The sequence below is a fragment of the Flavobacterium branchiarum genome, from assembly GCF_030409845.1.
Classification (GTDB): domain Bacteria; phylum Bacteroidota; class Bacteroidia; order Flavobacteriales; family Flavobacteriaceae; genus Flavobacterium; species Flavobacterium branchiarum.
This window is the reverse complement of sequence record NZ_JAUFQQ010000005.1, coordinates 57,672-173,014: the sequence shown is the minus strand read 5'-3', so window position 1 is coordinate 173,014 and position 115,343 is coordinate 57,672. Positions and strand designations below refer to the sequence as shown.

General features: G+C 32.1%; 103 protein-coding genes (1 of these 103 only partly in view). 46 read left to right on the top strand and 57 right to left on the bottom strand.

What is annotated here, in order from left to right; all coding sequences use genetic code 11:
* On the bottom strand, positions 1 to 156 hold the beginning of the coding sequence (gene rlmD, locus QWY99_RS12770) for a 23S rRNA (uracil(1939)-C(5))-methyltransferase RlmD (protein ID WP_290265829.1). The gene continues 1,257 nt to the left of window position 1, outside the view; 156 of the gene's 1,413 nt are visible here — the first part of the coding sequence; its start codon is at positions 154 to 156; the stop codon falls past the left edge of the window.
* A gap of 193 nt (positions 157 to 349) precedes the next feature.
* On the opposite strand from rlmD, the gene QWY99_RS12765 reads away from it, so the two are divergent.
* On the top strand, positions 350 to 1,390 hold the full coding sequence (locus QWY99_RS12765) for a sensor histidine kinase (RefSeq protein WP_290265828.1): 1,041 nt from the start codon (positions 350 to 352) through the stop codon (positions 1,388 to 1,390).
* Between the two features lie 86 nt (positions 1,391 to 1,476).
* Here the strand turns inward: QWY99_RS12765 and cysM are convergent, their stop codons facing one another.
* Together cysM and epsC are read right to left on the bottom strand one after the other, a co-directional pair.
* The gene (cysM, locus tag QWY99_RS12760) at positions 1,477 to 2,364 is read right to left on the bottom strand and encodes a cysteine synthase CysM (RefSeq protein ID WP_290265827.1); all 888 of its coding nucleotides are present in this window, start codon (positions 2,362 to 2,364) and stop codon (positions 1,477 to 1,479) included.
* Position 2,365: 1 nt separating this feature from the next.
* Positions 2,366 to 3,157, bottom strand: coding sequence for a serine O-acetyltransferase EpsC (gene epsC / locus QWY99_RS12755; RefSeq protein ID WP_290265826.1), 792 nt, complete (start codon positions 3,155 to 3,157; stop codon positions 2,366 to 2,368).
* Positions 3,158 to 3,347: 190 nt separating this feature from the next.
* Between epsC and QWY99_RS12750 the strand changes: the two genes are divergently transcribed.
* Positions 3,348 to 4,049 (top strand): DUF1003 domain-containing protein, encoded by a 702-nt coding sequence (locus QWY99_RS12750; protein ID WP_290265824.1) that lies wholly within the window; start codon positions 3,348 to 3,350, stop codon positions 4,047 to 4,049.
* Between the two features lie 21 nt (positions 4,050 to 4,070).
* Here QWY99_RS12750 and QWY99_RS12745 read toward each other — a convergent pair whose 3' ends face one another.
* On the bottom strand, positions 4,071 to 4,352 hold the full coding sequence (locus tag QWY99_RS12745) for a DUF2752 domain-containing protein (RefSeq protein WP_290265823.1): 282 nt from the start codon (positions 4,350 to 4,352) through the stop codon (positions 4,071 to 4,073).
* A 105-nt stretch (positions 4,353 to 4,457) separates the two neighbouring features.
* Between QWY99_RS12745 and QWY99_RS12740 the strand changes: the two genes are divergently transcribed.
* Entirely contained in the window at positions 4,458 to 4,643 is a 186-nt protein-coding gene (locus QWY99_RS12740) for a hypothetical protein (protein ID WP_290265822.1), read from the top strand.
* Positions 4,633 to 5,184, top strand: a complete 552-nt coding sequence (locus QWY99_RS12735) for a DUF8465 domain-containing protein (RefSeq protein WP_290265821.1) — start codon at positions 4,633 to 4,635, stop codon at positions 5,182 to 5,184. The genes QWY99_RS12740 and QWY99_RS12735 overlap by 11 nt, the downstream gene beginning before the upstream one ends.
* Positions 5,185 to 5,373: 189 nt before the next feature.
* On the opposite strand, the gene QWY99_RS12730 is transcribed toward QWY99_RS12735, so the two are convergent.
* Positions 5,374 to 6,360 carry a hypothetical protein gene (locus QWY99_RS12730; RefSeq protein WP_290265820.1) on the bottom strand — a complete coding sequence of 329 codons (987 nt, stop codon included), beginning with the start codon at positions 6,358 to 6,360 and terminating at the stop codon, positions 5,374 to 5,376.
* 86 nt (positions 6,361 to 6,446) lie between these two features.
* On the opposite strand from QWY99_RS12730, the gene QWY99_RS12725 reads away from it, so the two are divergent.
* Complete coding sequence (locus QWY99_RS12725; RefSeq protein WP_290265819.1) at positions 6,447 to 7,571, top strand: cysteine desulfurase family protein; 1,125 nt, start codon at positions 6,447 to 6,449, stop codon at positions 7,569 to 7,571.
* Positions 7,572 to 7,670: 99 nt separating this feature from the next.
* Here the strand turns inward: QWY99_RS12725 and QWY99_RS12720 are convergent, their stop codons facing one another.
* Complete coding sequence (locus QWY99_RS12720) at positions 7,671 to 8,231, bottom strand: L-threonylcarbamoyladenylate synthase (RefSeq protein WP_290265818.1); 561 nt, start codon at positions 8,229 to 8,231, stop codon at positions 7,671 to 7,673.
* Between the two features lie 179 nt (positions 8,232 to 8,410).
* On the opposite strand from QWY99_RS12720, the gene QWY99_RS12715 reads away from it, so the two are divergent.
* From QWY99_RS12715 to QWY99_RS12705, 3 genes are all read left to right on the top strand, one after another.
* Positions 8,411 to 9,433, top strand: a complete 1,023-nt coding sequence (locus QWY99_RS12715) for a glycosyltransferase family 2 protein (RefSeq protein WP_290265816.1) — start codon at positions 8,411 to 8,413, stop codon at positions 9,431 to 9,433.
* A gap of 200 nt (positions 9,434 to 9,633) precedes the next feature.
* Entirely contained in the window at positions 9,634 to 10,797 is a 1,164-nt protein-coding gene (locus tag QWY99_RS12710; RefSeq protein WP_290265815.1) for a glycosyltransferase, read from the top strand.
* A gap of 54 nt (positions 10,798 to 10,851) precedes the next feature.
* Positions 10,852 to 12,066: a glycosyltransferase family 4 protein gene (locus QWY99_RS12705; RefSeq protein ID WP_290265814.1), complete on the top strand. Its 1,215-nt coding sequence runs from the start codon at positions 10,852 to 10,854 to the stop codon at positions 12,064 to 12,066.
* Positions 12,067 to 12,099: 33 nt separating this feature from the next.
* On the opposite strand, the gene QWY99_RS12700 is transcribed toward QWY99_RS12705, so the two are convergent.
* The 4 genes from QWY99_RS12700 to QWY99_RS12685 form a co-directional block, all read right to left on the bottom strand.
* Entirely contained in the window at positions 12,100 to 13,056 is a 957-nt protein-coding gene (locus QWY99_RS12700; RefSeq protein WP_290265812.1) for a WaaS/CpsH family glycosyltransferase, read from the bottom strand.
* Positions 13,057 to 13,068: 12 nt separating this feature from the next.
* Complete coding sequence (locus tag QWY99_RS12695; RefSeq protein ID WP_290265811.1) at positions 13,069 to 14,040, bottom strand: hypothetical protein; 972 nt, start codon at positions 14,038 to 14,040, stop codon at positions 13,069 to 13,071.
* Between the two features lie 8 nt (positions 14,041 to 14,048).
* On the bottom strand, positions 14,049 to 15,014 hold the full coding sequence (locus tag QWY99_RS12690) for a WaaS/CpsH family glycosyltransferase (protein ID WP_494337561.1): 966 nt from the start codon (positions 15,012 to 15,014) through the stop codon (positions 14,049 to 14,051).
* Positions 15,015 to 15,161: 147 nt separating this feature from the next.
* Entirely contained in the window at positions 15,162 to 16,235 is a 1,074-nt protein-coding gene (locus QWY99_RS12685; protein ID WP_290265808.1) for a glycosyltransferase family 4 protein, read from the bottom strand.
* An 82-nt stretch (positions 16,236 to 16,317) separates the two neighbouring features.
* Here QWY99_RS12685 and QWY99_RS12680 point away from each other — a divergent pair, with 82 nt between their 5' ends.
* Positions 16,318 to 17,085, top strand: coding sequence for a Kdo domain containing protein (locus QWY99_RS12680; protein ID WP_290265807.1), 768 nt, complete (start codon positions 16,318 to 16,320; stop codon positions 17,083 to 17,085).
* Positions 17,086 to 17,256: 171 nt separating this feature from the next.
* Here QWY99_RS12680 and QWY99_RS12675 read toward each other — a convergent pair whose 3' ends face one another.
* Complete coding sequence (locus QWY99_RS12675; RefSeq protein WP_290265806.1) at positions 17,257 to 18,321, bottom strand: glycosyltransferase family 9 protein; 1,065 nt, start codon at positions 18,319 to 18,321, stop codon at positions 17,257 to 17,259.
* A gap of 118 nt (positions 18,322 to 18,439) precedes the next feature.
* On the bottom strand, positions 18,440 to 19,255 hold the full coding sequence (locus QWY99_RS12670; RefSeq protein ID WP_290265805.1) for a 2,3,4,5-tetrahydropyridine-2,6-dicarboxylate N-succinyltransferase: 816 nt from the start codon (positions 19,253 to 19,255) through the stop codon (positions 18,440 to 18,442).
* A 286-nt stretch (positions 19,256 to 19,541) separates the two neighbouring features.
* Here QWY99_RS12670 and QWY99_RS12665 point away from each other — a divergent pair, with 286 nt between their 5' ends.
* Positions 19,542 to 20,183 carry a PAS domain-containing protein gene (locus QWY99_RS12665; protein WP_290259566.1) on the top strand — a complete coding sequence of 214 codons (642 nt, stop codon included), beginning with the start codon at positions 19,542 to 19,544 and terminating at the stop codon, positions 20,181 to 20,183.
* Positions 20,184 to 20,438: 255 nt separating this feature from the next.
* Here QWY99_RS12665 and QWY99_RS12660 read toward each other — a convergent pair whose 3' ends face one another.
* On the bottom strand, positions 20,439 to 22,307 hold the full coding sequence (locus QWY99_RS12660; RefSeq protein WP_290265803.1) for an LTA synthase family protein: 1,869 nt from the start codon (positions 22,305 to 22,307) through the stop codon (positions 20,439 to 20,441).
* A 527-nt stretch (positions 22,308 to 22,834) separates the two neighbouring features.
* Here QWY99_RS12660 and ruvX point away from each other — a divergent pair.
* On the top strand, positions 22,835 to 23,251 hold the full coding sequence (gene ruvX / locus QWY99_RS12655) for a Holliday junction resolvase RuvX (RefSeq protein WP_290259573.1): 417 nt from the start codon (positions 22,835 to 22,837) through the stop codon (positions 23,249 to 23,251).
* Between the two features lie 116 nt (positions 23,252 to 23,367).
* Positions 23,368 to 24,861 (top strand): malate:quinone oxidoreductase, encoded by a 1,494-nt coding sequence (locus QWY99_RS12650; protein ID WP_290265802.1) that lies wholly within the window; start codon positions 23,368 to 23,370, stop codon positions 24,859 to 24,861.
* 46 nt (positions 24,862 to 24,907) lie between these two features.
* Here QWY99_RS12650 and QWY99_RS12645 read toward each other — a convergent pair whose 3' ends face one another.
* The gene (locus tag QWY99_RS12645; RefSeq protein WP_290265801.1) at positions 24,908 to 27,136 is read right to left on the bottom strand and encodes an FUSC family protein; all 2,229 of its coding nucleotides are present in this window, start codon (positions 27,134 to 27,136) and stop codon (positions 24,908 to 24,910) included.
* Positions 27,137 to 27,334: 198 nt separating this feature from the next.
* Between QWY99_RS12645 and def the strand changes: the two genes are divergently transcribed.
* The 3 genes from def to mazG all read left to right on the top strand — a co-directional run bounded on the left by def (position 27,335) and on the right by mazG (position 29,340).
* Positions 27,335 to 27,925, top strand: a complete 591-nt coding sequence (gene def, locus QWY99_RS12640; RefSeq protein ID WP_290259575.1) for a peptide deformylase — start codon at positions 27,335 to 27,337, stop codon at positions 27,923 to 27,925.
* Positions 27,926 to 27,988: 63 nt separating this feature from the next.
* Positions 27,989 to 28,471 (top strand): DUF5606 family protein, encoded by a 483-nt coding sequence (locus tag QWY99_RS12635; RefSeq protein ID WP_290265800.1) that lies wholly within the window; start codon positions 27,989 to 27,991, stop codon positions 28,469 to 28,471.
* Positions 28,472 to 28,569: 98 nt separating this feature from the next.
* The gene (gene mazG / locus QWY99_RS12630) at positions 28,570 to 29,340 is read left to right on the top strand and encodes a nucleoside triphosphate pyrophosphohydrolase (protein WP_290259579.1); all 771 of its coding nucleotides are present in this window, start codon (positions 28,570 to 28,572) and stop codon (positions 29,338 to 29,340) included.
* Here the strand turns inward: mazG and QWY99_RS12625 are convergent, their stop codons facing one another.
* On the bottom strand, positions 29,341 to 30,021 hold the full coding sequence (locus QWY99_RS12625) for a Crp/Fnr family transcriptional regulator (RefSeq protein ID WP_290259582.1): 681 nt from the start codon (positions 30,019 to 30,021) through the stop codon (positions 29,341 to 29,343).
* A 206-nt stretch (positions 30,022 to 30,227) separates the two neighbouring features.
* Here QWY99_RS12625 and QWY99_RS12620 point away from each other — a divergent pair, with 206 nt between their 5' ends.
* The 8 genes from QWY99_RS12620 (at position 30,228) to QWY99_RS12585 (ending at position 39,034) form a co-directional block, all read left to right on the top strand.
* Positions 30,228 to 32,609, top strand: coding sequence for a heavy metal translocating P-type ATPase (locus QWY99_RS12620; RefSeq protein ID WP_290265799.1), 2,382 nt, complete (start codon positions 30,228 to 30,230; stop codon positions 32,607 to 32,609).
* Positions 32,610 to 32,727: 118 nt separating this feature from the next.
* A complete protein-coding gene (gene ccoS / locus QWY99_RS12615; protein ID WP_290265798.1) occupies positions 32,728 to 32,940 on the top strand; it encodes a cbb3-type cytochrome oxidase assembly protein CcoS in 213 nt (70 codons plus the stop codon).
* A gap of 3 nt (positions 32,941 to 32,943) precedes the next feature.
* Positions 32,944 to 35,130 carry a cytochrome-c oxidase, cbb3-type subunit I gene (gene ccoN, locus QWY99_RS12610; RefSeq protein WP_290265797.1) on the top strand — a complete coding sequence of 729 codons (2,187 nt, stop codon included), beginning with the start codon at positions 32,944 to 32,946 and terminating at the stop codon, positions 35,128 to 35,130.
* A 7-nt stretch (positions 35,131 to 35,137) separates the two neighbouring features.
* Positions 35,138 to 35,308, top strand: coding sequence for a CcoQ/FixQ family Cbb3-type cytochrome c oxidase assembly chaperone (locus QWY99_RS12605; RefSeq protein ID WP_290265796.1), 171 nt, complete (start codon positions 35,138 to 35,140; stop codon positions 35,306 to 35,308).
* A 27-nt stretch (positions 35,309 to 35,335) separates the two neighbouring features.
* Complete coding sequence (locus QWY99_RS12600) at positions 35,336 to 36,277, top strand: cbb3-type cytochrome c oxidase N-terminal domain-containing protein (RefSeq protein WP_290265794.1); 942 nt, start codon at positions 35,336 to 35,338, stop codon at positions 36,275 to 36,277.
* A gap of 5 nt (positions 36,278 to 36,282) precedes the next feature.
* Positions 36,283 to 37,701 (top strand): cytochrome c oxidase accessory protein CcoG, encoded by a 1,419-nt coding sequence (gene ccoG, locus QWY99_RS12595; protein WP_290265793.1) that lies wholly within the window; start codon positions 36,283 to 36,285, stop codon positions 37,699 to 37,701.
* Positions 37,702 to 37,712: 11 nt separating this feature from the next.
* Positions 37,713 to 38,162 carry a FixH family protein gene (locus QWY99_RS12590; RefSeq protein ID WP_290265790.1) on the top strand — a complete coding sequence of 150 codons (450 nt, stop codon included), beginning with the start codon at positions 37,713 to 37,715 and terminating at the stop codon, positions 38,160 to 38,162.
* Between the two features lie 170 nt (positions 38,163 to 38,332).
* Positions 38,333 to 39,034, top strand: coding sequence for a sulfite exporter TauE/SafE family protein (locus QWY99_RS12585; RefSeq protein WP_290265789.1), 702 nt, complete (start codon positions 38,333 to 38,335; stop codon positions 39,032 to 39,034).
* A gap of 26 nt (positions 39,035 to 39,060) precedes the next feature.
* Here the strand turns inward: QWY99_RS12585 and hemN are convergent, their stop codons facing one another.
* The 13 genes from hemN to QWY99_RS12520 all read right to left on the bottom strand — a co-directional run bounded on the left by hemN (position 39,061) and on the right by QWY99_RS12520 (position 50,923).
* Entirely contained in the window at positions 39,061 to 40,425 is a 1,365-nt protein-coding gene (hemN, locus tag QWY99_RS12580; RefSeq protein WP_290265788.1) for an oxygen-independent coproporphyrinogen III oxidase, read from the bottom strand.
* Between the two features lie 120 nt (positions 40,426 to 40,545).
* A complete protein-coding gene (locus tag QWY99_RS12575) occupies positions 40,546 to 41,022 on the bottom strand; it encodes a hypothetical protein (RefSeq protein WP_290265787.1) in 477 nt (158 codons plus the stop codon).
* Positions 41,023 to 41,135: 113 nt separating this feature from the next.
* Positions 41,136 to 41,489, bottom strand: coding sequence for a hypothetical protein (locus QWY99_RS12570; RefSeq protein WP_290265785.1), 354 nt, complete (start codon positions 41,487 to 41,489; stop codon positions 41,136 to 41,138).
* 101 nt (positions 41,490 to 41,590) lie between these two features.
* Positions 41,591 to 42,013, bottom strand: a complete 423-nt coding sequence (locus tag QWY99_RS12565; protein WP_290265784.1) for a DoxX family protein — start codon at positions 42,011 to 42,013, stop codon at positions 41,591 to 41,593.
* Positions 42,014 to 42,119: 106 nt separating this feature from the next.
* Positions 42,120 to 43,748 (bottom strand): acyl-CoA carboxylase subunit beta, encoded by a 1,629-nt coding sequence (locus tag QWY99_RS12560; protein WP_290265783.1) that lies wholly within the window; start codon positions 43,746 to 43,748, stop codon positions 42,120 to 42,122.
* 173 nt (positions 43,749 to 43,921) lie between these two features.
* Positions 43,922 to 44,920 (bottom strand): UDP-3-O-(3-hydroxymyristoyl)glucosamine N-acyltransferase, encoded by a 999-nt coding sequence (gene lpxD / locus QWY99_RS12555; RefSeq protein ID WP_290265782.1) that lies wholly within the window; start codon positions 44,918 to 44,920, stop codon positions 43,922 to 43,924.
* Positions 44,921 to 45,601: 681 nt separating this feature from the next.
* Positions 45,602 to 45,784, bottom strand: coding sequence for a hypothetical protein (locus QWY99_RS12550; protein WP_290265781.1), 183 nt, complete (start codon positions 45,782 to 45,784; stop codon positions 45,602 to 45,604).
* Between the two features lie 3 nt (positions 45,785 to 45,787).
* Entirely contained in the window at positions 45,788 to 47,539 is a 1,752-nt protein-coding gene (locus QWY99_RS12545; protein WP_290265780.1) for a tape measure protein, read from the bottom strand.
* A 5-nt stretch (positions 47,540 to 47,544) separates the two neighbouring features.
* Positions 47,545 to 48,384, bottom strand: coding sequence for a hypothetical protein (locus QWY99_RS12540; RefSeq protein ID WP_290265778.1), 840 nt, complete (start codon positions 48,382 to 48,384; stop codon positions 47,545 to 47,547).
* Positions 48,385 to 48,443: 59 nt separating this feature from the next.
* Positions 48,444 to 49,493, bottom strand: a complete 1,050-nt coding sequence (locus QWY99_RS12535; protein ID WP_290265777.1) for a head maturation protease, ClpP-related — start codon at positions 49,491 to 49,493, stop codon at positions 48,444 to 48,446.
* A gap of 14 nt (positions 49,494 to 49,507) precedes the next feature.
* A complete protein-coding gene (locus QWY99_RS12530; RefSeq protein WP_290265775.1) occupies positions 49,508 to 49,732 on the bottom strand; it encodes a hypothetical protein in 225 nt (74 codons plus the stop codon).
* A gap of 270 nt (positions 49,733 to 50,002) precedes the next feature.
* Complete coding sequence (locus tag QWY99_RS12525) at positions 50,003 to 50,146, bottom strand: hypothetical protein (RefSeq protein WP_290265774.1); 144 nt, start codon at positions 50,144 to 50,146, stop codon at positions 50,003 to 50,005.
* Between the two features lie 546 nt (positions 50,147 to 50,692).
* Positions 50,693 to 50,923, bottom strand: coding sequence for a hypothetical protein (locus tag QWY99_RS12520; protein WP_290265773.1), 231 nt, complete (start codon positions 50,921 to 50,923; stop codon positions 50,693 to 50,695).
* Positions 50,924 to 51,034: 111 nt separating this feature from the next.
* Between QWY99_RS12520 and QWY99_RS12515 the strand changes: the two genes are divergently transcribed.
* Positions 51,035 to 51,481, top strand: coding sequence for a helix-turn-helix domain-containing protein (locus tag QWY99_RS12515; RefSeq protein ID WP_290265772.1), 447 nt, complete (start codon positions 51,035 to 51,037; stop codon positions 51,479 to 51,481).
* A 624-nt stretch (positions 51,482 to 52,105) separates the two neighbouring features.
* Entirely contained in the window at positions 52,106 to 53,014 is a 909-nt protein-coding gene (locus QWY99_RS12510; protein WP_290265771.1) for a phospholipase A, read from the top strand.
* A 37-nt stretch (positions 53,015 to 53,051) separates the two neighbouring features.
* Here the strand turns inward: QWY99_RS12510 and prfB are convergent.
* Positions 53,052 to 54,153 (bottom strand): peptide chain release factor 2 gene (prfB, locus tag QWY99_RS12505; RefSeq protein WP_290265770.1). Its coding sequence is split into 2 segments (ribosomal slippage): positions 53,052 to 54,089 and positions 54,091 to 54,153, totalling 1,101 coding nucleotides; the frame shifts between segments, so codons are not numbered across the junction.
* Positions 54,154 to 54,305: 152 nt separating this feature from the next.
* On the opposite strand from prfB, the gene QWY99_RS12500 reads away from it, so the two are divergent.
* Entirely contained in the window at positions 54,306 to 55,325 is a 1,020-nt protein-coding gene (locus QWY99_RS12500) for a threonine aldolase family protein (RefSeq protein WP_290265768.1), read from the top strand.
* Between the two features lie 200 nt (positions 55,326 to 55,525).
* On the opposite strand, the gene QWY99_RS12495 is transcribed toward QWY99_RS12500, so the two are convergent.
* Positions 55,526 to 55,846 (bottom strand): YbaB/EbfC family nucleoid-associated protein, encoded by a 321-nt coding sequence (locus tag QWY99_RS12495; protein WP_290265767.1) that lies wholly within the window; start codon positions 55,844 to 55,846, stop codon positions 55,526 to 55,528.
* A 138-nt stretch (positions 55,847 to 55,984) separates the two neighbouring features.
* Between QWY99_RS12495 and QWY99_RS12490 the strand changes: the two genes are divergently transcribed.
* Positions 55,985 to 58,045 carry a S9 family peptidase gene (locus QWY99_RS12490; RefSeq protein ID WP_290265766.1) on the top strand — a complete coding sequence of 687 codons (2,061 nt, stop codon included), beginning with the start codon at positions 55,985 to 55,987 and terminating at the stop codon, positions 58,043 to 58,045.
* Positions 58,046 to 58,116: 71 nt separating this feature from the next.
* Positions 58,117 to 59,157, top strand: a complete 1,041-nt coding sequence (gene capA, locus QWY99_RS12485; RefSeq protein ID WP_290265765.1) for a cysteate synthase — start codon at positions 58,117 to 58,119, stop codon at positions 59,155 to 59,157.
* 152 nt (positions 59,158 to 59,309) lie between these two features.
* Here the strand turns inward: capA and QWY99_RS12480 are convergent, their stop codons facing one another.
* The 5 genes from QWY99_RS12480 to gcvT all read right to left on the bottom strand — a co-directional run bounded on the left by QWY99_RS12480 (position 59,310) and on the right by gcvT (position 65,647).
* A complete protein-coding gene (locus QWY99_RS12480) occupies positions 59,310 to 59,972 on the bottom strand; it encodes a hypothetical protein (protein WP_290265764.1) in 663 nt (220 codons plus the stop codon).
* 300 nt (positions 59,973 to 60,272) lie between these two features.
* Complete coding sequence (locus QWY99_RS12475; protein ID WP_290265763.1) at positions 60,273 to 61,025, bottom strand: hypothetical protein; 753 nt, start codon at positions 61,023 to 61,025, stop codon at positions 60,273 to 60,275.
* 136 nt (positions 61,026 to 61,161) lie between these two features.
* Positions 61,162 to 61,875, bottom strand: coding sequence for a YebC/PmpR family DNA-binding transcriptional regulator (locus tag QWY99_RS12470; RefSeq protein ID WP_290265762.1), 714 nt, complete (start codon positions 61,873 to 61,875; stop codon positions 61,162 to 61,164).
* Positions 61,876 to 62,345: 470 nt separating this feature from the next.
* A complete protein-coding gene (locus QWY99_RS12465) occupies positions 62,346 to 64,376 on the bottom strand; it encodes a S41 family peptidase (protein WP_290265761.1) in 2,031 nt (676 codons plus the stop codon).
* A gap of 188 nt (positions 64,377 to 64,564) precedes the next feature.
* Positions 64,565 to 65,647, bottom strand: a complete 1,083-nt coding sequence (gene gcvT / locus QWY99_RS12460) for a glycine cleavage system aminomethyltransferase GcvT (RefSeq protein ID WP_290265760.1) — start codon at positions 65,645 to 65,647, stop codon at positions 64,565 to 64,567.
* A 233-nt stretch (positions 65,648 to 65,880) separates the two neighbouring features.
* On the opposite strand from gcvT, the gene QWY99_RS12455 reads away from it, so the two are divergent.
* Complete coding sequence (locus QWY99_RS12455) at positions 65,881 to 66,729, top strand: NAD(P)H-hydrate dehydratase (protein WP_290265759.1); 849 nt, start codon at positions 65,881 to 65,883, stop codon at positions 66,727 to 66,729.
* 81 nt (positions 66,730 to 66,810) lie between these two features.
* On the opposite strand, the gene QWY99_RS12450 is transcribed toward QWY99_RS12455, so the two are convergent.
* Complete coding sequence (locus tag QWY99_RS12450; protein ID WP_290265758.1) at positions 66,811 to 67,089, bottom strand: hypothetical protein; 279 nt, start codon at positions 67,087 to 67,089, stop codon at positions 66,811 to 66,813.
* Positions 67,090 to 67,302: 213 nt separating this feature from the next.
* Here QWY99_RS12450 and QWY99_RS12445 point away from each other — a divergent pair, with 213 nt between their 5' ends.
* Both QWY99_RS12445 and QWY99_RS12440 read left to right on the top strand, forming a co-directional pair.
* Positions 67,303 to 68,085: a HipA family kinase gene (locus QWY99_RS12445; RefSeq protein ID WP_290265757.1), complete on the top strand. Its 783-nt coding sequence runs from the start codon at positions 67,303 to 67,305 to the stop codon at positions 68,083 to 68,085.
* Positions 68,075 to 68,458, top strand: coding sequence for a DUF3037 domain-containing protein (locus QWY99_RS12440; protein ID WP_290265756.1), 384 nt, complete (start codon positions 68,075 to 68,077; stop codon positions 68,456 to 68,458). The genes QWY99_RS12445 and QWY99_RS12440 overlap by 11 nt, the downstream gene beginning before the upstream one ends.
* 884 nt (positions 68,459 to 69,342) lie before the next feature.
* Here the strand turns inward: QWY99_RS12440 and QWY99_RS12435 are convergent.
* From QWY99_RS12435 to thrA, 6 genes are all read right to left on the bottom strand, one after another.
* Positions 69,343 to 69,891, bottom strand: a complete 549-nt coding sequence (locus QWY99_RS12435; protein ID WP_290265755.1) for a HutD family protein — start codon at positions 69,889 to 69,891, stop codon at positions 69,343 to 69,345.
* A 57-nt stretch (positions 69,892 to 69,948) separates the two neighbouring features.
* Positions 69,949 to 70,455, bottom strand: coding sequence for a GNAT family N-acetyltransferase (locus QWY99_RS12430; protein WP_290265754.1), 507 nt, complete (start codon positions 70,453 to 70,455; stop codon positions 69,949 to 69,951).
* An 84-nt stretch (positions 70,456 to 70,539) separates the two neighbouring features.
* On the bottom strand, positions 70,540 to 71,592 hold the full coding sequence (locus QWY99_RS12425) for a serine hydrolase domain-containing protein (protein ID WP_290265751.1): 1,053 nt from the start codon (positions 71,590 to 71,592) through the stop codon (positions 70,540 to 70,542).
* Positions 71,593 to 72,108: 516 nt separating this feature from the next.
* The gene (thrC, locus tag QWY99_RS12420) at positions 72,109 to 73,398 is read right to left on the bottom strand and encodes a threonine synthase (protein ID WP_290265750.1); all 1,290 of its coding nucleotides are present in this window, start codon (positions 73,396 to 73,398) and stop codon (positions 72,109 to 72,111) included.
* A 128-nt stretch (positions 73,399 to 73,526) separates the two neighbouring features.
* Positions 73,527 to 74,462: a homoserine kinase gene (locus QWY99_RS12415; protein WP_290265748.1), complete on the bottom strand. Its 936-nt coding sequence runs from the start codon at positions 74,460 to 74,462 to the stop codon at positions 73,527 to 73,529.
* A gap of 299 nt (positions 74,463 to 74,761) precedes the next feature.
* Positions 74,762 to 77,209, bottom strand: coding sequence for a bifunctional aspartate kinase/homoserine dehydrogenase I (gene thrA, locus QWY99_RS12410; RefSeq protein ID WP_290265746.1), 2,448 nt, complete (start codon positions 77,207 to 77,209; stop codon positions 74,762 to 74,764).
* 682 nt (positions 77,210 to 77,891) lie between these two features.
* Here thrA and hutH point away from each other — a divergent pair.
* The 4 genes from hutH to QWY99_RS12390 all read left to right on the top strand — a co-directional run bounded on the left by hutH (position 77,892) and on the right by QWY99_RS12390 (position 83,623).
* The gene (gene hutH / locus QWY99_RS12405) at positions 77,892 to 79,406 is read left to right on the top strand and encodes a histidine ammonia-lyase (protein WP_290265744.1); all 1,515 of its coding nucleotides are present in this window, start codon (positions 77,892 to 77,894) and stop codon (positions 79,404 to 79,406) included.
* Between the two features lie 48 nt (positions 79,407 to 79,454).
* Positions 79,455 to 80,099 (top strand): DUF47 domain-containing protein, encoded by a 645-nt coding sequence (locus QWY99_RS12400; protein ID WP_129537907.1) that lies wholly within the window; start codon positions 79,455 to 79,457, stop codon positions 80,097 to 80,099.
* 33 nt (positions 80,100 to 80,132) lie between these two features.
* Positions 80,133 to 81,473, top strand: coding sequence for an inorganic phosphate transporter (locus QWY99_RS12395; RefSeq protein ID WP_290265739.1), 1,341 nt, complete (start codon positions 80,133 to 80,135; stop codon positions 81,471 to 81,473).
* Positions 81,474 to 82,246: 773 nt separating this feature from the next.
* Positions 82,247 to 83,623 carry an SMI1/KNR4 family protein gene (locus tag QWY99_RS12390; RefSeq protein WP_290265737.1) on the top strand — a complete coding sequence of 459 codons (1,377 nt, stop codon included), beginning with the start codon at positions 82,247 to 82,249 and terminating at the stop codon, positions 83,621 to 83,623.
* Positions 83,624 to 84,009: 386 nt separating this feature from the next.
* On the opposite strand, the gene QWY99_RS12385 is transcribed toward QWY99_RS12390, so the two are convergent.
* The 6 genes from QWY99_RS12385 to QWY99_RS12360 form a co-directional block, all read right to left on the bottom strand.
* Positions 84,010 to 84,381 carry a hypothetical protein gene (locus QWY99_RS12385; RefSeq protein ID WP_290265734.1) on the bottom strand — a complete coding sequence of 124 codons (372 nt, stop codon included), beginning with the start codon at positions 84,379 to 84,381 and terminating at the stop codon, positions 84,010 to 84,012.
* A gap of 452 nt (positions 84,382 to 84,833) precedes the next feature.
* Positions 84,834 to 85,046 (bottom strand): hypothetical protein, encoded by a 213-nt coding sequence (locus QWY99_RS12380; RefSeq protein WP_290265732.1) that lies wholly within the window; start codon positions 85,044 to 85,046, stop codon positions 84,834 to 84,836.
* 365 nt (positions 85,047 to 85,411) lie between these two features.
* Positions 85,412 to 85,834 (bottom strand): helix-turn-helix domain-containing protein, encoded by a 423-nt coding sequence (locus tag QWY99_RS12375; RefSeq protein ID WP_290265730.1) that lies wholly within the window; start codon positions 85,832 to 85,834, stop codon positions 85,412 to 85,414.
* A gap of 348 nt (positions 85,835 to 86,182) precedes the next feature.
* Positions 86,183 to 86,695 (bottom strand): DUF421 domain-containing protein, encoded by a 513-nt coding sequence (locus QWY99_RS12370; protein WP_290265727.1) that lies wholly within the window; start codon positions 86,693 to 86,695, stop codon positions 86,183 to 86,185.
* A gap of 482 nt (positions 86,696 to 87,177) precedes the next feature.
* The gene (gene rimK / locus QWY99_RS12365) at positions 87,178 to 88,548 is read right to left on the bottom strand and encodes a 30S ribosomal protein S6--L-glutamate ligase (RefSeq protein WP_290265725.1); all 1,371 of its coding nucleotides are present in this window, start codon (positions 88,546 to 88,548) and stop codon (positions 87,178 to 87,180) included.
* 131 nt (positions 88,549 to 88,679) lie between these two features.
* Positions 88,680 to 91,226 carry an ATP-dependent Clp protease ATP-binding subunit gene (locus QWY99_RS12360; protein WP_290265722.1) on the bottom strand — a complete coding sequence of 849 codons (2,547 nt, stop codon included), beginning with the start codon at positions 91,224 to 91,226 and terminating at the stop codon, positions 88,680 to 88,682.
* A gap of 247 nt (positions 91,227 to 91,473) precedes the next feature.
* Here QWY99_RS12360 and gyrA point away from each other — a divergent pair, with 247 nt between their 5' ends.
* Both gyrA and QWY99_RS12350 read left to right on the top strand, forming a co-directional pair.
* Positions 91,474 to 94,119, top strand: coding sequence for a DNA gyrase subunit A (gyrA, locus tag QWY99_RS12355; protein ID WP_290265720.1), 2,646 nt, complete (start codon positions 91,474 to 91,476; stop codon positions 94,117 to 94,119).
* Between the two features lie 45 nt (positions 94,120 to 94,164).
* On the top strand, positions 94,165 to 95,433 hold the full coding sequence (locus QWY99_RS12350) for a tetratricopeptide repeat protein (RefSeq protein WP_290265718.1): 1,269 nt from the start codon (positions 94,165 to 94,167) through the stop codon (positions 95,431 to 95,433).
* 97 nt (positions 95,434 to 95,530) lie between these two features.
* Here QWY99_RS12350 and QWY99_RS12345 read toward each other — a convergent pair whose 3' ends face one another.
* From QWY99_RS12345 to QWY99_RS12335, 3 genes are all read right to left on the bottom strand, one after another.
* Positions 95,531 to 96,058: an endonuclease III domain-containing protein gene (locus QWY99_RS12345; protein WP_290265716.1), complete on the bottom strand. Its 528-nt coding sequence runs from the start codon at positions 96,056 to 96,058 to the stop codon at positions 95,531 to 95,533.
* Positions 96,059 to 96,173: 115 nt separating this feature from the next.
* The gene (gene msrB / locus QWY99_RS12340) at positions 96,174 to 96,566 is read right to left on the bottom strand and encodes a peptide-methionine (R)-S-oxide reductase MsrB (protein WP_290265714.1); all 393 of its coding nucleotides are present in this window, start codon (positions 96,564 to 96,566) and stop codon (positions 96,174 to 96,176) included.
* Positions 96,567 to 96,609: 43 nt separating this feature from the next.
* A complete protein-coding gene (locus QWY99_RS12335) occupies positions 96,610 to 97,476 on the bottom strand; it encodes an alpha/beta hydrolase (RefSeq protein WP_290265712.1) in 867 nt (288 codons plus the stop codon).
* A gap of 300 nt (positions 97,477 to 97,776) precedes the next feature.
* Here QWY99_RS12335 and QWY99_RS12330 point away from each other — a divergent pair, with 300 nt between their 5' ends.
* Together QWY99_RS12330 and QWY99_RS12325 are read left to right on the top strand one after the other, a co-directional pair.
* On the top strand, positions 97,777 to 98,586 hold the full coding sequence (locus QWY99_RS12330; protein WP_290265710.1) for a M48 family metallopeptidase: 810 nt from the start codon (positions 97,777 to 97,779) through the stop codon (positions 98,584 to 98,586).
* A 197-nt stretch (positions 98,587 to 98,783) separates the two neighbouring features.
* On the top strand, positions 98,784 to 100,106 hold the full coding sequence (locus tag QWY99_RS12325) for an MFS transporter (RefSeq protein WP_290265708.1): 1,323 nt from the start codon (positions 98,784 to 98,786) through the stop codon (positions 100,104 to 100,106).
* Between the two features lie 97 nt (positions 100,107 to 100,203).
* Here the strand turns inward: QWY99_RS12325 and QWY99_RS12320 are convergent, their stop codons facing one another.
* The 4 genes from QWY99_RS12320 to QWY99_RS12305 form a co-directional block, all read right to left on the bottom strand.
* Entirely contained in the window at positions 100,204 to 100,935 is a 732-nt protein-coding gene (locus QWY99_RS12320; protein ID WP_290265706.1) for a head GIN domain-containing protein, read from the bottom strand.
* A 19-nt stretch (positions 100,936 to 100,954) separates the two neighbouring features.
* The gene (locus tag QWY99_RS12315) at positions 100,955 to 102,016 is read right to left on the bottom strand and encodes a hypothetical protein (RefSeq protein WP_290265704.1); all 1,062 of its coding nucleotides are present in this window, start codon (positions 102,014 to 102,016) and stop codon (positions 100,955 to 100,957) included.
* On the bottom strand, positions 102,000 to 102,536 hold the full coding sequence (locus QWY99_RS12310; protein ID WP_290265703.1) for an anti-sigma factor: 537 nt from the start codon (positions 102,534 to 102,536) through the stop codon (positions 102,000 to 102,002). The genes QWY99_RS12315 and QWY99_RS12310 overlap by 17 nt, the downstream gene beginning before the upstream one ends.
* 64 nt (positions 102,537 to 102,600) lie before the next feature.
* A complete protein-coding gene (locus QWY99_RS12305) occupies positions 102,601 to 103,182 on the bottom strand; it encodes an RNA polymerase sigma factor (RefSeq protein WP_290265700.1) in 582 nt (193 codons plus the stop codon).
* Between the two features lie 416 nt (positions 103,183 to 103,598).
* Between QWY99_RS12305 and QWY99_RS12300 the strand changes: the two genes are divergently transcribed.
* From QWY99_RS12300 to QWY99_RS12275, 6 genes are all read left to right on the top strand, one after another.
* Positions 103,599 to 104,306: a hypothetical protein gene (locus tag QWY99_RS12300; protein WP_290265698.1), complete on the top strand. Its 708-nt coding sequence runs from the start codon at positions 103,599 to 103,601 to the stop codon at positions 104,304 to 104,306.
* 269 nt (positions 104,307 to 104,575) lie between these two features.
* Positions 104,576 to 107,029 (top strand): endopeptidase La, encoded by a 2,454-nt coding sequence (gene lon, locus QWY99_RS12295; RefSeq protein ID WP_290265696.1) that lies wholly within the window; start codon positions 104,576 to 104,578, stop codon positions 107,027 to 107,029.
* 189 nt (positions 107,030 to 107,218) lie between these two features.
* Entirely contained in the window at positions 107,219 to 108,241 is a 1,023-nt protein-coding gene (porQ, locus tag QWY99_RS12290; RefSeq protein WP_290265694.1) for a type IX secretion system protein PorQ, read from the top strand.
* Positions 108,242 to 108,245: 4 nt separating this feature from the next.
* Positions 108,246 to 108,845, top strand: a complete 600-nt coding sequence (locus QWY99_RS12285) for a murein L,D-transpeptidase catalytic domain-containing protein (protein WP_290265692.1) — start codon at positions 108,246 to 108,248, stop codon at positions 108,843 to 108,845.
* A 36-nt stretch (positions 108,846 to 108,881) separates the two neighbouring features.
* Positions 108,882 to 109,574, top strand: a complete 693-nt coding sequence (gene cmk, locus QWY99_RS12280; protein ID WP_290265690.1) for a (d)CMP kinase — start codon at positions 108,882 to 108,884, stop codon at positions 109,572 to 109,574.
* A 68-nt stretch (positions 109,575 to 109,642) separates the two neighbouring features.
* Entirely contained in the window at positions 109,643 to 111,019 is a 1,377-nt protein-coding gene (locus QWY99_RS12275) for a nucleoside permease (RefSeq protein ID WP_290265687.1), read from the top strand.
* A 128-nt stretch (positions 111,020 to 111,147) separates the two neighbouring features.
* Here QWY99_RS12275 and QWY99_RS12270 read toward each other — a convergent pair whose 3' ends face one another.
* Both QWY99_RS12270 and QWY99_RS12265 read right to left on the bottom strand, forming a co-directional pair.
* Entirely contained in the window at positions 111,148 to 111,663 is a 516-nt protein-coding gene (locus QWY99_RS12270; protein WP_353960583.1) for a hypothetical protein, read from the bottom strand.
* Positions 111,664 to 111,773: 110 nt separating this feature from the next.
* Positions 111,774 to 112,301, bottom strand: coding sequence for a hypothetical protein (locus QWY99_RS12265; protein ID WP_290265685.1), 528 nt, complete (start codon positions 112,299 to 112,301; stop codon positions 111,774 to 111,776).
* Between the two features lie 466 nt (positions 112,302 to 112,767).
* On the opposite strand from QWY99_RS12265, the gene rpsA reads away from it, so the two are divergent.
* Positions 112,768 to 114,546 (top strand): 30S ribosomal protein S1, encoded by a 1,779-nt coding sequence (gene rpsA / locus QWY99_RS12260; RefSeq protein ID WP_290265683.1) that lies wholly within the window; start codon positions 112,768 to 112,770, stop codon positions 114,544 to 114,546.
* Positions 114,547 to 115,343 lie beyond the last annotated feature (797 nt).

Below are 115,343 nucleotides of genomic sequence, written 5' to 3'. Positions count from 1 at the left end.
CTTGAAAGTTTGCACGTCTACCACATCTCCCGGAACTACGTTCGGGATAAATATTACTTTTCCGTCGGGAGCTTTTGCTACCGATACGCCTTTTGCTCCAGCATCAAGGACTTGTATTTGATGAAAGACAACTTTGTCTGTATTTTTTCTTCCCATAGCGCAAAAATAAGTGTTTGTAAACTTTTAAAAATTTAAAATTGAAAATATTTTATCAAATTCTTTTATTTAACATTTCTTTTGTGTTTAAAAGTTAACTTTGTTTTAATCTAGAATCCCAAATTCTACGGCTTAATCAGGAACTTATGTTATTTTTATGAAGTTGTATCATGTGTTGTCAAAGGTTAGTTTTTTGAAGAAAAGCTATGCGTTTAAATTTCTTTTCATTGCTTTTATAGGTATTCATATACCGTTAATCGGAATATTGTTTTTTGTGCTTTATGGTAATAAAACTATTTCGGCTGATTCTATTTTGATTTTTTCTTTAATCATGACTTTATTTGCTACAGGTTTTACTTTATTAATCATTAATCAATTAATAAGACCAATCGTAGTAGCGTCTAAAGCTTTAAATGAATATAGAATAAGTCGTAAAGTGCCTGTGTTGCCTTCTCAATATGAAGATGAAGCGGGGTTGTTAATGCGTAATATTCAAGATTCCATCGAAGAGTCTGAGAGTTTTATCAACGAAAAACAAGATTTGATTTATATGATTTCTCATGATTTAAGAAATTTTGCTGGCAACCCACAAGGATTAGCTAAGTTAATTATAGAAGAAAATCCATCGGATTCAGTTAAGAACATGGCAGAATTAATTTGTGAATCAACAGATTTGCAGTTTCGTTATATAGAGAATTTTATTAAGTTATTAAAACAGCAAGATGAAATTGCTAAATCGAGTTCAATAGCTAAAACAATTTTAATAGCTCCAATACTTCCTGCTGTTATGGAGCAAGTAGCTCAGCTTTTAGCACGTAAAAATATTAAATTGGTTTCTGATATAAGTATTGAGGAAGCTGTGCTTAGAATTGATGTAGAGTTGTTAATTCAGGTTCTGGTCAATTTAATTAGTAACGCAATTAAATTTTCATATTCTGGTAGTGAAATTTCGCTACGTATTTTTAAAGATGATAAGAAAATAGTTTTTACTGTCTTAGATAATGGAATTGGATTTGATCAATCCCAAATTGAAGAAATGTTCAAAAAATTCACTACAATGGGTAAACTTGGAACTGCGAACGAAACCTCGACAGGAATTGGATTGTATTTGTGTAAAAAGATAATTAATAAAAACGGAGGAAAATTAAACGCAATAAGTCTAGGTATAAACAGAGGAGCAATTTTTACTATTGTTTTTGAAAAAGAGGCAATTTTTAATGCAACCTCTTTTTAATAGTTTTTGATTAAGACGAAGTAAAGATAAAATTTAAAAATGCAAAGATTCTAAAACGCTACGTTTTTAAAATCTTTGCATTTTTTTTAATCAAATAAATCAGAAGATAAATAACGGTCTCCTCGGTCACAAATTATCGCAACAATTACGCCAGATTCAAGTTGATTTGCAATTTTTAAGGCAACAGCGACAGAACCACCACTACTCATTCCAGCAAAAACACCTTCTTCTAAGGCTAATCGTTTGGTCATTTCGCGTGCTTCTTGTTCACTTATATCAATAATAGTATCTACTTTTTTTGCATCAAATATTTTTGGTAAATATTCTTTAGGCCATTTTCTGATTCCAGGAATTTGTGAACCATCACTAGGTTGTGCTCCTATTATTTGAATAGTGCTGTTTTTTTCTTTAAGATAAGTCGATGTGCCAATAATAGTTCCAGTAGTCCCCATTGCCGAAACAAAATGAGTTATTTTTCCATCAGTATCATTCCATATCTCTGGGCCTGTAGTTTTGTAGTGTGCTTTCCAATTGTCTTCGTTTGCAAATTGATTAAGCATAATATAGCCGCCTTCGGCAACTTTTCTTTCTGCATAATCTCTTGAGCCAATAATTCCTTCACTAGCAGGTGTTAAAATAACTGTAGCTCCATAGGCACGCATAGTTTGTACACGTTCTTTTGTTGAATCTTCTGGAAGTATCAATTCGATATTGATGCCCATTAACTGTGCAATCATTGCTAAGGCTATTCCTGTATTACCACTTGTAGGTTCGATAAGTTTGTCGCCTTTTTTGATGTCGCCTCTCTCTAGAGCCGAAAAAATCATATTATATGCTGCTCTGTCTTTTACGCTACCGCCCGGATTGTTTCCTTCAAGTTTTAATAAAAGTTTTACGTTTTTATTTTTTACTAAATTCACTGTTTCCATCAAAGGAGTGTTTCCTATCAGGTTTACTAATGTATGAGTGTTCATGTTATTTTTTTTCTTTTACTTTAACTTCGGTTGTGGTAGTATTGGTAACAATTGATTTTTCTGGAATTGATTTGGTAATCCATGCATTCCCTCCGATAATACTGTCTTTGCCAATAATAGTTTCGCCTCCTAAAATTGTTGCATTGGCATAGATGCAAACATTTTCTTCAACAGTAGGATGTCTTTTTGCGTTTTTCATTTCTTTGGTAATGCTTAAAGCTCCTAATGTTACTCCTTGATATATTTTTACATGTTTTTTTATAACAGTCGTTTCTCCAATTACAATACCTGTTGCGTGATCTATAAAAAATGGAGAAGCAATAGTTGCGCCTGCGTGAATATCGGTTCCTGTAATACGATGTGCATATTCGCTCATTAATCTTGAAAAGAGCAATAGGTCCAATTTGTATAATTCGTGGCTTAATCGGTATATAGCGATAGCGTAAAAGCCGGGATAAGCTAGGTATACTTCTTCAAGGCTATTTGATGCTGGGTCATTCTCTAAAATATAGGTTGCATCTTGAATTAATTTTTCTAAAACAATAGGCAATTTTTCTAGAAATTGCTCCCAAATTAATTCACATGATTTTTCTGGCTTTTTGCAGGCGATTACAGCTATTTCTTTAAAATACTTTTCAAGTTCATTGATGCTTTTGTCTAATGGAGCATTTGAATCGAATAAAGTGTAAAAAAGCTTTTCTGTAAAATCTTCTGTTTTGGTTTTGATTCCGTAGTTAATAGAAGAGTGGCTCTTTAAGGCATTTATGTTCTGAATAATCATATTTTTTGTCACAATTGTTAAATTGAATTGTTAGTTTGAAATGCTAAAAGTAAGGTGTTTTTTGTAAATAGGGTCAGTAATTGGTTAAAGAAATTTAAGCATTAACATTCTGTTTGCAATTATTAAAAATAATTAATCTGCTTGGAAGTGTCTAGTATGGAATAATTTAAAAGAGTAAATTAGCTTGTATAAACGAATCAAAATGAAAACAAACGGAATGTTTAAAAGTGCTCTTTCTAATGTGTCTTATCCAGAAAGTGAAAAAGTCTCAGGAATGTCTATTCAAAGTCCTATTTTGGCATTAATTATTGCAGATTATCCATCATTTACAAGAGAAGGTTATATTTCTATAAATGAATTAAATGTGTTTCGTGAAAAATATATTTCAAATTATTTGGGTGCAGAGTTAGGAGTGCTTTCTAATCTTGAGAAAAATGTAATGGGATCTGTAGCCGATCAGAAATTATTAGTAAGCGCCGTTGAAGATGAAGTAGAAGTTAGGAGCTTTGGTCAAAAAGTAGCTGATAAAGTTGCCGATTTTGGAGGGAGTTGGACTTTTATTATTTTGTTTATTGCTTTTATAGTCTTTTGGATTTCTATTAATATTTACATTTTGGCAAATAGAGGTTTTGATCCCTATCCGTTTATTTTACTTAATTTGATTTTATCTTGTGTTGCTGCTTTGCAAGCTCCAGTAATTATGATGAGCCAAAATCGACAAGAAGAAAAAGATCGCGATAGAGCAAAAAAGGATTATATGATTAATCTGAAATCTGAATTAGAAATAAGAATGATGCATGAAAAATTAGATCATTTGATACTACATCAGCAACAAGAATTAATCGAAATTCAGAAAGTTCAAATCGAAATGATAAATGATATTTTGAGTCGAATTAAGAAGTAGAATTTTTATTTTTTTGACGAATTAATAATAGTGTTTGTATGCGTAACCCAACACCATAATTGCACTATTAAGAATGCCAAAAAACCAAAGAGGATTTTTATAATTTCGACTTTTATCAAAAAAATATAAAGCAACAATTCCTAAAAATATAAGGCTAGTATATAGGGCTGGGTACATCTCAAATGCGCCTTTGAAATCACCTTGAAAAAGTAGGAATAAAGCACGTTGAAATCCACATCCTAAACACTCTATTCCGAAGAGGGTTTTGCTTAAGCAGGGAAGCATATATTTTTCTAGATTCAAGAGTTTTGTTTTTTACAATTTTACGAAAAATAGTTCAATACGTTATAAGAATTATTAAATGCTATTTTAAAGTTGATTACTTTTGGAATCTGATAATTTATAAAAATGAAAAAACTAAGAATTCCAATAATGATAATTGCAATTTTAATTGCGTTATATGAGCAGTCTTCTACAGATAAAAATATTTATATTACAATTGTAGCTATTGTAATTTTCATGGTAGGGATGATGCAGTTAAGTGCAAAAACGCCAAGTAAAAATCAAGATAACGAGGAGCAAGATGTTGACTAAAGGAGATAAGGTTTCGGTTTTAGACGAAGCTATAAATGGAGTAGTGTTATCTGTTAAAAATAACGAGGTAACTATAGAAACTGAGGATGGATTTACGATGACATTTTTTGTCAACGAACTAATTAAAGTACATAATTCCAGTAACTTAATGGATTCTATTAAAAGAATTAATGTAAGTGAGGTTTCCAAAGAGAAAGAAGAGCCAAAAGCAAGGAGTTTTGTGAAAGAACGCAAGGATAAACGGGAGATTCCTGCTCCAGAATTTGATTTGCATATCGAGAAATTAGTGCCAAATAAACGTGGTATGTCTAATTACGATATTTTGACTTTGCAGACAGAAACGGCTAAGCGACATATCGAATTTGCTATTAGAAATCGTATTCCTAAAATTGTGTTTATTCATGGTGTTGGTGAAGGGATTTTAAAAGCGGAGCTTGATTTTTTATTGGGTCGTTATGATGGGATTGATTTTCAAGACGCCAATTATCAAAAATATGGTTTAGGTGCAACCGAGGTTTATTTTAAGCAAAACACGAAGTAAGGCTTGTTTTTCGCTTTTAAATAAATAATTACTAAGTATAAAAAAACGTCTGTTTTTAAAAGAGAATTTCATTGAGAAACTACTTTTAAAAACAGACGTTTTTTTGTAAGTTTTATTTTTGAAGAGGATGTATAAAAAAACACTCAAAAAGAAATGAATAATTATTCTTTTTGAGTGCTAGTTTTTGATTTAATTCGGAGATGTTATTATGGTCCCGAGGACAAAACTTTTACCTAATTTGAAATCATTTTTTCCTTTTTGTAATGTCACATTTTTAAGCGTTATGGTGTGTGAAAAATTGTTTCCATTAGTTGTTGTTGTAACTTCTATAATTCCGCTTTGATCATCAATTTTTCCATTTGCACCTGCCCAAATTTGAGTGATTTCAGGGTTGGATGGAGGAGTTATGTTACAGAAATAAGAAGGAGTTACATTGGCACCTGTAAATACACGATAAAATAACTTATTTGTTATGTCATTAACCAATCCTGTTCTTGGTTGGTTTGGTGGTGTGATTTCGTTTACTATTAAAGAGGAGTCTATATTATCAATAGTAAGAGATGCCTTATCGTTGTAATTGTAGATCTGTTTTGAAACGGAACATTGATTTGCGTTTGAAGCAGTAAAGGTTAGTGGTAAAGGAGGTACATCGATTACAAAATCTCCAAATGGAAATTTTTCCTCTGTTTGAGGACCACCAGGTTTATCAAATGTAATGTCTTTAAAAACGATACTGTAAATGTATTTTGTTATTCTAGAGCTATTATTTTCTAGATCTATATCTTTTTTTGCAGTTGTTGTAACTTGTATTATTCCAGATGTCGCTATCCATTCTTCAATTACATTAGGGGTTGCAGGTGGGATAACATCGCAAATATTGTTTAGACTGACTTTACCGTTATAGGCACGATAAATAACTCGGTGTAAATTTTTATCGATACTGTATCTAAGGGTATCTCCGCCAGTAGTGGGCTCGCCTCCAAAAACAGTTTTAGGTACATAAAGTAATAATGATTCCGTTTCTTTTAGTTTAAAAATAAGTTTGTTTGCGGATATGTCATCAGTACAATTTGATGGCTGTATGTTTTCAAAATCGATTTTTTCTACAGAAATATTTCCATCGTCACAACCGTTTAAAAGAAAGGCCAATAATGCTATGCTTACAATTTTTTTCATTACGTTTTTATTTGGTGCAAAAATAGTGAAAAAAATGATAATTGATATTTAAGAATAGACAATTGATATTTCTTAACTTTGCCACAATGAAAAAAGTATATCTCGATAACGCCTCTACAACTGCCATAAGACCAGAAGTCATTCAGGAGATGACCAAAGTAATGATTGAAGATTATGGTAATGCATCTTCTCCACATAGTTTTGGACGAAATGCCAAAACAATTTTAGAACTTTCAAGAAAAAGTATTGCGAAGCAATTAAATTGCTCGGCACAAGAAATTATTTTTACTTCTGGTGGTACCGAAGCTAATAATTGGATACTTCGTTCGGTTGTAAAGGATCTAAAAATAGAGCGCATAATAACGACTAGAGTTGAGCATCATGCTATTCTGCATACCGCTATGGTATTAGAGAAGGAATATAATATTACTATAGATTATGTTGCTATTAATCCTGATGGTTCGATTGATTTAACACATTTGTCAAATTTGTTATCAGAAGAGAAGAAGACTCTTGTGAGTTTGATGCATGTTAATAATGAAACTGGGGCTGTTTTAGACTTAAACAGAGTGAGTGTTATATGTAAGCAATATGATGTGTTGTTTCATTCGGATACCGTGCAATCTGTGGGGAAAACAAAAATTGATTTGCAAAGTACTCCTTTGGATTTTATTGTTGCAAGTGCACATAAGTTTCATGGGCCAAAAGGAATTGGTTTTGCTTTTGTTCGAAAAAATTCAGGAATACAACCATTACTTTTTGGTGGTGAGCAGGAAAAAGGATTGCGTGCAGGTACTGAAGCCGTGCATCAAATTGCGGGAATGGCAAAAGCTTTGACGCTTTCTTATGAAAATTTAGATAGTGAAAAAGAATATATAACAGGATTAAAACTCTATTTAATAAATCAGTTAGAGAATGTATTTCCTGAGTTCCGAATTAATGGAAGTAAGGATGATTTTTATACTATTCTGAATGTGATATTGCCATTTTCAGCAGATAAAACGGCAATGTTACTCTTTAATTTAGATATGAAAGGAATAGCAGTCTCGAGAGGAAGTGCTTGCCAATCTGGAAGTGTACGTCCGTCACATGTGTTAAAAGAAATGCTATCGGAAGCGGATTTAAAACTTCCGAATTTGCGAATTTCTTTAAGTCATTATAATACCAAAGAAGATATTGATTGGCTTATTACTAGTTTGAAAACTATTTAGTTTTTAGAAAGTACAAAGAGAAAATGATTACTGAGATAAAATCAATAACTGCTTTGTAAACCACATCACTTTTTTAAATGAAATGCTTGTTTATGAAAACTATTTACGAATTACTTTAACTTGTGAGTCACTTGTTAATTTGATAATTGTAGATGGTTTTCCTGCTATTCTATCACGATGTAAATTAACTACGTAATCAACTCCTTTAATGATTTCTGGATTAATATCCTTGAAAGCAATAGGAGTTGGTTGTCCCGAAATATTTGCAGAAGTAGAAACTAAAGGCTTTTTCATGCGCTCTAAAAGTTTAAAGCAAAAAGGCTCTTTAACAATTCTAATACCTAAAGAATTGTCTGAAGCAATAATATTTGGTGCCACATTTCGAGGTTTGTCTAAGATAATGGTTGTTGGTTTTTCGGATAAATCTAAAATTTGCCAAGCTACTTCAGGAATATCCTTGAATACGTTGTACATCATTTTTTCGCCATTCATTAGGCAAATCATACTCTGTGTTTCTGCTCTTTGCTTCAGTTTGTATATTTTAGCAACAGCTTCAGGGTTTGTTGCATCGCAACCGATCCCCCAAACAGTATCAGTTGGGTAAAGTATTATTCCGCCTTCTTTAATGACTTCGTATGCGTTGTGGATTTCTTCGTTCATTTTTTTATTTTTTAATCTTCTTGAAAAACCATTATTTATGATGTTTCTGAAATGCAAATGTATTTAATTAATAGAAGTAAACATATCTAGCTTAGAAATATTCAACTAGTTTGAGTCTATTCTTTGGAATAAATTTAGTTTTACTTTGTGTATATTTGAACTCTAAATTCAAATTTTAAATGAAAATAACTAATTCAAATGTTTTAGTTTCTGTTGTAATGCCCGTTTATAATTCAGAGAAATTTATTTCTGAAGCTATTGAAAGCGTTTTAAACCAAAGTTTAAAGGAAATTGAACTGATTCTTGTTAATGATGGTTCTACAGATAAATCAGCAGTGTTTTGTGAGCAATTTTCGCAAAATAATGAAAAGGTAAGATTTTTGGAGCAGAAAAATGCTGGAGTTTCAAACGCTAGAAATAATGGTTTGAAGTTAGCAAAAGGGGAGTATGTTTTTTTTATGGATTGTGACGATACAATTGATTCAGAATTTCTTAAAACCTCTTACGAAGTAGCTAAAAAGCAAGACTTGGATATTGTTGTAATTGGAGAAGATTGCTGTAAGAGATTACCAAATGTTTATGCGCTACCAACAATGGCACAATTACTCAAGCATGATTTTCTATTAAAACATTCTGATATAAGGTTTCCAGAGAACATACAGCCTTGTGAAGATGGGTTGTTTTCGCACCAGTTACTTGCTTTAACTACAAGAATTGGCGGAAACCCCAATGGGCTCTATCATTATAGACATCATGAAAATCAAAATCATAAATCTATCAATAATGGTGTAGGTAAGGTACTGGAGCAAATTCCAAGATGGTTTGAAATTCTTGAAGGCTTTTACAAGAAAAACAACTTGCATAATTCTCATGCTTTGCATTTAGCCCTTTTTATGGAGCATGAACCATTGCAATTGCGATATCTTTCTATGCCATTGGATGCAGATCAAAAAAAATATTTACATAAGTTGATAAAGGAATTTACACAAAAGAATGTTCTCCTTTTTTTAAAAGACGAAGACAAAAGTAAATTAAATGCTTATTTTTTATTTTTTATAAATTCGGCCAGTTATTTGGAATTTGAGGATTATTATAAAAGATTGAAGCTGAAATGTAAGGTTAAATTGTTTTTAGTCAAGGTTATACCGATTTCAAAAATTAGAAAAAGAATGCGAAAAGAGATAAGATCAAAAGTTTATTAAATGAAAATAGAAAAAAACATCAAAAACTGATTTGATTGTTAGACTGGAAATTTCATTTAAAAAAGTTTAATGTTTCAATTATTAAATTTGTAAACGAATGTTCAGATTATCCTTATCTAACATGGTATCTTTCCAATACAGAGATGCAGTTATCTAAAAAGTTGTGTAATAAAAAACACTCCAAAAATTAAATTTAAATTATGCGAATTTTATATTTCTATCCTGAGAATCCATTGATGTTTACTCAAGGTAATAACGCTAGAGCTTTGTCTTTGTTGCGATATTTTAATAAACAGAATATTGAAGTAGATTTTGTTGGAGAAGAATCGGATGAGTTTAAAGAAGATTCTATTGCTGAAATGAAATCGTTAGGATTGATCTCTGAAGGATTTTTATTAAAAAGAGGAAATAGGAAGGAGAAAAAAATTAAATACCTTTTAACCTATTCCTTGCCAAGAAAGTTAAAGAGAATTGTAAAAGATTTTGATCGGACTAAATTTGAACAGAAAGAGCAATTTGCAGCAATAATTGAATCAAGAAATTATGACTATAAAATTATTTCTTATGCTTACTGGGCATCACTTTTAGATAATACCAAAAAAGGGGATAATGAAAGATGGATCATTGATACTCATGATTTTTTGACTTCTCAATTTCAAACTAATAAAAGTTTTAGTTTGAGTAATTACTTTGAAACAGAGATTTCTGTACTTAAAAAATTTGATAGAGTTTGGGTAATATCTAATGAAGAAAAGTATGTTTTTTCACAGTTTTTAGATAATCAACTAGACTTGATAACTCATAGTTTACCAAATAATGCTCACGGTGAACCAGCTAATATTAAAGACATAGATGTCATATATGTTGCAAGTGATAATGATCATAATCTAAAATCTGCTAGATGGTTTTTTGAAAAAGTATATCCTAATATAAAAAGTGATGTGAAAATTACTGTCATAGGAAAAATAGCCAAACATATACCTGAGCTTAAAAATGTAGAGAAAATAAATTTCATTGAAGATTTAGACGGAGTTTACAAAAAAGCCAGAATTGCTATTTGCCCGATGCTATCAGGTACAGGCTTGAAAATAAAAGTAGTAGAGTCATTATCTTACGGATTACCAGTTGTTTGTAATGAAAGAGGAACAGATGGTTTGCTAAATAAAACAAATAATGGTTGTTTAGTGACTAATTGTTCATTAGAATTTGCAGATTACATTAATAAACTCTTGCAAGAAGAAGAGTTTTATAAAAGTAAGCGCATAGAGGCATCGAAGTTTTTTGTAGAAAATTTTGATGTAAATAGTACGCACAAAGTATTAGATGATATTTTTTTCATCAACAAGAAGAGTAATTTACTCTAGATTAATAGTAACAAAACATTCATTATTTTTTTAAAAAATAGCACTATAAATTAAATGTACAAATCAATCAAATTATATTTCAGATTAAAAAAATTAGCTCTAAAACTTAAAAAGAATGAAGATAGAATTGATTTTTTGGGCGAATTAAAATATAACTCTTATGTTTTAATTGTTGATACTAAAATACCAGAATTTAATAAAGATTCTGGATCAAGAAGGTTAACGGAGATTATTAAGATGCTTTTGCAAAATAACGTTGGTGTCTTTTTATTAGCCGATTTTAAAGAACATAAATATCAATCTGAATATATTGAAATTTTCAAAGAAATGGGAGCTATTGTTTATAAGCCTACTCTTGATAGGTTTGATAAATTAATTACTAAAGAAGGATTTCTAAAAGAAGTTTTGCCAAAAGCGGATTTTGTGTGGTTGCATAGACCTGAAATTTTTAATAAATATTACCCACTCGTTAAAAAATACAAACCAGAGGCAAAAATATTTTTTGACATGGTTGATTTTCATTATTTAAGATTTAAAAGAGAGTTTGAATTAAAGGGTGATCCTAAAATGATGGAAACCGCAAACAAATATCTAGAGCTTGAATTAGATAATTGTGAAAAAGCTGATAGAATTATTGTTATTTCAGAATCTGAAAAGGAAAGCTTAAAGGAATATTATCAAAATAATGATAAAGCAATAGCAATAGGAAACATCCATCAGTACATAGATAATGGCGTTTCAGTGCGTTTTGAGGACAGAAAAGAATTACTTTTTATAGGTGGATTTGATCATACACCCAATGTTGATGCGGTTAATTATTTGTATGAAGAGATTATGCCTTTATTATGGAAATCGATGCCAGAAATTTCAATAACAGTTATTGGTAGTAATCCGCCACCATCAATATTAGAGTTGAATTCTGAGAAATTTAAAATTGTGGGCTATGTTAAAGATGTATCTCCATATTTTTTAAACTCCCGAATTTTTGTAGCCCCATTACGTTATGGAGCAGGAATAAAAGGTAAGATTGGACAGAGTTTAGAATATGGCTTACCATTAGTAACAACAAATATTGGAGCAGAGGGATTTGATTTTGGTGAAAATAAGAATTTAATTGTTGGAAATACAACCCAGGAAATAGTTAATAATATTATCAAAATATATCAAAATGAAGAAATATGGAATGAAATTAGTCTTGCTTCACAAAAAGTTATAGAACCATTCTCAGTAGATACAATTAAAGCAAAAGTATTGAGTTTAGTTCAATAATTGATTTTCGTGAAGGAAGCTATTCTCTTCTTCTTATAGTCGAAAGACTGTCTTTACCCAGTTCTCTATCGTGTATTTATAATACGTTTCGGTAGTTAGAGGTTGATACGGTGTTGTAAGAAAGTCTTCTGGTATATTTATATTCGAGTCATTTTCGTCGAGAATTAAAATATTATTCGGGTTGTAAAAATCATATTCACTAATCGATTTATTCGTAGTGATAATCTTTTTTTGCATTGCTAAAGCTTCAAATATTCTGAAACTTAATCCGTTATGGTCTTTTCTTATCAGGTCCAGGAATATTTTTGAGTTTTCAAAGTCGGCTTTTAGCTCTTCAGGAAAAACAAGTTTTTTGGAGTAAATAATGTTTTGATTTATGTTTTTAGGTACTTTTTTACCTACAAGCATAAATTTAAACGGGATAGATTGAGATGAAAGATAATTAGCCAAATTGTTTAAAAATGGAAAACGTTCATCTATAGAAATTACAATAAAAATATTTTCATTAGCATTTTCAAGTGTTATTGCTCTCTTTTCCATGTAAATGTAATTGGAGATGAATGTAAATTGATATTTTTTAGTATCAATTAAATCAAATGAAAAAATTTCGTCGAATACTCCATCTACAATATTATCAATAGGAAATCGTCTGCAACTATCATAGATATATGCAAGATATGTATTGGTTAGTTTTTTAAGCTCTAAATGTGTTTCTCTGCTTATTTTGTCAGGACGTATAAATAAAATAACATCATGATGCCCCCATTCTTTGACTTGTTCAACTAAATAGTTCTCTAAAGCAGCGACTTTTTTATTTTTATTGAAAAAAGCTTTATTTATAGAATTTAGAATTTTATCAAAAACAGAAGTGTATTTGTATTTAAATTTAGAAGCATCGATGTGATTAGCATCGATGTTTCTTTTTTTTAATTCATCTATAATGTTATGGTCATAGTAAGTGGAATCATAACTAATTAAACAAATTTTCATAGCAATATGGGTTTATAGCTTGTTAAAAAGTTTTTTAGTATTCTCAATCATACTGCTCTTTTCATTCATTACAAATGTTCTGAAGTTTAAAAATTCAGCAAAAACTTCATCATAATTAGTCATCGTATTATTAATCAGTTCCGTTACTTTTTCATTTTGCATTTCGTCTGCATGTAACTTATATTTTTCAGGTATTCCTAAATCCTCTTTAAAAGCAGATGTACCGTCACGACCAGTTAACAGGCAAACACCTGAAATAAGTGATTCTCTTGGGATTTTATCTCTTCCTGGGAAATAGCCAAAATCGACATGGAGTTTAGTTTTTCGTAAAGTATCTCTCATTTCTTCTCTTGTCATACCAGATAGAGGTATCCATTTGTATTGAGGTAGAAGCGCCATGTATTTTTCAATCTTATCTAATCCTTTTTTTGGATTATAAGTAATTATGTTTTCTTTTGGGAAATGACCAATTTCTGGTAAATCATCAAAGAAAAGTTCAGTAACATAATCACATAAATAAGCAATGTCATTTTCATGATCCTTAGTCAGTAAGAACGCTTTTGTTCTTTGAGATTGGTACCAGTGAGTAACAGTTTTATTAGGCTCAAATCTATATTCAGTATGTTTGTAAGGAACAAGTAGTTTTCTTATCCAGTTTTTTTTCTTTTCCCTGCTATTCATCAAGACTTCATAAAAATCAAGACTCAACCACCATACTTTTTTCTCGGCCAAAGGGTATTTAGCTATTAAGTTTGTCATTGATTCAGGAACAATCATTATATTTTCACTACTATCTTTTACCTTCATTACATAAGGTACATTGTAGGTTTTATAAAAAGGATGTACTGGATCTTTTTTGTATTTTGAATATAACATTTTAGCATTATATCCTAAAGAGTTTAAAATATAGCCTAATTGGTGTAATGCTTCTGGTCCTCCAGTAGCTTTGCTAGGAGGGCAGATTATGTATATGTTTTGATGCATTTTTTCTTTTAATTAAATTTTGTGCCTGAATTATAAATCACATTTTCTATCCAACCGTTTAAAGTGTATTTTTTGAATATACTATCTGGTATTTTTTCATATTCTTTTTCAAAAAATGATGGAGGTATAATTGGTTTTTTTTCATCAATTACGAGAATGTTATTAGGGTTATAAAAGTCGTAATTAACTATGTCGGAGTTGGTTGTTATTAGTTTTTTGTGTAAGCCTAAACTTTCGAATACCCTAAACGTTAATCCGATTTGTCCTTTTCGATTAACATCAAGTAAAACTTGAGTTTTATTTATATACTCTTCAACTTCTGATAGAGGTATGTGTTTGTTTATATATTCAATTGTAGGCGTCTTTTTTTTGCAATTTTTATCGTAAACAAATATTTTATAGCTGATATTGTTTAATTTAAGATTATTTGCAATTTTAGATAGTATTGATACCCTTTTGTCTTTAGAGATAATATTGAAAACTTGATATTCAAATTTGTTATTATTACTTGTTGAATTATTATATATCCAGTTAGTAGCGAATTTCAAATTGTATTTTTTGCAATCTTCTTTTTCAAATGAAAAAACTTCATCAAAATGCGGGATTACATTTATTATTTTTGGGCAACGTTTTGTATTGTCATTAAAATATGCAATGGTTTTTTTTCCATATTTTTTTAAATTCTTAACACTTTCAATATCGATAAAGTCTCCTTTAATTACCAATATTATATCTTGTTTTTCTCCAATCTCTTCAAGTTTTTCAATTATTTTTTTTCCAAAATACATTGTTTTTAAATTTTTTTTGAAAAAAGATTTTAAAATGAAGTTGTAAATTTTGTAAAAATAATTTGGATACTTGTATTCAAATTTATTAAAGTCAATATGGTGTACATTATGTCCGTCTTGTTTTAAAGCGGTTGCAATATGGTCATTAAATCCCCAATCATTGAGGCTTATTAAGGTAATGTGCATAATGTGTTTTGTTTTCTATCGGCAAATTTAACTAAAATTCAGCTCACTAATTTATAGAACGGATACATTTAGTTAATAGAATTACCATGTTTTTTTTATTTAATCAGTAAAATAATTATGGTTCAGTTGTACCTAATTTTATTTTTATTACGTCAAAATAGAACCGTAAACTTTTAAATACTCTGCAGCAGCAGTTTTCCAATCAAAACTGGCACCTCTTTTTTTAATGAGCATTTCTCTTTCAACTTTATTATTCTCATAGTCATTTAAGCCATCAAATAATGTAGTTTTCATATATTCGGGATCAAAATTAATCCAATAGTTAGCAGCATTACCACCAATTTCTGGCAAAGATGTTTTGTCAGATAAAAAGACTGGTTTACCAAAAGTCATTGCTTCGATAGGAGGTAAGCCAAAGCCTTCTCTTATTGAAGGGAAAAGAAAAGCAGTACAATTTTTCATGTAAAATTGTTTGCCTTCATCGCTCACTTTACCAGTTAAAAAAACTTGGTTTGTAAGGTTATTTTTAATGATTATATCTTTTATTACATCACCGTATTTTTTATTGTTATTACCAGAAATAATTAAATTATAATCTTTTATTAATTTCATCATATTGATAATTGAAGTATAGTTTTTTCGTTCTATAAAATCTCCAATTGTATAAAAAAAAGGTTTGTCTAACGGAACAGTAGGTACGTATGAAGATGTGTCTAAAAGTGTAGCTGTAGGATTTCCGTTGTAAATAACATACTCTGGTACATTAGGTATATTGAAATATTGATGTGTTTGTTTTTTAGCAAATTCAGATATGTAGGTAATAGCTGTGGCTTTTTTTAGTTTAGCATTAAAAAGTTTATTTAATCTATGATTTACATCTGAAGAAACTTCTTCTACAAAATTTGTATCGTGTACAGTAAGTAAATATTTGTTAGGATGGTAGGGTTCTACTTTTGTGTTTTGATTGACTGAATGCCATAAATCAAATTTTTTTCTAATTCTAAAAAGAGAATGTCTAGATAAGCTGTTGTATTTATGGTAATTAAACTTGTCATTAAATTCAGCTTTAAGAAGTTCTGGATTTGAAGAGTTAAGTGTTAATTGATAATCGCCTAAATCTAATTTAGACAGACCTTTTATTAATTCGTGATTAAATGTTCCTAGACCAGCTGCTTTGTTATTTATATTATGAGTTTCTAGGAAAATACTCTTTTGCGACATTATCTTTTTTTTACGAAAATACAATAATAATTTGAAGTCTTAGATTCTATGTGTATTTTTGTTCGTTTATAAAACTACAAGGATGAATTTTAAGATAAGCCCAATTTATATTAACGCTAAAGAGTCAATTTTTGATTGCATTTATAGATTTAATAATTCTGGCGAACTTTTTGGAAATGGGGATCGTAACAAGATAAAATTATTCGATTTAGACGGTACGACAATTAATATAAAATCGTTTAAAATTCCAAACATAATCAACAAAGTAGCGTATAAGTATTTTCGAAAGTCAAAAGCGAAACGTTCATTCGAATTTGCTACAATTTTATTAGAAAAAGGAATTGGAACTCCGCAACCAGTCGCTTTTCTGGAAAATTTCAACTGGCTTGGTTTAAGAGATAGTTATTACGCTAGTGAACATATGGTAACGGAATTGACTTATAGAGAACTTATTGAGGTTGCTAATTACCCTGATTACGAGAATATATTAAGACAGTTTACTCGCTTTACTTTTAAGCTACATGAAAAAGGAATTGAATTTCTGGACCATTCTCCCGGGAATACACTTATTAAGAAGTGCGCTAATAATGAATATGAGTTTTTTTTAGTAGATCTAAATAGAATGAATTTTCATACGACAATGAGTTTTGAACAACGTATGGATAATTTTAGAAGACTTACTCCCAAAAAAGAGATGGTTGCGCTTATGAGTAATGAGTATGCGAAATTATACCCAGCTAAGACTGAAACTGAAATTTTTGAGAAGATGTGGCAGGCAACAGAACAATTTCAATATGAATTTGCTAAAAAGAAAAGACTTAAAAAGAAACTTAAATTTTGGAAGTCTTAATTTTTGAGATTGTAATTTGTTTCTTTTTTTGATATTTTTTGAATCTAAAGATAGAGTTGTAGATCCTAGAAAGAATAAGTGTTTTTAGTATTTATAACAAAGCAAGTTGCCAAGGATAATTTGGAAATGTTATTATAGATATAGTACTATTTAGAATAGTACTATTTTTTTTTAGCTTAGGTTTTGTTCTAAGAAAGAATTTAGTTTATCATAAAATAAATCAGGTTTGAATTCCTCATACAATAAGAGGGATTCTTTCTTGAGAGTCTTTTCGGTTTTATGCTCAAATAAATCAGTGCGATAATCTTTTAAATGTACCGAGACATGGTGAATTCCATCCTCAAAGGTAGCCCAGATTTTCTTTTCTATCCAAGGGGAAAAAATAATGAAAGAAGGTTTGTTAAGAGCTTTTGCCATATTTATAGCGCCTCCATCATTTCCGATAATTAAATCACATTGATTAACTATACCAATAAATGATCGTAAATCATCACCCAATAGATCAAAATAAATTTTTTCTTGAGTAGAGGTTTTACAGTTTTTAAAAACTATTTTAGCTTCTTCAATCTGTTTTGGGAAATAATTAAAAAGGATGTTGACGTCTTTATTGTCAGCTATATAATCAATAATTTTAGACATTAAAGGCAAAGGATATGTTTTTCTTTTCTCGCTTCCTATAAGGCTAATCATAACTGTTTTTCTATCCTCTCTAACCTTATGCTTGTTGAATAATTCTTTAGCGACTTTATTTTCTTCTTCAGAAACAAACAATTTTGGAATTGGATCGATGTTTATTGTTAGATTAAGAGGTTCTAATAAAGAAAGCCTTCTTTCTATTGCTAGCCCTAAATTGGTTTTTGGAAAAGGTTCAAACGGAACATTATCAGTATATAAAAAGTTTCTTCCTGGTTTTTTATAAGATATTTTTTGTTTTGCATTGCTAAAAAGAACCAATATCCAGCTTTCTAATTTTGAATACGCATCAATTAGTAAATCGTATTTTTCTTCACGAATCTGAAATGCAAGTTGTAGTAATTCTTTTTTGCTTTTTCTGTGTTTTTCTTCAAACAATATAACATTGTCAATACTTGTGTTGCCTTCTAGAACGGGAGTTGTCGAGCTATATACTAGATAATCAATTTGAGCATTAGGATATGCTTTACGTAGATTATTGCATAGTATACTGCTAATCAAAACATCACCAATCATTTTTTGCTGGATTACAAGTATTTTCATGTAAAGTTTAAATAAAATTAAGACGTTGCAAATTGAAGCAAAAAAATCCAAATTCTAATCATTAAATTTGATAGAATTTGGATTATTTTTTAACTGATTTTTCTTTTAAAGAAAAGAATTATACTGCGACATCGTATTCGCGAAGCGCATTGTTTAATGATGTTTTTAAGTCTGTAGATGGTTTACGAGTACCAATAATTAATGCACATGGAACTTGAAATTCTCCAGCAGCAAATTTTTTGGTATAGCTTCCAGGAATAACTACTGAACGAGCAGGAACATATCCTTTCATTTCAACAGGAGTATCGCCAGTTACATCAATTATCTTAGTCGAAGCTGTTAAACAAACGTTTGCTCCAAGTACTGCTTCTTTTCCAACATGTACTCCTTCTACTACGATACAACGAGAACCTATAAATGCACCATCCTCTATAATTACTGGGGCAGCTTGTAAAGGTTCTAATACACCACCAATACCAACACCACCACTTAAATGAACGTTTTTACCAATTTGAGCACAGCTTCCCACAGTTGCCCATGTGTCTACCATTGTTCCTTCATCAACATATGCACCAATGTTTACATAACTAGGCATTAAGATTACACCACTTGAAATGTAAGCTCCATAACGTGCAACTGCATTAGGTACTACACGAATACCTTTTTCAGCATATCCTCTTTTTAATAACATTTTGTCATGATATTCGAAAATACCAGACTCTAAAGTTTCCATTTTCTGAATTGGGAAATACATAACTACAGCTTTTTTTACCCATTCGTTTACTTGCCAACCCTCACCAACTGGTTCAGCAACACGTAATTTTCCTGTATCCAAAAGTTCAATAACTTCTCTGATAGCATCAGTTGTAGTTGTTTCTTGTAATAAAGCTCTGTTATCCCAAGCTTGTTCTATAATAGTTTGTAATGAATTCATGATAGTAATATTTTAGGCAAATATAATTCGATTTTTTTTTAAAACAACTTCCATTTCTATATAGTAACGATTTTAAACAAAAAACAACAATTTATTTTATGATGTGATATTACACTCTTTTTGTGTTAAAAAAGAAACACTTATATGAAATGTTTTATGACATATTTCCTGATAAATATCAATTTTTGTTATTACATATAAAAGTAGTTTTGCTGAACAATTTAAGAACAACATAAGTTTGTTTTTTAATTGGTTTTGAACTCTAAATTTAATTAGTATTATAACTATGAATCAAGAAAGCCAGTTGTTTAAAAGACCTACACCAATCGATAAGGAAGTTTCTTGGGATAAATCTCAAGTAATTATGAGTAAAACAAATCCAATTGGGATTATCGAATATGCAAATGAAACTTTTGTAGATGTTTGCGGATACGAGGATTATGAACTAATGGGACAACCACACAGTATCATTAGACATCCTGATATGCCACGTGTAATATTCAAAGTTTTATGGGAGAATCTTAAGAAAGGGAATAATTTTCATGCTGTTGTAAAAAATCTTGCTAAATCTGGAAGATTCTACTGGGTTGTTACAGATTTTGAAATTGCAAAGGATGAAAATGGAGTAATAGTAAATTATTTTGCAAGAAGACGCTCTGTGCCACAAGAAGTAATCTCAATGCATATTGAGCCTTTGTATAAAAAATTGTTGCAGATAGAATCGGCTAGCGGAATGGAATTTAGTGAGAAATATTTAATTGGATTTCTAGAAGAGAAAAATAGAACTTATATAGAATACATTAAAGATTTGATGTATGATAATGAAAGAGCGCAAGCTACTCATCATCAAGCCGTAACTCAAGCTCATCATGTAGAGGAAGAGGAAGAGGAGGAAAGAGGTTTTTTTAGTCGTTTCTTTAATAGATAAATAGATAGCGTTTTTTGCCCCCAAAAAGAACCTATAAAAGAAACAGGGTTTGGCTTTTTAATTTAAGTCAAACCCTGTTTTGTATTATTAATGCAGTCCTGTTATTGATTTCAAAATTTTGGAATCACTTTTTTTTAAACTCATTTAAATTTATATAACCTCAAGGAGTATTAAATAAAAAAAGCAATAGTGATTTCTTATGATCTCTATTGCTTTTTAATTATAGTTTAATGGGGATTTAGTCTTGATTAAGAGTTAAAAAGCCAATTGGTTATTAATAACTCTTTCATTAAATGATTGTATATATGCTTTTAAGAATTTTTCAGATTCTTTAACTTTAGATTTGTTCTGTTGCATTAAATTATTTTTTAATAGAACATCTTCTTTCCATTTATATAATCCAATAGTTTGATTGTTTGCAAAAGCCAAATAAAAATCATCTTTGATGTAATGGTATGTTCCTTGAAGATAATAGACTACAAAGTTTTCTTTAGATTTATAACTTTTACCAAAACTAACCATGTCGGTTTTTATATTCAAGTAATCTAAAATACTTGGCATGATATCGATTTGCTGAAAATTTTTGTCACTAACACCTTTTAATTCAGGGTTTGATGGATCAAAAAACAAAATCGGAATGTTAAATTTTCCAATATTTGTTTTATCAATATCTTTATCTCCTCCAGAAGAAGTATGATCAGAAGAAATTACAAACAAAGTGTTTTTATACCAGCTTTCTTTTTTAGCAGTATTAAAAAACTTGCGTAGCGCAAAATCTGTGTACGCTATACTTTCTTGGATTACAGTAGTTCCTTTAGGGAATTTTCCTTTGTATTTTTCAGGAATAATATAGGGGTTATGAGATGAAATAGTAAATAAAGAGCTAAAGAAAGGTTGCTTAAAAGAAGTTAATTTAGAAGCATAAAACTGTAGGAATTCCTCGTCAAATACACCCCATTTACCATCAAATGCTTCTTTTCCTGTGTATTGGTCTTTTCCGAAATATTGATCAAAGCCAGCTACTTCGGCATATTGATCAAAGTTCTGACTACCATTAAAAGCACCGTGAAAGAATGAGGTAGTATAGCCTTCTTTTTTGAAAATTTTAGGAAGACCATTTATTTTGTTCAAAGAATAGCTCGATGATATAAAGGAGTTATTCATTAAACTTGGAATACTAGAAAGTATCGATGGAACAGCGTCAATTGAAACTTTTCCATTAGCAAATCCATTTTTAAAATAGTATGATTTTGTGATAAGAGAATCTAGGAATGGAGTCTGTCCGCGTCCTATGTTTTCATTTCCAAAGCTTTCCAAAATTAAAATTACAACATTCTTTTTGATAGCTGGTTCACTAGGTTTTAAAGAAATAATAGGATTGTAGATTGAAATTAATTCTTTTGGATTGTAATAATTTACTTTATCAATGTCTTCTTTCTTAAAAGCAGTTTTAAGGATGCAGAAAGGAGTGTTTAAAACCAAACCGGCATTGTTTAATGCTCCATATTCAGCAGCATCTACAATCTTAATCGGTTTTTTTCGTAAACCTCCACGTCCAGCAAGTAAAATTATAACTAAAGAAAGAATGAAATAAGCAAATTGTTTGTAATACTCTTTTTTAGTTGATTTTTCGTGTATTAGATGTGTTTTTAAATTTGGAGTTAATTTCCAGAACAGTATACTTACGATAAGAAATAAAACAAAAATATACCAAAATTCTTGTAGAAATGAAGGGATTAAGCCAAGAGCTTCTTGTTCCATTCCTTTGGCAGTAATCATTGAAAAAGTGCTTCTTCTACCAGTAAAGCGATAGTAAATGATATCTATAAAGTTTGTAGCAATAAATAAAAGGTTTACTGCGTAAAAAGTAATCTTTAGTATGCTTTGGTATCTAGGTTTGTATTTGAAATTACCCGGAATTAAGTGAGCAATCAAAAATATAATATTAATGTAGGCAATGGTTGCTAAATCAAAGAGAAGACCTCCAGTAAAGTTTTGAAATGTAATGTCTTCAAACAATTTTACATTTATAAGATAAAATAGGATTCTTGAGAATTGGTAGATTATGAAAATTAAAAAGAATCTTTTTAGAAATAAAACAATGCTATTTTTATAGTTATTCATTTGGGGTTTAGTAATTTTTATGTATTTGCTTTAGGTTTAATTTATGGTGTAAATGAAATTTTGGGCAAAAGAACTATTTTTTTTTTAAATTAATGATTACTTATTGATTTAATTTTGTAAGAACTGTATTTTGTTTTATAATTTAATGAATATTTTACTTGTTTTAATTTTCTGTATTATAGTTGGTTGTGTGAGTATTCGTTGAGGGGGGATTTATTAAATAGAAGTTTTTATTTTTTTTGCTTCGATGATAATTATCATGAATTAAGATGGTAAGGAAGCCTACTTTTGAAATGAAATTATATATAAGAAATTTTAAGGGCAAAATTCCATTTTTAAGATTTAATAAAATCTATGAATTAGTACAAATAGAGTTGATTATTAAGCTCCTGTTATAAATTTTTTAATATTGTTTTAATTTTTTTTGGAGAAAAAATTTAAAAAATCCGTTTTAAATCTTAGAACGGATTTTTTTTGAGATAGGATTTTTTACTTTATGTATCTTTGTCTCATTAATATAAATTAAGATGCCTAGAATTCTCGCTATAGATTACGGACAAAAAAGAACAGGGATAGCTGTTACCGATGAATTGCAAATTATTGCTTCAGGGTTAACTACAATTCCATCGAATACTACTATTGATTTTTTAAAGGACTATTTTTCCAAAGAGAAGGTCGAAGCGGTTTTAATTGGTGAACCAAAACAAATGAATGGAGAACCTTCAGAAAGCGCTTCAATCATAAAAGGTTTTGTGACTCATTTTTCTAATATTTTTCCTGAAATGAAAGTGGTTCGAGTGGATGAAAGATTTACTTCTAAGATGGCATTTCAAACAATGATTGATAGTGGTCTGAGTAAAAAACAACGTCAGAACAAAGGGTTGATTGACGAAATCTCAGCAACGATAATGCTTCAGGACTATTTGTCTCGAAAAATGTTCTAAATAAGCTAGAAAGTTTATTCCAAAAAAGTTTTAGAAAATTATAACTTTTCAGATGAAATTTATAGTTTTTTTTGCAATTTTATAAAGTACCTTTGTACTTTAAAATTTTTCTTGTTATGTCCGACGATACCATACGTTCAAATACCGAAGTAGTACTTATTGGTGCTGGAATTATGAGTGCAACTCTTGGGTTAATCTTAAAAGAATTACAGCCAGATTTAAAAATTGAAATTTACGAAAGATTAGATGTTGCTGCAGCCGAAAGCTCTGATGCTTGGAATAATGCTGGAACAGGACATTCTGCATTTTGTGAATTAAACTATACTCCAGAAAAAAATGGAAGTATTGATCCTAAAAAGGCAATTAGTATAGCAGAATCCTTTGAGGTTTCTCGCCAATTTTGGTCTTACTTGGTACGGCAAAATAAAATTTCATCTCCAGATAATTTTATAAAAAGTGTTCCTCATATGAGTTTCGTTTGGGGAGAGAAAAATGTAGACTATCTTAAAAAAAGATTTGAAGCATTACAAAAAAATCCAATTTTTAAAGAAATGGTTTTTAGTACCGATTTTTCTCAATTAAAAGAATGGATGCCTTTGGTAATGGAAGGAAGAGATTCTTCTGATAAATTTGCTGCAACTTCTATGTCAATAGGAACTGATGTGAATTTTGGAGAATTAACAAGAAGTATGTTTGATTATCTAGGTAAACTAGATGGTGTGAAAATTCATTTCAATCACGAAGTGAAGAAATTAAAACAACGCGAAGATAAAACTTGGAGAATTAAGATTACTGATCTAGCTACTGGTCAAACCAAAAAAGTTTATACAAAGTTTGTATTTATTGGTGCTGGTGGAGGTTCTTTACCTTTATTAGAAAAAGCCAACGTTGTTGAAGGAAAAGGCTTTGGAGGTTTTCCTGTTAGCGGACAATGGTTAAAATGTACTAATCCAGACGTTATTCTTCAGCATCAAGCTAAAGTTTACGGAAAAGCAAGTGTTGGTGCGCCACCTATGTCAGTTCCTCATATCGATACTAGAATGATAGATGGAGAAAGAGCTTTACTTTTTGGACCATTTGCAGGTTTTTCGACTCGTTTTTTAAAGAATGGATCTTATTTGGATTTACCTATGTCTATCCAAACAGATAATATAATGCCAATGTTGGCAGCTGGTTATCATAATATTCCACTTACGAAATATTTAATTGAGCAAGTAAGACAATCTCCTAAAGATAGAATGAACGCTTTACGCGAATATTTACCAAATGCAAAATCTAAAGATTGGAAATTAGAAAGAGCAGGGCAACGTGTTCAGGTTATTAAAAAAGACGAAAAAGAAGGTGGGATTCTTGAATTTGGAACAGAGGTAATTAATACCGAAGATGGTACGTTAGCAGTGCTGTTAGGAGCTTCTCCTGGAGCTTCAACAGCTGTTTCTATTATGGTAGGGTTAATTGATAAATGTTTTAAAGACAAAGTTAAAACGCCAGAATGGAATGAAAAGTTTAAAGCAATGATTCCTTCTTACGGTCAAACATTAAATGATAAACCAGAATTATTAGCCGAAATAAGAAAAAATACGGCAGCTACTTTGAAATTAAATAATTAATGTAGTATTGGCTATTTAGAATATATGAAAAAATCCAGATTAGTTTTTAATCTGGATTTTTTGCTATAAACTCTTTTGTAACTGTTAGTATTTTTTCAGACAGATCGGTCATCCATATTAATTGCTCGATTACTAATTGAGCTTCTTGCATTTTAGTTTCCCTTTCACTTTCGTTAAGCTCATTATCATTTTCTAACCGACTGAAGTTTTTTCTTTTTAATTCTTCAAAATGGAAAGTCAATTTCTCTTTATTGGCTTCTTTGTTCTTGTATATGGATGTTTTTTCATGTCTTAAAATAGCAATTGAATGATTTAAGTTAGAAACAACAAAATCCACTACAAAATTAAAAGATTCAGATGCTGAAGTAGTTTTATGTGACTGAATATAAGTTCCCAATGAAGCTAAAGACGAAAGCAAGGAATGATTTAGTACCGCAAGCTTATTTATCTGCGGGAGCTGTTTTTGCTTTGATTTAGGTTCTTGTATCATTCTTTGGAAAGAAGTCATAAGGTTTCCAATTTCAATAAAAGCATTTTTTCTAGCCAAACGATAAGATGTTGGTAATGTTCCTTTCTTGTTGTAATACTCGGCAATTTCTCGTAAATAGTTCTTATTAGATTCTATAGCTTTTTCTAAAAAAGAGGCCGCATTTAAAAACTCCCAAGCAGGCCATAAATAATAATTTGCTAAAAAGGCTAGTGTAGCCCCTACAAGAGAGTCTAAAATTCTAAATTGAATAACTTCGAGGATATTAGGTGTTAAAATTCCGTAAACAAACACTACATACATGGTGACAAGCGTAGTACTAACTTTGTAATTACTCTGTGTAAAAGCAACACCAATTAGCATGCAAAAAATAGCAAATATGCTTATGGCAACCTGATTATGAACCAAAGAAACGATTCCAAAAGCAATTAGCCCACCTAAAATGGTGCCAATAACACGATTATAAGACCGTTCTTTTGTTAATCCGTAACCTGGACGCATTATTACAACAATGGTTAGTAAAATCCAATATACATTTTGAAATGGAAGTAATTTACCAATTATAAAACCTACCATAATAGTAATGGTAAGTCGCAGCGAATGCCTGAAAAATGTAGATGAGAAACTAAAATTTTCAATTAAAGTTCGTATCGGATAATATTGTGGAGTTAAGAATTTTTCAAGCTCTTTGTTCTTCTCTTTAAAATCATAAGAGTTGATAGCTAATGAAAATGCCATTTCTACAATTTTTATTTTTTCAACTTGCTTTTGGGCATATTTGAGCATATTGGTAAGCATCCAAACGCCTTCAGAAGATTCGATTTTACCTAAACTGTTTTGATAGGAATCAATTGCAGCTTGTAATCCATCTAATTCCTTTTTTAAATCATTTATAGAAATGTATTTGGAAGCTTTATGAACACTTTTGGATAGTTTTTTTAAAGTAGAAGCAAGTTTGTATGCTAAATTCTGATAAGAACGCAGTGCTTCGGGGTGGTCGCTAAATTTTTTATGCAACTTACTATGGTCAAATGAAGTAGATAGCGCCAATTCTTGAATTTCGACTAATGTAATAAAAACGATAAGCATTTTTCGGTTTTGGCTAGAGTCGCCAGAAGTTGCTCTATTGCCAATGAGTACTTGTCTTAAGTTCTCATGAATTTGATTTAATTCAACCTGAAGATTTAATTGCTTTTCGATAATTTTTTTTCTATCGGCATCAGGGTTCCATAAATCTCCTCTAAGTTTTAAGTATTTAGCTGTTAATCGAATTCCGTCAGCAATTTGTAATTCGACATAACGATGGGGCTTTACATAGTGAAAAATTAAAGAAACTATTAAATAGAATAATCCTCCTGCAAAAAGATAAGTAGAATGTAGTACGGCTTCCCAGCCTTGATTTAAATGGGCAAATGATAGAGAAATAGAAAGCAAGGCAGAGAAAGATGTCATAGTTGCTCTTTGTCCATAAACGGAAATCATGGATGACAAGAAAAGTAATACTCCTAGAAAAGGGTAAAATAGCCATGGAAAAGGATAGACTAAGTTTACTAACAAGTTAACACAAGAAACAATTATAGCAGTTACAATAATTCCTTTTATCTTGTGTTTAAGATTACTAGGGATATCGCTCGGATAAGCATAAAAAGCACCAAGTGCAATTGTAAAGCCTATTTCGAAATAACCTAAAAAGTTAAAGAACAAAACAGGAACAACACAGGCTAGAGTAACTTTTGAAGCGTTGATGAAAGAAGTACTGTTTGTGAATTTAACGATGCGATCGAACATATATTTAGGTTTACTAGCAAATATAAGAATTGTATGAATTAGATACCAATTAATAGTAGCTTAGATTTAAAAAGAAATCAAAAAGCATATAATCTGGTTTATAGAATTATTCATTGACTATTTTTTACTATTTTTGCCAACCTAATTCAGAATAATGAAATTCTAGATTAATAGTCGTTAATACATAATACAACAAGAATGATTTTACCAATTATAGGATATGGTGATCCTGTTTTAAGAAAAGTTGGAGAGGCAGTTACGCCAGAATACCCAAACTTGAAAGAAACGATAGATAACATGTACGAGACAATGTACAATGCTTATGGAGTAGGTCTTGCTGCACCACAAGTTGGTTTGGCTTTGCGTTTATTTGTAATTGACACAACTCCTTTTAGTGATGACGAGGATTTACCAGCAGAGGAACAAAAAGAATTAAAAGGATTCAAAAGAACTTTCATCAATGCCAAAATTCTAAAAGAAGATGGAGAAGAGTGGAGTTTTAATGAAGGTTGCTTGAGTATCCCTGATGTTCGTGAAGATGTTTACAGACATGAAAGAATTACAATCGAGTACTGTGAAGAAGATTTTGTTGTAAAAACAGAAGTTTTTGATGGTTTAATTGCTAGAGTAATTCAGCATGAGTATGACCACATCGAAGGAGTTTTGTTTACTGATAAAATATCATCATTAAAGAAACGTTTGATTCAAAAGAAATTAAAAAACATTACAGAAGGTAAAACATTTCAAGAGTATAGAATGAAATTTGCCGCTGCAAAAAAAGGGAGATAGTTTTTGATTCTCTTTTTATGAAAATATAAAATAACCGAATTCTTAATACTAATTATAATAAACATGAATTTAGAAAAAATATTAGCTATTTCTGGGAAACCAGGTTTATACGCATTAAAAGTACAAACGCGTACAGGATTTGTAGCTGAATCATTAATTGATGGAAAAAAAATCACTGTTAGCTTAAAGAGTAATGTAAGTTTATTGTCAGAGATTTCAATTTATACATACGAAGGAGAAAAACCTTTGTCAGAAGTAATGCAATTAATCGCTAAAAAAGAAGATAAAGGACCAGCAATTTCTCATAAAGAAGATAATGCTACTTTAACAGCTTATTTTAAAGAAGTTTTACCTCAATATGATGAAGAAAGAGTTTATCCTTCTGATATTAAAAAAGTATTGAACTGGTATAATATGCTACAAGCAAAAGGATTGGTTACAGATTTAGCACCTGCACCTGCAGAATCTAAAGAAGAAACTCCAGTTTTGGAAGAAGTTAAAAAAGCACCAGCAAAAAAAGCTAAAGCAGCTGCTGAAAAAAAATAGTTTCATTTTAAGGAACGATATTTAATCCTGTTAAGATGATTTCTTAACAGGATTTTTTACTTTTACATTAGGTTACCCAACTTCAAAATATATCAAAAATGAGTAGAGAATTGCAATTACAAGCCTTCGAAAGATTATTAAACATAATGGATGATTTGCGTGAAAAATGCCCTTGGGACATGAAGCAAACCATACAAACTTTGCGACATCTTACTATCGAAGAAACTTACGAATTGGGTGATGCAATCTTAGATAATGATCTTAACGAAGTAAAGAAGGAGTTAGGAGATTTGTTATTACATATTGTTTTTTATGCCAAAATTGGTAGTGAAACAAATGATTTTGATATGGCCGATGTGTGTAATGAAATTTGTGAAAAACTCATTCATCGTCATCCGCATATTTATAGCGATACAGTTGTAAAAGATGAAGAAGAAGTAAAGCAAAACTGGGAAAAACTCAAATTAAAAGAAGGAAAAAAGTCTGTTTTAGAAGGAGTTCCGAGAAGTTTGCCGGCATTGGTTAAAGCTAGCAGAATACAGGATAAGGTAAAAGGAGTAGGTTTTGATTGGGAAGAACCACATCAGGTTTGGGACAAAGTACAAGAAGAATTGCAAGAATTACAAGTTGAAGTAGAAGCTGGTGATCAAGATAAAATTGAAGCGGAGTTTGGAGATGTTTTATTCTCAATGATTAATTACGCTCGATTTTTAAATGTAAATGCCGAAGATGCTTTGGAACGCACCAATAAAAAATTTATAAAACGCTTTCAATACCTTGAGAGTAAAGCAGGTGAGTTAGGAAAACCACTTATGGATATGACTTTGGCAGAAATGGATGTATTTTGGAACGAAGCAAAAAAGCTGTAATTATTCAGCCATTTTTTTTAAGGCAATAAAGTTTTTCAAAACAATTTTTTTACCAACTAAATCAATAACATCTAGCTTTTTAAAATCAGATAATAATCGAATACAACTTTCAGTAGCCGTACCAATCATACTTGCTAATTCATCTCTAGATAGTTGAATTTTAAGTGTTTTGTCTTTGTTTTCACCAAAAGTATCATATAAATACAATAAGGTTTCAGCCAAACGAGATTTAACAGTCTTTTGAGCTAAGGAAACCGTATGGTTATCAGAGTCTTTTAAATCTTCACAAATTGTTTTCATGACATTCATAGAAAACTGATTATTTTGATTAAAGAAAGTGATAATTTCAGATTTTGGAATAAAACATACTTCCATATCATCTAAAGCTTTTGCACTTAAATTGGCAGGTTCGTTGCTAATCATAGAGCGCTGACCTAAAAGCTCTCCAGATTTTACAAGCTTCACAATCTGGTCTTTACCATTAGCGCTTAGCTTAGAAAGTTTACCAACACCATCTTTTACACAAAAAACACCATTAGTAATTTCACCTTCTTCAAAGATAGGATCACCTTTTTTAATTGTGTAAGTAGTTTTACTATTTGCTAGTTTAATAACTTCATCTTTGTTTAAAGCTTTTAACGAGGTAAGTTGTCTTACGATACATTGATCACATTTATTCATAGGGAGGTTATTTGTCTGCAAAACTAAGTATTATTATGATTTGATACTCTTATTTTTTTGTAATAATGACACAATTATAATTTCTATAGGTTTATTCCCAATTTATTTTGTTAAATTTAAAAATGTATTTTAACAGCTATGATAATTGTCATATTTATTGGTTAGTTGGTTCAAGATCTTTGTGTGAGCTTAAAAGAGGTTAAATTATGAGTGTCCAAAATTGTTTTCATTGTGGTTTAATTATTCCCAAAAATGAATTAATTGTATTTGATAATAAAGAGTTTTGTTGCAGTGGTTGTAAAACTGTTTATGAGATTTTTAGTTTAAATGACCTTACTTCGTATTATGATTTTGAAAAATCTCCTGGAGCAACACCTCAAGACATTCAAGGTAAATATGATTTTCTAGATAACGAGAGCATTTTACTTAAATTATTAGAGTTTCAAGAAGACACCACTGCAATAGTTTCATTAAGTATTCCGCACATTCATTGCAGTTCTTGTATTTGGATCTTAGAAAACTTAAACCGACTTAAACCAGGGATTACCGCTTCTCAGGTAAACTTTCCAGAAAAGAAAGTTAGAATAACCTATAATTCTGAAAAGATTACTCTTAAAGAAATTGCTTATTTATTAAGTTCGATAGGGTATGAGCCTTATATAAGTTTAGAAAATTACGAAGCAGGCAAGAATAATGTTGACAGAAGTTTGACTTATAGATTAGGAGTCGCTTTTTTCTGTTTTGGAAATATTATGTTGCTTTCTTTTCCCGAATATTTTGAAGTAAAAGAATTTTGGTTAGATAACTATAAGCCCTTTTTTCGTTGGTTGATATTAATTCTAGCTATGCCGAGTTTTTTATATTCAGCGAGTATCTACTATGTTTCGGCTTATAAAAGTATAAAAAGCAAAATGCTAAATATTGATATTCCTATCGCTTTAGGAATTATTGTTATGTTTATACGAAGTACTTTTGATATTGTCATGGATTATGGTCCAGGTTTCTTTGATAGCTTGACAGGATTGATTTTCTTTATGTTACTAGGGAAAATGTTTCAAATTAAAACATATAGCTTCCTAAGTTTCGAAAGAGATTTTAAATCCTATTTTCCAATTGCAGTAACCAGAATAAATCCAAATACTCCAGAACAAAGCATTCCTATTTATGATATTGATAAAGGAGATCGATTATTAATTAGAAATCAAGAATTGATACCTGTTGATGGTATTTTGATAAGTGACCAAGCCGAAATTGATTATAGTTTTGTAACAGGAGAGGCAGTTCCGATCACTAAAAAATCAGGAGATAAAGTTTTTGCAGGAGGTAAACAAATTGGAAAAGTAATTGAGATGGAAGTGCTTCATACTGTATCTCAGAGTTATTTAACGCAGTTATGGGGGAATGATATTTTTCAAAAAGATGTTCAACAAAAACATAAAACCATAACCGATGCAATAAGCCGTTATTTCACACCAATTTTATTACTAATTGCTTTTGCAGGTTTTGGCTATTGGATATTTATAGACGCTAATACGGCATTCAATGTCTTTACGGCTGTACTTATTGTTGCTTGCCCGTGTGCATTAGCATTAACAGCACCATTTACATTTGGTAATATTTTAAGAATTTTAGGAAAACAAAAGTTTTATCTAAAAAATGCTTTGGTTATTGAGCAACTTGCTAAAGTAGATACTTTGGTTTTTGATAAAACAGGTACAATTACAACCAACAAAAAATCAAATATTGCCTACGAAGGGAAATCACTTTCAGAGGAAAACCTTGTCATGTTGAAAAATGTGCTTCGAGCTTCAAATCATCCTTTGAGCCGGATGTTATACGAATCATTACCAGAATCAGACCGAATAAAATTAGATGATTTTGAAGAAATAACCGGGAAAGGAATTTTAGCAACAATTCAAAATCATCAATTTCAAATAGGATCTTCCTCTTTTGTTGGAGGACAACAAGAGAATTCAATTCAGCAAACAGCACTTCATATTAAAATCGATGGAATTTATTATGGAAAATATATCTTCAACAATCAATACAGAGAAGGGTTAGAGGATTTGTTTAAAGAATTGAGTTTGAATTATAATATCAAAGTGCTCTCTGGAGATAACGACGGTGAACGTGAGACCTTAGAAAAGCTGTTGCCAAAAGGAACAGAACTAGTTTTTAATCAAAAGCCAGAACAGAAGTTGGCGTTTATTAAAGAGCTACAAGATCAGGGACATAATGTAATGATGGTTGGTGATGGATTAAATGATGCGGGAGCCTTGGCGCAAAGTAATGTTGGAGTCTCTATTTCTGAGAATGTAAATGTCTTTTCGCCTGCCTGTGATGCCATTCTTGATGCAACAGAATTTAAACGTCTGAGCTATTTCTTAAAGCTGTCTAAAAATTCTATAAAGATTATTAAAATGAGTTTTGTTTTGTCACTACTCTATAATGTTGTAGGATTATCTTTTGCTATTACTGGAAATCTACTTCCTTTAGTTGCTGCTATTATAATGCCTTTAAGTACAATTACAATAGTAGGTTTTGTGACTTTGGCATCTAACTATTTCAGTAGAAGCAATTTAAAATGATTATAAATAATTCAACTGTTATTTTTTCATAATTTTAACATATACTGACATTGCATGATAAATGTCATATTTTAAAAGAATGCTTAAAAGTAATTTTGTATAACTTAATTTTAAGGATATGAGTGTAATTTACTTATTAATCTCCGTCAGTATTTTCATTGCAATTGGCTTTTTTATAGCATTTGTGGTAGCAGTGAAAAAAGGGCAATACGACGATGATTATACCCCCTCAGTTAGAATGCTTTTTGATGATGAAATCAAAAAAACTCCCACCGAAAGAATAAAAACTCCCAACAATAAAATAAAAATAACCACAGAAAAACAAATCTAGATTATGGAAATGCAACAATTTTATTACGACAACAAAATTGTAAAGAAATTCATCTATGCGACCATTCTTTTTGGTGTAGTAGGAATGCTGGTCGGCCTTACATTGGCCGTTATGTACCTCTTTCCTAATATTACTGACGGAATCTCCTGGTTAAGCTACGGACGATTAAGACCTTTACATACCAATGCAGTTATTTTTGCCTTTGTAGGAAACGCTTTCTTTGCAGGGATGTACTATTCTTTGCAGCGACTCTTAAAAGCCAGAATGTTTAGCGACTTTTTAAGCGGTCTACATTTTTGGGGATGGCAATTAATCATCGTTGCAGCTGCTATTACGTTGCCTTTAGGATATACTTCATCAAAAGAATATGCCGAATTAGAATGGCCAATTGATATTGCTATCGCTTTAATTTGGGTTGTAATGGGTATCAATATGATTGGTACAATTTTAAAAAGAAGAGAGCGTCACTTATACGTAGCTATTTGGTTTTATTTAGCCACATTTGTTACTGTTGCAGTATTACATATTTTTAATAATATAGAAATACCAGTTTCGGCAATGAAAAGTTATTCTGTTTACGCAGGAGTTCAGGATGCTTTAGTACAATGGTGGTACGGACACAATGCAGTTGCTTTTTTCTTGACAACTCCATTTTTAGGAATGATGTATTATTTTGTTCCTAAAGTTGCTAACCGTCCAGTATATTCTTATCGTTTATCGATTATACATTTCTGGTCATTAATTTTTATCTACATCTGGGCTGGACCTCACCACTTGTTATATTCAGCATTACCAAACTGGGCACAGAATTTAGGAGTAGCTTTTTCAATTATGTTGCTTGCTCCATCTTGGGGAGGTATGATAAATGGACTTTTAACTTTAAGAGGAGCATGGGATAAAGTTCGTGAAGAACCTGTTTTGAAATTCTTCGTTGTTGCAATTACAGGTTATGGTATGGCAACTTTTGAAGGACCAATGCTTTCTTTTAAAAATGTAAATGCTATTGCGCATTATACTGACTGGATCGTTGCTCACGTACACGTAGGTGCTTTAGCATGGAATGGTTTTATGACTTTTGGTATGATTTATTGGTTAATACCAAGAATGACAAAAAGTACTTTATTCTCTAAAAAGTTAGCTAATTTCCATTTCTGGATTGGTACTTTAGGAATTATATTATACACAATACCAATGTACGTTGCTGGTTTTCAACAAGCTTCGATGTGGAAACAATTTAATCCAGATGGAACGTTAACTTACGGAAACTTCCTAGAAACAGTTACAGCAATTATGCCATTGTATTGGATGAGAGCTATTGGAGGTACGTTCTACCTTATTGGTATGTTAGTTTTAGTTTATAATATTATTCAAACACTACGAGTTGGTAGTCCAATTGAAGATGAATTGGCAGAAGCACCAGCATTAGAGAAAATTAGTAGTAGCAGAGTTCGTGGAGAAAAATTCCACTCATGGTTAGAAAGAAAACCAATTCAGTTGACAATTTTGGCGACTATTGCAATCTTAATTGGAGGAATCATTCAAATTGTACCTACAATTATGGTAAAATCAAACATACCTACAATTACAAGTGTTAAACCATACACACCGTTAGAACTTGAAGGTCGTGATTTATATATACGTGAAGGTTGTGTTGGATGTCACTCTCAATCAGTAAGGCCATTTAGAAGTGAGGTTGAGCGTTACGGACCACAATCAAAAGCAGGAGAATTTGTATATGACCATCCATTCTTATGGGGATCAAAACGTACAGGACCAGATTTATTAAGAGTAGGTGGTAAGTATAATGACAACTGGCACTTTAACCATTTCTGGAATCCACAAAGTATATCTGCAGGTTCTATCATGCCAGGGTACAAATGGTTATTTGATAATAAACCAATGGATATTTCATTGACTCAAAAGAAAATGGAAGTAATGGTTCAGTTAGGAGTTCCATATTCACCTGAAGAAGTAGCTAATGCTCAAAAACTATTGAGAGCACAAGCGCTTAAAATTGAAAAGAACTTAGAAAATGATCCTGATTATGTTGCTAGTTATGCTGATAGTAAGAAAAAAGCAGCTGCAAAAGGAGAAAAATTCATTCCGATGAATGAAAGAGAAATCGTAGCACTTATTGCTTATATGCAAAGACTAGGAACAGATATCAAAGTAAAAGAGACTTCAAAATAGAGAAATTATGTTTGAACAAGTAAAACACAACCTAGAAACTATTGCGGGAGTAGAGATATTCCCGATACTTTCCTTACTGATTTTTTTCCTATTTTTTGTTTGCCTTGGTATATGGGTATTCTCATACGGGAAAGATAAAATTGATGAAATGAGTCAAATTCCGTTGGACGAAAATTAAATTGTAGAATTAAAAATAATATATAAAATGAAAAAATTAATTCCAGTATATATACGATTACCACTAATTTTCTTCATCGTTTTTGGTGCAATGGAATATTTTATTGACTCAGGAGATAAACCTGCATTTATAAAATACCCAATGGTTTCTGTCTTTTTATTCGTGTTTCTTTTCCTTTTAATAGCAATAGAAATAACAATAAGTGCAATAGATCGCATTACTTATAATTTGTTGACTGAGGAGCAGAAAGCTAAGCTTGAAATTGAAAGTAATTTAAGTTTAAAAGAAAGAACTTGGTATAAAAATTTAATGCAAAAATTAACCAAAACAGAGCCGATGGAATCAGAAGCGACTTTGTTATTGGATCATGATTATGATGGCATTAAAGAATTAGACAATAACTTACCGCCATGGTGGATTTATTTATTCTATATCACTATCGTCTTCGCAGTTGTTTATGTAGTGCATTATGATGTATTAGGTGGAGAAGACCAAGAGATGGAATTGAAAAAAGAGATGGCACAAGCTAAAATAGATGTTGAAGAATATCTTAAAACAGCTCCAGATTTAATGGATGAAAAAACAGTTACTCTGTTAACAGATCCAGCTGATCTTGCTGCGGGAAAAGAAATTTTCGTAAACAATTGTGCTGCTTGTCACCGAGCTGATGGAGGAGGGCAAATTGGTCCAAACTTAACAGACAACCACTGGATTTTAGGTGGAGGAATAAAAGAAATATTCCATACCATAACCAATGGAGGACGTGACGGGAAAGGGATGATAGCATGGAAAGGGACATTGAAACCTAAAGAGATACAAAAAGTATCGAGTTACATTATGTCTCTACAAGGAACTAACCCAAAAGACCCAAAAGACCCAGAAGGTGAAATTTGGGTTGATAAAGATGCATCAAAAACTGACGCAGGAGCAGTAGCTGCAAAAACAGATTCTACACAAGTTAAAAAATAATTACAATGTCAAATTTACCAGACGAAGCTTTTAGAGATACCATCGGAACAATAGACGAAGGGGGTAATAGAAAATTTATTTTCCCTAAGAAACCGTCTGGTAAATTATATGAATACAGGAAACTGGTTAGTTATGTTTTATTAACCATTTTAGTTGCAAATCCATTTATAAAAGTAAATGGAAATCAATTCATGATGTTCAATATAATAGAACGTCGTTTTAATATTTTTGGATTCCCTTTTTGGCCACAAGATTTTTACCTTTTTGTAATATCTATGCTTGTTGGGATTGTATTTATAATCTTGTTTACAGTTGTATATGGACGTATTTTTTGTGGATGGATTTGTCCACAAACCATATTTCTAGAACTTGTTTTTCGTCGAATAGAATATTGGATTGACGGAGATAGAGGGGCACAATCTCGATTAGCAAGACAAGAATGGAATGGAGAGAAAATTAGAAAAAGACTAACGAAATGGTTTATCTTTTTTCTAATTTCCTTTTTAATTGGTAACGTTTTCTTGGCTTATTTGGTAGGAAGTGATCAATTATTTTTAATGATTGAAGAAGGACCAATCAAACAATCAAGTAATTTTATAGCCTTGTTATTATTTACTGGAGTTTTCTACTTTATATTTGTTTGGTTCCGTGAGCAGGTATGTATTATAGCCTGTCCATACGGAAGATTACAAGGGGTGCTTTTGGATAATAAATCCATTAATGTAGCTTATGATTTTGTTAGAGGAGAAAAAGAACTAGGTAGAGCCAAATATAATAAACAAGAAGATAGAGCTGCAACAGGAAAAGGAGATTGTATTGACTGTAAGCAATGCGTTCATGTTTGTCCAATGGGAATTGATATAAGAAACGGAACGCAATTAGAATGCACAAATTGTACCGCTTGTATTGACGAATGTGATACCATCATGGAAAATGTTGGTTTACCAAAAGGACTTATTAGATATGCTTCAGAAGATGAAATCGAGAAAAAAGAACCTTTCCGATTTACTGCCAGAATGAAAGGATATACAGCAATATTAATTATCTTACTTGGTATTTTTGTTGGAATGCTTTTCTTAAGAAATGATGTTCAAGCTGTAGTTTTACGTTTACCTGGACAACTATTCCAACATAAAGGAGATAAAATAAGTAATATCTATACGTACAAGATTGTCAATAAAACGATAAATGATTTTAATGATATTCATTTTGAGTTAATTGATCAAAAAGGGACTATAAAAAATGTAGGTTCCCAAAAGTTTAAAGTTCCAAAACAAGGAATATCACAGGGAACATTGTTTATAGAAATAGATCAAGCGCTTTTAGAAAGTGATAAAACTAAGGTAGAAATAGGTGTTTTTAATGGTGATAAATTAATCGAAAAGACATCAACTAACTTTTTAGGGCCGAGAAGCTTTAATTAAAAAATAATAGTATGAAAATTAACTGGGGAACAGCAATAGTAATTGCATTTGGATTGTTTATGACATTCATTTTGTACTTTGTTTTTAAAGTACAATCCGATAGTAAGTACAGCAATGATTTGGTTGTTGAAGAATATTATAAACATGACTCCCATTTTGGAGAAGAGATGGATCGGGTTCAAAATGCTCATGATTTAAAACTTAGGCCTACTATTATAGCTATGAAGGATGGGGTTAAGATTACTTTTCCTGCTACTTATGATGGTAAGGATATAAAAGGCGAAGTACTAATGTATCGTCCATCAAATAAAAAGCTGGATTTTAATACAGCTATTAGCCTGACGAATTCTGAATTATTGATTCCTCAAAATAAATTAATAAAAGGACGTTGGGATGTGAATATGGAATGGCAATATAATGGTAAACAGTATTTAACCAAAGAAGTTGTTTACATAAATTAAAATAATGACTTGCAAAGTATTAAGTAGTTTATTGAATGTAATAAATAAAAGGTACTAAATGCAAAAAAATAAGTTTATAATCTCATGCCTTATAAAATCTATTTAGATAGAAATATATTCTTTAGGTTTTATAAACAATCTATCAAGAATAGATACTAATATAAATAACAATGCTTTATTCAGCTTTTATATTCGGTTTAATCAGTAGTTTTCACTGTATAGGTATGTGTGGTCCAATTGCCATGATGTTACCTGTTGACAAGCAAATTGGAGTAAAAAAAGTAACACAAATTACAGTCTACCACTTAGGTAGATTGTTTGCGTATGGGACAATTGGTTTGGTTTTTGGATTGCTAGGTAAAGGTTTTTTTCTTGCCGGAATCCAACAAAAAATATCTATTGTCATTGGAGTAATTATGATAATTGTAGTTCTAACTCCAGAGCGAATATTTGCACAATACAACTTCTCAAAACCAGTTTATAAGATTATTTCAAAAATAAAAACTAATCTAGGGAAACATTTTAGAAGTAAAAGCTATAAGTCTCTTTTTATTATTGGAGTGCTTAATGGTTTTTTACCATGCGGAATGGTATATGTTGCATTGTTTGGTGCTATTGCTATGCAAAGTGCCGAATTGGGTGTTTTATATATGATTTTGTTTGGTTTAGGAACAGTTCCTTTAATGACCTGTGTCGTATATTTTAATTCGTTTATTTCACAATCAACCCGCAATAAATTTCAAAAGGCAATTCCTTACGTTGCTGTTATTATTGGGGTTTTATTTATTCTGAGAGGTTTAGGTCTTGGAATTCCGTATTTATCTCCATCAAATATGAGTTTATTTGTGCAAGAAACTCCTAATTGCCACTAGCAACTATTATTAAACTTAGAGGTAAGTTAAATAGTCATTGAAAACAAACTTGTTTCTGGCGCTTTTCTCTTTAAGTGTAAATCAAAGGCCATACAAATATTACGTACAAAAGGTTTTCCTGCTTCTGTAACGTTTATTTTTTGGTTCTCGATAGTGAGTAATCCATCGTTCTCCATTTCTTTTAGTTGCACCAAAACTTCTGGTATTTCATTAAAATAACCACTTTCTTTACTCCATGTAGTCTCAAAATTGCACATTAAGTTTAGGATGTGTTTTCTAATAATAAGGTCTTCTTCGGTTAGTATATGTCCTTTTACAACAGGAAGTTTATCCCATTCTAGTAATTGGTAGTAATCTTCGATACTTTTTACATTCTGAGCAAAACTATACCAACTGTCGCTAATTGACGAAACACCAAGTCCAATCATTAGTTGCGTTTTTGAAGCGCTATATCCCATGAAATTGCGATGCAATTTTCCTTCTTTAAAAGCGGTATATAGATGGTCCGATTTTAGGGCAAAATGGTCCATACCAATTTCATGATATTCGTTTTTGTACAACAATTGCTTTCCGATTTCGTATAGTTTTCGTTTTTCGGCATCTTTAGGTACGTTCTCATCGCTAAAGCCTCTTTGCCCGTTACCTTTGATCCAAGGCACATGTGCGTAGCTGTAAAAAGCCAAACGATCAGGTTGTAGTGAATTTGTTTTTTCTATGGTATCGATAATATCTTCAACCCCCTGGAAAGGCAAGCCAAAAATTAAATCATGACTTATAGATGTATAACCAATTTCTTTAGCCCAAAAGGTAACTTTAGCTACATTATGAAAAGATTGCTCTCGATGAATTGCTTTTTGTACTTTTTGTGAATAGTCCTGAACACCGTAACTAACTCTTCGGAAGCCTAAATTATAAAGTTTTTGTAAATGTTCGTAGGTTGTATTATTTGGATGACCTTCAAAACTAAATTCATGTTCTTTAGCTTTATCAGCATAAGAAAAAATACCATTAATTAAATCTTCAAGATTTTTAGGAGAGAAGAAAGTAGGTGTACCTCCCCCCAAGTGAATCTCTTTAATTATAGGTTTTTCGTTAAGAAGTTTACAATACAGACTCCATTCTTTTATTACTGCTTCTATATATGGATTTTCTACATCATGGTTTTTTGTAATTCGTTTGTTGCAACCACAAAAAGTACACATGCTTTCGCAAAAAGGCAAATGGATATATAGACTAATTCCGTCTTTTTGATTACTTTCTGCAAATGATTTTTGTAAAGAATCAATCCAAAGTTGATAGGTGAAATCATTTTCATTCCAGTAAGGAACAGTAGGATAGCTAGTGTATCTTGGCCCTGGAACATTATATTTTTGTATCAACGAATTTTTCATAATAAGAAATTTAATGGATATCAAAATTAATCAGAAACATAAGTGATTAAAATGATAATTATCATAATGTAATTCAAAAAAAAAAGAGGCTCACTAGGAGCCTCTTTAACGAATTAAGAATTAATCTGAAATGCAATCTTGGATGATTTGTACCCATTTTTTACCTAATTGTTGATCTTCATGTAAACAAACTTGGTTTATTTGATCGTCTTCAATGTTGTAAAATGGAATTACAATTTTTTGTCCTGTTGTTTTATCTTGAAACTCAAAATCAACTTTTATAATAGTATCTGAGCTTGCGTCTGTTGTAGGTACTAATCGGCATGATTTTACACCATTTAAATCTATAAATGAACTTTCATCTTTTCCTTTATTAAAGTTCATAGAGATGAAACCTTTGTTTTTTTTATCTATAGCAAGAATTTTTTTGTTTTGTGATTCAGTTAAATCAAAGTTGAATTTTCCATTTTGACTGTATTTTTCTTTTATAGCTTGTATTCTAGCTTTGTTTAGAGAGTTTGAACGGTAAGAGAAATAAAGAGGTAATATTGTTATTATAGCAAGTGCTATCCCTATGAGAGTTACGGAGTTATCCATTATTTTTATTTTAAATTTTAATTATATAACATGAAATAATAAACAGAATACTATTTGTAAATTGTTTATTTGTGAAGAAATTAATCTTCAATCGATAAAATCATGAGATTTAATTACCAGAAATAATGGAAAGGATAGAGTAATATTGAGATTTTCTTCCTCTGATTTATTGTTTGATCTGCAAAATTGAATAGGCTTCTTTTTATTTTGTAATCAGGAATTACAATTAAGAAAGAGTCAAACCATTTGGATAAAGCAGGATTCGAATAATTTGTTTTTAGATCAGCAACAACATGTAAACTTGCTTGAGGCTGTATAAAAGCCGAAGATTTAATGCTATCGGGAGTAAAATTTGATTCTGTTTTTTGAGGTTGAATTACATCAATAACAACTTTGTCTGCATTATAAGCAGATAAAAAGAGCATTAAGAGCCCAACAAAGATGATTACTTTACGAATCCAAGTCATGCTACAAATCTAACCTATAAAATGTAATTTAGGTACTTTTTAAGAAAAAAATAGCATAATAATTAGGCAAGTGTTGGTCTCTAAATGTTTTTTTAGATTTGTTATTGTTGCATTTTAAAATAATAATCGGCTGAATGTTTTCCGCTACCATAAAAAAAGAAAAATAGGCATACCATAAAAACAGCAATTGCCAATAGTAAATTTTGCGAATGCATTTCGCCCATAAAATTAACCATAATTGCACCTAATAAGATTGGTAACTGTGCGCCAATTGCCCATCGGGTAAGCAATCCAAAAACAATCATAATACCTCCAATCATATGGGCAGGTGCAATGTAATGTATAAGGAACATTCCGCCACCAAACTTGTCAATTGGAGATATTAAATCATGTAAATACTGGATATTAGTAATGAAGAAAACTCCTTTCATAAATAAAAATACCCCCAAAGCAATACGTAATAAATCTACTGGTAAATAAGTGTGCGCATTTGCCCATTTATTTAAATTTTTTACATTTTCCATGATACTATAGTTATTTGAAATATAGTGCTAAGTTATTAATTTTTAACGATATAGTAATTTTTTGAGATGTAAAAAATGTTTCTTGTAATTTTATTTACTTTAAAAATTATACTTGAATAACTCCAAGATTAAATGGTTTTGTAATAGGAGCGTGGTTAGCAGCTTCTATTCCCATAGAAATCCACTTGCGAGTATCTAATGGGTCAATGATAGCATCGGTCCATAATCGTGAAGCTGCATAATATGGCGATACTTGTTCGTCATAACGCGCTTTGATTTTAGCAAATAATTCAGCTTCTTTAGCTTCATCTACGATTTCTCCTTTTGATTTTAAAGAAGAGGCTTCTATTTGAGCCAATACCTTTGCTGCTTGTGTTCCTCCCATTACAGCAAGTTCTGCACTAGGCCAAGCAAAGATTAGTCTAGGGTCATAAGCTTTACCACACATGGCATAATTTCCTGCTCCGTATGAATTACCTACGATAACGGTGAATTTTGGGACTACCGAATTACTTACAGCATTTACCATTTTTGCTCCGTCTTTTATGATTCCGCCATGTTCAGATTTAGATCCTACCATGAAACCAGTAACATCTTGTACAAATACTAATGGTATTTTTTTCTGATTACAGTTCGCAATAAAACGAGTAGCTTTATCGGCACTATCAGAGTAAATAACTCCTCCAAATTGCATTTCGCCTTTGGCAGTTTTTACTACTTTTCTTTGATTGGCAATAATTCCAACTGCCCAGCCATCAATTCTAGCATAACCAGTAATTAAAGACTGTCCATAACCTTCCTTGTAAGCTTCAAATTCTGAATTATCAACCATACGCTTAATGATTTCCATCATATCGTATTGTTCATTACGTGCTTTTGGTAGAATCCCATAGATTTCTGAAGGATCTAAAGCAGGTTTTTGTGCTTTAATACGACTGTATCCAGCTTTATCGTAATCACCAATTTTATCTACAATATTTTTTATTTTATCTAAAGCATCTTTATCATCTTTAGCTTTATAGTCGGTAACACCCGAAATTTCACAATGAGTAGTTGCACCACCCAAAGTTTCGTTATCAATTGTTTCTCCGATTGCAGCTTTTACTAAATAGCTTCCAGCAAGAAAAATACTTCCTGTTTTGTCTACAATTAAGGCTTCATCACTCATAATAGGTAAATAGGCACCACCTGCTACACAGCTCCCCATTACGGCAGCTATTTGAGTAATTCCCATGCTACTCATTTGAGCATTATTTCTAAAAATGCGACCAAAATGTTCTTTATCTGGAAAAATCTCGTCCTGTAAAGGCAAATAAACTCCAGCACTATCTACAAGATAAATTATAGGTAATCTGTTTTCCATTGCTATTTCTTGAGCACGTAGATTCTTTTTGGCAGTAATAGGAAACCATGCACCTGCTTTTACAGTGGCATCATTGGCAACAACAACACATTGTTTTCCTCTTACGTATCCTATTTTTACAACAACACCACCAGATGGACAACCACCATGTTCAGCGTACATCCCGTCTCCAACAAAACCACCAATTTCTATGTTTTTTGAATTTTCATCAAGCAAGTAATCAATTCGCTCTCTGGCTGTCATTTTACCTTCTGAATGAAGTTTTTCTATACGTTTTTCGCCACCGCCTAATTTTACTTTAGCAAATTTTTGTTTTAGTTCAGAAAGTAAGAGTTTATTGTGATCTTCGTTTTTATTGAAGTTTAAATCCATAATAAAATAATGTTTTTATAAAATAGTGTGTGCTAATTTACGAAATCGATCGAAATAAATTGATATGATGTAATTAGTTTGAAAAATATTAAGTTTTAAATGCTTACGTACAGATTAAAACAAAAAAAACAGAAGAGTGAACTTCTGTTTTTAAAATATATTGAGATAATTTTTTATTTTTTAGAATCGCAAACTAATCGTTTTAAGATAGCCCATTGTTTTAAAGCATCACGTGCTTCTACAGCAGGATATCCTAACATTGTTTTACCTGCAGGAATATCACCAGTAACCCCAGATCCAGCACCTACAATTGCACCATCGCCAATTGTTGTATGGTCTTTAATAGAAGCGCTACCGCCAATGATAACTCCATTGCCTAGAGTTACAGAACCAGCTAAACCACTATTTCCGGCCATGATACAAAATTTACCAAGTTTACTATTGTGACCTATCTGTACTAAATTGTCAATTTTACATCCATCTCCAAGAATAGTTGAACTGAATTTTCCACGATCTACACATGAATTTGCTCCAATTTCTACCCCGTTTCCTATAATTACATTTCCGATTTGTGGAATTTTAACTAATCCTTTTTCGTTACATGGACGGAATCCAAAACCATCAGCTCCAATAGTTGCATTAGGATGAATGATACAATCATTACCAATATGACAACGCTCGCGGATTACTGCTCCTGGCCAAATAGTCGTGTTTTTTCCAATAATACATTCATCAAGGATAGTTACGTTTGGATAAATAGTTACATTATCGGCTAGTTTAACTTTAGGACCAATATAACATCCAGCTCCAATTCGAACTCCTTCACCAATAATTGCAGACTCATCTACAACTGCTCTAACGTGAATGTCGTTATGAAAAACTGGTGCTGGCGGTGCAAAAAGGGCTAATATTTGTGACATTGCCAAATCGGCATTCTTTACTTTTATAAAAGCTCGATTAGCTCCAGGTTCTATCGAAATATCTTCATTGACAATAGCTACACTAGCTTTGGAGTCTTGCCAATGTTTTTCATATTTTTTATTTCCAATGAACGAAATTTCGGTATTGGTGGCTTTGTCTAATTGCTCTGTTGCAGTAATATTTTGTGACGTGTCACCATAAATAACACCATTAATTACTTCGTTAATCTCTTGGATAGAATAGGATTTCATTTATTATTAATTAGTTTTAGGGTTTTGCGGTATTTTTGTCAAATAAAATCAATTCGTATTTAATTACCTAATTATATTTTGACGCATTTTAATAAAAAGTTAAAATAACAAAGTGATTATTATAGAAACGTTATTAAATATATTAAATTGTTGATAGTTTTTAATTTACTGTAATTGTTTATTTTTATTTAATTATTTACTGATTTTTAGCGCTATATGTGGATTGGTAAGTTGATGAGGTTGTGTGAGATATAAAATTTATATTTAAATATGTAACTTAACTTGTTTTTTTATGGCGTATTTTTATCACAAAAAATATAGTCGCAAAAACAAAATTTCCATTTTTTAAAAACAAAATTTCCATTTTTTTAGACATATATAAAAAAAATTAAATATCATTTAAAAAGCAATTAAAGCCACAATTAAAGCTTTTTTTAATGCGGTGACGAGGCAAAGTATTCAATAATCAACAAAACAAGGTTTAAACATATCTTTCGTTTCTGTACACGACCCAGATGAATTAGTCTTTTTTTTTTGCTAATTGAGTCAATTAGTAGAGAATAAATAAAAAAAGCCCCGATTGGGGCTTTTTTTATGCTATCGAACAATAGATTAGCATAATGTTATTCTATTGAGCTTTGCCCGACCCGCAAGTCTGACAATGCAAATATACAAAATATTTTATTTGTAAATTCCCTCATACGATATTACCGCATTAATAGTTCTGACAGACAAATAAAATTCTTTTGCAATACTCTCTATTACAGCTTCAATCGTCCATTTTGTTTGCGCTTTCGTTTTATTCTCAAAACTAGTTCGTATTGCTTTATTTCTCCTATTTAAACGCTCTTGTTTACTCTCCATATATTAACTGGTTTGCATTTGGTTTACACTATTTACAGCTCTTAATATTATTTCTTGCACCGCTTCGCCTAATCTTTCAATTCCTTTTTCAGTATTTTCAACAAATATTTTTGTATCATCCTGTAACTTATGAATTGTTACATTAATGGTTGTCATTTTAGAACCTCCCGAAACAATGTTATCGCCTTTTTCTCCCTTTCCTTTTCCTTTTTTTCCTTTTCCAGTATCATTCATCAAGTCGGCAAAAACTTTTGATTTATCCTGCTTCAAATAGTCTGGCGTTGGGGTTTTCGAATCCTTTGTTTGTACGCCTACTTCTTTAGCTTTCATACTAACACCATCATTGTACCCCTTAGAAAATGTTCGAGCCGCTTTCAAACCATCGTCAAAGAGTTTTTTCTTAGAGTCAACACCCATCAAATCGCCTACGGCTTTTTTACCAATTTCAAAAGCGTTTTTAAAATCGCCTTTAAAGAAAGCAAGTAGTGCGCCGCCTATCCCAGTAATCCCCGATAACAATTCGTGAAAGCGATTAATCACATAATCTTTTATGGCACTTCCAAAGCCTTTCAGCACTTCCCAAGTTCCCATTATCACGCCACGAAATCCTTCAAAACGATTCCAACACGCCCAAACAATAGCAACTAGTGCGGTAATAGCAATTACAACCAAACCAATAGGGTTCATGTTCATTGCAAAATTGAAAGCGGTTTGCGCTGTAGTTGCTAACCAAAGTCGTGCCTCAAATAAAGCAAATTGAGCCGAGAATATCCAAAAGCTTGCATTAGCTGCAACAAATGAAACTCCCAATGTGGTAACCAAAGCTCCAAAGAAAAACAATAACGGTTTTGCCTCAATAATCCATTTAACAACATTTGCTACAGCATGTCCAAAAGGCATAATATTTTCAGCTACAGCCGTACCCACGTCAAATAATGGTTTTATCCATTCGGCAAAAGCCATGCCTATTCGGCTTATTTGATTTTTAAATGTTCCTGTCATTGTAGTCCATTTACCGCCCGCACTTTCAGCCATTTTTTTAGCCATATCGTGATACCTTCCACCTTCAGCAGTAGCAAGTCTAAAAGCTTCCGAAACCATCCCCGAAGATATAACACCCTGTTCCATTTTATCCTTTAATTTTCCCATTGAAATACCCGTATTTTCGGATATTATTTGAAGTGGGTTAAAACCTTGACCAATCATTTGATTCATATCTTGTCCCATCAAATGCCCCGTAGCCATGACTTGAGAAAAAGACAAGGATAATGAGTCTAAACGTGCCTCATTACCCATTGCAACATCCCCTAGCATTTTCATATTACCCATTACTTTCTGCTGGGCAATACCAAAACCAAGCATTGTTTCAGCTCCTTTTATAATCCCCTCATTACTATAAGGCGTTGCATCGGCATATGCGTTTAATTGCCCGAGCATATCCCGAGCCTTACCGACGGAACCGAGCAAAACTTCAAACTTTGTATTTGTTTGCTCCATTTCGACCCCCATATTGAATATAGCCTTGACTCCAGCAACAACACCAAGTGAAATACCTAACGCACCGACTAAACCAATTACTGTTTTAAAGCCCGACCCCATAGAAGAGAAAAAGGAGTTTGAGGAACTTTCGGTACTTCTAAAAGTACCGTTTAATCCCTGAACTCTATTATTAGTCATGCCAACACTCGCCGCTATTTGTTGTAGCGGAGACGATGCCATGTTTTTCATTTGTATAATAAACTCATATGCATTCATAGAACTTAAATTTTAGTTGACAAAATAGCACCAAGTGCTTTATTTCTTATTGGTAGCGCTAAAAATCTTTTATCAAAACCAACTATAGTCGCTCTTAATTCGGGGTCATTTTGACGTTCGAACATATTCACGCTACCGTCTGCTTTCATAACTTCCTCAGAACTGAAAGAGAACGAAGCGAAAGTTGAGTTTGCATCTGCAATAGAACCCCAAGCCTGTTTTTCTTTAGTAACGAAATTGTAAAGCGGGGTTTTCGTGTATTGCAAAACGTTAAAGCCTGCAAAACGGTTAGGTGTACCGTTAACAAAGTCCGTAATATCTTTGAACGCTTTAATATCATATAGAATTAAATCCTCAACGTGATTTGGGTCAAGTACTAAATATCTGTTTTCAAAAGGAATATCTAACAGATCATACTTCTTTTTTAACTTTAAAATGTCTTCGGGTACTAAACGCTTATAACCTTCGCCGTTATTATCTCCTGTTGTTACAAGAATTGGCGTATTTGTAGTGTTTTCCGTTGGAGCATAAGCGTGCGCCGCTTTTCGTCCTGTCATTGCTTTCAAAACGTTTCTGTGTCCATAGATAACACTTTCTAACTTATCGTAAGCAAGTTCCACAGCTTCTGGACTTCTAACAAGTGTGTTTTCCGTTTCGTACAAATCTAATTCAAGAGAAAGAGGCGTGTCGGTTCTCTGAACTATCGGAATTGGATAAGTTTTATTATTAATTAAAACATCAGGATCAAAACCGCAATCAGCTAAATTGATTTTGTCATTATCGACTAAATCAGTCATATCCTTTGCGTAATTTAAGAATGATGCCTCAGGGTAAAATTTTTCCATAATTTGGCTAGTCCAAACTTGTTTATTCAATGTACTCATAATATAAAATATTTAAAAATTTAATGGTTATACTCTTCTTTAATTAATTTTGTGTAAAGGTCTTTGTCGTTCTCTAATTCCTTTGGAGCGTGTTTTCTGTAATCTTGTAAAGTCCATTCGCTTTTAGGTTTATCAGTAATTTTAACCTCCTCAACTTGTTTTTTTCGTCCTAAAACAACTTCCCTAATTAGTTTGTGATTATGATTTAGAGCTTGTGAATTTTGAACCTCGCTTATAGCTAGTTGTAAATCAGTTTTTGTTTTTTTGAAATTTCGTTCGAAAGCTAATAACTGTACAGCTTCTAAATGTTTATTGATAACCCCATATTTGATTCCAATTGTGATTAACTCTTTTGCTTCGATTTTTTGGTTGTTTAATATTTCGGTTTTAATCCTTCTGTTTTCGGCTTCAAGTGATATGTTTTTGTTTTTTAAACTTTTTACCGACTGAATTATAGTACCGCTATCCGAATTATGTTTTAAACCTAATAGAGCCGTTAAAGACTGTGATTTATTAATTTCTTTTTTATAACTCATATAAACGGCTTTAAGGTTTTTGACTTTTGTGTTTGGAGCTGTTTTCTGTAAAACTTCCTCTGTGACTTCATCAATAAACCCTTGTTCAAAAGCTTCCTGAGCTGTTAACCATGTTTCGGCATCTAACATTAATGTAATTTCATCAATACTTAGCCCTGTTCGTTCAGAATAGCTATCAGTTATCAATTTTTTAACTTTGTCTAAAAGTTGTATTTCTGAGGGTGATTTTTCCCTATCCTCTCCATTTAGAAATGACGGATTATGAATCATAATCATAGCGTTTTTTGAAGCCGTAATTTTACGTCCTGCCAACATTATAACTGTCATCATTGAAGCCGCTAAACCGTCTATTTGTATATCACATTGTCCATGTTCAATAATTGCATTATACATAGCCCAGCCTTGAAAAACTGCTCCCCCTGGAGAGTTAGCCCTAATCTTTACGTCTTGTCCATTTAAAGCAGAAAGTTGTTCAATAAATTGAGAATCGGTAATATCAAAACCAATCTCTCCATACATTAAAATCTCATTCATATATTCTCTTATTTTTAAATTATTTTTTGATTTTCTATTTTAGATAAAGTGAAATCTATCTTTGATTGCATTTTTTTAGAGTATTCAAATGGTCTGTTAATTATTACATCATCATTCATAAGTATTCCACGCTCTTGGTTTATGCAAATCCTTTCGCCAATTGAAAAGACACTTTTGTTTTTTGCCGTACAATACTCTAATACTGTTTGTAATTCTTCAAGTCGTAATTCTCTATCCATTTGTTTTCAATATTTTTATTACTAGTTAAAATCGATTTTCTAATTGTTTGATTGCGTTTGCCACTTTGTTTTTTTTAATGTTTTAACTATATTCCAATCGTATTTTCGCCTAAACCTTCTTTAATTGCTATTTGTTTCTTATTTAAAACACGTTTAAATAATTAGATTGCTCTTGTTTTTTTTACACATAATTTTGTTTACTTATTAAAACACTAAAACCCTTTGTCTATAAAGGGTTTTCCATATTATGATAGGGGTGATGGAATTTTATTAATGTGTTGTGTAACCAATTTTTGTAAAAAACTCACTGGCGTAAATCCCTGTTAATCTATTACTCTGATTGTAATCAATTTTTGAATAAAAAGTTGAAGCCTCTAAGACACCTTCTTCTTTTTCAAACAACGTACTTTCCATAGATGCAACATTTTTTTGCGTGCTCAATGACATCTTAACCCCTTGATATATCTCATTCCAATTAATACCCGGGGTATTCCTGTAACAATCTTTGATTTAAGCCCATTTAAAAACGTAACTTCGGTTACTAATACTTTGTTAGGCATCACAAATAAATACTGCGATAATTCTTCTGGTTTTATGACTTGATTTTTCATAATTTTGTCGTTCTATTCGGTTAATAATTTATTATTGACTTTGGGAGCTTCACAAGAGCTCCCTTTTTTTTGTTTACTTTTTTTTAAAGGCTTATTTCCTTTTGAAGTTTCATTATTTTAATGATTAAATATTTTGTCAACCTTGATAATCGTATCGATAAGAATCTTTTGGCTTTCCATATTTCCAAAAGCCTCTTCAATCAAGGAATTTGAAAACACGAGACATTGACTTAAATTCTAATAAATCAGTATTGTTTTTGTGTATTCCTTTTTATTTCTATAAAATCTTTTAATAAATAATCTGTTAGAAAAAAAACTTTTTAAGTATGCTTTTTTCACACTTAGAGTATTATTGTGCATTACATAAATTGAAAGCATATTTTTTAACTTTATTAATTAGCACTTCTTTTTCGTTAATTATTTTTTTCATTATTAAGACTGTATTTTTATCATTTCTATTAAATCTAGAAACGGCGGTCTCTCTTTTTAAATCCAAAACTTTACTTAATGTAATATAATCCCCAATTTCAATTTTAGATTTTATTGATGTCTTAATGTTTTCTATGTCTTTTTGTTCCATATATTTGTTTGAAATTGAAATACCAATAATGCAAATATATTACAATATGTAATATAAATTACACTTTGAAATATTATTTTTAATATAATTTACACATTAATGGACAAGTCGTTGATTATAAATGAAGTAAAAAAGCATCTAGGTTTTAAAAAGGATGTTGATTTTGCCACATATTTAGGAATAAGCCAGAGTACTTTATCGGCTTGGCACAGGAGAGGAAGTATTAATTACGTGTTAATTATTACAAAATGTAAAGATATTGACGCTAACTGGTTGTTGACGGGAAAAGGTAAAATGTTGAAACCTGAAACAGAAAGGATTTTAAATGCCGATAAAATTGAATTTAAAGAAGATTTAAATAAAGAAATTGAATTACTAACTAAATTGGTCGAAAGTCAAAAAGAAACCATTGAGAGCCAAAAAATAGTTGTTAGAGTTTTATATGAAAAAGTTTATTCCAAAAGTATTGAAGATGATTTTGAATTTAACGATCCTTTAGCTCAAAACATAATAGACAAAATAGAATCAACGGTAGTTAAAAAAACAAATAAATTTTAATTTATTCATTGAAGAAAGTTAAGGTTTTAGCCTTAATAAAGGCAGTATCCATATAAATTCAATGAGTTAAAAATTCAACTCACTAATAATCAGTAAGATAATTGTTTTTAGGTGTTATTATTTGCGTTTTTGGGGGGTATTTAGATGTGTTTTTATTAGCTTTAGCTTTATTAATATGCTTTTACGGGGCATTCTATGTATATATTTTTCGCATTGATGAAGCAACCCAATATGCAACCCAATACGCAACCCAATAATAGAAAAGAGTATTTTTTTACACTTTATCAATATATCGAAATTCAGGTTTAAATTAACTTTAATCAATAGTTAAAATCAGTTTAAATACGAGTAAACAAACTCTCTAATAGCTTGTTTTTGATAGGTTTAAAGTTTTTTTTAGTTCTTTTAATCTATACTTAACTCTTATAGATATTTAATCGATGCTTGTGCGGTATTTATTGGTGGCTTATTCGTAATTAATTGAAGCTTCGTTTTTAAACAAAAAAAAACGCTCAACTTACGTGAGCGCCTTATTTTTATGGATTTTTCGCCCTTTTTTGGACGTTTTTATCTTTATTCTTTTGGTAGTATTGTTTTATGCCCTATAAAAACACCGAAAAGTTTATGAAAATATTTTTAAATAAAAAAATACTCGTTTTCCTATTATTTAATTCTTTCTTTACTTATTCTCAAGTAAAAGACTTGTTTAGTAAACCTACTCAGCTACATACAATATCTGAAAGGTGGGAACTAACTCCAGAGTCATCAAACGGAACATTCTTGGTAACACCATACAAGCCTATTTATATCTTGCCTCTTAATTGGTATAGTTCTCCTAATGAGCAACCTTATTCAGGTAATGGTAAACCAGAGTATGTTGCGCCACCAGGAACAAATTATAATAATCTTGAAACAAAGTTCCAGCTTAGTTTTAAAACAAAAATTTTTCACAATGCTCTTTTTGGCAAAGGTGATTTGTGGGTTGCATATACGCAGAAGTCCCAATGGCAGATTTACAATGAAACTTTATCAAGACCTTTTAGAGAAATCAACTATGAGCCAGAGGTTATTTTTAATTACCCACTTAATTTTAAATTTTTAGGTTTTAATATGCGAATGGCTGGTGTTGCATTTAATCATGAATCAAATGGAAAAGGATTGCCTTTCTCTAGAAGTTGGAACCGAATTATATTTCATTTAGGATTTGATCGCGATAATTGGAGTGTATATGTAAGACCGTGGTTAAGGCTTCGCGCAACAAAAGATGATAATCCTGACATTGCTCAATATATAGGACGTGGAGATATTAATATAATTTATACTAAAAATAAAAGCGTGTTTACTTTTACAGGAAGCAATAATTTAAGTTTTAATAAAAATAGGGGGAATGCTGCACTTTCTTGGTCGTATCCAATTGCTGGAAATTTGAAAGGATTTCTTTTGGCAACCCATGGTTATGGAGAAACTTTAATTGATTATAATAATTTGCAAACAACGATAGGAGTAGGTGTTTCTTTAATTGGGCCACTTTAGAGTAATAAAAAACCCAGCAAAAATTGCTGGGTTCTAATTAAGATTCTTCTTCTTTTTGTCCCATCATCATTAAAAATGCTTTTAGGAAAGGGTCGATTTCACCGTTCATTACTCCATCAACATCACTAGTTTCATAACCAGTACGTACATCTTTGACTAATTTATAGGGTTGCATCACATAATTTCTAATTTGTGATCCCCATTCGATTTTCATTTTCCCTGCTTCAATATCGGCACGTTGCGCTTGTTGCTTTTTTAATTCGATTTCATATAATTGAGATCGTAACATTTGCATAGCACGTTGCCTGTTGTCTTGTTGTGATCTTGTTTCAGAGCATTGAATTTGAATTCCAGTTGGTTTGTGTACCAATTGAACTTTTGTTTCTACTTTATTAACGTTTTGTCCTCCTGCACCACTAGAGCGCGAAGTCGTAATTTCAATATCAGCAGGATTAATGTCGATTTCAATACTGTCATCTACAAGTGGATACACATAAACAGATGCAAACGAAGTATGACGTTTGGCATTGCTATCAAAAGGAGAGATTCGAACTAAGCGATGTACGCCGTTTTCTCCCTTTAAATAACCAAAAGAATAATCGCCTTCAAACTCAAGAGTAACGGTTTTTATACCCGCAACCTCGCCAGCCTGAAAGTTAAGCTCTTTTATTTTGTAGCCATAGCTTTCGCCCCACATCATATACATACGCATAAGCATTCCTGCCCAATCGCAACTTTCGGTTCCGCCAGCACCAGCAGTAATTTGAACTACGGCACTTAAACTATCCCCTTCATCAGAAAGCATATTTTTAAACTCAATGTTTTCAATATGAGATTCTACAGCTTTGTAATGGGCATCTAATTCTTCGGCTGAAATAGCTCCTTCTTTATAGAAATCATAGGCAATTTGAAGTTCATCAGTAAGCTCGATAGCTTTGTTGTAGTCTTCGATCCATTTTTTCTTGTTTCTCAGATTCTTTACAATGGCTTCGGCTTCCTTCGCATTGTTCCAAAAATCGGGTGCAAAAGTCTTTTCTTCTTCGTTAGCGATTTCAATTAATTTGGCATCAACGTCAAAGATACCTCCTCAACGCACCAAGGCGCTCTACAATACCTTTTATTTGTTCGGTAGTTGTCATAAATTATTAGTAGTTTTAATAAGATTTTTATAAATAATTCGTTTAATTGCTTAACAGTTTTCTAATGGGGTAAAATTTATATAACTTCATTGAATTAGAAAACACGAAATACGTAATTTTGTTGGACAAAAATAAGATATAGTTTTTATAATATGGAAATAAATTTAATTAGTGATACAATCACCAAACCAAGTGTTGAAATGTTGCAATACATGTTCAATGCTAAAGTTGGAGATGATGTTTACAAGCAAGACCCGACGGTTATTGAACTTGAAGCTGGAGTAGCAACAATGTTTGGTATGGAAGCAGGGTTATTTTTTCCATCAGGAACCATGGCAAATCAAACCGCAATAAAATTACATACACAACCAGGAGAGCAATTAATTGCCGATAAATATGCACACGTTTTTCATTATGAAGGGGGAGGAGCTTCGTTTAATAGCGGCGTTTCTTGCTGTTTGCTAGACGGAAATCGTGGTATGATCACTGCTGAGCAGGTTGCAGGAGCGATTAATGATCCAGAATTTTACCATAGTCCACTTACAAGTTTAGTATGTGTTGAAAACACTACTAATAAAGGAGGAGGTGCCTGTTATGAACTTGAAGACTTAAAGAAGATAAAGAGAGTTTGTGATGCTAATAATTTGAAGTTCCACTTAGATGGAGCTAGAATTTGGAATGCATTAGTTGCTAAAAGGCAAGATCCCAAAGAATTCGGTCAAATATTTGATACTATTTCTGTTTGTTTCTCTAAAGGATTAGGTGCACCTATTGGCTCTATGTTATTAGGGTCTAAAGCAGATATTAAGAGAGCATTGCGAATTCGAAAAATGCTGGGTGGTGGAATGCGTCAAGTTGGTTATTTGGCAGCAGCAGCAATTTTTGCACTAGAAAATAATTTAGAAAGATTAGCCGAGGATCATCGCAGAGCAAAAGAAATTGCGGCAGTTTTAAGCACGAAACATTGGGTAGCTTCAATAGAGCCTGTAGAAACTAATATTTTGATTTTTTCTTTGCAACCTAATTTTAGTGAGCAACTTTTGATAGAAAAATTAAAACAGAAAAATATTTCAATAAGTTCGATGGGGCACGGTAAACTTAGAATTGTAACGCATCTTGATTATAGACAAGTAATGCATACGTATGTTTTAGAAACGTTACAGAAGATTTAGAGAAAGTTTCATAGATATTGAGGTTCAAAGGTTCAAAATTTGCTAACAGGTGTGAAATTTTGAAGCTTTGAGCCTTTTTTATCTTTTGATGTGTTTTTTCGCGGAAGCATTAATTTTTAAAAGCTTCATAAATAAAAAGGTTCAAAGTTTACTAATAGTGTAAATCTTTGAACCTTTGTGTTTTGCAAGTATTGAGTGTCTTATTTAAACAAATCATCCATTCCAGGAATCATTGGCATATCCATTTTTGCAACAGCATCAAGTTCCGTTTGGTTAACATCTGTAGCTTTTTCTATGGCTTTATTTAATGTTACAATTAAGTAATCTTCTAATTGCTCTTTGTCTTCAAGTAAAGAATCAGCAATTGTAATTGATTTTATTTTTCGGTTAGCTGTCAAAGTAACTTTTAATAATCCGTCAGCGCTTTGCTCATCTATTAAAACTGTATCTAATCGTTTCTTAGTGTCTTCCATTTTTTGTTGGGTTTCTTTAAGTTTTCCCATCATTCCCATTAAATCCATTTTCGGTAGTTTTTAAATTATTGAACGAAATTACTAATTCAATTTTAAAATCAAGTGTTAATTTACATAAAAAAGAATTAAGTTGCGTGTTCGTTTATGTTATTTTTGTAAATTCATTTTAAAATTAAAATTCAAAAAATGCCAAATAAAATTGCTGCTCCAATAGCTAAAGAAATTCCTAAGTCATTAAAAAAACATAAAGAAGTTAGAATTGATAATTATTTTTGGCTGAATGATAGAGAAAACCCTGAAGTCATTGATTATCTAAATCAAGAAAATGCGTACTACGAAAGTATGACAGCGCATACTAAAGATTTACAGAAAGCATTGTACGAGGAAATGAAAGCTAGAATCAAGGAAGACGATGAGTCGGTTCCTTATTTTTATAATGGATATTTTTACATAACTCGTTTTGAAACGGGCAAAGACTACCCAATTTATTCTCGAAAAAAAGAAAGTTTAACTGCAGATGAAGAAATTTTATTCAATTGTAATGAATTATCTGTAGGGCATAACTATTTTAAATTAGGAGGCTTGAGTATAAGTCCGGATAATAAATTTGTGTCTTTTGCACAGGATATTGTTGGGAGAAGAATTTATACAATTCAGATTAAAAACTTAGAGACAGGTGAAATTCTTTCCGACAAAATTGAAAATTCAACAGGAGGTTCTGTTTGGGCAAATGACAATAAAACGTTGTTTTATACCAAGCAAGATGAGGTAACGCTTCGTGCTGATAAAGTTTTTAAACACAAAATAAATACTGATTCAGCTAATGATATTTTAATCTTTGAAGAAACAGATGATACCTTTAATGTTTCTATAGGTAAAGAAAAATCACGAAAATATATTGTAATAAGTTCAGGAAGTACTTTGACTTCTGAGTACAGAACATTAAACTCTGATGATCCCGATGGAGAATTTGTTGTTTTCCAACCTCGTATTCGTGGTTTAGAATATAGTATTTCGCATTTTGAAGACCATTTTTACGTTCTAACTAATAAAGACAAGGCAACTAACTTTAAGTTAATGAAAACGCCTGAAAATGCTACTGGAAAGAAAAACTGGAAAGATCTTATTCCGCATAGAGAAGATGTTCTATTAGAAGACATTGAAATTTTTAAGAATTATTTGGTTGTTGAGGAACGTTCGAATGGTTTAAACCACATCCGAATCATGCCTTGGAATGACGAACCAGATTATTATTTGCCTTTTGAAAACGAAACATACAGCGCTTTTACCACTACTAATGTTGATTTTGATACAGATATTTTACGTTATAGTTATCAATCTTTAGCTACTCCATCTTCGGTTATCGATTTTAATATGAAAACGAAAACTAAAGTTATCCTAAAGGAACAACAAGTTTTGGGAGGTGAATTTGATAAAGATAATTATATCGAAGAACGTATTTGGGCTACAGCCACAGATGGCGTAAAAGTGCCTATTTCTATGGTTTACCGCAAGGGATTGGAGAAAAATGGTAAGAATCCATTATTGCTTTACGCATATGGTTCATACGGAATTACAATGGATACTTATTTTTCATCTACGAGATTATCATTGCTAGATAGAGGTTTTATTTTTGCAATAGCACATATTCGTGGAGGGGAAGATTTAGGAAGACAATGGTATGAAGATGGTAAATTATTAAAAAAGAAAAATACTTTTACAGATTTTATAGATTGTTCTAAATATGTAATTGAACAAAAATATACATCTCCTGAGCATTTATATGCCGAAGGAGGCTCTGCAGGTGGGCTTTTAATGGGAGTTATCGTAAATTGGGCTCCTGAATTATATAATGGAGTAATTGCTCAAGTACCTTTTGTAGATGTTATGACCACAATGTTAGATAGTAGTATTCCGTTAACTACAGGAGAGTATGATGAGTGGGGAAATCCGAATACAAAGAAATATTATGACTATATGTTGTCTTATTCGCCATATGACAATGTAAGTGCTCAAGAATATCCTAACATGTACATTTCTACTGGGTTACATGATTCTCAGGTGCAATACTGGGAGCCAGCCAAGTGGGTGGCCAAATTAAGAAATAAAAAAACTAATAATAATTTATTATTCCTAAATACAAACATGGATGCAGGGCATGGCGGAGCTTCCGGGCGCTTTGAAGCATTAAAAGAACTAGCCAAAGAGTTTAGTTTTTTATTAGATTTAGAGAAAATTAAAATGTAATTAGATTTTTTTTGTTAAATTTGCATCCTGTCGAGGTTAATTTAAAAATACCCTCGATTAACTATTTTTTTATGAAAGAAGAAATAACTGCTTACAACAACGTTTTAGAGTTAATAGGGAATACACCGCTTATTAAGCTAAACAAAATCACAGAAGGGTTAGAAGGTAATTTCTACGCAAAAGTAGAAGCTTTTAATCCAGGACATTCCTCAAAAGATAGAATTGCATTATATATTATTGAAGAGGCCGAAAAGAGAGGGATTTTATCTCCAGGAGATACAATTGTAGAAACTACTTCCGGCAATACAGGTTTTAGCTTAGCAATGGTTAGCATTATAAAAGGTTATAATTGCATACTCGCTGTTAGCTCAAAATCATCCAAAGATAAAATTGACATGTTACGTAGCTTAGGTGCCAAAGTATATGTTTGCCCCGCGCACGTTTCTGCAGATGATGAACGCTCTTATTATAATGTTGCTAAAAGATTGCATGAAGAAACCAAAGGTTCGGTTTATATCAATCAATATTTTAATCAATTAAATGTTGATGCACATTACAACACTACAGGACCAGAAATTTGGGAACAAACAAAAGGTCAGATAACGCATCTTATTGCTTGTAGTGGAACTGGAGGAACAATCTCGGGAACTGCAAAATTCTTAAAGGAGCAAAATCCAAATATTAGAATTCTAGGAGTTGATGCTTTTGGATCGGTATTAAAAAAATACCACGAAACAAGAGAATTCGATAGCAAAGAAATTTATCCTTACCGTATAGAAGGCTTAGGTAAAAATCTTATCCCATCGGCTACAGATTTTGATATCATCGATAAGTTTATAAAAGTTACCGATGAAGAAAGCGCTCACTCTGCAAGAGAAGTTACTAGAAAAGAAGGTTTATTTGTAGGATATACATCTGGTGCAGTAATGCAAGCAATTAAGCAATATGCAGAAGAAGGGGAGTTTACTAAAGATAGTAATATAATAGCAATATTTCCTGATCATGGTTCACGTTACATGAGTAAAGTGTTTAGCGATGATTGGATGAACGAACAAGGTTTCTTTGACAGTGTCAATGAAGAAGAAGTTCAAAAAATAGAATTTGTAAAGTAGTAGATAATACTCTTATATATTAAAAAGCTCCGGATACTTCTGGAGCTTTTTTTGTTTAGAATAGTTTAGGAAGTTTGTCTATTACTGGCTCTTTGAAGAGGCTTTAAGGGTAAGTTTGGTCTTATTCCTTATTTTTTTGGATGCACTTAGTCTTATTTCTGTTCCATCATAACTAACTGCTTATATTCTTTAAATTCAAAACCTTTTAGTTCAGATTCTTCTAATGTTTTTTTCAATTTTTCACTTACTAATATAAGTGGAGTAATATTGTTTAGGCTAATAATATCATAATTAGGAAAAGTATCTAGTAAAGCTATTTTTTTTATTAGAATTTCTTTTTCAAAATTTAATTCCACTTCTAATTTATGAAGTTCTTCTATTGATGAAACTTTAATTTCTTTTAGTACTGTTAATGGCCATTTTTGAAATAATTCAAATGTTGTTTTTTCGAAATCAATATAACCTAAAAGACTCTCAATAAAATGAAACCAATGATATTTTAATTCCTGATTGCGATGTACGACCTCTATTTTATAAAATTGATGAGGTGGTAGATTGAATTTTTCGATTATGTTTTTTAAATTATCATCAATTGTAAGTCCTTTAAAACCTGGTAGGGAATGTAAGAAATTAGTGTTTAACGCTTTATCTCTAATTTTTATACTATATAATGGTTTGAAATTAGGGAATTGATTCCAAGGAACATTCCAATATGAATCTGGAGATGATAAATTATAGTTTTCAGATTTTTCTATTTGAGGGTAATCTCCGATAGTATTTAATTCGTCAGTATTAAAAAATGTGTAAAATTTCATTTTTAATTAATTTCATATTTAATGTTAATACTCTCTGTTTTATTTAGTCTCCTCAGTTCGTTCCCCTCTTAATTATTGCTCTAGTTGATTGTCTGAGTTTTGTTTCAATGAAATGCATTTTTCTCCATTAGTAGTTCATTAAATCAGGTAGAAGATTATGCAGAACTGATTGTGCATCCTATTCTGAATTCAGTCTATCTTTTTTATACTCTTTCTTTGGATAGCTAGTCGCTATAAAATCTGGTGATTTAGTAAAACGAGGTTAAGCTCAAAATGAATTTTATTTTTGATGTTATTTATTTAATAAAAATATAGAAATGTTGGAGATGGGGCTTCATTTCGAATAGTATATACTTTTTCTGTTGGGTAGTTGTTTTCGTTATACTTATAAGAAAAAGTTGCTGTAGTAACTGGAACACTACCACTAGATTCAGAGATGCTTGTTTCTTTTACGATATTATTATTACTAGCTGTATTTGAATCTACTAATAAATTAAAACCTAAGACATTTTTGTATGGATTATTTTGGTTGTCATACTCATATATTCTTATTGTTTTAACTCCATTACGAGAACTTTCTGATATTACAAGATTCCCGTTTTTGGATGTATATTTCCCAGTACTTTCTTCAGTTTTTGCACCAGTAGTAGCATTTATTCTAAAACTTTCATAAGTAATTGTTTCGTTTGTGTTATGAGTATATAGTGTTTTAGAATAGGTCGTGGTATTAGGTACTTTTATTACAGCACTAGTTTGCTTTCCATTAGCATAGGTATATTCATTTGTTACAGCAAGACTACCATCATTTAGGAATACTTCTATTTTAGTAATATAGTCTCCTGTGTAAGTATATCTAACATCACCATCTTCATCTTTATTACTAACTATTTTATTTCCATTATAGGTTATATTGCCTGTTATAACAAGGCCGTTGAGGTCAGAGATTATTCTTTTTTTTACTAAAATTAATGGAGTTTCTTTTTCATTATCATCCGATGAACAAGAGGCTAATGTTAGGAGAATAGTACTAAATAAGAATAAAATTTTTTTCATAAGACTTGGATTTTTTAATTCTCGCAAACATAAAAAACTATTTTGAATAGGAGTTATGATTTTATTTTAATTCTAGTTTATCATAAAAAAAAACTCCAGATTTCTCTGGAGTTTCGTAGATATATAAAGTAATAGATTACTCTTCTTTCATGGTATGATATACGTTCATTACGTCATCATCCTCTTCTATTTTTTCGATCAGTTTCTCTACATCTGCAATTTGATCTTCAGTAAGTTCTTTAGTGATTTGCGGAATACGCTCAAAGCCAGAAGACAGAATTTCTATACCTCTGTTTTCAAGTTCTTTCTGTAGTGCCCCAAAGCTTCCAAAAGGAGCATAGATTAAGATACCATCTTCATCTTCAAAAACCTCTTCAGCACCAAAATCGATTAATTCCAATTCTAATTCTTCAGGATCAAGATCACCTTTAGGGATACGGAAGTTACAAGTATGGTCAAACATAAACTCGACAGAACCTTGAGTCCCCATAGTTCCGTTGCATTTATTAAAATAGCTACGAATGTTCGCTACAGTACGGTTATTATTATCAGATGCAGTTTCTATCAATATAGCAATTCCGTGAGGAGCATAACCTTCAAATAAAATTTCTTTGTAGTTGGCAGTATCTTTATTGCTGGCATTTTTTATCGCACGTTCAACATTGTCTTTCGGCATGTTGGCAGCTTTTGCATTTTGTATAACAGCTCTAAGTCTAGAATTGGCATCTGGATTAGGGCCACCTTCTTTAACAGCCATTACAATATCTTTACCAATTCGGGTAAATGTTTTGGCCATTGCTGACCAACGCTTCATTTTTCTACCTTTTCTAAATTCAAACGCTCTTCCCATTGCTGATTTTTTATTTTGTGTTGCAAAAATACAGTTATTAGTTATTTTACAAAAACAAACGCTATTCTTTTTTTAAATTATGTTTACTGTTTCAGTTTTCAGTCTTCAGTCACAGTCTTCAGTCACAGTCTTCAGTCACAGTTTTGAGTTTACAGTCTCAGTGTCATCCTGAGCGGAGTTGAAGGGCAGTCTCAGTCTTCAGTTTTTTAAACTAGTATACGAAAGTAATTATCGCCAAAAAAAGACTTAAAACTACGACTGTAAACTAAATTACCGCAAACCAAGTCTGCAAACTGTAAACTGCGACTGCAAACTAATTACCGCAAACAAAGCCTGAAAACTGAATACTGCGACTGCAAACTAATTACCGCAAACCAAGGCTAAAAACTGCGACTGTATATTGTAAACTAAATTACCACAAACCAAGACTGAGACTGAAAACTGAAGACTGCGACTATAAACTAAGAAAACTACCTCGCGGCATTAAAATCATTAATAATATTTACAGCTTCTTTCAGGTAAGGATTCGTTTTAAGATTATCAATTTGATATTGATTCATTGTTTTCTCGCTAGGGTGAATCCCTAAAAGGAACCTATTGACTGTAGAGTTGTATACATCCAAAGGATCATTCTTAGTGTTAAAAGAAGTTATTTCCTCCCATAAGCTAGTTCGAGTCTTTTTCTGCTCAAAAACAGCGTCTAATGTCATAGAAATTTCAGTTCGTGGAGAGTTAATCAATTGATCTATCTTTTGATTTACTGTAATTATATTGTTAAAATAATCACTAGCTGCGACTCTAATACTACTATCATCGGACAAAGTATTTATTAAACTTCTTTTTACGTAAGGTCTAAATTTTAAAACAGGAACAATAGAGTCGTTTTTAATAGCAGTTGGAAAATTTTTCTCCTTTTGAATAATATTTTCATAAAACTCAGGCAGAACCACATCGGGAGTTATTCCTATATATTGGTGACTTTTACCTGTTATTCTGTAGAATTTATTAATTGTTATTTTCAAGAAATCGGTATTCTTATTCGGGTCAAGAGATTGTATCGTTTGCATAGTTGCTTTTCCCAATGTAGTGCTTCCTAATAATAGCGCACGATTGTAATCCTGCATAATCGATGCAAAAAACTCACTTGCAGATGCAGTATTACCATTAACGAGAACAACAACAATTCCTTTGTAAAGCATACCTTTATAAGGATCATTAATAACCGATTGCTCATTTTTATTATCCACAACAATCGAAATTGGCCCATTGTCAATAAACATTCCTGCTAGTTTTATGGCCTCTTCCATAGACCCGCCACCATTATCTATTAAATCAATAACGAGTCCTTTAATGTTGTCTTTCTGTAATTTCAAAATCTCTTTAACAGTATCATCGGCACAACCTTTACCGCTATTGCCTTCTAAATCGGCATAAAAGCTTGGGATTTTTATATAACCAATCTTACTCTCTTTACCAATTATAAAGCTAAAAACAGAGTTTTCTTCGTCCTTCATAATTTGTTTTTCGATGCTAACATCAAAACTTTTTCCAGCATTTCTTTTAAGAGTAAGCGTTATGTTCTTATTAGATTCAGATAAAATCATAGATGAAATAGACTCAAGAGTGGCGCACGAAACTTTTAGCGTTTCTTTTTGGTTAGAGACAGAGATAATCTGGTCTCCTTTTTTGATTAGACCAGTTTGAAATGCAGGACCATTCGAATCTAATTCGGCCACAATAATTTCATTTTTCTCATTAAGATTAACATTCAAGCCCAATGATAAATGCTCTTTAGATAACGAAGCCACAAAGCTAGATTTCGAGTCATCACTAAAATAGTTCGTATGAGGATCAAAGTACGTACAGAAGTAATTGTATAGTTTCTCTTGCGGTTTTTTCTCCGTTTGCAATAGCGTATTAATTTTACATATTTCATTATCAAGAATAGACTTTTTATAAGTAGCTTCAAGAGATTTAAAATTTGTTTTAAGGGAATCTAGATTGGTACTTACCTCTGCAATTTGATCTAAGATTTCATAGCGCATTTTTTTACGCCAAACTTTCTCAACGTCATTATCCTTCATATATACAGGAAAAGATTTTTTATAAAACCGAATCGTATCCTTTGCAGAATAGTCAATAGGTTCAATTAGAATTTTTTCCAATGCCGTTTTATTTCTTATGAGTCCATTTCTATATTTAGAAATAATATCATTTAAGAAAGAGCAATCTTTGTTGAGAATTAGATTGTCGATATTTAAGCGGTATTTTTTGACAAGTACATCGTATTCCGATTTCAGAAAAATATTTCTAGACGGATCAAGATTGTCAATTAAGTTATCAAAAACAAAAACCGATAGACTATCATCTACCGGTTTAGGTTGTATATGTTCGCTTTGAATAAGCGTATTTATTTTAGTTAAAATTTCACATGTAGAATCACTATTTTGACCAAACAGGGAGAAACTAAGAAGCAGAAATACCAATGGAAATTTTTTCATAAATCGAGTATCAACATTTCAACTAAAATTACGCTAATTTTTTTGATAAAACGAGTATAATCTCACTAAAATGTAAATGTCGAAACAGAAAAAACCACAGCCTAAATTGATTTCTGTGATAAAACAGAGCTAATCAATTTAAGCTGTGGTATATAAGGTAGGCTTTAGTATAGTGCTTTAAAAATAAATTATTTTTTGTAGAAAGGTAATTTCACCACTTTAGCAGGAACATCATTTTTTCTAATTCTAATAAAGATATCGCTGTCTATGGCGCTGTTTGCAACAGTAACGTAACCCAAACCAATTCCAATATTCATAGAAGGAGACATAGTTCCAGAAGTAACGATTCCGATAACATTACCAGATGCATCAACAATTTCATATCCTTGTCTAGGTACCGCACGCTCTTGCATTTCAAAACCTACAAGTTTTTTAGTAACACCAGCTTCTTTTTGTTTTTTAAGGTTTTCAGAATTAGTAAAATCTTTAGTAAATTTTGTAATCCAACCCAATCCAGCCTCAAGAGGAGAAGTCGTATCGTCAATATCATTTCCGTATAAACAGAAACCCATTTCTAAACGTAAAGTATCGCGAGCGGCCAATCCAATTGGTTTAATTCCAAAAGAAGCACCAGCTTCAAACACTTTGTTCCAGATTTGTTCTACCTCATCATTTTTGCAGTAAATTTCAAAACCACCAGAACCAGTATAACCAGTAGCCGAAATAATTACGTTATCGATTCCTGCAAAAGTACCAATTTCAAAATGGTAGTAAGGAATAGCAGCTAAATCTACAGTAGTTAAACTTTGCATTGCTTCAACCGCCTTAGGACCTTGAATTGCTAGTAAAGAGTAATCATCCGAAAGGTTTTTCATCTCAGCACCCACATCATTGTGAGAAGAAATCCAATTCCAATCCTTATCAATATTCGAAGCATTTACAACAAGTAAATACTCTTCATCTTTCATTTTATAAATAATCAAATCATCTACAATTCCGCCATCATTATTAGGTAAGCAAGAATATTGAGCTCTACCAATGGTTAGTGTAGAAGCGTCATTCGAAGTTACTTTCTGAATCAAAGCCAAAGCATTAGGACCAGTTAGTAAAAATTCACCCATGTGCGAAACGTCAAAAACGCCCACACCAGTACGAACCGTTTCGTGTTCAGCATTAACACCTTCGTATAAAATAGGCATATTATAACCAGCAAAAGGTAGCATTTTTGCTCCTAAACCCTCATGTATGTGCGTTAGCGCAATATTTTTCATTGTGTGTGTCTATAAAAGTGAATCGCAAATTTATTCAAAAAATATTGTAAACAAGTACTCAAAATTATAAAAATCGCAAAGATTAGGAGCTATTTCCTGCTATTCGCTATATCTTTATGTTTTTAAAGAAAAAACACAAAGGATACCGCTACTATCAGGGCTACAGACTGTCAGGAAGCATTTATCATTTAACAATCAAGTTTTTTGTAATTTTAGATATAAAATCAATTTCAATGAAAGCAACAATTGCAATAACCCAAGCCGAGATTAAAAAAATCTACAAACCTATAAATCCGCATACACACAAAGGAATACAAGGACATGCGCTGATTATTGCAGGAAGTTACGGAAAGATAGGAGCAGCAATTTTAGCATCCAAAGCCTGTATAAAATCAGGTTGCGGACTCGTAACTGCTCACATTCCTAAATGTGGTTATGAAATTCTTCAAGTAGCAATTCCCGAAGTAATGGTCATAACAACAGTTCATGAAAAACACATCTCCGAAATCACATTAGAAATAGTTCCGCAAGCCATAGCAATTGGCCCAGGAATAGGGCAGGAGCTAGAGACACAAAAAGCATTTCATGAATTCTTAAAAACCAACCAAACGCCTTTGGTCATCGATGCCGATGCACTGAATATTTTATCTCAAAATAAATCTTGGCTTAATTTATTACAGCCAGAAACGGTACTCACTCCGCATCCAAAAGAATTAGAGCGCTTAATCGGGAGTTGGAATTCTGATCAAGAAAAATTCGAGAAAGCCATTGAATTCTCTAAGAAATACGAAGTAATCATAGTTATGAAAGGTGCTCCAACACATATTATAAAAGAAGATATCGTTTATCAAAATACTACAGGAAATGCTGCATTGGCTACAGCCGGAAGTGGTGATGTCCTAACCGGAATAATCACAAGTTTGCTAGCACAAGGATATCAACCAATTCAAGCAGCTCAACTCGGAGTGTATCTACATGGTTTAACAGCCGATATTGCTTTACCTCAAACAGGTTATCAATCATTCATAGCATCTGATATTATTGATAATTTAGGAAAAGCATTTTTGTCGATAGATTCTTAGACTACTTAGATTGTTAGACAAGCAAGATTTAAGCAATAAAGGTTAAATTTTGAAAAATCTGATACTCTTACCAAATCTGCGTTAGCCAAAAGCAATTGCGACAAAGTAGATTTTTGTAGAACCGTAGGTTTTACAAAAATCCAAAAATCCAAAAATCCAAAAATCCAAAAATCCAAAAATCCAAAAATCCAAAAATCCAAAAATCCAAAAATCCAAAAATCCAAAAATCCAAAAATCCAAAAATCCAAAAATCCAAAAATCCAAAAATCCAAAAATCCAAAAATCCAAAAATCCAAAAATCCAAAAATCCAAAAATCCAAAAATCCAAAAATCCAAAAATCCAAAAATCCAAAAATCCAAAAATCCAAAAATCCAAAAATCCAAAAATCCAAAAATCCAAAAATCCAAAAATCCAAAAATCCAAAAATCCAAAAATCCAAAAATCCAAAAATCCAAAAATCCAAAAATCTAATTAATCTAACAAGCTTGCTTGTCTAAGAAGTCTAATAATCTAAGAAGTCTAAAAATCTAACCATCTAAATGAGTAAGTTTGTATTCCAGTAAAAGCTGATTATGAAAAACAAACTCGATTTAAGAACGGTAAACGTGACGCGATATATAAGTCCGTTACGCGAAGGAGGTTCTTTGCCCGCTTTGGCAGAAGCAGATGATGATTTTAAATACGTCCTAAAATTCAAAGGAGCAGGACATGGCGTAAAAGCGCTAATAGCCGAATTAGTAGGAGGAGCAATTGCAAATGCATTAAAACTTCAAATTCCCGAATTAGTATTTGCGAATCTCGACGAAGCTTTTGGAAGAACCGAAGCCGATGAGGAAATTCAGGATTTATTACAAGGAAGCCAAGGGCTTAATTTAGCACTGCATTTTTTGTCAGGCGCTATTACTTTTGATCCCGTTGTAACAGAAGTAGAACCAAAACTAGCTTCACAAATAGTTTGGTTAGATGCTTTTATCACCAATGTAGACCGTACGTTTAGAAATACCAATATGCTAATTTGGCATAAAGAACTTTGGCTAATAGATCATGGCGCATGTTTGTATTTTCATCATTCGTGGAATAATTGGGAGCAACATGCCAAGAGTCCTTTTGCGTTAATCAAAGACCATGTATTATTGCCACAAGCAACACTTTTAAAAGAAGTAGATTCAGAATATAAAGCCGTTTTAACTACCGAATTATTACAGGAAATTGTAGCGCTTATTCCAGACGAATGGCTCAATTGGGAAGATAGCGATGAAACGCCAGAAGGATTGCGAAATGTATATTTCCAATTTTTGCAAACACGATTAAATCATTCTGAAATTTTTGTAAAAGAAGCCGAAAATGCAAGATAGTCACTTATATGAATATGCCGTAATCCGTGTTGTACCAAGAGTTGAACGCGAAGAATTCCTAAATATAGGTATCATATTATTTTGCAAGAGAGCCAAATTTATAAAAGTATTATACCATATAAACGATGCTAAAATTCAGGCACTTTCATCAGATTTTGATGTCGAACAATTGCATTGTAATTTAACATCACTGCAAAAAATAGCTATTGGAGCAAAAGATGGAGGGCCAATTGGACAAATGGAAATCCCAGAGCGTTTTCGTTGGTTAACAGCAATTCGTAGTTCGGCAATCCAAACCTCACGACCGCATCCAGGCTTATGTCAGGACTTAGATAAAACCATCCAACGGTTGTTTGAAGAGTTAGTAATGTAACTGAGAAAAGGTTCAAAGGCTCAGAGTTGCAAAGGTTCAGAGATACAAAGACTCAGATTTGCAAAGGTTTAAAGGTTCAGAGTTTAAAAGGCTCAGAGTTTAAAAGGTTCAAAGTTACAAAGGTTAAAGGGGTTTTATGATTTCAGAAATCATTTAATCCTTTTAATCAGTGGCAGAAAAACTTTTTGTTTAATCTAATATCCCAAAAAGACAAAGATTCCAAGCAATTTTTTGCGACTTAGCGTCTTTGCGAGATAGCATATTTAGTTGATTATAAGAAACCTTGCGTTCTTAGCGATTAATTTTAAAACTTAAACAAACATTCCAAAGAGACACAGTAACAAAGTTTCAGAGTTTCAAAGGAGCAAAGCAATTTTTTGCGACTTAGCGTCTTAGCGAGATAACATATTTAGTTGACTATAAATAATCTTAGCGCTCTTTGCTTTTAATATTAAAACTTAAACAAACATTCCAAAGAGACACAGTAACAAAGTTTCAGAGTTTCAAAGTAACAAAGCAATTTTTTGCGACTTAGCGTCTTAGCGAGATAACATATTTAGTTGACTATAAATAATCTTAGCGCTCTTTGTGTTTAATTTCAAAACTTAAACAACTCATTTTAATCAGGGACTTTTTTTAAAAATCCAATATTCCAAAGAGACACAGTAACAAAGCAATTTTTTGCGACTTAGCGTCTTTGCGAGATAGCATATTTAGTTGATTATAAGAAACCTTGCGCTCTTTACTTTTAATATTAAAACTTAAACAAACATTCCAAAGAGACAAAGATTCCAAGCTATTTTTTGGGACTTAGCGTCTTTGCGAGATAGCATATTTAGTTGACTATAAAAAACCTTGCGTTCTTAGCGATTAATTTTTAAAAATTAAAAATCCAATATCCCAAAGAGACACTCATTAGAAAAATGAAGAATAATATCTTCCTTTTCCTGATTTTCAATTACCAATAAATCATACGGTTTTAGATGATAAGGCTTGTCATTAATTTGAATAACCGTTGCATGTAAAGAATATAGAATCAGTATTTGAGCATTACTGATTTGATTCCCATTGGTTAATTTCAGATTATGATAAGATACCTTCTCAGAAACCATCCAATTAAAATCAATGCCTTTCGTATAAGAAGTAACATCATCATCCGAATTAAATTCCATGATTTCATATTTCGCATAGGTTTTCTTCGCGTTGTTAATCTCAACATGCAAGCTATTATCAAGCATAGCCAAGTATCGATGGTAGCCTTCAAATCGGGTAAACTCAGAAGGCTCTTTCTCTATTGTAGCACTGCTTATTCTGAATATAAAATCCCTATCAGAATAGCTAGCTGTTTTCGGAAATATCAGATATTCATATGTCAGTCCACCGCTCCAAACAGAAGCAGTACAATCATCTTTAGACAAAAGGCGTATATTCATTTTTATGGGATTAATTTAGACATATTACAAAAGTAAAACGGATTGCTGTCTAAAGACTTAAACCTTTTTCTCTAGCACAATAAACACCAAAGGATCTTTTGAAATCGTAACATGAACATCACTTTCAGGAAAAGGCTCTCTTTTACCAGTATCTGCATAACCATTGCGTTTGTACCATGCAAGCAGTTCTTCGCGCACCGATATAACAGTCATTACAATTGTAGGCAAACCTAATGATTTAGCATAAACCTCGGCTTGTTGAAGTAGCTTTTTACCAATACCACTATTTTGTAACTCAGGCGAAACAGTAAGCATTCCTAAATAGAGTTTATCCTTTTTTTCTACTAGTAAAACCGAACCAATAATTTGGTCATTTTCAGTAAATTTCAAGATAGTGTTTTTCTTGTCTTCAATAGTTTCAGTTAGTTCGTCTTCTGTGGTTCTTTTTCCTTCTAATAAGTTTGCTTCGGTAGTCCATCCTTTTTTAGAAGATTCACCGCGATAAGCTGAATTTATTAATGTATTTAATGCTGGAATATCCTGTAATGTTGCTTTTGTAATCATGAGTATTATATTCTTCTTTTTTTATTATAAGTAAATTAGAGATGCCTAGGAGGTTTATAGTTAGGTGCTCTATAATTTAATTTATTATTTCTCCAACAAACCACTTTTTAAAACGATGTCTCTGATTTTAGATTCAAAATAATAAGAAATATCAAAATTTTCAAATGTTTGGTTTTCTAAAATGATAATACTAGTATTCGTTTCTGGATAAAACAAATTTACAGAAATAAATCCTTGGTCGGGAACAATTCCGGTATGACCAAATTCTTTAATTTTAGCTTCATCATTTACTCGAATGCCAAATCCATATCCAATTTCTTTCTCACCAAAAACGCCATGTTGGTTTGTAATGCTGTAAGAAGTCATTCGGCTGTAAGCGGCTTCTTTTAAAAGTTTACCATTATGGAGTAAGCTATTCCAAATTGCTAGATCTTTTACAGTGCTCACAAGTCCAGCTGCAGGAATTCGTTCTTTAGGAATAACAAGACCTATAATTTCCTTAGTTGTATTGTCTTTAAAGTATTCACGACCGTTTATAATCTCTTTTTGGTTAGCTTCATTTGGGAAAAAACTATCTTTCATTTTGTTCACTTTAAACAATTCGTTTACAACAGCTTCATATGTTTTATTAGAAGTTCTTTCTATAATTTGACCAAGTAAAATATAATTCAAATCGGTATATTTAAATTGAGTTCCAACAGGAAAGATTGTTGGCTTTTCTAAATCTACAATTCCAGAAGTATGATTCAGTAAATTCTCCACCGTTACAGTACTTGTCCAAGGTTGTTTAAGGTTCGGTAAATATTTTTTTATAGGTGTATTTAAAACGATTTTCCCTTTTTCAACCTCTTGAAGAATCAAGACCGCTGTTATCTGCTTGCTATTAGACAGAATAATGAAATGGTCATCTAATTCTAGGGACGTTTTTTTTGTGTAATTAGAATAGCCATACGCCTTTGAATACTTTGTTTTTCCGTTTTGAGAGATTAGTATGTTACCATTAAACGGACGAACTGAAGTTGTTTGAATCAAGCTATCAATTCTAGCGCTGTAATTGTCTTTGTCTTGAGCCAAAACAGTCTGCTTAAAAGCAAATACCAGTAATAGAATAGGGAGAAACTTAGACGTAATTTTCATAAAATTATAATAGTTTTTGGAGTTTTATAGGATAAAAAAGCAAGACAAAAATACTATTATATTTGTTAAATGTTTATTTTGAAATAGGATAAAAACTAGGTTCGAAAAAGTTTTTAATTTAGTGTTTTCCTATTAATGCGGGTTGAATTGTATCTAGCTTTAGCTGGATGACAAAATTTCGAGTGTAGATATGTAAGGTCTGTTTAATCAGAATGTCAATTGCATCCAGCTTTAGCTGGATGATAAAAGTAAGAGTCTTAAGAAAAGGCTTTAGCCAAAAAACTTTAAAGATTTTGGCTAAAGCCGATTTTAGATTAAAATGTAAACCTCCAGCTAAAGCAGGAGGCAATTTGTTGGGTGTGAAGAAGTGAAAATCTTTAGGTTTAATCCACACTGGCTTTACAATGAAATTTGATCTGCGCTATCGGAACGGAACAATTGAAAATAGAAAACCACAAATGATAAGAACCTAATCTTATAATCTGTGGCTTTAAAAATTGTATAATCAGAAGTATATTACCCCAAGAAAGCTTTCAACTCCTCATAAGAAGCAATTTTAGTACTTACTTTCTCTTTATTCATAACACTTTCTATTTGCGCCGGAATTGGAAGTGTAATTCCCAATGCAGGTTCAACAACATCTAGGAATTTAATTGGGTGAGCAGTTTCTAAGAAGATACCAATTGCATTTTCATGTTTTTGTAATTCTTTCTTCAATCCTAAATAACCAACTGCTCCGTGTGGTTCAGCAATGTAACCATCCGTTTTATAGATTTGTTTCATAGCTTCAAGTGTTTCTTCATCGGTATAACTGTAAGAAGAGAAATCTTTTTCGAAAGCCTTTAAATCATTATTATATAATTCTTGAATTCTGATAAAGTTGCTTGGGTTTCCAACATCCATTGCATTTGAGATTGTAGCCTTAGAAGGTTTAGGATCGTATTTCCCATTTTCTAAGAATCTAGGAACTGTATCATTTACATTTGTAGAAGCTACGAAATGTTGAATTGGCAATCCTAATTTCTTAGCCATAATTCCAGCACAGATATTTCCGAAATTCCCACTTGGACAAGAGAAGATCAAAGGTTTGTTCTGACTTTTCAATGCTTTGTACGCAAAGAAGAAATAGAACATTTGTGGCAACCAACGTGCAATATTAATTGAATTTGCTGAGGTTAGGTTTTTATGTGCTAATGATTCATCTAAAAACGCTTTTTTAACCATATCCTGACAATCATCAAAAACACCATCAACTTCCAATGCTTTGATGTTCTGTCCTAAAGTAGTCAATTGTTTTTCCTGAATATCGCTTACTTTTCCAGATGGATATAAAATCACAACCTCTACGCCATCAACACCAAGAAATCCGCTAGCAACTGCGCCACCCGTATCTCCAGAAGTAGCTACTAAAACGGTATTTTTAGCGTCTTTTTTATCTTTATTAAAGTATGCCAAACAACGTGACATAAATCGGGCGCCAACATCTTTAAAAGCCATTGTTGGACCGTGAAACAGCTCAAGAGAGTAGATTCTGTTTTCGACTTTCACCACAGGAAAATCAAAACACAAAGTGGCAGCAATGATTTCTTTTAAAACAGTTTCTGGAATTTCATCGCCTACAAACTGCTTGATAGCTTCAAAAGCAATTTGCTCATGACTTAAATTTTCGATTGTGTCAAAAAATGAAGGATCTAAAGCGGTAATGTTATCAGGAAAATATAATCCTTTATCACTTGCTAATCCTTGTATTACAGCTTCCTGAAAAGAAACTTTTGGGGCATTATGGTTTAAACTATAATATTTCATTGGTTGTTTTTTATAGAATCCCCACCCCACCCCTCCCCAAAGGGAAGGGAGTTGTAACCGGATTCAGATATGTTTATTTAGGATCTAAAATCGTTATTCTTTTATTCCCCCTTCGGGGGTTAGGGGGATTACAAAATACGAACTCCATCCGGATTTATTTGCGAGATATGAATTTCATACGGTAAATTGATGTTATCATATACTTCGCTCATGGCTTTTGCAATTTTTACAGCAGTTTCTTTTCCTTTGCTTAAAGCAAAAATAGAAGGGCCAGAACCTGAAATTCCAGAACCTAATGCGCCATTTTCAATTGCCGCTTGTTTGATTGAATCAAAACCAGGAATCAATACGCTTCGTAGCGGTTCAACGATTTCATCATGAAGCGAACGACCAATTAAATCATAATCTTTGGTATATAAACCAGCGATTAATCCGCCTACATTTCCCCATTGCATAATGGCACTTTTTAAGGAAACCGTTTGTTTTAATACCGAACGCGCATCAGATGTTTTTAACTCAATTTGAGGATGAACAACCGTAGCATATAATTCTTCGGGACTATCAATTTTTATAATATCTAGCGGGCTGTAGCTTCTTACCAATGTAAATCCACCCAAAAGGGCAGGGGCAACATTATCGGCATGAGCGTTTCCGCTTGCTAATTTTTCACCTTGCATAGCAAATTGAACCAAATCTTTTCTAGAATATGGTTTTCCTAATAATTCATTAATTCCAAAAACGGCTCCAGCAGAACTCGCAGCGCTACTTCCGATGCCGCTTCCGGCTTTGATATTTTTATAAATCTCAATTTCAAATCCAACGGTTATTGGGTTAAAATCTCTTTCGTAAGCTTCAAGCATGGCCAAAGCAGCAACTCCAGCTACATTTTTTTCCGTTTCTAGAGGTAAATCGGCACCCACAATTTTAGTGATGCGAATCCCTTTTTGATCTGATTCACGAACAATCATTTCATCACCCGCAGTTTCTAAACATAGTCCAAGAACATCAAATCCACACGAGAGATTGGCAATTGTTGCAGGACAAAATAGTTTTATTTCTTTCATTTTCTTTTAAGGTTCAGAGAGGCAAAGGCTCAGAGGTTCAAAGGTTTTTGCCAATCATTATTTTTTATTATTTGTTTCAGGTTCAAAGGTTCAAAGTTGCAGATAATCAAAGGTTTTGCTATTTATCTATTATTTCAAGTTTCAAGTTTCAAGTTTCAGGCTCAAAGGCTCAAAGTTGCAGAGGCTTAAACTTGAAACTTGAAACAAAAAACATATTCTCAAAGACGTAAACTTTGTCCCTATGAACCTCTGTGGCTTTGAGCCTTAGTGACTCAGTACCTTTGAGCCTTTGTACCTTATTAAACGTTTCCTATGCGAATTACATCTGCAAAAATCCCTGAAGCAGTAACTGCAGCTCCGGCACCAGCACCTTTTATTAGCAAAGGCTGATCTACATAACGATCTGTATAGAACAATACGATATTATCTTTTCCTTCTAGATTATAGAAAGGATGATCTTTAGGGATAAACTGTAAGCCAACGCTAGCTTTTCCGTTTTCAAATTGCGCAACATATTTTAATCTAGAGTCTTTACTCAACGCTTCATCATAAATAGCTTTAAAATGCGGTGCATGTTTTGTTAGCGATGCAAAAAAGTCTTCATTATTAGTTGTTGCAAGCGATTCAGCAGGCATGAAAGATTCATTTTCGATAGCATCGATATCCATTTCATAACCGCTTTCGCGAATCAGAATAAGGATTTTACGAGCTACATCAATTCCGCTTAAATCAATTTTAGGATCTGGTTCAGTAAATCCTTGTACTCCGGCTTCTTTTACCACATCGTGGAAAGAATTATTCTCATCAAAATTATTAAAGATAAAATTCAAACTTCCTGATAGAACAGCTTGTATTTTGTGGACTTTATCACCCGAAGCAATTAAGTTTTTTACAGTATCTATAATTGGTAATCCCGCACCCACATTCGTTTCGAATAAAAACGGAGCATTAAACTGGCGAGATAGGTTTTTTAGTTTTTTATAATTGTCATATTCAGAAGAACAAGCAATTTTGTTACAAGTAACTACCGCAATACTTTGTTTTAGGAACTCTTCATAAGTTTCAGATACGCTTGCGTTTGCAGTAATGTCAACAAAAATACTGTTACGTAAATTCAAATCTTTAGCACGCGCTATAAAAGTATCCTTATCGGCAGTTTCTCCATTTTCAAGAGCCGATTGCCATTCTTTAAGCGAAATACTATCTTCATCAAAAATCATTTTTCTTGAATTAGACAAAGCAATAACGCGAACATTTATCTTTAGGTTTTCTTTTAAAAACTTTCTTTGATTGTGAATCTGTTCAATGAATTTTTCGCCCACATTTCCAACTCCCATTACAAATAGGTTAAGCTGTTTGGTGTTTTCTTCAAAGAAATTTTCGTGTAATGTATTCAGTGCTTTTTTTACATCACGCTCGTTAATTACAACCGAAATGTTTCTCTCAGATGCGCCTTGAGCAATAGCGCGAATATTCACGTTGTTTTTTCCTAGAGTGCTAAACATTCTTCCGCTTAAACCTTGGTGGTTTTTCATGTTTTCACCAACCAAAGCGATGATGCAAAGGTTTTTCTCAACGATGCAAGGATCAACTTTGTTTTGAGTAATTTCTACTTCAAAAGCACGATTGATTGCTTGTTCCGCATTATCAGCATCAGCATTTAAAATACCAATACAAATAGAATGCTCAGATGAAGCTTGAGTTATAAAAATAACATTGATACTTTCATTCGATAAAACTTCAAAAAGACGCTTTGACGAACCCGAAACTCCAATCATTCCAGGACCTTCAAGAGTAATTAATGAAATACTATCGATATGGCTGATTCCTTTTACAATAGTATCTTTTGAGGAAACGTGATTCGAAATATAAGTCCCTTCCGATTCAGGTTCAAAAGTATTCTTGATTACAATAGGAATGTTTTTTCTTAAAACAGGCTGAATTGTAGGTGGATATAAAACCTTAGCACCAAAGTGTGATAACTCCATCGCTTCTTGATAAGAGATCGTTGCAATTGGTTGCGCTTGTTTTACAATTTTAGGATTGGCAGTGTACATTCCGTTTACGTCAGTCCATATTTCTAATACTTCAGCATTAAGAGCTCCCGCCAAGATTGCAGCCGAATAGTCAGATCCACCACGGCCTAAAGTAGTAATGATTCCATCGAGAGAGGAAGCAATAAAACCGGGCATGATTACAACCTGCGCTTTATTTTCTGAGAAATAATCACGTATTAATTGGTTTGTAACTTCAAAATTTACAGCAGCTTTACCAAAGTGGTTGTTCGTTTTAATCAGTTCACGGCTGTCTTTATAACCGCTATTTTTATTTGTTTGTTTTAAAGCTTCGGCAATGATATATGACGAAAGCAATTCACCAAAACTAAGGATAGTATCGGCAGTTCTATTAGATAACTCACCCAATAAGAAACAACCGTCAAGTAATGTTTCAAGGTGGTTTATGATTCTTTTTACGTGGCTTAATAAGCTACTTTGCTCGCTAACAGGAATCAACGCTTTTAGAGTATCTAAGTGTTTTTTCTCTATTTCGGCAACTATATCTTTATAACTTTCATCGTTAGAAGCGGCTTTTGCGGCAGCAGCCTGAAGTAAATCAGTTACTTTGCTTAAAGCAGAAACGACAACTATTAATTGATCTTGTTCTGATTTTTGGTTTACAATTGCTAAAACTCGTTTTATATTTTCTGCATTGGCGACCGAAGTTCCACCAAATTTTAATATTTTCATTGTGTGTGTGTTATTTTGTAAATGCAAGTGTTTATACGTATTCAATGCCTTTTTTCTTTCAAGAAAAAAAGTATGGATAGCCTGGATTATATGTAAAAATGTATACCCCTAAGGGGTAGTAGTAATCGTAGAAGTTGTTGTAGCAGTAATTGCAACCCAGTTTTGAGTTGTTATCGAAGAGTGATATTTTATACTGTTATCTTTCATTTTTGATTTTCCAAATGTACAGGTTTTTATAATGTACAAAAAATTTAATCGGATTTTTACGAATATTTTAATATTTAGCACTACAAAATTCCAATACTGATTATTTGTGAAAATTTAAAGGTTCAAAATGGGGTATTCATATATTTATCTCAGATTTAAGGAGTTATTTTTCTAAAATAAAGTCAAGATTTTAAATTATTTGACAAAAAAAGGATTCGGCTTACTGTAAATCATGTTTTTATTCAAGATTTAGATGAAACAGTGGTTATTATTAGAAATTATATTCGAAGCTTTTTTTAGAATATATTTTAGGTATTACTCTTGTAACGGCTGTTAGGAGTGATGAATACAGGTTTTGTAAGATAAAAGTTAGTATTCTTGTTAAAAATATCGATGTAGTATTTTAAATTATTAGCAAAAAAGGTTGTTTTTTAATATTGATTTGTTGAATTTTGACATTCAAATACAAAATAATATGAGCAATATTCATTATATCAGTACACAGTTACTGAATTTAGAGCAATTACAAGAAATTATAGTAGAGCATAAAACATTAGAACTATCTGATGAGGCAAAAGTTAATGTTCAAAAGTGTAGAGATTATTTAGATAAGAAAATGGCTTCACATTCGGATCCAATTTATGGGATTAATACCGGATTTGGATCACTTTGTAATGTGAAAATTTCGAATGAAAATTTATCTAAACTTCAAGAAAATCTTGTAAAATCTCATGCTTGCGGAACTGGGGATGAGGTGCCACAAGAAATTGTAAAACTAATGTTGTTGCTTAAAATTCAATCATTAAGCTACGGACATTCGGCAATTCAATTAGTAACATTAGAGCGTTTGGTATCTTTTTACAATAATGATATTTTGCCAGTTGTATATACACAAGGTTCACTTGGGGCATCTGGAGATTTAGCACCTTTAGCACACTTATCATTGCCGTTATTAGGAGAAGGCGAAGTGTATTTTGAAGGAAAAAAAGTGCACTCAAGCGAAATTTTGAAGCATTTTAATTGGGAACCAATCATCTTAAAATCTAAAGAAGGATTAGCATTATTAAACGGAACTCAGTTTATGAGTGCTTATGGAGCTCATATATTGATGAAAGCATATAAGTTCTCTTATTTAGCCGATTTAATTGGAGCTATTTCTTTAGAAGGTTTTGATGGAAGAATCGAACCTTTTAACGAATTAATTCATTTTATCCGCCCTCATAAAGGACAAATCGTGACTGCACAGCGCATCAAAGATTTATTAGAAGGAAGTGAAATTATCGAACAGGAAAAAACACATGTTCAGGATCCTTATTCATTCCGTTGTATGCCACAAGTTCATGGAGCTTCAAAAGATGCGATTGATTATGTGAAAAATGTTTTTAAAATAGAAATCAACTCTGTTACCGATAATCCTAACATATTTATAGAAAGCGATCAGATTATTTCAGGAGGAAATTTCCACGGACAGCCTTTGGCTTTAGCTTTAGATTTTATGGCAATTGCTTTGGCCGAATTAGGAAGTATTTCTGAAAGAAGAACGTATCAGTTAATTTCGGGATTGCGTAACCTTCCTGCATTTTTGGTAGATAATCCAGGATTAAATTCAGGATTGATGATTCCGCAATATACTGCAGCAAGTATTGCAAGTCAAAACAAGCAATTAGCAACACCAGCAAGTGTGGATAGTATTGTTTCGAGCAATGGACAAGAAGATCACGTGAGCATGGGAGCAAATGGAGCTACAAAAGCATTGCGCGTTATGGATAATTTAGAGCGTATTTTGGCTATAGAATTATTGAATGCTTCACAGGCAATTGCGTACAGAAAACCGTTGAAATCAAGCGATTTTATTGAAATGTTTTTAACTAGCTACCGCGAAGTAGTGCCGTTGGTTACTGAGGATAGAATCTTACATTATGACATCGAAAATACAATTTCATTCTTGAATAGTTTTCAAATTGAAAACGATTTGTTAACAATGGCTTAACATAATGAAAAAATAATGAAGTAATTTTGCAGTATTAAAAACAAAAAAATGTCAATAAACAGTATTTTCCAATTTTTAGTGCCGAAAGACAAGAAATTCTTTCCACTTTTTGAAGAAGCATCAAGTAATCTAATTGAATTAGCTTCTAACTTACACGAAGCAGTTAATCTTCCTTTGAAAGAAAGAGAAGTACTTTTTCAAAAGATAGATGAATTGGAACAAAAAGGCGAGGACATTACTCGTCAGACAAATTTGGAGTTAAGCAGAAACTTCATTACTCCATTCGATAGAGAAGATATTCATACTTTGATTACTTCTATTGATAATGTAGCTGATTATTTGCATGGTGCAGCAAGTAGAATGAGATTGTACCAAGTTGATAAGATTACAAAATCAATTAGAAAAATGACCGAAATCAATCTTGAGGCATGTCAGAATATTGACAGCGCAGTGAAAGAATTGAGAAATTTGGAAAATTTCAAAGTTATTAAAGACGCATGTGCTAGAATTAATAAACTAGAGAACAAGTCGGATAATGTTTATAACAAAGCAGTTTTTGAAATTTTTGAAAACGAAACAGACGCTAAAAATATTATTAAATATAAAGAAGTGTTATCTGTTTTAGAATCTGCAACAGATAAATGTAAGAGTGTGGCAAACATACTAGAATCTATTTCTGTAAAACATTCTTAATTCAATTCAATTTCATTCTGAAGTTATAATTTTATGACGCTACTTATAATTATTATAGTATTAGCTTTAATTTTTGATTACATCAATGGTTTTCATGATGCAGCAAATGCTATTGCTACAGTTGTTGCCACAAAGGTATTGACGCCTTTTCAGGCGGTTGTTTGGGCAGCTTTTTTTAATTTCTTGGCTTATTGGGTTTTCGGTTTTGGAGTAGCAGATACTGTTGCTAAAACCGCTAACACCATGCAAATCGATCTAGTTGTTATCTTAGCAGGGGTTATTGCTGCTATTTGTTGGAACTTATTAACTTGGTGGTTCGGAATTCCTTCAAGTTCATCACATACATTAATTGGAGGTTTTGCTGGTGCTGCTATTGCTCATGCAATTGCCGTACATGGTTTCTCAGGTTATGTAGGCGAAGACGGTACAACACAATATTGGTACGATATAGTCAGTTGGTACAAAGCAGGCAAGGATGGAGGGATGCCTTCGGGAGTCCTCATAATTGTTGCCTTTATTGTTTTGGCACCGCTATTAGGAGCATTAGCCTCTTATTTAATTTCTATTTGGTTATTAAACGCTTCTAAGAAAAGTATTTTGCCAAAGTTGTTTACAATCGGTTTAATGATTTTTACAGGTGTTTTCATATATTATCAAATGATTCCTTATGAAACAATTATAGCAAACGGTGGGCAACCTCGTTTTGAATCATCTGTTTTTTGGAGCGTTGTATTAGAATCACACAATATAAAATGGTTTTTGGTAGGGTTTATTATCTATTCAATCTCGGCATTTGCTTTGATATTTAGTAGCTTAAACCTACACCAAGCAGATAGTGCATTGAAAAAAATGCAATTACTATCTTCAGCTGCTTTTAGTTTAGGTCACGGTGGTAACGATTCTCAAAAAGTAATGGGTATTATTGCAGCAGCAGTTGCAGTTTATATTCATTCAAATCCAGGTGTTCACATGGATGAATGGTTAGATGTAGTGCTTCCGTCAGATGATGGAGCATTCAAAATGCCAGCTTGGATTCCTCTAGCTTGTTATTCTGCAATTGCTGCAGGAACATTAAGCGGAGGTTGGAAAATTGTGAAAACAATGGGATCTAAAATCACTAAAGTAACTTCATTTGAAGGTGTAGCTGCAGAAACTGCAGGAGCATTAACATTGTATTTTACAGAGCACTTTAAAGTACCAGTAAGTACAACACATACTATTACAGGTTCTATCATCGGAGTTGGATTAACTAAACGTGTATCTGCAGTTCGTTGGGGAGTAACAGTAAGTTTATTATGGGCTTGGGTATTAACCATTCCTGTATCGGCACTTTTGGCTGCAATAATATATTATGCACTTAGCATTTTTATATAATAGTAAAAAAGTATTTATAAAATGTGAGATTTAAAATTGCATTTTATACTAATATAAAAAGCTAGTTTCTTTATTGAAACTAGCTTTTTTGTTTGTTAAAACGAATGACTTTAAAATTAAAATAAAGTACATTAGCCCATTGGGTATAATTACTTCATCAATTCGATTCGCTCGGGTTGTAAAAAAGGTATTTAACACATAGAGACATAGTTTCAATAGCTATCTTAATAGAATTCATAATTAAGGAGATTCAAGAAAAATATTTTTTTCGCATAGTCTTATGTGATTTATTTTAAGTGAAACGCCTTTTTAGACTTTGTTAAGCTATGTTTCTATGTGTTGAAATAACTTATTACAATAATTAAATTTTGTCCTTAACGCAGAGACATAGTTTCAATAGCTATCTTAATAGAATTCATAATTAAGGAGATTCAAGAAAAATATTTTTTTCGCATAGTCTTATGTGATTTATTTTAAGTGAAACGCCTTTTTAGACTTTGTTAAGCTATGTTTCTATGTGTTGAAATAACTTATTACAATAATTAAATTTTGTCCTTAACGCAGAGATATAGTTTCGATAGTTATCGGAATAGAATTCATAATTAAAGGCGATTCAAGAAAAATATTTTTTTTCGCATTGCCTTATGTGATTTATTTTAAGTGAAACGTCTTTTTTAGACTTTGTTAAACTATGTTTCTATGTGTTGAAATAATTACGCCCAACAGGCTATATTTGTTGAATTCTAAAATAGAACCAAGGAATAAAGATTGAAATGAAAGAATCAAATCATACGTTCGTAACCGAACAAATAGAAAGAATTAAAAATAAGCTGATTTTAGCCAAAAATACCGATAAGGACTTAAAAGTATTTGGTGCCAGCGATCATAAATATCTATTGGGAGAAGTAGTAAGTAGCGAAGCTGTTTTACAATTTGAAACCGAATACAGTATACAACTTCCTAGCTCTTACAAAGCTTTCTTAATGAATATCGGAAATGGAGGCGAATCATTTTCATCATCGGGAGCAGGACCTTTTTACGGAATTTACCCTTTGGGAAAAGGAGTTAATGAATTCATCACTGAAAATCCTAAAGAGTATTTAAAAGGTGATTGTATATTACATCCTAAAATGACCGATGAAGATTGGGAAAACCTCACTGAAAAAATAGAAGAAGATGAAATCTCGGATGAAGATTACAATATTGAACTAGGGAAAATATATGGAGGAATCTTGCCAATTGGTACGCAAGGCTGTTCTAGCTATCATGCGATTGTTTTAAATGGAGAATTTAAGGGAAGAGTTGTAAATATTAATACAGAAAGATATACGCCTCAATTTACATTCGAATCAAATTTTTTAGATTGGTACGAAAGATGGCTTGACGAAGTGATTTCTGAAGATTTGATGCAAGAAACAGCAGGCTGGTTCGGATATAGCATGGGAGGTTCAGCGTTGGATATTTTAGAGGCCTACTTTTCGACTTCAGACAATGAAACTAGGAAAGATTGTCTGACAGGGATTTTAAAGAAGCAAAAGTTAGCTCCAGCTATATTAGATACAATTGAAGAAGAGTTTAGAATAAACGATGTTGAGGTGCAAACAGAGTTATTGCAAATACTAACAAAGTTTGATTACGAACGCGCTTTTCCTTATCTAATAGATTTTGCAGATGTGAGCTTGTTAGATGTTTTACAGTTTGTGTTTTGGTATGCAAAAGACAAAAGCACCGATTGGCTTGGGGTTATCGAATCGAATATTGAATCTATAAACGACGATGAAACTTTTAGATTCTGTGTTTATTTATTAAAAGAAATGAATATCGATTACGGATATCTTATAATTCCTTTTACTAAAAATGATAATGAAGAAATACGAGTTACAACTTATTATATGCTTGGGCAATTAAGTAACAAAAACAGTTATTTAGATACTTTTATCGTAGGATTGAATGATGCTTCAAACAGGGTTCTTCATACAGCGCTACAAGCCTTAAATGGAGTAGAAGATAAGAGGCTTCTGAAACATTATAAAAACATTGCCGAGAGATTTCCAAAAGAGAAGGATTATATTTTGGTAAACCTTAACCTCAGACTCAGGCCGTTTGGTTTAACAAATACGACAATTAAAGATTTAGCTTTAGATTCTTAAAATGATTTTATAAAAAAAACAGAGGATAATTTCCGATAAAATTATCTTCTCTTTTTTATTTTATGTTTTTCTGAAAGATCTTTTTTTGACCTTGCGGGTATTGAAATTATTGTTTTTATTATTCCGAAATTTCACGTTCGAAATGTAAAATATATTTAATTTTATTTGTAATGTAATAAGGTTAAAGATTAAAAGTGATGTTTGTTATGATACGATGGACGACGAGCCTCGGCTTGGTGATTGTAGTTAATAACAAAGTCTAAATTTAATAAAACTAAGCCATTTATTATTAACTAAATTACGAAAAAGGAAATATGAAAAACTTATGATGGTAAAGACTTGTCAATCTTAGATTTATCGATTTAGACTAGCTATTTTGTTGTAATTTATTTTAATAAATCAGTAAATAGATTTGATAAATTTCTGAAAATTTTTTGAGAATTAGTTTCTGCTATTTCTTCTTGGGTCTCTTCATTCGAGTTAAATCTTCCGAAAATATCTGCGTCAAATTTGGAAACAATTAAAATTTCTGAAGCAGGTAGTATTATGCCTAATTTTTCATCAATTTCTTTCTTTTTGTTTCTCTTAAGATAATCTTTAATGACATCCGTATATTTTGTAGTAATATCTATTGTTAATTTTTCTTTGTCTCTGTATCCGCTATAATTTGGGATTATTCTAATATAAGATTCACTCAATGGTTCGGATATTTTATTTACATAACCAATATATACTTTGTTGCTTTTTGTTGTAATCATTAACAGTTTATCTTCGTCTTTTTTTTCAGTTAATGAGAACCAAAATAGTCGATCTAATTGAGTACCAAATTTTCTAATAGTGAAATCGAATGCTAATTTTCTATAACAAAATAGATTGAAAAATTTGGCTAAAGGATAGGCTAGTAATAAAATTAGTAGGGAATGTTTGAATCCAAATATTATGTTTTCTTTTCCAATAATATCGTTAATTAGGTTACTGAAATAGTTCCTATGTTCAATAAATGGTTTAAAAAATAAAAAAGAGTTTTCGGATTTTAAAATATAAAAATCTATTAAGAAGGCTATAATCGAAACAAAAACAGAACATAATAATGAATTAAATATTAGTCTTTGTCGATCAACTCGAATATTGTAAAATTTAGTCAGGTTAAAAGTAAAAAGAAAAATATAACCAGCTAATAAAGGTAGAAGTATAAGGTCGAAACGAAGCATTATTCAGTAAGAGCGAACTTTTTAGAATTAGCTTTTTTGAAATTAGATACAGATTTATCTAATTTTTCAATTAATTCTAAAGCTTCTTGGTTATTATCAAATAAATCTTCACTTTTCATATAGAAAGCACCAGAGGAAGTAACTCTAACTCTTTTTATGTCTGATTTTTCAGTTCTTTCAAGCCATCTGTTTATTTTTTTGAATAGTTTCATAAACTCTGTAGATTTAATTTAATGTAAATGTACGAATTGATTTTTTTTAAAACAAATTTATTTCAACTAGAATAATACTAGAGCAGTATTAATAAATTGGGCATAACTTCTCACTTTGCAAAACTTTTTACACTCCTATTGCATAAAAAAAAAACAACAGGAATATTCCGTAAATCAGCTTAGCAAACATATTAAATAGTTTGTTGATTTATGTGTGTGATTTAGTGAATAAATCAACATTATAGAAAAATGTTGTTGATTATTGATGTAAAATGTACGGATTGCTAATTAATAATAATAATAATAAATCAGTCAAAAAAAAGCCTAACCAAAGGTTAAGCTCTTTATATATTTTGCAATGTTGTTTATTTGTTTTGAATCAGCTTCTCTAACCTCAACATCATTTCGTCTTTTTCTTTAAGCATGCGTTCGTAAAGAGCAATTTTCTCATCATGAAGTTCGATTATTTTGTCGATAGGATTGATTGTACATTTGTAGTTTTCTGCATATGCAACTGCATCACCATGAAAATTACTAGCTATAATATTTATTGCCTGTTCTTCATCAAAGTTTTCAATGGCTTCTACAGGTATTTTAAGTATTTGAGATACTTGTTGTAATATATTGGTTTCTATAGCTTCCTTTTGTTCTAATAGAGATATTTTCTTTTGGTTCCAGTCTTCGCCAAGTTCAAATGCAAGTACTTCTTGCTTTATGCCTAACATTTCACGGAAACGTTTTATATTTCTGCCTTGGTGTATTTTTTGGTCGCTATTATTGTGTGTCATGGTATCAAAATTATAATAATCTAAAGAGTTAAAGGTAACAAAATACTTGTAAAAAAACAGTATTTGCTCTGTAAATTACAGTTTTAGTATATTTTGTATATCGTTGCAAATGCCATGTTTTGTGTTTAAATGTAAATTATCACAATAGCTATTGGGCAAACTTTTCTAAGTCAATTATGACTAAAATTTTTCACGAAAAGTCGCTAAGTCGCTAAGAAAACAACTTTTTAAAACTGCAACTTGGCGACTTTGCGAGAGATTTATTCGGTATAGCTTTAAATATAGTTTTGCTAATTGGTTGATATTGATATATAAGGTTAGGTTTTAAACTTTCGACTTGTCTACTAACTACTTCTGAAAATTCTTATGATTGTGTTTTCGTTTATATATCGTTTGCTTTAAATGCTCTTTGTCTTGCGAAATAATACTAATTGTGCCATCGATCTCCAACATCGCTAATTTCACATCTTTATAATGCGCTACGCCATGTTCGCGCATTGCTTCCTCGAGTTCGTCGGATGTGATGTTTAATTTGCTCAATGATTTAAAATCGATATGTCCGTTATGAACCAATACTTCTGGTTTTTCTAGCAAAAGATTATGCAGAAATTTAGATTTATAAGTAAGTTTTTTGAGGACGTAGTTAATGACAAACAAAACCGCAGCCGCTGCAAGTCCGCCCAAAAGACTCGTATCGCTCCCCACCATAGCATTCTGAACAGCGTTACTAATTAGTAAAATCAGAATCACATCGGCAGTATTAAGCTGAGATAGTTCTTTTTTTCCAAAAATACGCAATGCAATTACCATGAAAAAGTACACTGAAGCACTTCTGATAACAATATCAAGATAGGGGTTCATGTTTTAGAGTGTTTAGTTTACAGTCTCGGTTTTCAGTCGCGGTGCTCAGTTTACAGTCGCAGTTTACAGTCTCAGTGTTCGGTTTGCGGTTATCAGTCGCAGTATTTAGTCTCAGTTTTCAGTTTTCAGTCGCAGTTTTCAGTCTCAGTTTTCAGTCGCAGTTTGCAGTCGCAGTATTCAGTTTACAGTTTTCAGTCTCAGTCTCAGTTTTCAGTCTCAGTTTTCAGTCTCAAGTCTCAGTATTCAGTTTACAGTACAGTAATCACAAACAAAGCTCGCAATCTAAGCCTGAAAACTGCAAACCGCGACTGCGACTGAGCTCGATCTAACCACAAACTAAGCCTGAAAACTGTAAACCGCGACTGCGACTGAGCTCGATCTAACCGCAAACAAAGCCTGAAAACTGCAACTGTGACTGCGACTAAGCTCGATCTAACCGCAAACAAAGCCTGAAAACTGAATACTGAGACTGCGACTAAAAACTACTTAAGTCTAAAGTTCTTCTCAATAGCTTTTATCATTTCACCTGCCACGTCTTTATTGGTAGCGCCTTCAATTCCTTCTAATCCGGGAGAAGAGTTTACTTCAAGCAATAAAGGACCTTTTGATGAACGGATAATATCAACCCCAGCAACTTTTAAATCCATTGCTTTGGCTGCTTTAATAGCGATTCTTTTTTCTTCGCTTGTTATTTTTAAAATCGATGCTGTTCCACCTAAATGGATATTGGCTCTAAATTCGCCTGGCATAGCTTCACGCTGAATAGCCGCAACAACCTTTCCGTCGATTACAAAACAACGAATGTCTTTACCGTTTGCTTCCTTAATGAACTCTTGTACTAGAATGTTAGCGTTTAAGCTTTTAAATGCATTGATAACACTTTCAGCAGCCTTTTTTGTTTCGGCTAATACAACGCCTTTACCTTGAGTACCTTCTAATAATTTTACGATTAAAGGCGAACCTCCAACCATTTTAATTAAATCGTCGGTATCTAAAGGAGAATTAGCAAAACCAGTTGTCGGAATATCGATACCGCTGTTTAGTAGCAATTGCAATGAATACAATTTATCACGTGATTGCGTTATTGCTGAAGCAGAATTCAAACAAAAAACTTTCAAAGCTTCAAACTGGCGAGTTAATGCGCAACCGTAAAAAGTAATGCTAGGACGAATACGTGGAATAATAGCATCAAATTGATTCAATATTTTTCCACCACGGTAATGAATCTCGGGAGTTTTAGCATCGAGTTTCATGTAGCATTCTTTGATATTCAAAAACTGCATGTCATGACCTCGCATTTCGCCAGCCTCCATGATTCGTTTATTACTGTATAACTCTGGATTACTTGCCAAAAGTCCGATTCGTAGCCCCGAAGTTGCTTTTTCAGAGTTTTGATAAAGCTCTTTTAAAGCATCAGAAGTAGGTTGACCCAAAAGGTATTTTTCCTCAGGATCTACAAGAACCCTTCCGCTCATGGCTTCGCGACCAAGAAGCATTCTGAAACCCATCGAATCTCGATTGGTCAGAGTCATTTCTATAGGCCATTTGATATCACCAATCTTTAGGCTTGTTTGTATCACATAGCGTTGTTCTCTAAACCCACTAGAACTTTTTACCACCCTTTTATCTACTAGGGGAGCTTCGCAATGTATTATTGTTTTTGTATTGTTTTGTATCGGATTAATATCAAATTTAACCCAACTAGCATCATTTTTTATAAAAGGAGCTATGTTTATGGCATGCATAGCCGAGGTTTTAGCACCTGAATCTACACGTGCTTTAATTGTTGGGATTCCTAATTCAGGAAAAGAGCACCATTCTTCGCTACCTAGGATGACTTTATTTTGAAGCATAATTTGATTTGTTTGACTTATCAAAAATAGATATTTGTTTTTAATAATTTACCGATTTCATACAAAGAATAAACCCGTTATGTTATAAAAAACGTAACGGGTTTGTATTTTGTTATAAAAAAGAAACTACTTTATTGATTAGTTGGCTCTTCGGCTTTATGAACAGCAACTGTAAGCTCTTGTGACTCTTCATTTAAGTCAATCAAAATTTCATCACCTGATGTAATTTTAGAAGTAATAATCTCTTCTGCTAATATATCTTCAACGTATTTTTGAATGGCTCTTTTTAGCGGTCTTGCTCCAAATTGCTTATCGAAACCTTTGTCTGCAATAAATGCTTTCGCTTTATCAGTAAGGTTTAGTTTGTATCCTAATTCTTCTACACGTGCGTATAGTTTTTTAAGTTCAATTTCGATAATCAAATCAATATCAGATTTCTCTAAACTGTTGAATACAATAACATCATCAATTCTGTTTAAGAATTCTGGTGCAAAAGTTTTCTTTAAAGCGTTTTCGATAATGCTTTTCGAATTATCATCGGCTTGCGCTATTTTAGCAGCAGTTCCAAATCCAACTCCTTGACCAAAATCTTTTAATTGTCTTGCTCCAACATTTGAAGTCATGATAATTATAGTATTCTTGAAGTCAATTTTGCGACCTAAACTATCCGTTAAGTACCCATCATCAAGCACTTGAAGCATCATGTTGAATACATCAGGATGTGCTTTTTCGATTTCATCTAAAAGAACAACGCAATATGGTTTTCTACGAACTTTTTCGGTTAATTGTCCACCTTCTTCGTAACCAACGTATCCCGGAGGCGCTCCAACTAAACGAGAAATAGCAAATTTTTCCATGTATTCACTCATGTCAATACGAACCAAAGCATCTTCAGAATCGAATAATTCTTTTGCTAGAACTTTTGCGAGTTGTGTTTTACCAACACCAGTTTGTCCTAAGAAAATGAAAGATCCAATTGGTTTGTTTGGGTCTTTAAGACCAGCTCTGTTACGTTGAATAGAACGAGCAATTTTTAAAACTGCTTCGTTTTGACCAATTACTTTATTCTGAATTAATTCAGGTAATTGAGCCAGTTTGTTGCTTTCTGTTTGTGCAATTCTGTTTACAGGAATTCCTGTCATCATTGATACAACATCGGCTACATTATCCTCTGTAACAAGGATTCTATTGCTTTTAGAATCTTCTTCCCATTGTTCTTGAGCTGCGGCTAATTCTTTTTCGATGCGTTTTTCGTCATCACGAAGTTTAGCTGCTTCTTCATATTTTTGTTTTTTGACAACCACGTTTTTGTTTTCACGTACTTCTTCAAGCTGACGTTCTAAATCCAAAATTTGTTTTGGAACATCAATATTGGTAATGTGTACACGAGATCCTGCTTCGTCAAGCGCATCAATAGCTTTGTCTGGCAAGAAACGCTCCGACATATATCGGTTTGTTAACTTCACACAAGCTTCAATTGCTTCTGGCGTGTAGGTTACGTTGTGGTGATCTTCGTATTTATCTTTAATATTGTTTAAGATTGCAATAGTTTCTTCAACCGAAGTTGGTTCTACAATTACTTTTTGGAAACGTCTTTCTAAGGCGCCATCTTTCTCAATATATTGTCTGTACTCATCAAGAGTAGTAGCTCCAATACATTGAATTTCACCTCTTGATAAAGCCGGTTTAAACATATTTGATGCGTCTAGAGATCCAGTTGCACCTCCAGCACCAACGATTGTGTGAATTTCATCGATAAAAAGGATGATGTCATCATTTTTCTCCAATTCGTTCATTACCGCTTTCATACGTTCTTCAAACTGACCACGGTATTTGGTTCCTGCAACAAGGCTAGCTAAATCTAAGGTTACCACACGTTTGTGAAATAAGATACGAGATACTTTTTTCTGAACAATACGCAAGGCAAGTCCTTCGGCAATAGCTGATTTTCCTACTCCAGGTTCACCAATTAATAAAGGGTTGTTCTTTTTTCTACGGCTTAAAATTTGCGAAACGCGTTCAATTTCTTTCTCACGTCCTACAACAGGATCAAGTTTACCTTCCTCAGCCATTTCTGTTAAATCTCTCCCAAAATTATCCAAAACCGGCGTTTTAGATTTTTTGTTAGACTTATTGGCTGGATTATTAAAACTTCCTTCTTTAAGACTGTCATCTTGTCCTGAATCATCATTATATGATTCGTTTCTTGGCAAGTTTTCTAAAAATTCTTCTTCGCTTGGAGTCATATTTAAGTATTGTTCTTTAGCTACGTCATAATCTATTTTTAGCTTATTCAGTAACTTGGTTGTTGGATCGTTTTCGTTTCGTAAGATACATAAAAGTAAGTGTGCTGTGCTTATAGATGAACTCTGGAATACTTTGGCTTCTAGGAATGTCGTCTTTAACGCTCTTTCAGCTTGACGCGTAAGATGGAGATTTTTTTTCTCTACATTGATTTCGGCACCAGGATTAGCAGGGCTCAGTATTTCAACTTTTCTACGTAAATGCTCTAAATCAACTTCTAGGTTATTTAATATATGAATGGCTTTTCCGTTTCCATCCCTTAAAATGCCTAGCATCAAATGTTCAGTACCAATAAAGTCGTGACCCAATCTTAAGGCCTCTTCTTTACTGTAGGTAATAACATCTTTTACTCTTGGTGAGAAATTATCATCCATAATATATATTTAATTGTAAATTTAGTGAATTAAAAACAAAAACCATACCCATCGGAAAGTCCTGTCAGCTAAGAGACGAAAATAATAATAATAAAAGAGTTAAATAAGATTTAAATTATTAACTAAAGTATAAAATAAAGTTGTTAATAAATCATTGAAATAAGTACCGTAAAATACCTTCAAAAATTTCAAAAAGACGTATATTGGCACGTTTTGAAACTAATATAATTTTTTAATATAACAACTTATGTCTGAAGGAGAAAAGTTAATTCCTATTAACATAGAGGATGAAATGAAATCAGCTTACATCGATTACTCGATGTCGGTTATTGTATCGAGAGCACTCCCTGATGTTAGAGATGGTTTAAAGCCAGTACATCGAAGAGTTCTTTACGGAATGTATGATTTAGGAGTTTTTTCAAATAAAGCCCATAAAAAATCCGCCAGAATTGTCGGGGAAGTTTTAGGTAAGTATCACCCACACGGAGATACTTCAGTTTATGACGCCATGGTACGTATGGCTCAAGAATGGAGTTTACGTTATTTATTAGTGGATGGCCAAGGTAACTTTGGTTCTGTAGATGGAGATAGCCCGGCAGCAATGCGTTATACTGAGGCTAGAATGCGTAAGATCTCAGAAGAAATAATGGCTGATATCGAAAAAGAAACAGTTGATTTTCAATTGAACTTTGATGATACTTTATATGAGCCTAAAGTAATGCCAACTAGAGTTCCTACTTTATTAATTAACGGAGCAACTGGTATTGCAGTAGGTATGGCAACTAATATGCCTCCTCACAACCTTACAGAAGTGATCAATGGTACGCTTGCTTACCTTGAAAATAACGATATTGAAATAGACGAATTAATCACTCATATTAAAGCACCTGATTTTCCAACTGGTGGTATAATATATGGGTACGAAGGTGTTTGTGAAGCATTTAAAACTGGTAGAGGACGTATTGTTATGCGTGCCAAAGTTGGTTTTGAAGAAGTAGATGGTAGAGAATGTATCATTGTAACCGAAATTCCTTACCAAGTCAATAAAGCAGAAATGATCAAACGTACTGCTGATTTGGTTAATGATAAAAAAATCGACGGAATTGCAAACATCCGTGATGAGTCTGATAGAAACGGTATGCGTATCGTATATATCCTTAAACGTGATGCAACGCCAAACGTAGTTTTAAATACATTATATAAGTATACACAACTACAATCTTCATTTAGTGTAAACAATATTGCATTAGTAAAAGGGCGTCCACAAATGTTGAATCTAAAAGATATGATTCACTATTTTATTGAGCACCGTCACGATGTAGTAGTTCGTAGAACGCAATTTGAATTACGCAAAGCCGAAGAAAGAGCGCATATCTTAGAAGGTTTAATTATCGCATCAGATAATATTGATGAAGTAATTGCTTTAATAAGAGGTTCGAAAAATACGGAAGAAGCTCGTGAGAAATTAATCGAAAGATTTAAATTATCAGATATTCAAGCGCGTGCGATTGTAGAAATGCGTTTGCGTCAATTAACAGGTCTGGAACAAGACAAGTTAAGAGCTGAATACGAAGAGTTAATGAAATTAATCGATCACTTGAAAGCGTTATTGGCTGATGTTGAATTGAGAACTAATTTAATTAAAGAAGAACTAATCGAGATCCGTGATAAATACGGGGATGAACGCCGTTCTAGAATTGAATATTCTGGTGGAGATGTTAGTATCGAAGATTTAATTGCAGATGAGAATGTGGTAATTACAATTTCGCATGCAGGTTACATCAAACGTACAAACCTTACGGAATACAAAACTCAAAATAGAGGTGGAGTTGGACAAAAAAGCGCAGGAACAAGAGATCAAGATTTCCTTGAGCATATGTTCGTTGCAACCAATCACCAATATATGATGTTCTTTACTCAAAAAGGAAAATGTTTCTGGATGCGTGTGTACGAAATTCCAGAAGGTAGTAAAACCGCAAAAGGTAGAGCTATCCAAAACTTGGTAAATATAGAAAGCGACGATAAAGTTAAAGCGTTTATCTGTACTCAAGACTTAAAAGACAAAGATTACATCAATAGTCATAACTTAGTTATGGTAACTAAAAAAGGTCAGGTTAAGAAAACATCTTTAGAGAAATATTCTAAACCTAGAGTAAATGGAGTTGCTGCAATTACTATTAAAGAAGGTGACGAATTATTAGAAGCTAAATTAACCAATGGAGAAAGTCAGATTATTTTGGCTGTTAAATCGGGTAAATTAGTTCGTTTTGAAGAAACTAAAACCCGTCCGATGGGAAGAACAGCTTCAGGAGTTCGTGGAATTACTTTAAAAGATGATACCGATGAAGTAATTGGTATGGTTACGGTTGATAAAGACAATGTTAATGATTCACAAATTTTAGTTGTAACTGAAAATGGATACGGAAAACGTACCAAATTAGTTGATGACGATGGTGAAGATGTATACAGAATCACTAACCGTGGAGGTAAAGGTGTGAAAACGCTTAATATTACTGAAAAAACCGGAAAACTTATTTCGATTAATGCCGTAACAGATGCTGATGATTTAATGATTATCAACAAATCTGGATTAACAATTAGAATGGCTATCGAAGATTTACGTGTAATGGGTCGTGCTACTCAAGGAGTTCGATTAATTAACTTAAAAGGTAAAGATTCTATCGCAGCTGTAACTAAAGTAATGAAAGATGATGTTGCAGAAGTTGTTGTTGACGAAGACGGAAATGTTATCGAAAGCGCTATCGAAAGAGTAAAACCAGACTTAGAAGTTCTTGAAGACGACGGAACTGTTGAAGATGACGACGAAGAGGATGACGTTGAGGAAGACGATGCAGAAGATGACTCGGAAGAAGAAGAGGAGTCTGAAGAATAATTAATAGAACCCAACAAACAAATTTAAATATAAAAATTGAACACTATGAAAAGTAAATATGTAATACTAGCGTCAGCTTTACTGATATCAGTAGCTACTTTTGCTCAAAAAGATCAAATTAAGAGTGCTGAAAAAGCATTGAAAAGTGGCGATACTAAATCGGCTATTTCTATTCTTGACGCAGCAGATTACCTGATTACAAATGCAAAAGATACAGAGCAAGCTCAGTATTATTTTGTAAAAGGAAACGCTTATTTAGAAGAAGCTAAAAAAGGAGTAGATGAAGGAAAAAACCTTTTGCTTGCTGCAGAATCATATAAAAAATTAATTGAAACTGAAAAAGCATCAGGGAAAACTAAATATTCGACTCAAGCAGCAGCTTCAATTACTGATATCAAAGGAAGATTGATTAATGGAGCTATCGCTGATTCTAAAGCGAATAAACATGCAGATGGAGCAAAGAAAATCTATGATGCTTATTTATTAGATAAAAAAGATACAGTTAACTTGTATTATGCAGCTTCAACTTATGTAAATGCTGGAGATTATACTGCTGCTTTACCTCTTTATGAAGAGTTGAAAAATTTAAAATATTCAGGAAAAGGTACAACGTACTTGGCTACAAATAAAGCAACTGGAGAAGATAATGCTTTTGCTACTGCAAATGAAAGAGATCTTGCTATTAAGATTGGAACTCATGAGAATCCAAAAACTGAAGTTTCTCCTTCTAAAAGAGGTGAAATTTTTAAAAACATCTCACTTATTTTAGTTCAAAACGGTAAAACGGAAGAAGCTAAAAAAGCTATCGCTGAAGCTAGAGCCGCTAATCCAGAAGATAGTTCTTTAATCCTAACAGAAGCAAATTTATATTTGGAAACTAAGGATTATGATATGTATAAGAAATTAATTGGTGAGGTTTTGCAAAACAATCCAAACGATGTTAATTTGCTTTTTAACTTAGGAGTATTAAGCGGAAATGCAAAAAATACTGCTGATGCTGAAAAATATTATACTAAAGTAATCGAAATTAAACCTGACTATGTTAATGCTTACATTAATCTAGCTGCTTTAAAATTAGAGAGCGAGAAAGTTATAATTGACGAGATGAATAAGCTTGGAAATTCAGCTAAAGACATGAAGCGTTATGATGAATTGAAAGCTAAAAGAAATAACCTTTTCAAAAGTACAATTCCATACCTTAAAAAAGCAGTTGAGTTAGATCCTAAAAATGAGGATGTTTCTAAAACACTTTTAAATGTTTACAGCGCACTTGAAATGACTGCTGAATACAAAGCATTGAAAGCAAAAATGTAAGATCATTTTTCTAAGCATAAAAAAAACCAAGACGTGAGTCTTGGTTTTTTTATGCTTTTATTTTTGATACGTTTAATTGTTATGCTGTAAAGGAAAGTTATTCAAAACTTAAATAATAATTGCAATGCGGATTAATGAGGCATTCGTTGCATTTAGGTTTTGGGCGACATGTTTCTCTTCCTAAAAAAGAAATAGCCATTCCTATCTCTCCCCAAATGTTTTTTGGTAGAAGTAGTATCAATTCTTTTTCTACTTTATTACCATCTTTAGATTCTTTAGTAAGTCCAATTCTTGGCGCTACGCGAATAACATGTAAATCTGCAATAATTCCCTCAGCGGGCTTATTAGACTCTCTTAAAATGACATTAGCAGATTTTCGACCAATACCTTTTAATGCTACCAAATCTTTCATGGTCATCGGGATATTTTCATCCTTTTGAACCGTATTGGCAATTTCTATTAGCCATTCGGCTTTAGTTCTGTAGTTTCTAACTTTACTGATATAAGTAAACAGTTCTTCTGTATTTGTTGTAGCGAGACTTTCCATGTTTGGATATTTTGCAAAGAAAGTAGGAGCAATCGAATTGATGTTAGCATCAGAATCTTGAGCTGATAATACTACCATTACAAGTAATTGATAAGTATTCTGATAATCTAAAGGATGTTTTCGCCTTTATATTTTGTTAGAATAGGTTCTAGAATTACTTTCCAATCTGGATTTTCGCCAAATAAATCCATGACTATTTGTCTTTAAAATCTATCGATAAAGAGTTCACGCAATAGCGTTGTCCAGTTTGAGTTGGGCCATCATCGAAAACATGACCTAAATGACTGCCGCAATTGGCACAAAGAATTTCAGTACGTTTCATTCCGTGGCTTACATCCGAGATATATTCGACTTTACCAGGTATCGATTCATCAAAAGAAGGCCATCCGCAATGGGCATCAAATTTAGAATTACTCTCAAACAATGGCTCATTACAAGCGCCACAACAATATACTCCATTTTCAAAATGAAGGTTATATTCTCCAGTATGAGGGCGTTCGGTTCCTTTTTGGCGGAGTACATGATAACGGTCATTGCCAAGTTGCTCTCTCCATTCCTGTTCTGTTTTTTCGATTGGATATTTCATTGTTTTTTATTTTTTTGTCAAAAAGTAAGGCTAACAAAATTAGTTACTTATGTTCAATAAATTGTACTGTTTTATTAATAACATTCGAATTGCCTAAAATTTTACGATGTCCCAATCCTTCTGTTAATAGTAATGTGCTGTCTTTTAAATGTTCATTAATGTGAATTCCAGCTTTTACAGCAACTTCAGGATCATCTTTATCATGAACAACCAAAACGGGAATATTTACAGCTGCAGCCGCTACATAAGCCGAAAAATCATTCATTTTTACATCGTATTTGTTTTCAAAATAACTACGTAAGCGAGTACTGATATCTGGATTTAGTTCTAGTTTGGCAACAAAATCATCGATAATGTCCTGAACAACGTCACCACTACCAATTACAACAGCACGATTAACATTTAATCCTTGTTTTATAGCATTTAAAACAGACATGCCTCCTAATGAATGTCCAACGGCAGCTTCAAAAGGGCCATATTGTTTTTCTATTTCCAAAATTGAAGCAATAAAATCGACCATATGTGTGGTTTTACCAGGAGATTTTCCATGAGCTGGGGCATCAAAACTAATGGTTTCGTAGCCTTGTTTAAGAAGTTCATCGGCAATCTTGAATAATTGTGTGCCACGACCAGACCAACCATGAACCAAAAGTACTTTTTTGTCACTTTTTCCATATTTATAAACAACAACTTCGCTGTTAATTGCTGGTACTTTTATGGTGCTTTGTATGCTTTTATGGTCCATTTCTAACTCTCTCTTAGGAACCTTATGTTTTATTGGAGTTATAAAAAGCTTCGTAGCAAATGAAGTAGCTAGTTTAGGCGAAATAAAAGAAAGGAATTTACCTGTTGCTATTATAAAACGTGGGATTTTTAATGATTCTGTGGGACTAGATTTTTTTTTTGACATTATAATAAGTTTTGTAGCGCTTTTAGAATAGTTGGTTTTAAAAATATAAAAGTAAGACAATTAATAAAATGAATTGGTAAGTTATAATTAATTTAGATAATCTATTGTGTGTAACTATTTTAAACACAATCCAAATAGCTATTGCAACTATGTGTTAAATGTTTTTTTTTACGAATTGTATCAAGCTGGTTATGAAAGTAACTATAGTCAATAATTTTAATTATGATATTTTTTAAACGAATTGTATAAAAAAGGGATTTAGAATAATTGTATTTTTGTGCGTAATTAAATCTAAAAGTCATGAGAAATAAATTATTATTGGGAATTTTCGCTATAGCAACGGTGTATTCATGTGCTGTTAATCCTGTTACAGGGAAAAAGAGTCTTAATTTTGTTTCTAATAGCGAGTTGTTTCCGTCTTCGTTTCAGCAATACAATACTTTTCTTAAAGAAAATAAAGTCATTACAGGTACTGCTGATGCTAAAAAAGTGGAAAATGTTGGTATGAAAATAAAAGCTGCTGCCGAAAAATATTTGACCTATTTAGGACAATCACAATATCTTAAAGATTATCGTTGGGAATACAAACTAGTCGATAATAAAGAAGTAAATGCTTGGTGTATGCCAGGAGGTAAAATTGTTGTTTACTCGGGAATTCTGCCTATTACGAAAGATGATGCAGGTTTGGCAACCGTTATGGGACACGAGGTTTCACACGCATTGGCAAATCACGGAGCACAACGTATGAGTGCTGCTCAGTTGCAACAAATAGGAGCTGTGGGTGTAGCTGCAGTGACAGGAAATCAAAGCAAAGAGACACAAGAAATGTGGCAGAAATATTATGGAATTGGATCACAAGTAGGAGTGATGTTACCATTTAGTAGAAATAACGAAAGTGAAGCAGATAAAATAGGGTTGACACTTATGGCAATTGCAGGGTATAATCCAGATGAATCTATTGCTTTTTGGAAAAGAATGTCGGCTCAATCATCAGGACAAACACCAGAATTTTTGAGTACACACCCGTCAGATGCAACCAGAATTGCTAATTTGAATGTATTAATTCCCGAAGCAAAAGCAACTGCACTTAAAGTTGGTATAATCAAATAAGTAGAATATATTTTTTGATTTCTAAAATTATTAATTTTCAACAAAGCTATCTTTTTTAAGGTAGCTTTATTTTTTAGGTGGCTATTGTTCAGTTGATTAAGTTAATTGGTAATTTCTTAATATATTGATTTCTTAAAAAGCTATTCGATTATAATAAAATTTAGATAAATTCGTAGCCTATTAACGATACTATTTCTATGAAACACTTACCAAAAGGCGATAAGAAACTGCTAAATGCATGGGCATTTTATGACTGGGCAAATTCAGTTTATACCCTTACTATTGCATCAGCAGTATTTCCAATATTTTACGAAGCTCTATTTCCTAAAGATGAACATTATATTCATGTTTTTGGAATGAATCTTAAAAATTCAGCTTTGATAAGTTTTGTAACCGCATCAGCTTTTTTAGTTGTTTCCTTTATTTCTCCTTTGTTATCTGGAATTGCTGATTATGTGGGAAATAAAAAATCTTTTATGAAGTTTTTTTGTTATTTAGGAGCCTTGTCTTGTATGGGATTGTATTGGTTTAATCTGGAAAATATATATGTTGGATTGGCATTTTATTTTTTAGGTCTTTTAGGATATTGGGGGAGTTTAGTTTTTTATAATTCCTATTTGCCAGATATTGCTTTTGTAGAACAGCAAGATAAAATTAGTGCCAAAGGATATTCTTTAGGATATATTGGAAGTGTGATTTTATTGGTAATCAATTTGGCTATGATTATGAAGCCAAAGCTTTTTGGAATCTCAGGAACTGATGGCGAAGCTGCAATGAAAGCAATGCGATATTCCTTTTTAATGGTTGGAATTTGGTGGATAGTATTTAGCCAATATACCTATTACTATTTACCAAAAGGAAGTAAAGAAACGAGTCAGAAATTATCTAAACAAATACTTTTTAATGGCTTTAAAGAGCTAAAGAAGGTTTGGGCTTTATTGAGTATAAATATTCCGTTAAAACGCTATTTAGGCGGTTTCTTTGTTTCAAGTATGGCTGTACAAACGGTCATGCTTGTAGCTACTTATTTTGGAGCGCAGGCAGTAGAATGGCCAACTAAAGAAGAAGGTACAATTGGTTTGATTATCTGTATTTTATTAATACAATTAGTTGCTATTATTGGGGCAGTTATTACCTCAAGAGCGTCTGCTAAATATGGAAATATTCGCACTTTAATTTTTATTAATATTGTTTGGGCCATACTTTGTTGCGTTGGAGCTTATTTTGTTACTTTACCGATACATTTTTACGCAATGGCTACGGTAGCTGGGTTTGTAATGGGCGGAATCCAAGCGCTGTCTCGTTCGACTTATTCAAAATTACTGCCTGAAACTGAAGATACCACTTCATTTTTTAGCTTTTATGATGTTGCTGAAAAAATTGGAATTGTAATCGGAATGTGTGTTTATGGTATTATCGATCAAGTGACTGGTAGTCCGCGTGCTGCTATTGTAATTTTAGGTCTATTTTTTATAGTTGCTATATTCTTATTGAGAAGAGTTCCTAAAGAGAAGTTCTAATTGAATTACTATATAAAAAGGAAATCCCTTCATCACAGTTTAAAATTTAGTTGTGGTGAAGGGATATTTTATTTAAGAATGGATGTCTTTGAAATCTTTATGCTTTTGAAATGCTTCCTGAGCCAGTTACTTTGACGTCTCTTGTTTTAGGATCTCCCTTGTATTTTATATCACCAGAACCAGATACTCTTGCTTTTAGGCTATCACTACAAAAGATTTTGCTGTCGCCTGATCCAGAAATAGTAAAATCTACATTTTTTGCTTTTAATGAGGTTGCATCAACATCACCAGAACCGGATATTTTGCTTTTAAAATTTTCAGTATTTCCTTTTAAAATAGCATCTCCAGAACCACTTATTGTAAAATTAAAAGTATCCGAATCAACATCTAAATTTAAGTTACCAGAACCTGATAGTGTTGCCGTGAAGATATCTGATTTAATAGCGTTCTTAGCTGTTACGTCACCAGAGCCAGTAAGAGAAACATTAGATATTTTTTCGAAAGGAATGGTTATCTGAATTTTTTTGCCCATGCTAGCACTGATATTTTTATTTTTTTCAGTGAATATTTTAAGGACATTGCCCTCAACTTCAACTTTAATATAAGGCTGTAAATTTTCTTCGGCTTTTACTATAATTGCACCCTCTTTTCCAGAAACTAAATCGACATCAAAGGATCCCATGACTTTTATTGCGTCATAATCGGCAGTTGATCGAGTTTTAGTTTCCATTTTTCCATTTCCTTTTATGCGTTCATTAGACCATTGTGCATGGGCAATTGTTGTTAAAAAGAATGCGCTACAAACGAGTAATTGAATTGATTTTTTCATTTTTTGATTGATTTTATGGTTATTGTTTTTTAACTAATGTGATGTTTCCGTAGTTTGAGGTTAGTACAACTTTGTTTTGATTTTTTTTCTTATAAAAACCACTAACTTTTTTGGAGTTGCTTTTTTCTTCATTGATAGCAATCTGCATTGAAGAATCTGTTTTTATTCCAGAATATCTTGTCGAAATGTCAAAATCAAATGCATAGTTGCTGTCGTATTTCATTGATACATCAGAATAGCGAGCGTTAACAGTTAAGTTATTTGCATTTTGGTTTATAGTGCCTATTGTTAAGTTACCATAATTAAGACTAACATTTAAGTTATTCAGAATCTCATCAATAGAAACATTTAAATAATTTCCTGCTCCGGAAACAGAACCTGCTTTTTGAAACTTAAAAGTTCCATAGTTGCAAGCGTATTTTAGAATTTGAGATTCACCCATAGTGATATCGGTATAGCTAGTATTTAGGCTAATTTTGCCAGCATCATTAATTTTTAAATTAGAATAACGAGCTTCGATATTTCCGTCTTTGATGTATTCTATATTTGAGTTTTTACAATATTCGATATGAACCGTGTTTGCATCTCCATTTAGTCTGCCAAGGTTGATTTTACCATATTTACAAAAGATATCAGCTGTTGCTGCTAAATCTCCGGTGGTAATATTTCCGTATCTATTATTAAGTTTTACAGTTCCGTTTTTTGGTATTTTGATGGTGTAATTAATCTCAAAGCTATTACTGCTTCCTCCACTTTTTAATGATGATTTTCCGATGTTGGTGCTAGCACTAACCATTGATTTTAATGCTGTAATAGTAATGTCAATACTGTTTAATTTTTCATTTACCCAGTCTTCATTGTTGCCAGAAACTTTTATGTTTACTTCAATATCAATTTTATCCTCATTCCATGTTGTTACAGAGATGTTTCCGTATTTGTTGCCTATGTCTATTCCTGCGTCGGAGTTAACGATATACGTTTTTTTGACAACTTTTTGTTTTGAGATATAGGCATCGTCATTTGCAAAGCCAAGAAATGGAAGTATGAATAATAGAATAAGTATGTTATAGTGTTTTTTCATGAGTGCTATTTTTAAATTTTTCATTTTCATCGATACGGTTCAATACATTTTGTAAGAATGAAATACGAGTTTGTAAATTGCTAATCATGGCGTAAATAATTTGTTTGTTTTCGCCATTTTTTTGTAGTTCGGTAATGATTTTTGCATAATCATTGTCCATTGTTTTCATTTGCTTAAGAGCGTCACCAATAATTTGTTCATTTTCAGGAGATTTTTTGTCATGAAGTTTTTCTAATTCATTCGAAATTAAAACGCTAAAAATAGAATCGGTTCTTTTGGTTTCTTGCGATGCAAATTTTAATTCTTTTGGTTTATCATTTAAATTAAAAAAAACACAAACTCCAAGCATAAGTGCTATTGAAGCAGCAATAGCATAGGTAATCATGTAATTCTTTTTAGGTTTTACTTTGTTTAACTTACTTAAAAAATCTACTTCATGTTGGGGTTTCATTTCCTGAATGTCCCATTGATTTTCAAATTTTTCAAATAATTGGCCTAATTCATCATTTTTCTTTTTCATGTATCTGAATTTTATTTTAGAGGAGTTCTCGAGTATCTCCTTCTTTTCATTTATTGATGGTTGTTTATGCAAGGTTTTTTTTAGAAGTAATTTCGTTGTCTTCTAATTTTTTCCGTAAACTATTTTTAGCCCTGTTCAATGTAGTTCTACAATTGGAGTAGCTAATGTCTAGTATTTCACTTATTTCTTCTTGATCGTACCCTTCAATATAAAATAAGGTCAAAACCATTCGATAGTTGTCTTTCAAATCTAGAATAGCATCCATTACATGTTTTACTTTAAGGGAGTCTAAATCTATATTTTCAAGGAAGAAACTATCATTTTCTTCAATTTGGTATAGTGTTTTACTAAGATCTTCTACTTGAAATTTGTTGTTCTTTTTGTAAAAATCGATACTATAATTTACTACGATTTTCTTTAACCAAGCGCCAAAAGCGACTTCCTGCTTGTAGTCATCAATTTTGGTAAACGCTTTAAGAAAACCTTCTTGCATAACATCTTGAGCATAGTGTTCGTCTTTAACAATCCGATACGCAACATTATACATAGCTTTACAGTATCTGTTGTACACTTCAAATTGTGCCTTTTGATTCTTCTGTTTGCACAATGTTATTAATTCTTCGATATTTTGGTTAGTTATATTCAAGTAGCTTCTAATGGTTTTTAGTAATGACTTTGCTTTTTTTGGTTTGTTACACTTTTTTATTTTTTTTGCTAAAATAAAATTAGGAAACTCTTTAGTTATTATTGCTTTTTAAAATGAAACTAATATAAATTGAACACTGATAAGATTGATTCGGATGTGTTAATTAAGAAAATCAGTACAAATATTTATCAGGCCATGTGGTTTTTGAACCCTCAAAAGGTTAATAATATTAATTATTTTGATTTTTAAATAAAAAAATATAAGTTGTTCACAGCTATGTTAGTAGCGATTAGAGGGGATTGGTTACAAAGATTTAATTTAAAAAATAGCGTTAAGAAAAAGTTGATTAAAAAATAGTGCTTAAATAGAATTTTTCACATTATTTTTGGGGTTGAATTTCAAACGAATTACTATTTATGAAAGATTTAAAAAATGTTTTTACTCTACCGTTCTTTTTTTCATTTTTTCTTGTCACTTCTTGCCAAAGCGATTCTGTAGAGGAAGCGGAGAGCAAGAGTCTTACAGGAGATTATTGGCCAACTGCCATAGGAAATCAATGGATATCGAGTTTTAATGGAAAAGAATCTTCAATGAAAATTATTTCTTCAGAAAATGTAAATGGTCAGATCTATTATAAATTTGATGAATTTGTAGGAGAAAGTGAAGGGATTATGAGTACATCGTCTTATTCTTTGCGGAAAGAAAAAGGAGATTATTATATTAAAATGGATAAGTTCCATTTTGAACAAGGTAACATTAAAGGAGAAACTACCGCATATGAGTCCCTTTTCTTAAAAGATTATTTAGAACCAAATAAATCATGGACTGGCCGTTATACTTATAAAACAACATATAATTCATTACAAATTCCAACTGTAGATACATCAGTAGATTATACAGGTACAATTCTAGAAAAAGGAATCTCTTTAACAGTTAAGGGAGTAAAGTATAAGGATGTGATTAAATTTAGAATTGTGCAGCAAACAATAGTAGTAGTGCAAGAAATTGGCGAAGCTACAGCTTATACATCGTCTATAGATTATTGGGTTTCAAAAAATATTGGTATTATAAAAATAGCAACTAAAGATAGTACTACAGAATTGCTTACTTACACCTTGAAATAATTATAGTGTCCGAAAGTGAGAACAAAAAAACAGCCTTGTTTTTTTTAGGACTATAAATTAATTTAAAATCGTATAATTTAACAATGATTAAGATTTATTTATAAATCAAAATTCTTATTTACCTCTGTTTTGGCACAATGATTGTCTATTTTTATTGTTGTGCAAATAAATAGGGGGGCTGTAGTGGTTTTACTTAAAACCCAGCTGGCTTATCTTATAATTTGTAAGATGAATTTATTTTTTAATGACAAAACGACTTATATTATACTATGTCAAATCATAAAATACTTACTATTGACAATTTGTCACTTCAGGAGTTTGATTCTGAAGCCGATTTAATACCATTATTAACTCCCGAGGACGAGGAAGAAATGAATAACGAAGAATTACCTTTTTCGTTACCAATTTTGCCTTTACGCAACACTGTATTATTTCCAGGAGTTGTTATTCCTATTTCAGCAGGAAGAGATAAATCTATAAAACTTATAAACGATGCAAATGCTGGTGATAAAATCATTGGTGTAGTTTCTCAGATAAACGAAGAAGACGAAGACCCATCAAAAGACGATATCAATAAGGTAGGAACAGTTGCGAGAATTCTTCGTGTACTAAAAATGCCTGACGGAAATATTACTGTTATTTTGCAAGGTAAAAAGCGTTTTGAAATTTCAGAAGTAATTTCAGAAGAGCCTTATATTACTGCAAATGTGAAAGAGGTTGAGGAAACGCGTCCGGAGAAAAACGATACAGAGTTTAATGCTATTGTAGATTCGATAAAAGAATTAGCAATTCAAATCATTAAAGAAAGTCCAAATATTCCTTCGGAAGCTACATTTGCAATTAAAAACATTGAAAGTCAATCGTTTTTAATCAATTTTGTTTCATCGAATATGAATTTATCGGTAAAAGAGAAACAAGATTTATTATCGATAAATGGCTTAAAAGAACGTGCGTTTGAAACCTTGCGTTACATGAACGTTGAGTTGCAAAAATTAGAATTAAAAAACGACATTCAGTCTAAAGTTCGTTTCGATTTAGATCAGCAACAACGTGAATATTTCTTGCATCAGCAAATGAAAACCATTCAAGAAGAATTGGGAGGCGTTTCGCAGGAGGAAGAAATGGACGAAATGAGCCAGAAAGCCAAAGAGAAAGTTTGGGATGAAAAAACGCAAAAACATTTTGAGAAAGAGCTGTCTAAAATGCGTAGAATGAATCCGCAATCTCCTGATTTTGGAATTCAAAGAAATTACTTAGAGTTATTTTTAGAATTACCATGGGGAACATTCTCTAAAGATAATTTTGATTTAAAACAAGCTCAAAAAGTATTAGACAGAGATCATTTTGGTTTAGAAGAAGTAAAGAAAAGAATGATTGAACATTTGGCAGTTTTAAAATTGCGAAATGATATGAAATCACCAATTTTATGTTTAACAGGACCTCCAGGAGTTGGTAAAACTTCGATAGGTAGATCTGTTGCCGAAGCTTTAGGTAGAGAATATGTACGTATTTCACTTGGTGGTTTACGTGACGAAGCGGAGATTCGTGGTCATAGAAAAACATACATCGGAGCAATGCCAGGTAGAATTATCCAAAGCTTGAAAAAAGCTGGAACTTCTAATCCAGTATTTGTTTTAGATGAAATTGATAAACTTTCAAGTAGTAATAGTGGTGATCCATCATCTGCTTTGTTAGAAGTTTTAGATCCAGAACAAAACAGTGCTTTTTATGATAACTTCCTAGAAATGGGGTATGACTTGTCAAAAGTAATGTTTATTGCTACTTCTAATAATATGTCGGCTATTCAACCAGCATTAAAAGACAGAATGGAAGTAATTAAAATGTCTGGATATACAATAGAAGAAAAAGTAGAAATAGCACGCAAGCATTTGTTTCCAAAACAACTTTTGGCTCATGGTTTAACTACAAAAGACTTAACTATTGGCAAGAAACAATTAGAAAAAATTGTTGAAGGATACACTAGAGAATCTGGTGTTCGTAATCTTGAAAATAAAATTGCTCAAGTAATTCGTAATGCGGCCAAATCGGTAGCAATGGAAGAAGAGTATAATAAAAAAGTAACAGACGAAGATGTTGTTAACATTTTGGGTGTACCAAGATTAGAACGTGATAAATACGAAACTAATGATGTTGCTGGTGTAGTTACAGGACTTGCTTGGACAAGTGTTGGTGGTGATATTCTTTTTATAGAATCATTAATATCTGAAGGAAAAGGAGCTTTAACAATTACAGGGAATTTAGGAACTGTAATGAAAGAATCGGCTACGATTGCATTGGAATATATTAAGGCAAATGCTAAGAAATTAGGTTTAAACCCTGAATTGTTCCAGAAATACAATATACATATTCACGTGCCAGAAGGAGCTACTCCTAAAGATGGTCCGAGTGCAGGTATTGCTATGTTAACTTCGTTAGTGTCATTATTGACGCAAACCAAAGTGAAGAAAAATATGGCAATGACTGGTGAGATTACTTTACGTGGTAAAGTTTTACCAGTAGGTGGAATCAAAGAAAAAATACTAGCAGCTAAAAGAGCTAATATTAAAGAGATCATTTTATGTCATGAAAATAAAAGTGATATTGACGAAATTAAGCCAGAGTACTTAGAAGGATTGACTTTTCATTATGTAAAAGAGATGGGAGAAGTACTAGCACTGGCTTTAACAGATCAGAAAGTAAAAAATGCTAAAGAGCTGAAATAATGTATTTTATTTTGATTTACAATATTGAACAATAGTAATTGTAAAATTCCAAATTCTTAAACTGATTGTATTTAGTTTTAGGATTTGGAATTTTTTATTATAATTTTGAAAAAGACAATTTGTTATTTGTCATATTATAATTTTATCTTCGTAGCTGCGTTTTAGTAAAAGAAAAAGCAATATATAAGTATGTTGAAAAAACTGGGATTTTTTTATTTATTTACTTTTTGTACCGTTTCCTACGGCCAAATAGGAGGTAAGTATACTTATCAGTTTTTAAATTTAATGCCTTCGCCAAGGCAAGCAGCTTTAGGAGGTAAGACAATTACGATTTATGATGATGATGTGAATCAGGTTTTGTTTAATCCAGCAACTTTAAATCAGGACATGAATAATCGTCTTGCTTTAAATTATGGGAGTTATTATGGAGAAGTAACCTACGGAAGTGGTTCTTATGCTTATACATATGATCAGCATTTGCAAACGTTTCAGGTAGGGGTTACTTATGTGAATTATGGAAATTTTGACGGATATGACGAAAACGGACTGGCAACTTCGGATTTCACAGGAAGCGAAGCAGCACTTTCTTTTGGTTATGCTTATAATATTCCATACACAGATATACATATTGGTGCAAATGCTAAATTAATTTCGTCGACTTTAGAGACTTATCATTCTTTTGGTGGAGCACTAGATTTAGGAATGATTTATATCGATGAGAAAAATGATATAAACTGGGCTTTGGTAATTCGAAATATAGGAACTCAATTTAGTACCTATTCAGGTATTCATGAAAAATTGCCATTGGAGGTAATAGCAGGAGTTTCGCAAGAACTAGAAAATGTGCCAATTAGATGGCATCTTACATTAGAGAATTTACAACAATGGAATCTTGCTTTCTCAAATCCGGAGCGAGGCACGACAAATATGGATGGCACTACTAACGATGAAAAAGTATCTTTTTTGAATAATGCATTGCGACACGTAATTGTGGGTGTAGAGCTTTTTCCAAAAAGAGCATTTAATTTTCGTGTAGGTTATAATTTTAGAAGAGGTGAAGAATTACGAATTTTAGAACAACGTAATTTTTCGGGAATGTCACTGGGTTTTGGATTAAAATTAAATAAACTAAAGTTTAATTATTCTTACTCCAGATATAGTTTAGGAGCAAATACAAATCTTTTTGGATTGACGATTAATTTCCAAGATTAAGTTTATGAAAATATTTTATTTAATAGTATTTCTTTGGTCGGGTTTATTTACCCACTCACAAAATACTTTTCAACAAGAAAGTGCTAATGATGATGAAATCATTAGGCTTAATGAGCAAGTTAGAAACTTAAGAACAATGATTGGTAGTAATTCTAAATACAATACTAAAATTGCTTTTTTGTTAGACATGAAAATAAAGTCAGGTAAAAATCGCTTTTTTGTTTACGATTTGGTAAATAATGTGATTTTAGACGAGGGGCTTGTAGCACACGGATCAGGCTCAGAAACTGGAATAAGAGGGAATTTGAAATTTAGTAATGTCCCTAACTCAAGAGCTACTTCGTTGGGTAGGTACTCAGTAGAAAGAGCATATAAGGGAATTTTCGGGAAAGCATATAGACTATTAGGTTTAGATCAAAGCAATAATAATGCATCAAAAAGAGCAATAGTTTTACATCACTATTCGGCTGTTCCTTGCGAAGAGCAAGACTATTATATCTCAAATAGTCAGGGTTGTCCAATGATTAATGAAGACTTTTTTAAAAGAATCGAAAAATTAATTGATACTTCTAAGTCCAATATCATTATGGATATTTACTACTAGAAAAACATAAAATAATAAAAAACAATAAAGACTATTTTGAAAAAAATAACAATAGCAATCGATGGGTTTTCGTCGACTGGCAAAAGCACTTTGGCCAAAGAATTAGCAAAAGAATTACAATATGTATATGTAGATACAGGGGCAATGTATAGAGCAGTCTCATTGTATGCAATGAAAAACGGATATATTAGTGCCGATTCTTTTGATAAAGAGAAGCTTGTTGCTAGCTTACCTTCAATCCAATTAGTTTTTCAGTATAATGCTGCATTAGGTTTTGGTGAAATGTTTTTGAATGGAGAAAATGTAGAAAATGAAATTAGAACAATTGAGGTTTCTAGTTTTGTAAGTAAAGTTGCTGAAGTTTCTCAGGTGCGTTCTAAATTGGTAGAACAGCAAAAAGAAATGGGAAAAAATAAAGGAATTGTTATGGATGGTAGAGACATAGGAACGGTAGTTTTTCCTGATGCCGAACTTAAAATATTTATGACAGCCAGTGCAGAAACCCGTGCGCAAAGGCGTTTTGATGAGCTACAACAAAAAGGTGATAATGTGACTTACGAGGAAGTTTTAAAAAATGTGGTAGAAAGAGACTACATAGATTCACATCGTGAAGACTCGCCACTTGTAATTGCCGATGACGCTATAGAAATCGATAATTCTTACTTAAACAAGGAAGAGCAGTTTGTAGCAGTTATGGAATTAGTAAATGATGTTGTAAAAACAATTTAATTCTTTGCAGATTTCATTTTAAATAGTAGTTTTACCGCCTAATTTTATTTTAAAGACAATTCATCGATATGGGAATTAAAAACAGATTGATTATAATGAGCTTTCTTCAGTTTTTTGTTTGGGGAGCGTGGCTTATTACAATCGGGAATTATTGGTTTGGAACAAAAAATTGGGAAGGAACCCAGTTTGGTTTAGTTTTCGGTACCATGGGAATTGCTTCTTTATTTATGCCAACTCTTACAGGGATTATTGCGGATAGATGGATTAATGCCGAAAAGTTATATGGTGGTTTGCATATAGTTTATGCTCTTGTATTATTCGTAATAGCACAAGTAACAACTCCGGATAATTTTATTTATGTGATGTTTATAGCAATGTGTTGCTATATGCCTACAATTGCATTGAGTAATTCAATTTCGTACACTTCGCTCAAATTAAATAATAAAAATATAGTAAAAGATTTTCCACCCATTCGTGTATGGGGAACTATAGGTTTTATTGTTGCTATGTGGATTACTAATCTAAGCGGAAGTAAATCAAATGAATATCAGTTTTACATTGGGGGAGTTGGAGCATTAATTCTAGGGATTTATGCTTTTACATTACCAAAATGTGAACCACAACGTTTAACTAAAGAAGATGCTTCGTTGGTTGAAACATTAGGATTAGAGGCTTTCAAGCTATTTGGAAACTATAAAATGGCATTGTTCTTTGTGTTTTCTATGTTTTTAGGAGGTGCTTTACAATTAACGAATGCTTACGGAGACGTTTTCTTAGATGAGTTTAAACATTTTCCAAAATATGCAGATTCGTTTGTAATTCAGTATTCTACTATTATAATGTCGATTTCGCAGGTTTCAGAAACCTTGTTTATTTTGGCAATTCCATTTTTCTTAAAACGTTTTGGTATCAAACAAGTAATGCTTATTAGTATGCTTGCTTGGGTATTGCGTTTTGGATTATTTGCTTTTGGAGATCCTGTAAATGGGTTATGGATGATTATTATGTCGTGTATTGTTTACGGAATGGCATTTGATTTCTTTAATATCTCAGGTTCATTATTTGTAGAAAGTAATACTGATTCTAAAATCCGTTCTTCGGCACAAGGATTATTTATGATGATGACAAACGGAATAGGTGCTGTTTTAGGAAGTTTAACTTCAGGATGGGCAATTGATCGTTTCTTTACAAAATCATTTAGTAACACAACAGAATTGGCTGGATTTCTAGAAACAGAACCTACAAATTCTAAGATGTTAGAGTTTGTAAATAGTCATGGAAACACAGTTTCTGCTGATGGCGTTTTTGGAAGTGAAATATTAATGAAAGATTGGCATCACATCTGGCTATCATTCGCTGTTTATGCATTAGTTATTGCAATTGCTTTCGCTATTTTGTTTAAGCACAAACATGATCCAAAAGAGATTGAAAATATGAGTCACTAAGACAAAGATATAATTTCAAAACCCCAATAGCTTTTAAAAGCTATTGGGGTTTTTTTATTAAGTTGAATTTAGTAAACCTAACAGGTTTTTTTGAATTTTCTTAGGTTTGTTCTGTGTATTGTTAAGGTTTATTCTAGCGAAGCAATCAAATCTTCTACTTGCTTTTTCTGTTCAGCATATTTTTGTTGCAGTTCAGAACCTTCTCCCATTCGGTTGTAATATTCTAAACCTTTGTTGGCGAAGAATTTTTTATGAAAATTGGAGATTTCTGGAAGCTGTGGAAATAATATATTGAAGTTCATTTCATGGTAAGCTTGCCATTCTCGTTCGTTTTTATCCAAGACATAAGGTTTTATAGTCTTTTGGTTTACATGGACTATTTCATGAGCAATTAATGATAGCATTAATTCCAGAGGGAATTCGAAAGTGTTTTCTGGAATCCTGATAATTTGTGGTTTTCCAAAGTCGCCTTCGGTAGTCATTAGGATAAAGCTAGGTTCGGCTTTTTCTCTAAACTCAAATCCTTTAAGATTAGAAGCTTTTAAATTGTACTTTTTTAAAAGCCAATAAACGGCATTGATAACTTGTCCATTTTTGTGGAAAGTATCAGTTTTTAATTTTATTTCTTCGAGTGTCATAGCCATAAAGTAAAAATAAGGAAAACTTTTAGATCTAACGCGTTTCAAAACGGGTTAGGTCTGTATTTTGGTTATGATGTGTGCTTTTTTATAATCTTTTCTTTGAGGTGTTTTCGCTACTCTTTAGTGTCTTCTTTTTTGAAAATTTGTTTGTTAAATTTAAATACTAGAGTTGTGAATATGACATAAATAAGGAAATAAATACTAACTCTTAAATTGTTTTCTGATTCTTCGGAGGTATTAATTTTTGTTTCATTTTCAGGAGCATACTTTATGTTTTCTTTATTTAAATGCCATAGGTTTATAGAGTCCATGTGGTTAGACATATATTTTTGTATCTCGTAATTTGGGGAGTTGTAGCTAAAAAGTGCGCCTTTAGTATCTTGAATTTTTAAAGAAGAACCTTTATCGAAATAATAATAAGTCGTATAAGAGGAGGAGGAACTTTTCCCACTTGATGATCTAATTACTTCTGAAGAATCTATTTTTACTTTTATTTTTTTGAACTGATTTTGTTCTTTGATTATTTTGTAATTGCTTGAGAATTCAAATATAAATAACATCATCATTAATGTAGAAATGGAGAATAAAGTCATTATTACTATTGCGAGTAGGCTAGGTTTAGAGTTTTCTTCTGATTTCATTGGAGGCTTTTAATTGGTAAAATTAAATATATATATTGAGATTTAATATGTTTTTTTTTGAAACTGAGTAGGTCTTTACTTAGATCTAGTAGAACCTTTCTCAAAAGATCTTAAAAAGCACTAAGCCTCTAATTTAGCCCCGATTACTTCACTTAGTTTTTTATTTTAATCGGAGTTCAGTGAATTTCATTTAATCCGATATCCTTTTTCTGGCTTTTTTGGACAGGGAAAGATAAAGGCGAAAGCGGGAGTTTAGGTCTTGCGAACCCTTAAAGTTCCTGCTCTTCATCAATTGATTGATAATCATCTTGATTTATTTTGTCAGTACAAATAAATGTATTAATTTTGCAGACCTTTTGGTGGAGAAGAGTTTCCATTAGGAATCAACTATTTATGTAAAACAACTTCTGTTTTTTCTATCGCTTTAAGAAACTCGAGAGAAACAGAATACAAATTTTTTATCAGCATGTCTGAACAATTAAAATCACAAGAAGAGTTTTTAGCAAATTTTAACTGGCATAACTTCGAAGAAGGTATCGATGCAGTAGATGAGAAAAACTTACAAGAATTCGAAGACTTAGTATCAAAAACTTTCATCGCTACAGATCAAGAAGAAGTAGTAGAAGGTGTAGTTGTTAGAATTACAGATAGAGACGTTATCGTTGATATCAATGCAAAATCGGAAGGTGTTATTTCATTAAACGAATTCCGTTACAACCCAAACTTAAAAGTAGGTGACAAAGTAGAAGTATTAATTGACATCCGTGAGGATAAAACAGGTCAATTAGTATTGTCTCATAGAAAAGCACGTACTATCAAATCATGGGATAGAGTTATCGCTGCAAACGAAACAGGTGAAATCGTTAATGGTTTTGTAAAATGCAGAACTAAAGGTGGTATGATCGTTGACGTTTTCGGAATCGAAGCTTTCTTACCTGGATCTCAAATTGACGTTAAGCCAATTAGAGACTACGATGTATATGTAAACAAAATGATGGAATTCAAAGTGGTAAAAATTAACCACGAATTCAAAAACGTTGTTGTATCTCATAAAGCGCTTATCGAAGCTGATATCGAAGTACAGAAAAAAGAGATCATCGGTCAATTACAAAAAGGACAAGTATTAGAAGGTGTTGTTAAAAACATTACTTCTTACGGTGTATTTATTGACTTAGGTGGTGTTGATGGATTAATTCACATTACTGACCTTTCTTGGAGTAGAATCAACCACCCAAGTGAAGTTCTTGAATTAGACCAAAAATTAAACGTTGTAATCCTTGATTTCGATGATGAGAAAACAAGAATTCAATTAGGATTGAAACAATTAAACGCTCACCCATGGGATGCTTTAGATGCTAATTTAACTATTGGTGATAAAGTAAAAGGTAAAGTAGTTGTAATCGCTGATTACGGTGCATTTATCGAAGTTGCTGAAGGTGTTGAAGGTTTAATCCACGTTTCTGAAATGTCATGGTCAACTCATTTACGTTCTGCTCAAGATTTCGTAAAAGTTGGTGATGTAGTTGAAGCTGTTATCTTAACTCTTGACAGAGATGACCGTAAAATGTCATTAGGTATCAAACAATTAACTCAAGATCCTTGGACTGACATTACTTCTAAATACCCAGTAGGTTCTAAACATACAGGTATCGTTAGAAACTTTACAAACTTTGGTATTTTCGTAGAATTAGAAGAAGGAATTGATGGATTAATCTACATCTCTGACTTATCTTGGACTAAGAAAATTAAACACCCATCTGAATTTGTAAATGTTGGTGAGAAACTTGATGTAGTTGTATTAGAATTAGATGTTGAAGGACGTAAATTATCTTTAGGTCACAAACAAACTACTCCTAATCCTTGGGATCAATACGAAGAATCTTTCGCTGTAGGAACTATCCACAATGGTGAAATTTCTGAAATCGTTGACAAAGGAGCTACTGTAGAATTCGGAGATGATATCGTTGCTTTCATTCCTACTCGTCACCTTGAAAAAGAAGACGGAAAGAAATTGAAAAAAGGTGAATCTGCTGATTTCAAAGTAATCGAATTTAACAAAGAATTCAAAAGAGTTGTTGCTTCTCATACTGCTATCTTCCGTGAAGAAGAAGAGAAAAATGTGAAAACTGCAACTGAAAATACTTCATCTAACTCATCTACAAATGCACCAGCTGCAACTTTAGGAGATAACAATGATGTATTAGCTGCATTAAAAGCTAAAATGGAAAAAACAGAGAAAAAATAATTCTTAGTTTTTTTATATATAGAAAGTCCCACAGCAATGTGGGACTTTTTTTTTGGTTCAAGTTGTCATGCTGAGCTGAGTCGAAGTGTGTTTTGAGTTTTAGGTTTCAAGTTTTGTATTGTGACAGTCCTTCGACTCCGCTCAGGATGGCACTGTGACTGAAAACTGAATAAATACGAGAAAACCTGTGGGGAGACAAAAATCTCATCAAACCGCTAACACAAAAGAGAGGAGGAGTAAAAAAAGAACAAAGACCTGAACGATAGTGAATAGACAAAGTAATTCCAAAAACGGGCTAATACAATACAGCTTTTTTATAGAATCTGAATTACCCACAATCTTGTCTTTCTGAGGCACGAAGAATCTCCACAAGTAGCTAACATAAAACAGTTTTTTCATGGAATTTTGCATTATCTCCTCAATCTTGTCCTTCTAAGCTACGAAGACCCGAGTAATAGCAAATAAATGAAGTAATATTATAAAGAGGCTAATACAAAAAGGACTTCAAAAGAATCATTCATTACTCCAGTCTTAATTCTCTAAAGGCTCGTCTTATCTCAAACTTCCGTCTGTGGAACAAAAACCGAGCGATAGTGAATAGACAAAGTAATCGCATCTAAATAGCTCGACAATCTCGGAATACTTTGCGTTAGTTTCTTGCGGAGATTCTTCGTTCCTCAGAAAGACAATATTGTGGTTAAAAAGAATTCGAACAAAAAAAGTTCTTGCTACTCCACAGGTTTTCGTATTGATACCTGAAAACTGCGACTGTTTCATGTTGTCACGCTGAGCGGAGT

Coding starts and splice junctions, on each gene's coding strand:
- cysM (WP_290265827.1), bottom strand. CDS start 2,364: ATGAACACTCATACATTAGTAAACCTGATAGGAAACACTCCTTTGATG.
- QWY99_RS12750 (WP_290265824.1), top strand. CDS start 3,348: ATGAAAACAAACGGAATGTTTAAAAGTGCTCTTTCTAATGTGTCTTAT.
- QWY99_RS12740 (WP_290265822.1), top strand. CDS start 4,458: ATGAAAAAACTAAGAATTCCAATAATGATAATTGCAATTTTAATTGCG.
- QWY99_RS12735 (WP_290265821.1), top strand. CDS start 4,633: ATGTTGACTAAAGGAGATAAGGTTTCGGTTTTAGACGAAGCTATAAAT.
- QWY99_RS12730 (WP_290265820.1), bottom strand. CDS start 6,360: ATGAAAAAAATTGTAAGCATAGCATTATTGGCCTTTCTTTTAAACGGT.
- QWY99_RS12725 (WP_290265819.1), top strand. CDS start 6,447: ATGAAAAAAGTATATCTCGATAACGCCTCTACAACTGCCATAAGACCA.
- QWY99_RS12720 (WP_290265818.1), bottom strand. CDS start 8,231: ATGAACGAAGAAATCCACAACGCATACGAAGTCATTAAAGAAGGCGGA.
- QWY99_RS12715 (WP_290265816.1), top strand. CDS start 8,411: ATGAAAATAACTAATTCAAATGTTTTAGTTTCTGTTGTAATGCCCGTT.
- QWY99_RS12710 (WP_290265815.1), top strand. CDS start 9,634: ATGCGAATTTTATATTTCTATCCTGAGAATCCATTGATGTTTACTCAA.
- QWY99_RS12705 (WP_290265814.1), top strand. CDS start 10,852: ATGTACAAATCAATCAAATTATATTTCAGATTAAAAAAATTAGCTCTA.
- QWY99_RS12700 (WP_290265812.1), bottom strand. CDS start 13,056: ATGAAAATTTGTTTAATTAGTTATGATTCCACTTACTATGACCATAAC.
- QWY99_RS12695 (WP_290265811.1), bottom strand. CDS start 14,040: ATGCATCAAAACATATACATAATCTGCCCTCCTAGCAAAGCTACTGGA.
- QWY99_RS12690 (WP_494337561.1), bottom strand. CDS start 15,014: ATGCACATTACCTTAATAAGCCTCAATGATTGGGGATTTAATGACCAT.
- QWY99_RS12685 (WP_290265808.1), bottom strand. CDS start 16,235: ATGTCGCAAAAGAGTATTTTCCTAGAAACTCATAATATAAATAACAAA.
- QWY99_RS12680 (WP_290265807.1), top strand. CDS start 16,318: ATGAATTTTAAGATAAGCCCAATTTATATTAACGCTAAAGAGTCAATT.
- QWY99_RS12675 (WP_290265806.1), bottom strand. CDS start 18,321: ATGAAAATACTTGTAATCCAGCAAAAAATGATTGGTGATGTTTTGATT.
- QWY99_RS12670 (WP_290265805.1), bottom strand. CDS start 19,255: ATGAATTCATTACAAACTATTATAGAACAAGCTTGGGATAACAGAGCT.
- QWY99_RS12665 (WP_290259566.1), top strand. CDS start 19,542: ATGAATCAAGAAAGCCAGTTGTTTAAAAGACCTACACCAATCGATAAG.
- QWY99_RS12660 (WP_290265803.1), bottom strand. CDS start 22,307: ATGAATAACTATAAAAATAGCATTGTTTTATTTCTAAAAAGATTCTTT.
- ruvX (WP_290259573.1), top strand. CDS start 22,835: ATGCCTAGAATTCTCGCTATAGATTACGGACAAAAAAGAACAGGGATA.
- QWY99_RS12650 (WP_290265802.1), top strand. CDS start 23,368: ATGTCCGACGATACCATACGTTCAAATACCGAAGTAGTACTTATTGGT.
- QWY99_RS12645 (WP_290265801.1), bottom strand. CDS start 27,136: ATGTTCGATCGCATCGTTAAATTCACAAACAGTACTTCTTTCATCAAC.
- def (WP_290259575.1), top strand. CDS start 27,335: ATGATTTTACCAATTATAGGATATGGTGATCCTGTTTTAAGAAAAGTT.
- QWY99_RS12635 (WP_290265800.1), top strand. CDS start 27,989: ATGAATTTAGAAAAAATATTAGCTATTTCTGGGAAACCAGGTTTATAC.
- mazG (WP_290259579.1), top strand. CDS start 28,570: ATGAGTAGAGAATTGCAATTACAAGCCTTCGAAAGATTATTAAACATA.
- QWY99_RS12625 (WP_290259582.1), bottom strand. CDS start 30,021: ATGAATAAATGTGATCAATGTATCGTAAGACAACTTACCTCGTTAAAA.
- QWY99_RS12620 (WP_290265799.1), top strand. CDS start 30,228: ATGAGTGTCCAAAATTGTTTTCATTGTGGTTTAATTATTCCCAAAAAT.
- ccoS (WP_290265798.1), top strand. CDS start 32,728: ATGAGTGTAATTTACTTATTAATCTCCGTCAGTATTTTCATTGCAATT.
- ccoN (WP_290265797.1), top strand. CDS start 32,944: ATGGAAATGCAACAATTTTATTACGACAACAAAATTGTAAAGAAATTC.
- QWY99_RS12605 (WP_290265796.1), top strand. CDS start 35,138: ATGTTTGAACAAGTAAAACACAACCTAGAAACTATTGCGGGAGTAGAG.
- QWY99_RS12600 (WP_290265794.1), top strand. CDS start 35,336: ATGAAAAAATTAATTCCAGTATATATACGATTACCACTAATTTTCTTC.
- ccoG (WP_290265793.1), top strand. CDS start 36,283: ATGTCAAATTTACCAGACGAAGCTTTTAGAGATACCATCGGAACAATA.
- QWY99_RS12590 (WP_290265790.1), top strand. CDS start 37,713: ATGAAAATTAACTGGGGAACAGCAATAGTAATTGCATTTGGATTGTTT.
- QWY99_RS12585 (WP_290265789.1), top strand. CDS start 38,333: ATGCTTTATTCAGCTTTTATATTCGGTTTAATCAGTAGTTTTCACTGT.
- hemN (WP_290265788.1), bottom strand. CDS start 40,425: ATGAAAAATTCGTTGATACAAAAATATAATGTTCCAGGGCCAAGATAC.
- QWY99_RS12575 (WP_290265787.1), bottom strand. CDS start 41,022: ATGGATAACTCCGTAACTCTCATAGGGATAGCACTTGCTATAATAACA.
- QWY99_RS12570 (WP_290265785.1), bottom strand. CDS start 41,489: ATGACTTGGATTCGTAAAGTAATCATCTTTGTTGGGCTCTTAATGCTC.
- QWY99_RS12565 (WP_290265784.1), bottom strand. CDS start 42,013: ATGGAAAATGTAAAAAATTTAAATAAATGGGCAAATGCGCACACTTAT.
- QWY99_RS12560 (WP_290265783.1), bottom strand. CDS start 43,748: ATGGATTTAAACTTCAATAAAAACGAAGATCACAATAAACTCTTACTT.
- lpxD (WP_290265782.1), bottom strand. CDS start 44,920: ATGAAATCCTATTCTATCCAAGAGATTAACGAAGTAATTAATGGTGTT.
- QWY99_RS12550 (WP_290265781.1), bottom strand. CDS start 45,784: ATGGAGAGTAAACAAGAGCGTTTAAATAGGAGAAATAAAGCAATACGA.
- QWY99_RS12545 (WP_290265780.1), bottom strand. CDS start 47,539: ATGAATGCATATGAGTTTATTATACAAATGAAAAACATGGCATCGTCT.
- QWY99_RS12540 (WP_290265778.1), bottom strand. CDS start 48,384: ATGGAAAAATTTTACCCTGAGGCATCATTCTTAAATTACGCAAAGGAT.
- QWY99_RS12535 (WP_290265777.1), bottom strand. CDS start 49,493: ATGAATGAGATTTTAATGTATGGAGAGATTGGTTTTGATATTACCGAT.
- QWY99_RS12530 (WP_290265775.1), bottom strand. CDS start 49,732: ATGGATAGAGAATTACGACTTGAAGAATTACAAACAGTATTAGAGTAT.
- QWY99_RS12525 (WP_290265774.1), bottom strand. CDS start 50,146: ATGGAAAGTACGTTGTTTGAAAAAGAAGAAGGTGTCTTAGAGGCTTCA.
- QWY99_RS12520 (WP_290265773.1), bottom strand. CDS start 50,923: ATGGAACAAAAAGACATAGAAAACATTAAGACATCAATAAAATCTAAA.
- QWY99_RS12510 (WP_290265771.1), top strand. CDS start 52,106: ATGAAAATATTTTTAAATAAAAAAATACTCGTTTTCCTATTATTTAAT.
- QWY99_RS12500 (WP_290265768.1), top strand. CDS start 54,306: ATGGAAATAAATTTAATTAGTGATACAATCACCAAACCAAGTGTTGAA.
- QWY99_RS12495 (WP_290265767.1), bottom strand. CDS start 55,846: ATGGATTTAATGGGAATGATGGGAAAACTTAAAGAAACCCAACAAAAA.
- QWY99_RS12490 (WP_290265766.1), top strand. CDS start 55,985: ATGCCAAATAAAATTGCTGCTCCAATAGCTAAAGAAATTCCTAAGTCA.
- capA (WP_290265765.1), top strand. CDS start 58,117: ATGAAAGAAGAAATAACTGCTTACAACAACGTTTTAGAGTTAATAGGG.
- QWY99_RS12480 (WP_290265764.1), bottom strand. CDS start 59,972: ATGAAATTTTACACATTTTTTAATACTGACGAATTAAATACTATCGGA.
- QWY99_RS12475 (WP_290265763.1), bottom strand. CDS start 61,025: ATGAAAAAAATTTTATTCTTATTTAGTACTATTCTCCTAACATTAGCC.
- QWY99_RS12470 (WP_290265762.1), bottom strand. CDS start 61,875: ATGGGAAGAGCGTTTGAATTTAGAAAAGGTAGAAAAATGAAGCGTTGG.
- QWY99_RS12465 (WP_290265761.1), bottom strand. CDS start 64,376: ATGAAAAAATTTCCATTGGTATTTCTGCTTCTTAGTTTCTCCCTGTTT.
- gcvT (WP_290265760.1), bottom strand. CDS start 65,647: ATGAAAAATATTGCGCTAACGCACATACATGAGGGTTTAGGAGCAAAA.
- QWY99_RS12455 (WP_290265759.1), top strand. CDS start 65,881: ATGAAAGCAACAATTGCAATAACCCAAGCCGAGATTAAAAAAATCTAC.
- QWY99_RS12445 (WP_290265757.1), top strand. CDS start 67,303: ATGAAAAACAAACTCGATTTAAGAACGGTAAACGTGACGCGATATATA.
- QWY99_RS12440 (WP_290265756.1), top strand. CDS start 68,075: ATGCAAGATAGTCACTTATATGAATATGCCGTAATCCGTGTTGTACCA.
- QWY99_RS12435 (WP_290265755.1), bottom strand. CDS start 69,891: ATGAATATACGCCTTTTGTCTAAAGATGATTGTACTGCTTCTGTTTGG.
- QWY99_RS12430 (WP_290265754.1), bottom strand. CDS start 70,455: ATGATTACAAAAGCAACATTACAGGATATTCCAGCATTAAATACATTA.
- QWY99_RS12425 (WP_290265751.1), bottom strand. CDS start 71,592: ATGAAAATTACGTCTAAGTTTCTCCCTATTCTATTACTGGTATTTGCT.
- thrC (WP_290265750.1), bottom strand. CDS start 73,398: ATGAAATATTATAGTTTAAACCATAATGCCCCAAAAGTTTCTTTTCAG.
- QWY99_RS12415 (WP_290265748.1), bottom strand. CDS start 74,462: ATGAAAGAAATAAAACTATTTTGTCCTGCAACAATTGCCAATCTCTCG.
- thrA (WP_290265746.1), bottom strand. CDS start 77,209: ATGAAAATATTAAAATTTGGTGGAACTTCGGTCGCCAATGCAGAAAAT.
- hutH (WP_290265744.1), top strand. CDS start 77,892: ATGAGCAATATTCATTATATCAGTACACAGTTACTGAATTTAGAGCAA.
- QWY99_RS12400 (WP_129537907.1), top strand. CDS start 79,455: ATGTCAATAAACAGTATTTTCCAATTTTTAGTGCCGAAAGACAAGAAA.
- QWY99_RS12395 (WP_290265739.1), top strand. CDS start 80,133: ATGACGCTACTTATAATTATTATAGTATTAGCTTTAATTTTTGATTAC.
- QWY99_RS12390 (WP_290265737.1), top strand. CDS start 82,247: ATGAAAGAATCAAATCATACGTTCGTAACCGAACAAATAGAAAGAATT.
- QWY99_RS12385 (WP_290265734.1), bottom strand. CDS start 84,381: ATGATTACAACAAAAAGCAACAAAGTATATATTGGTTATGTAAATAAA.
- QWY99_RS12380 (WP_290265732.1), bottom strand. CDS start 85,046: ATGAAACTATTCAAAAAAATAAACAGATGGCTTGAAAGAACTGAAAAA.
- QWY99_RS12375 (WP_290265730.1), bottom strand. CDS start 85,834: ATGACACACAATAATAGCGACCAAAAAATACACCAAGGCAGAAATATA.
- QWY99_RS12370 (WP_290265727.1), bottom strand. CDS start 86,695: ATGAACCCCTATCTTGATATTGTTATCAGAAGTGCTTCAGTGTACTTT.
- rimK (WP_290265725.1), bottom strand. CDS start 88,548: ATGCTTCAAAATAAAGTCATCCTAGGTAGCGAAGAATGGTGCTCTTTT.
- QWY99_RS12360 (WP_290265722.1), bottom strand. CDS start 91,226: ATGGATGATAATTTCTCACCAAGAGTAAAAGATGTTATTACCTACAGT.
- gyrA (WP_290265720.1), top strand. CDS start 91,474: ATGTCTGAAGGAGAAAAGTTAATTCCTATTAACATAGAGGATGAAATG.
- QWY99_RS12350 (WP_290265718.1), top strand. CDS start 94,165: ATGAAAAGTAAATATGTAATACTAGCGTCAGCTTTACTGATATCAGTA.
- QWY99_RS12345 (WP_290265716.1), bottom strand. CDS start 96,058: ATGGTAGTATTATCAGCTCAAGATTCTGATGCTAACATCAATTCGATT.
- msrB (WP_290265714.1), bottom strand. CDS start 96,566: ATGAAATATCCAATCGAAAAAACAGAACAGGAATGGAGAGAGCAACTT.
- QWY99_RS12335 (WP_290265712.1), bottom strand. CDS start 97,476: ATGTCAAAAAAAAAATCTAGTCCCACAGAATCATTAAAAATCCCACGT.
- QWY99_RS12330 (WP_290265710.1), top strand. CDS start 97,777: ATGAGAAATAAATTATTATTGGGAATTTTCGCTATAGCAACGGTGTAT.
- QWY99_RS12325 (WP_290265708.1), top strand. CDS start 98,784: ATGAAACACTTACCAAAAGGCGATAAGAAACTGCTAAATGCATGGGCA.
- QWY99_RS12320 (WP_290265706.1), bottom strand. CDS start 100,935: ATGAAAAAATCAATTCAATTACTCGTTTGTAGCGCATTCTTTTTAACA.
- QWY99_RS12315 (WP_290265704.1), bottom strand. CDS start 102,016: ATGAAAAAACACTATAACATACTTATTCTATTATTCATACTTCCATTT.
- QWY99_RS12310 (WP_290265703.1), bottom strand. CDS start 102,536: ATGAAAAAGAAAAATGATGAATTAGGCCAATTATTTGAAAAATTTGAA.
- QWY99_RS12300 (WP_290265698.1), top strand. CDS start 103,599: ATGAAAGATTTAAAAAATGTTTTTACTCTACCGTTCTTTTTTTCATTT.
- lon (WP_290265696.1), top strand. CDS start 104,576: ATGTCAAATCATAAAATACTTACTATTGACAATTTGTCACTTCAGGAG.
- porQ (WP_290265694.1), top strand. CDS start 107,219: ATGTTGAAAAAACTGGGATTTTTTTATTTATTTACTTTTTGTACCGTT.
- QWY99_RS12285 (WP_290265692.1), top strand. CDS start 108,246: ATGAAAATATTTTATTTAATAGTATTTCTTTGGTCGGGTTTATTTACC.
- QWY99_RS12275 (WP_290265687.1), top strand. CDS start 109,643: ATGGGAATTAAAAACAGATTGATTATAATGAGCTTTCTTCAGTTTTTT.
- QWY99_RS12270 (WP_353960583.1), bottom strand. CDS start 111,663: ATGGCTATGACACTCGAAGAAATAAAATTAAAAACTGATACTTTCCAC.
- QWY99_RS12265 (WP_290265685.1), bottom strand. CDS start 112,301: ATGAAATCAGAAGAAAACTCTAAACCTAGCCTACTCGCAATAGTAATA.
- rpsA (WP_290265683.1), top strand. CDS start 112,768: ATGTCTGAACAATTAAAATCACAAGAAGAGTTTTTAGCAAATTTTAAC.